This is a genomic window from Pseudoalteromonas sp. S4492 (assembly GCF_005886115.1).
In the GTDB taxonomy this organism is placed as follows: domain Bacteria; phylum Pseudomonadota; class Gammaproteobacteria; order Enterobacterales; family Alteromonadaceae; genus Pseudoalteromonas; species Pseudoalteromonas gelatinilytica.
Genome location: NZ_PNCP01000051.1, coordinates 1 through 82,892, shown reverse-complemented (window position 1 = coordinate 82,892; position 82,892 = coordinate 1). Strand labels below are relative to the sequence as shown.

Genomic DNA, 82,892 nt, shown 5'->3' with positions numbered 1-82,892 from the left:
AAACTGCGCCATCTAAAACATACTAAGCAATTTTTATTTTGGCTGACCTCTTATAAAAACTCTTCAGGTCGATTACCAAAATTGAGCCATCTAGGGTTGTTAAAGTAGTTTTATTTACCTTGCCCTCTTATAAAAACTTCAAAGGTCGATTACAATACCGCCATCTAAAAGGCAGCTGCCTTTATCTGCAAGCAAATAGAGTGGATTTTCTTCTTCATGGCAATCAAACTTGCAATTAATGGTTTTGGTCGAATCGGGCGCAACATCGTCCGTGCTCTGTATGAATCAGGGCTTGAAGATCAAATCAAAATTGTCGCTATTAACGAATTAGCCGACCCTAAGGGCATTGCCCATCTCCTTAAATACGATACATCTCACGGCCGCTTTTCATTCCCTGTTAATCTTGGCGAAGATACTTTAACGGTTGCTAATGACTCTATTGCTTTGTTTGCAGAAGAAAACCCAGCAGAACTGCCTTGGCAAACACTTGATGTTGATGTGGTTCTTGAATGTACTGGGGTGTATCACTCACGTGAACATGCTGAGCTACATTTAAACGCTGGTGCGAAAAAAGTATTGTTTTCGCAGCCTGCAGATGCAGATGTTGATGCCACAATTGTGTATGGTATTAACGATGATGAGCTAAAAGCTGAACATACGATTGTTTCAAATGGTTCATGTACCACAAACTGCATTGTACCAGTGATTAAAGTGTTAGATGACGCATTTTCGATTGAATCTGGGGCCATTACGACGATTCATGCCTCGATGCATGATCAGCAAGTCATCGATGCGTATCATCATGATTTACGTCGTACTCGCGCTGCAAGCCAGTCTATTATTCCAGTAGATACAAAGCTTGCTCGTGGTATTGAGCGTATTTTGCCTAAGTTTCATAGTCGCTTTGAAGCCATTGCTGTTAGGGTACCCACTATCAACGTGACGGCGATGGATTTAAGTGTAACAGTGAATACCGATGTGAATTTAGCGACTGTCAATCAGGCACTTAAGTTAGCAGCAAAAGACCGTCTTGAAGGTATTTTAAGCTACACAGAAGAGCCATTGGTATCGGTAGATTTTAATCATGACCCACATTCTTGTATCATAGATGGCACTCAGACACGTGTTAGTCATAAACGACTGATAAAGTTGTTAGTGTGGTGCGATAATGAGTGGGGCTTTGCGAATCGTATGCTCGACACTGCGCGTGCGATGATGGCTGTAAGCCAATAATTTATAAATATAATATTAGTATCGTTAACTAAGGAGAAGTCCATGTCGGTCATTAAAATGGCAGATTTAGATTTAAACGGCAAACGCGTGTTAATTCGTGAAGATTTAAATGTGCCTGTAAAAGAAGGTAAAGTGACCTCTGATGCACGTATTCGTGCAGCATTACCAACTATTAAATTAGCGTTAGAAAAAGGCGCTAAAGTAATGGTGATGTCACACCTTGGCCGCCCTACGGAAGGGGAATATGATGAAGCGTTTTCACTTGCCCCTGTGGTTAATTATTTAAATGATGCCCTTGAGCAAACAGTTCGTCTTGAAAAAGACTACCTAGAAGGCGTAGACGTTGCTGATAACGAAGTGGTTGTTTTCGAAAACGTACGTTTTAACGCTGGCGAAAAGAAAAACGACGAAGCACTGTCTAAAAAACTTGCTGCCTTATGTGATGTTTACGTAATGGACGCATTTGGTACGGCTCACCGTGCACAAGCATCTACTCACGGTGTGGGTTTATTTGCTGATGTTGCATGTGCAGGCCCACTACTTGCGGCAGAGCTAGACGCATTAGGTAAAGCGCTTGATAACCCAGCTCGTCCTTTAGTTGCTATCGTTGGTGGCTCTAAAGTATCAACTAAGTTAACAGTACTTGATTCACTATCTAAAGTGGTTGACCAACTTGTAACAGGTGGTGGTATCGCGAATACCTTCATCGCAGCAGCAGGTTACCCGGTAGGTAAATCTTTATTTGAAGCTGATTTAATTGATGAAGCAAACAAATTAAGTGCTGCAGCAAAAGCTAATAACGGTGAAATTCCGGTACCGACTGATGTTGTTGTAGGTAATGAGTTCTCAGAATCTGCAGTGGCAACACTAAAAGATGTGAATGAAGTAACAGACGAAGACATGATCTTCGATATTGGTCCTGATACAGCAAACCAATTAGCAAAAATCATTGCTAATGCGGGTACCGTTGTATGGAATGGCCCAGTAGGTGTATTTGAATTTGACCAATTTGGTAACGGCACACGTGCTATTGCTGATGCGATTGCTAATTCAAGTGCATTCTCGATTGCTGGTGGCGGTGATACGCTTGCAGCGATTGATAAATACGGCATTGCCGATAAAGTTTCTTACATTTCAACAGGTGGTGGTGCTTTCCTTGAATTTTTAGAAGGGAAAAAATTACCAGCAGTTGCTATGCTTGAAGAACGCGCTAAGTAATTAGTGCGTATACCAGCGTAGTTATTAAGTAATTACGCTGGTTCAGCTGTTAATAAAATACCTCTCACCCTCGTTTTATTTACAGCTGTTACGGTAGGCGCGAGCTTTTCGTGATGCAGTGATGCATCAAAAAATAACTTATCCGTTCAAACTAGATAGTAGGAAACTACTGTCGATACAATTTGGAGAATACCAAATGGCTTTAATCAGTATGCGACAACTTCTTGATCATGCAGCTGAAAATGGTTACGGCGTACCTGCGTTTAACGTTAATAACCAAGAGCAAATGCGCGCAATTATGGAAGCGGCTGACAAAACAAACAGCCCGGTAATTGTACAAGGTTCAGCAGGCGCACGTGCCTATGCTGGTGCCCCTTTTATTCGTCATATGATTTTAGCAGCCGTTGAAGAATGGCCTCATATTCCAGTTGTAATGCACCAAGACCACGGTACTTCACCAGGTGTATGTCAGCGCTCAATCCAGTTAGGCTTTTCATCAGTAATGATGGATGGCTCATTAATGTCTGATGGTAAAACCCCTTCAAGCTACGAATATAATGTTGATGTAACACGTCAAACAGTTGAAATGGCACATGCTTGTGGTGTGTCTGTTGAAGGCGAGCTAGGTGTTTTAGGTTCACTTGAAACAGGTGAAGCAGGTGAAGAAGATGGCGTAGGTGCAGAAGGTAAATTGTCTACGGATCAAATGCTAACAGATCCTGAAGAAGCAGCTGATTTCGTTCGTAAAACTAAAGTTGATGCACTGGCTATTGCTTGTGGTACATCACATGGTGCCTACAAATTCACACGTCCACCAACAGACGATATCTTAGCGATTGATCGCATTAAAGAAATCCACGCGCGTATCCCTAACACGCACTTAGTAATGCATGGTTCGTCTTCTGTGCCACAAGAGTGGTTAGAAGTGATCAATCAATACGGTGGTGAAATCCCTGAGACTTATGGTGTACCAGTAGAGCAGATCATCGAAGGTATTAAGTACGGTGTTCGTAAAGTAAATATCGATACCGATCTTCGTTTAGCATCAACAGGTGCAATTCGTCGTCACTTAGCTTTAAACCCAGCTAACTTCGATCCACGTAAATACCTAGCTGAAGCAACGAAAGCAATGACTGAGATCTGTGTTGCTCGTTACGAAGCCTTTGGTACTGCGGGTCAAGCTGCTAAGATCAAGCCTATCTCTTTAGATGATATGCACCTTAAATATTTATCAGGTGAACTTGATCCACAAATCAAGTAATTGATAACAAATTGAAAAAGCCGGCTTACATGCCGGTTTTTTTATGATTCGATCAAGGCGGATCAGCGATTTACTTACTCATGTTCGTGAGGATCAGTGTTTTACTAACCTTCGCTTTCACGGATCATTATTTTACTAGTTACGCACTGATCATCGGCTTTTCTTTGCTCAGCTTTTAAACTAAATACTGATCCCCTTAACATTAAATCAACAAGTTACCTTATTCTCTAAGTAAAATACTGATCTCGGGCTGATCAACTTAGTAAAAACCTGATCCTGATCTGATTTGGTTAGTAGATCAGTGATCCGTGATTTTTGTGTGAAATATAGCCACCTTGCCTTGACCAAAAGCCCTTTATGTTCGATTTTTAAGTTACTGCTTAAATTAAGGATCGCTACCATGAACAAACCTGCCATGATGTTGTCGAGCTTTGCAATGTGCTTTATTTCTTTTCATAGTGTTGCCGAAGCCGTAGATGTGTATGGTCGGGCCCATTTAGGGATTGCCAATAGCGACACCGGGGAGGGCAGTAAAACGTCTGTTGAAAGCTACAACTCACGTATGGGTATTAAAGGTAGCGGTGAAATAAGTGATGGTTTAAAAGCCGTATATAAGTTTGAATTTGCAGTAAATGCGGCTGATCAAGATAGCGATGGTAAAACAGAAGAAAATATTACCGCGCGTAATCAATACGTTGGCTTACAAGGAAGCTATGGCCAGGTGGTGCTCGGCCGTCATGATACGGCATTAAAAGTATCGCAAGGTAAAATTGATTTAATGAACGACTTTAATGGTGACATTAAAGCCTTGTTTAACGGTGAAAATCGCCTCGGCGATGTGGTTCATTATAGCTCGCCTATTGTCGGCAATATGCAATTTGTGGTCACCTATATTGCTGAAGATAATTCTAAACAAGATGAAGAAACCGGTGTCTCTGCGGCCTTTATGTATGGCGATAGTAAATTTAAAAATGCGCCTTACTTTGTGAGTGTTGCCCACGACAGTAAAGTAGCCGGCTACGATACTACGCGATTTACGGCGCAAGGTAAATTAGGCGATTTGACGGTAGGCGGTATGTATCAACAAAGCGAAAAAGCCACAGGCTCTGACAAAGAAGATGGCTATTTAGTGAGTGCATCTTACAAAATAGATAAATATAAATTATTAGCGCAATATCAAGATACCGATGGTAGCTTTGGTAAGTTGAAAGATTCGGGCAGTGGTACCTCTGTTGGGGTTGAACGAAGCCTGTCAAAACAAGCACGTATGTATATGTGGTATACGCAATTTTCACTAGATAATAATACTGATGAAGATCACGTGGCAGTCACTTTAAGGTATGACTTTTAATCTAAAATTCACTATTAAAGCGTAAAAACTGGCTATTTTTGCATTGATTTTTTTGCGCTTTTTGAATTACTCGTTAGACTTTCATAAAAATGTCATACTTAGTCATAATAATGAAACCAGTTCGCTAACGAAAGAGATAAATTGGAATGTCACGTAAAGTACTAGTCGTCGATGACGAAGCGCCTATCAGAGAGATGCTGGTTTTTGTTCTAGAGCAAAATGGTTTTCAAGCAATTGAAGCAGAAGATTATGACTCTGCAATTGAAGCTATGGTAGAGCCATACCCAGATATGGTTCTATTAGATTGGATGTTACCTGGTGGTAGCGGTATTCAAATTGCTAAGAAATTTAAGCAAAGCGAATACACTCGTCAAATTCCTATCATCATGCTGACAGCTCGCGGTGAAGAAGAAGATAAAGTGCGCGGCCTTGAAGTAGGTGCTGATGACTACGTAACAAAACCATTTTCTCCTAAAGAATTAATGGCACGTATCAAAGCGGTAATTCGCCGTGTTTCGCCAACCTCATTAGAAGAAGCCATTGAAGTACATGGTTTACGCCTTGACCCTATTTCACACCGTGTAACCTCAGAAGGGAGTGAATTAGATATGGGTCCTACAGAATTTAGATTACTGCATTTCTTCATGACTCATCCAGAACGTGTTTACAGCCGTGAACAATTACTTGATCATGTATGGGGAACAAATGTATATGTAGAAGACCGTACAGTTGATGTACATATTCGTCGTCTGCGTAAAGCGATTGCACCATTAGGACATGACCGTTTAGTACAAACAGTTCGCGGTGCTGGCTATCGTTTTTCAAGTAAATTATAAGTGTCATTGGAATGACCTTAACAAGCTAATTTACATACTTAAGGTAAAGTGAGTGTATGTATCGAGTAGTGAATAAACAGGCGTTAGCAAAACGCCTGTTTATGTATTTCTTACCCTTGTTATTAGTTGGCGTACTTGTAGGTGCGCCTTTTTTGCTTTTATTTTTAGGCTCTTTTGCACTTCTAATTTGGCATTATCATCAATTATATCGCCTCAGCGATTGGCTCCTAAATCAACGTAGTTTTAATCCACCGGAAGGTGAGGGAGCGTGGGAACAAGTCTTCGAAGGGATCTATCATTTACAACATCGCAACCGTAAAAAACGCAATGAGCTGGCTGACTTAATTCGCCGTTTTCGTGATGGTGCCGAAGCTGTGCCTGATGCGGTGGTGGTGTTACAAAAAGATCTCAGCATCATTTGGTGTAACCAACTGGCGTTAAAGGTATTAGGCTTAAAATGGCCGACTGATCATGGACAGCGCTTAGATAATCTTATTCGCGATCCTAAGTTTGCTAAGTACATGCATAAAGCCTGTTTCGATGAACCGCTCGAGCTTGATGGTGGCCACAGCTACGATCAAACGTTAGAGTTTCGTGTGATGCCCTATGCAAGTTCGCAGTTGATGATGGTGGTACGTGATGTTACTCGCTTAAAGCAACTTGAGCAGATGCGCAAAGATTTTGTGGCGAATGTTTCTCATGAGCTGAGAACACCACTTACGGTGGTGACAGGCTACTTAGAAATGCTTGATTCAGATAGCTTACCACCTCCTGCAATGTGGCAAAAAGCGCAAACAACCATGCTTGAACAATGTAAGCGTATGGACAGTTTGGTTAATCAATTACTCTCGCTATCGCGTATTGAGGGAGCACGTCGTCAAGATAACGATAAGCCGGTTAATGTGCCGCAGCTACTTACCTATATTCAAACCGAAGCACAGTCATTAAACCAAGATAAAGGTCATGAGCTTATCTTTAATGTTGATGCAAGTTTAGATATTAAAGGGGCTGAAGACGAATTACGAAGTGCCTTTTCTAATCTTGTGTTTAACGCCATCCATTACACCAAGCCTGGTGGCAAGATTGTAGTTGATTGGCAGCTTAAAAATAACCAAGCCGCGTTTAGTGTGACTGATAATGGTGATGGTATTGCTGCTGAACATATTAACCGTTTAACCGAGCGTTTTTATCGCGTTGATAAAGCGCGTAGCCGCACAACAGGTGGGTCTGGATTAGGTTTAGCGATTACAAAACATGTACTTACAAGGCATGACAGTCGTTTAGATATCAGCAGTAAATTAGGACAAGGCTCGACCTTTGCGTTCGCATTTGGTAGCGAAAAAGTCGTGCGTATAACAGATAATATTAAAAAAACGGCAAAGTCATAAAAATGTCATTTAAGGGTAATCTAACTGTCATCTAGTGTCATTAGAGTAGACCGCAGTTAGGAAATGGGACGAACAAATCGGAGTAACCCCTATGAAATTCAAAAATCTCGTTGCCGCAATGGGTGTGGCTGTAACAACATTTGTATCAGCACAAGCAGCTGCAGTTGATAAAGATATGCCTGAGTACACTAAAACAAGTGGTATCTCTGGTAATTTCTCATCTGTTGGTTCTGACACTCTTGCTAACATGATGACGTTCTGGGCAGAAGAGTACAAACGCTTCTATCCAAACGTAAACATCCAAATCCAAGCAGCGGGTTCTTCAACTGCTCCTCCAGCATTAACTGAAGGTACAGCAAACTTCGGCCCAATGAGCCGTCGTATGAAGTCAAAAGAAATCGAAGCTTTCGAAAAACGTTACGGCTACAAGCCAACTGAAGTACGCGTTGCAATCGATGCTCTAGCTGTATTCGTACATAAAGACAACCCAATCAAAGGTTTACGTATTGACCAAGTTGATGCGATTTTCTCTTCTACACGTAAATGTGGTGCTGAAGCAGAAGTTAACCGTTGGAGTGAAGTAGGTCTTGAAGGCGATTGGGCTGCAAAAGATATCCAACTTTACGGTCGTAACTCAGTATCGGGTACTTACGGTTACTTCAAGAAGAAAGCACTTTGTAAAGGTGACTTCCGTAACAACGTAAACGAACAACCTGGTTCTGCATCTGTAGTACAGTCAATCTCTTCTTCAGTGAATGCGATTGGTTACTCAGGTATCGGTTATAAAACATCAGGTGTACGTACAGTACCACTTGCTAAGAAAGGCGATAACTTTGTTGATGCGACATTAGAAAACGTAGCAACAGGTAAATACCCACTATCTCGTTTCTTATACGTTTATGTGAACAAGCACCCTAACAAGCCTCTTGCACCAATTGATGCAGAGTTCTTAAAAATGGTTCTTTCTGTAGACGGTCAAAAAATTGTTGAGAAAGATGGTTATGTGCCACTTTCAGGAAAAATGGCAACAGCTGAACTTAAAAAGCTAGGCCTTCTGTAACAACCATACAGACATAGATAAAAAATCCGCTCATTGAGCGGTTTTTTTTCGTTTAGCTTTTGGCAAATAGTTTTGCCTTAATGCGTTGCTGGGCAAGGCGTACTTGCTTACGCTTTTTACCCGAAGGTGCCTTAAAGCTTTGAATTGGCATTACCGTAGGGTATTCATTAGGCAATGCTGGCACACTAAAGTCAGCGTGCTCATCTTTAGGCAAACCAATCTCTTGTTGATGTACACGAAGTGCCGCTAAGGTATCATCGTTTTCAACTTCACTTGGGCATAAAAATAAACCCATTTTACGCATTTTAACACCTAAGCCGATGCTGCTTGAGTAGCGTACAATTGGCGCTGCTAAAACAAGGCCCACTAAAATAGGTGATAACCACCAAAAGAAGGTCGGTGTGTAATAGTAAGCAACCGAGCCCCAAATAATCGCAGTAATAGTCGAAAATAGCGTATAACCAATCGCTTCTTTCCACGGCACCATTCTGCCTTCACGAGGCTGTGCATCCCAGCTAACTTTTTTACCTAAAAATACGCACACGACAAAATAGCTATGGAATACCATCATTAGCGGCGCAATTACAATGGCAAAAACCGTTTCGATGAGTGAACCTGCAATTAGCTTCATCGTGCCACCAAAGGCTTTATTACGGTGTACTAAAGTCACAATAACACCCATTAATTTAGGCAGTAACAGCAGCACGGCAGTAATGAATAACAACGAATCAATTAAATCCGTTTTGGCAATTTGCCAGGTTGGGAAAAGCTGATAAGCATGGTTAAAGTACACGTCGCTATTTAGTGCCCGAGTCACTGCATCTAAGGTACTTAATGCCAGCATCGATAACCAAATTAACGATGAGATATACGCCGTAGCACCGAATAAAAAGTGCATTTTACTCATTAGCTTAAGGCCTGATTTAGGCAATAAACCTAAATGCTGGATATTTCCTTGCACCCAACGTCTATCACGAATCGCGTAATCGAGAATGTTACTTGGCACTTCTTCATAGCTACCTTCAACATCGCTAAGCAGTAACACATCCCAACCACTTCGGTGTAGCAGTGAAGCTTCAACAAAGTCATGACTTAAAATTTCACCACCAAATGGGGCATTGCCTTTTAAAACCGGCAAGCCGCAGCATTTTGTGAATGCTTCAACGCGAATAATCGCATTGTGACCCCAGTAGTTTGCTTGGTTTGTTTGCCAAAAAGCAGAACCGGTTGCCAGCATTGGGCTATATAAAATCGATGCAAACTGTAAAAAGCGACCAAAAAACGTGTCTTGGCGAACCGGGATCGGGATCGTTTGGATCAAGCCTGATTTTGGATTGCTGATCATGCTAGAAGTCAGTTCAAGCATACATTGACCCGTCATAATGCTATCGGCATCAAGCACAATCATATGATCGTACTGGCTGCCCCAACGCTCACAAAAGTCGGTTAAGTTGCCTACTTTACGGTGTTTGTTGTCTTCGCGGCGACGATAAAAAGTATGCGCTGCTAAATCACCTAAACGCTTAGTAAGAGCATTCCATGCTTTAAGTTCATTACGAGCAATTTCAGGGTCTTGCGTATCACTTAGCAAGTAAAAGTCGTAATGTGGCATTTGCCCTGTTTTTGCCAGCGAGCGAAGGCTAACCTCAAAACCGGCAATTACACGCTCGGTATCCTCGTTATAGATAGGCATAACAATGGCTGTTTTAGTTTGGCTTAAGGCATGCTGATCAATCTCGATTGGTTTTTGACGTTTTAAGGTCAACGGGTCAATACGAAATAATTGCAGGATAAAGCCCATACAGCCACTACAAAAGGCTGTAACAATCCACGCGAAGGTGACTGTAAATAATGCTAGTAAAGCGTACTCAAGCGGTGTCATGCCGTTAGAATTTAAAATATCGAACATGATCCACACGCCATAGGCGGTAATGGTGAGCGCTAGGCTCGAAAAAAGCCAAGCGCGGGTTTTCTTAAAAGGCATTGCTGTTGCTTCTAATGCTTTACTATTGGACGTCGTTTGGATACCAGACATAGCTCCATACCTCGCTGATTTCTTTATCACGTAGTTTTAACGATAAGCGCATATCAACTGGCTTATCTCCCTCTGGCGCCACTTTAAAGGCTACGCGCCATCCTTGATTGTTTGGTAACTGCTGTACCGTTTTATCGCTTACTTGACCTGAAGACAGGGTTAAATCGGCCATCATGGCAAAATTAGCGGATAGTTGATTAATGGTTTCACCACTAAAATCTACGGTAAATTGACGATGACTTTTCGGTGGCGGATTCTTCTCACCCGGAAGTGCAGCACTACCAATTCGGGTTCTTAACACACTCGCTTTATCTTGAGTTGCAAGCGTGGCATTGAAAGTTGAAAGCTTGTAACTAAAGCTTAAGTTGTCACCGGCTTTCATTGGCTGCTCTGGCACCCAATAGCTAACAATATTGTCGTTGGTTTCTGTATCTGTTGGGATCTCAACTAACTCAACGCGTCCTTTACCCCAGTTACCCAGTGGCTCAATCCACATGCTTGGACGATTGTGATAATGGGCCTCAGTATCAAGGTAGTTATTAAAATCACGGTCTCGCTGTGCAAGACCAAAGCCTTTCGGGTTCTCGTAGCTAAATGAAGTGACACTTAGCTTCTTCGGGTTATTCAGTGCGCGCCAAACCCATTGACCTTGTTCTGATTGCATTAAAAGGCCGTCAGAGTCATGTACTTCAGGGCGGTAATCATCAAAAAACTTAGTACTATTTTCACCGTGGTAGAACATACTGGTTAGCGGGGCAATGCCGAGCTTTTTGATGTCTTTGCGGGCAAAAATTTGCATTTGAGTTTTCACTTCAGTGTTAGTCGAAGGTGTTAATTCAAAACGATAGGCTCCCGACACTGATGGGCTATCTAATAATGCATAGAGCACGATAGTGGTATCTTCTGGTGCTGGTTTTACTAACCAGAACTCTTTGAATACGGGGAATTCTTCACCTGAACTGAGTGCTGTATCAACCGCAAGACCACGCGCTGACAGACCATATACCTGGTGCGGGCCAACTAAACGAAAATATGAAGCACCTTGAAACACAGCCACTTCATCTTTGTACTGGTTGTTGTTCAGTGGAAAGTGTAAACGAAAACCTGCATGGCCAAGTTGTGTATTAGCAATAGCGGTGCTGATCTCTTGCTCTAACGGAGCAGCGGTTGCATCGTAACGATAGTAATCTGTTTTAAAGGGTAAACTTTTTACTTCAGCATTTTGCTCAAGGGTATTAATCGCCACCGGTGAGCGATATAAAAAGCCAGGGTGGAATAACTGCACTTCATACAGGCTTTGATCTTTCCAAATTGCTTGCTCAGTACGAAAACGGATTGCACGGTAGTCCTGATAACCAATGCTAGTTAATGCTTCAAGCTCTAATTCTTTAGGCGCTACATACGGCTCAGAGGCTAATTTTTTCGCACGTGCAGTGATAACTTCAAATAGCTTTTCTTGCGGAATAGTGATCATTGCAGGCTTAAGCTCAGCAGCATTTTCCTTTACTTGCTGTTTTTCATTTTCGGTTGCTTGAACCTTGACGGCTGTTTGTTCTGTTTCAGTCGCTTTTGGCTGGTCTGGATCTTCAACTGCGTAACTATGACCTGCACTCATGGCTAATAATACGCCCAAGAAGGTCTTCTTTTTAACAGCGCTGAAGAGCTTAGTTCGGGTTTCTGGTCTCATTCAATTTTCCTTTAGCCGTAAATCACATTAATTCATTCATATCTCTTAGCAATTACTGAACCCAAAATAAAAACTAATAATCTCAATGGCTTTGAGTTGGTACAGCGAAATACGAAGAGTAAAATTTTGAAATTAGTGAGAAACAATTACACGGTAGTCGTTGTTTATTCGTCACCAATATGGAGAAGTTTAATGAACGAAAGCTTGCCCTAATATGAATAGCTTAAAGGATAAACAAAAATATGAACAAAATTACCAGAGGCTTAATTTTGCAAGCGAAATTGTAATCGAGGAGGGGAGTGTAGGCACCGAACAGGTTTTCAGTGCCCTAGAAAAGCAAGCCGTGTTATTTAACTTCACCTAACTTTTCTGCATTGGCTTTACATTGGTTGTAAGCTTCAATGCATTTGTTGCTACAGACTTTATGAACTAAACCATCAGCGGTGCTTTGCTGTTCACAGCTCGCTTCACATTGATAGTTTTGCTGAGCACATTGCTGCATTTCTGGGTTTTCAATTTTGTTTGAGCAGGCAGACAGTAATGTCATTGCAAATAATGTTGCTGCAATTGCTGGTAATTTTTTCATGCTTATCCCTAGTTTATGTCTTTTCTTTGCAATCCATCTTACCCAGATTGTTGCTATTTAATCCAGCTCAACTTGTAAATTGTCAATTAAACGTACTGAGCCTAAATAAGCAGCAGCTAAAATAACAAGTTGTTTGTCAGCTGTTGTTGCAGGCTTTAATGTTGAGCGCTCTGCAATTGCGTAGTAGTCAGGCTTAAGACCTGCATCTTCAAGCTGTGCTTTTGCATCAGCCTCAAGTGCTGCAATGTCTTTGCTGCCTTGCTTAAGTGCTGTTGCTGTATTATTGAGTGTGGCAAACAGTACTTTTGCGGTGTCTTTTTGCTCATCAGATAAATAGCCATTACGAGAGCTCATTGCTAAACCTGAGATTTCGCGGCAAGTAGGTACGCCAACAATTTCAACTGGGATAGATAAATCGCGCGTCATGGTTTTAATAACTTGCAGCTGCTGAAAATCTTTTTCACCAAAACAAGCAAAGTCAGGTTGTACTAAATTAAATAGCTTAGTAACAACGGTTGCAACGCCTTTAAAGTGACCAGGACGCGAGCCTCCACAGTAACCCATAGAAACACCCGGTACATCGACAAAGCTTTGCTCGCCTAAACCATTTGGGTAAATTGTTTCAACCGAGGGAGTAAACACGATATCAGTACCAAGTTCAGCCAAACCTTGCTTATCTTCGTTTAGTGTACGCGGATAACTATCAAGGTCTTCATTGGCACCGAATTGCATCGGGTTTACAAAGATACTTACAACAACCTTATCAGCAAGCGTCTTGGCTTTTTCAACAAGTGAAAAGTGACCTTGGTGTAAATTGCCCATGGTAGGTACTAGCGCAATGCTCAAGCCAGCTTGACGCCAAGCTTTGATTTGACTGCGTAACGATTTAATTTCAGTGATTGATTGCATTTATTTAAACTCGTGTTCGGCACTTGGGAAAGCACCACTTTTTACATCTTCACAATACTTTTGCACTGCTGCTGGCATATTGCCGGTTTCTAATAAAAAGTTCTTTGAGAACTTAGGAATATAGCCTGCAGAAATACCAACTAGGTCGTGCATTACTAAGATTTGACCATCGGTTTGATTACCCGCACCAATACCAATGGTAGGAATATTCAATTCATCAGTAATACGTTTAGCAAGCTCACTTGGAATACATTCTAAAACAAGTAACTGTGCACCTGCCGCCTCAAGTGCTTTTGCATCACTGACCATTTTATCGGCTTGAGATTGCTCACGACCTTGAATTTTAAAACCGCCAAATACATGCACTGACTGAGGTGTTAAGCCTAGGTGACCACATACAGGAATACCTTGCTGTGTCATTGCCCGAATGCTGTCGTGCAGCCATTCGCCGCCTTCAAGCTTGATCATGTTTGCCCCAGCACGCATCAACTCTGCTGCATTTTTACAGGCATCAGTTGGATTGGCATAGGTCATGAAGGGTAAGTCAGCAATCACAAATAGCTCTCGGCTACCTGCACGTACGCAGCGTGTATGATAAGCAATCTCACTGTTGGTCACCGCTAATGTGTCATCACCACCTTGCAATACCATACCTAGTGAGTCACCGACTAAAATCACCTCGACGCCATTATCATGAAACAATTTAGCAAAGCTGGCGTCGTAAGCCGTTAATGCGGTGATTTTTTGTTGTTCTTGTTTCATTTTATTGAGAGTTGAAACGGTGATTTTAGACATAATTTCCTCTAAGGCTTAGCCTTGGTTGATTACTGCTGAGGGAGTTGTTGTAAATCGTTTAAAGGCAACGTTTTTGTTATATCAGCAAGTGATTGATTATTCGGTAGTACAAGCGTTGGTGCTATCTCAAATAATGGATAAACAACAAATTCTCGCTCTGTTAAGCCATAATGAGGCACAGTTAAGCGAGGGGTGTCTATCACGTCATTACCGAACAATAAAATATCTATATCAAGGGTACGAGGACCCCAGCGTTCTTCTTTTCTAACACGGCCATGTTCAAGTTCAATGGCTTGAGTTAAATCAAGCAATTGTTCAGGCTCAAGTGCAGTTTTAACACACGCGACCGCATTTACATAATCTGGTTGATCCTGCGGTCCCATGGGTTTGCTTGCGTAATCATGAGATACACAAACAAACTCAACATCTTTTAATGCTTTTATGGCAGCGACAGCGGCATGTATCTGTTTGCGTGGTGCATTTAAGTTAGCACCTAAACCTAAATAAACAGTCTGCATGCTTAGTCTACTTTTTTCTTACGAGGGCGACGACGGCGTTTTGGGCCACCTTGGTGCCCTAAATTTTTAACCATCTCTTTTTGACCATTGATGTCTTGGCTCAAGTAAGCTGTCCACCAATCTGCAAGTTCTTTATGTTGCTCTTCACCGGCTTGTACACGCAGTAATAAAAAGTCATAGGCAGCTTTGAAGCGGGGCTGTTGAGTGAGCCTGTAAGCGCGCTGACCGCCTCGTTTATCAAGACGCTGCTGAATATGCCAAATATCGCGAGCACCCAAAGTGAAGCGTTTTGGAACCGCGACATGTTGTGCACTTTCACTAAGTACTTTATTCATTGCTTGTGCAAATGCATCGTACTCTGAAAGCTGATCGCGTTGTTGTAGCTTCTTAGCAATACTGAGTAATGGGAACCACAATAAGGCTGCAAAAATAAAGGCCGGCGTGACTTTTTTATCTGCATTGATACGCTTATCGGTGTTTTTAAACATTTGCAGAATAAACGCATGCTCAAGGCCATCAGGATTGGCATCTAAGATTTTATCAAGTGCAGGGAATAATGCTTTGAATAAGCCATATTGGCGTAGCATTAGGTAGTTTTCTTCAGCTTTACCGTTTAAGAACAATTTAAGTGATTCTTCGAATAAACGAGCTGGCGGAATATGGTCAAGTAAATTAGCAAGGCCTTTAATTGGTTTTTCGGTGCCAGGCGCAATGCTCATTCCCAGTTTGGTAGCAAAACGCACTGCACGTAACATACGCACAGGGTCTTCACGGTAACGTGTTTCTGGGTCGCCAATCAATTCAATTTGTTTTGCTTTTATTGCGCTAATACCATTGGCATAGTCATAAATACAAAAATCGTTTATTGAGTAATACAGTGCGTTAATTGAAAAGTCGCGGCGTTCGGCATCTTCTTCGATACTGCCGTAGACATTATCGCGCAGGAGTTGGCCGTGTTCACTTGATTGACTAATTTGATTTTTACTTTCGTCAGCTTCGTGATGACCACGCATGGTCGCTACTTCAATAATTTCTCGACCAAATACAATATGCGCTAAACGAAAACGACGACCAATTAGGCGACAGTTACGAAATAGCTTTTTGATTTGCTCAGGCGTTGCGTTTGTTACAACGTCGAAGTCTTTTGGCTGTTGGCCTAACAATATATCTCGAATACAACCACCAACTAGGTAGGCATCAAAACCACCTTCTTTTAGGCGGTACAATACTTTGATTGCATTTGGGCTAAATTGTTTGCGTGAAATACCGTGTTCACTGCGCTCGATCACCAAAGGTAACTCGCTCGTTGGTAAAGCATCACTCGATGTCGTGGCATTTGGGCCAATAATCTGCCGACAAAATTGAAAAAGCTTGGAAATAATAATCTGTCTCCTACGACGCGGACTTTGCGACTCATCAAGTATAGCGTTTGTTTGTTACTTCGCCGATGTGAGATTGACGTGTAATCAGTGTGTTTTACTTGGCGCTAAAATAAGCTGTTGATGATTCGCACACTTTGGGTCGCTATCATATACCAGCAGGGCAGAAAAATTAAGTTACTCGGCCTTTAAAATTGGCAATTTATTTTTCAATAGTAACAAAGTCACAAAAAGGAGAGTTTGGATTTTCGCTGACCTGTATTTCTTGCACCTTTGGGATGTGTTCAAGACGGTAAGTTTCCACTGCCCAAGCTAACATTTGTTCGATATTTAACGATAAAAGAGCGCTTTCTGGCTTTAGTCCTAAAAAGCGAAAAGCATCGAACAAAGCGGGCTTAGGATCTGATTTTGCTATTGCGGGGGCGTAATTTTGCTTTGATAACTTAAAACCCGGCTTAGCAACCGCTAAAGGTAGATGAGCGTAATCGGGCGCAGGTTTATTAAGCTGCTTAAATAAACTAAGTTGTCGTGCGGTTGGCTCTAGTAAATCAGCGCCGCGCACAACATGTGTTATACCTTGTGCAATATCGTCAACCACTACAACGAGTTGGTAGGCAAATAAACCATCGCTACGCTTTATTAAGTAATCTTCTTTGGCAAGTTGGCTATCAATACGCACCTCACCTTGAATTAAATCATGGTAGTGGCTGGTCGCAAATTGCTGGGTTAAACGCAGTGCTGAGTCAGAAAGCCCATGACTTTTATCTCGGCAATGGCCTTGGTAAATGCCCCCGATAGCTTTGATTTCTTTACGAGTGCAGTGACATGCATAAACTAGGTTTTGTGAGATTAGTTCATTAACAATAGCTTGATATTGCTCATGACGCTGGGTTTGGTAAATGACGGATTCGTCCCAATGTAGGCCGTAAGCTTCTAAGGTGTGTAATATATCGTCGCTAGCACCGCTGACAACACGCGTTGTGTCGATATCTTCAATGCGTACTAACCATTTTCCTTGATTGGCTTTAGCATCAAGGAAACTACCCACAGCCGCTATAAGTGAACCAAAATGTAATGGCCCAGAAGGTGATGGCGCAAAACGGCCACGATATTCACGCGTTGGCGTGTTAACGGCTGTGGTAGACATGGGCTAATTAAAGGATATTAACCGCGTCCAGATTGTTTTTCTTTAATTTCCGCAAGCGTTTTACAGTCTACACATAAATCAGCTGTAGGACGCGCTTCTAGGCGGCGGATACCAATTTCGATACCACAAGATTCACAATAACCAAAATCGTCTTCTTTGATTAATTGAATCGTTTTCTCAATTTTCTTGATCAGTTTACGCTCACGGTCACGAGTACGAAGTTCTAATGAGAATTCTTCTTCTTGTGCTGCACGGTCTACTGGATCTGGAAAGTTAGCTGCTTCGTCTTGCATATGCGATTTAGTACGGTCTACTTCGTTACGTAAATCGTTACGCCAAGCTTCTAAAATTGTTTTAAAATGAGCACGTTGTGCATCATTCATATACTCTTCACCTGGCTGTTCTTGATATGGTTCCAACCCGGCCTGAGCCAATAACCCTAGTTTTTTTTGGTCTGGCATAACTTTCTCCTAAATCCTTAATATTTTGCCCAGCGTTAGCCGGCGGCTATAAATAGCAGAATCATTAGATTGAGGCAAATTTATTTTTAATTAATCCTCTTGACCTCGGACTAATGATTGCTCAAATAATTATGGGCGGTGTTATAAGCCCTTAACTATCCGTAAATTTTTTAAATTTGCTAAGTTATATGGGCAAAAAAAAATAATACAACTTAAATCGTGCTTTTATTGTCGTTTTAGTAAAAGAGTAGCTTAGGCGATGAATGGGCATTTTTCCTGTATTTTTATCTCATCAGCATATATTTTTGCTTTGTAAGCAATAACTTCAACGCCTTTTTCAATTGCATCAGTTAAAAGTTGTGCGTATTTAGGGTCAATATGAGTTGCCGCACTTACTTGGTTAATACCTTCATGTAAAACAGCAAATAAAAGGACCGCACGATGTCCTTGCTGCACCATTTCGACAAGCTCTCGAAGGTGCTTTTGGCCACGCTCAGTTTTTGCATCGGGAAAATACCCTTGCCCAGACTGCGGCTCTGTTTGCGACAGTAAGGTCACTGACTTGACTTCAACATAACAATGAGGTTTTTGATCATCTGTTAATAAAAAGTCGATGCGGCTGTTTTCTTGGCCGTATTTTACTTCTGCAGTAATGGTTTGGTAGTTTGCAAGTTCAGCAATCGTGCCTGCTTCGAGCGCTTCTTGCACAACATTATTTGCTATAGCCGTATTTACACATATCAATTGGTTAAATTGGTTCTGGGTTAATTGCAGCGAATGAGGATATTTGCGTTTGGCATTATCGCTTGTTGAATAAAAAGCATTAAAGCCAGGCTCTGCACAGCCTGTCATTTTGCCGGTATTAGCGCAGTGAGCTGTAAACTCTTCTCCGTCAGCCGTTTTTAAGTCAGCTAAAAAGCGCTTGTAACGCTTAATTAAGGTGGCTGATTGTAATGCGGGAGTAAATTTCATAACTTTAAATAATTCGTTTTTCTTTATTGTATGTGATTCAAGACAAGGATAGAACCAAACAGCATAACGCTATTTATCGCAAGCTGTTGGGAACTGACGAAGGCTGTAGTAAACTCAAGCAACATTTTTAGCGCAAAGAGTATTCTAACATGTCAGAAAAATTTCTAGTTCAACTTAGCGAGCAGGGCGCTGCCGCACATTGGGGCGAAAAAGCCGCTCTTTCTTTTACTGAACAAGGCGCAACTGTTCATCTAACTGAGCAAGATACACTTAAAAACGTACAAAAAGCAGCACGTACGTTAGCTAATCAAGGCTTAAAAAATATTGCGTTAGTAGGCGATGCTTGGTGCACTGAATCTCAATGGGCTTTCTATCAAGGCTTTGTTTCACCTAAGAATTTAGATGCTATTGAGTTTGCTGAAAATGCAAAAACAGACAGCAAAGAACTAGCTTCTTTAAAGCAAGCGGCGACGTGGGCTCGTCAAATGATCAATGGCACAGCTGATGATATTTTCCCAGAAAGCCTAGCCGGTAAAGCGGCGGAGTTTATTCAGTCATTAGCGCCTGAGCACGTAAGCTACCAAATCATTAAAGGTGATGCTTTATTGGAGCAACAGTGGATTGGTATTCACGCGGTAGGTCGTGGTAGTGAGCGTCCACCGGTATTATTAGCATTAGATTACAACCCAACGGGTGACGAGAACGCACCTGTTGCGGCTGCTTTAGTTGGTAAAGGCATTACGTTTGACTCAGGCGGTTATTCTATCAAGCCAAGTGAAGGCATGTTAGGCATGAAGTGCGACATGGGTGGTGCTGCTACAGTAACTGCGGGCTTAGCGCTAGCTATCAGCCGTGGTATCAACAAACGCATTAAATTATTCTTATGTTGTGCAGAAAACCTTATTTCAGGTCATGCCTATAAACTTGGTGATATCCTTACTTATAAGAATGGTACAACGGTTGAAATCGTTAACACCGATGCAGAAGGCCGTTTAGTGCTTGCTGATGGCTTAATGGCTGCAGGTGAGTCTGGTGCGCCATTAATCATTGATGCAGCAACACTAACAGGCGCTGCGCTTGTTGCTGTTGGTCAAGAGTACAATGCATTGTTTGGTCTTGATAAAGAGCTTGTACGTGACGTACAAGACTTTGCAGAGCAAGAAATGGAAGCCGCTTGGCCATTACCACTTGAAAAATGGCACCAACAAAACTGCCCATCACCATATGCAGATACCGCAAATAGTCGTCCTCAAAAAGGCGGTGGTTACGGTGGCGCTTCTAATGCAGCTGGCTTCTTATCACGCTTTGTGCCAAATGAAGGCAAAGGTTGGGTGCATATTGACCTTGCGGCTGCATTTAACATGGGCAGCACAAGCGAGTGGGCTGCTGGCGCGACAACACAAGGTATGCGTACCGTTGCAAGAACATTACTAGAAAAAGCATAAGCAAATATCTATAGGGCGTGTTGACCTTTTATGATTAACTTTGCAGCAGTGTGTTTGGTATTTAGGCAAGGCAGAGCCTATGTAGTGTGGTTGTTCCACATAAATAGGCGATAACGCAGCATTAATGCCAAACACGTGCTGCCCTTCGGGTTCTTCCTAGGGGCGATTAACTCTTTGTTGCTCGATTTTTACTTAGCCCACTAGGTTACAAATCTCGCGCCGTGATTAAATCGCCCCTAGAGTGAACAAATTTAATCCACAAAGGTCAACACGCCCTTATTAAGCCCCTTAATTTTATCTAAGTTAAGGGGCTTTTTTGATCTAACAGGTAATTTTACAAACTGATACAAGCTTTTTTGAGTAAATTAGTATAAAATCCCGCCCCACATTTTCTCATCCTGTGGTTAGTTTTTATTAAATTAGCTACACTTGAATGATCATTCACACTGGGGTCTCTATTTATGTCAGATAAGTGCTATATCACTGCGCAGCAGCTTCTTGAAGATTCATTTCGTGTTGCGGCACAAGTTTATGAAGATGGTTTCCGTCCTGATTTCATCATTGGTATTTGGCGTGGTGGTGCTCCAATTGGTATCGCAGTTCAAGAGTATTACGATTACAAAGGTATCGAAACTGACCATATCGCAGTACGTACTTCTTCGTATTACGGTATTAACCAGCAATCTAAAGAGATCAAAGTTCACGGTTTGCATTACATCATTGAAAATGCCAATGCAGATAACTCATTACTAATCGTTGATGACGTATTCGATTCTGGTCGTAGTATTGTTGCATTAAAAGAAAAGCTTTCTGAGCTAATGCGTTTAAACCTACCACGTGATATCCGCGTTGCATGCCCATACTACAAGCCGAAAAACTCAAAGGTAGACATGGTGCCAGATTATTACATTCATGAGTCTGAAGAGTGGCTTGTGTTCCCTCATGAGCTTTCAGGCCTAACGCCAGACGAAATTATCGAAGGTAAGTCTGATTTAGCTAACATCCACGACATTTTACTTGAAAAGTAACCTTGTCTAAATTTTTCATAAAAGGCTCTTAGTGAGCCTTTTTTATTGTCTTAAATTAAGAGCGTAAAACTCCCCATTGATAATAGTGGTAGTTTAAGCAGCGTAAATGCATTGATGCTTATCACAAAAGAGAAACTTGGTGTTTATGTATATTTTTTAAAGGCAATAAAAAACCGCGCATAAGCGCGGTTTTAAAAGCTTTATTAGCGTTGTGGACTAGCCACCGTTACCAGCGCCACCAGTACCACCAGTACCACCAGTACCACCAGTGATTGGTTGCTCTTCAACTTCACAAACTACAGGAATGTTTAAGCTAGCTGCAGTCGTATTTGCAGCGATACTTTGGCTTAACCAACGTTTTGTTAGTGGGTTTTGATACTTAACACTGTAAGAAACATTCTCTGCTTGCTCTAGAGTTACAGGGAAAGTTCCTTTTGCGTAGAAGTTTCTGATCATACGATTGTTTCGTAAAAGTTTGATATTTGATGCTGTAGGTACAGGAGACGTTCCAACATCAAAATCATCGGTATTGCTACAAACAAATTGTGGAGTCAATTGTTTGGTAACAAAAGTCGGTGGAGCCACAGTAAGTTCAAGATCTGCTCCATTTAACTCACAGAGATTAGATGTAGTTAACGCTGAAGCAGTATCATCAGTACTACCAACTACACCATCAAGAACGTTCTTATTGTCGCGTAAAATCTTAACTTTGACTGGAAATGATGGTGGGTAATTAAATTTAGCTTTAGAATAGTTGCCATCATAAATTCTATAAACTGTTCTATAGCCACGTGATTCTAACGCAATTGAAACAGGTACTGTATTGGCATCACCATTCGAGTCAACAATATCAAATGAAACACTAGAACAAGTACGGTTATTAAAGTAGTCAAGGTTCCAGTATGATAAGTGGTTTACATCTACTTCTACATCAAATGTAGCAGTTGCACCACTGTCAACAACTAGGCCATAATTTTCAAAGCTCCATTTACCAGCATCTTCGTCATAACTCCAAACTGGGAAAATGTCATTAGCTTCTAAAGCTCTTACAGTAGGATTAGTTATTTGGCACACACCATTTTTAAAAGCAGAAGCTTCAGCTTGGGTTGTCAAATCCCCTTCAGCTGATGAATCGAACTTGAACGCACATGGGTTCGAAGTGTTTTTGTCTACCTGCATTGCAACAGTTAAAGAGTTACCTTCACCAAAAGTCTTAACTTTATTACCTGCATCATCGGTAAGCTCAATTGCAACAAAGCCACCTGACGTAAAAGAACCCGCCACTTCGGAATCTGAACCATCAGGATTAGCAACTGAAAGCCCTAAACCACCAGGAAAAGCATCTAGTGAAGAGTCTTCAGAAGCATCAGTTTCAGCTTCGGTTGTGTCACGAGTAGCTTCATTCGAAAAGTAACCAACAGTTAATGAAGGTGCGCTAGTTAAAGCTACGCCGTCTTTATCTAAAAATTGAGTACCATTTTTAATCTTAACAGTAGTACCGCCAACAGCCTTAGTTGCTTTGCTTGAAGGGATTGACTGAGTTAAGCTAATTTCTTCTGCGCCATCAAGTACTAGGCCTGTACTTGGATCGTAGCTTGCAGAGACACCATCACCTGCTAAATCACTTAGTGATTTTGTATCTGCAACAATTGCAACATCTGAATCTTGAAGTGTACGAGGTGTTAGACGGATTTCAGCAGCAACTACATTCTCAGTTGTAGTTAGAGAAACTGAACCAGAGTTAGATAAATAACCATCAGCAGTGATAACAAAGTCATAGCTTACGCCATCAGCAGGGATAGATTCTAAAGCGTAACCAAATGTACTACCAAGTACAGATTTGTCTTCATCTGTTAGTGCGTTACCATCAGTTGTTAGTAAGCCATCTTCATCACTCGTGAAGCTAATCGTTGCAGTTACATCATCATCAAGTTCAGCACCAGTAGCATCAACAACGCTAATCGTGATCGCACCAGCTTGAAGTTCAACAGCTGTAGGTGGAACAGCTACATCTTGTGTTGGAACTGGTGGCTCAGGCACTGTGTCGTTTTTGTCGTCATCACTCAAACAACCACTTAAGCTTAAAGTGACACCTAACGCTAGCGCTAGCTTGGTTAGTTTAAATTCATTGTTTCCCATAATCGTTACCTTTCTTTCCTTTCTCGTAAAGTAATCAGACTTTTATTAGAGCAAATAGTACCGGTTTGTGCACCGAAAAAACGCCACACATGGTTATCTGTTATTGAAGGATAAGCGTACATTATATATACGTCAAGTGAACATTATATATACTTTCATTAATAAAATAAGAAAGTTCTGTCTCATCTTTCAGGTGTAACTTGTGACAACACACCGCTTTGCAAAATTATAATACAGAGCTTTGCTGTTAAAAAGCTTAACTCTATGAATATTTATAGATTATCCAACTGAACTTATGCTGACTTTGCTTTTCAGTTTGGTAATATTATTTTAAAGCATTTAAGAAAAATTTGTAACACATTTATAACTGCGCAAAACTTTCGACGTAGTCGCTAAGCTTGTCGATATCTACTACTTGTAAGCCTTGATTACTACGCTGCACTAAGCCTTTTTCAACCAATTCTGTAACGACGCGTCTATATGCTCTTTCGGTGGTGGCAAAGCGCTCAGCTTCAGCATTTACGGTAGGGTAGGCACGCAGTAACGTTGGGTTACTGTTTTCAGCTCTTAATAAGCAATCTTTAGCTATGTTGTAGCTAAGTGGTAATAGCAGCTTATCTAAATTTATTTTTTGGTTTTCTTGGAATTTAGCGGCAATTGTTTGCGCTGTGTACAAGCTTAACTCTGGCTTTTCTAAGAGTAGTGCGCGCCAATGTTTAAGCTCAATTAGGTTATAACTTACATCGCTAAAGCACGTAACTGTGTAGATACACGGGTAGTTATTCAGTGCTTCAATTTCACCAATCAGAGTGTTGTTACAATCAAGCTGGCCTAAAAGAAGGCGTCGGCCATTACCCACGTCATAGCTGAACGACACTGTGCCACTTCTCACTAATACGAGTTTTGACAAAGGTTGATCTTGGTGGATCAGCACTTCTTTTTTAGCTTGTTGAAAACTACTGCCAGCAAATGTCAGTAATTGGTCAACAAGATAGCTTGAAAAATGATATTGAAACATTAACGCCGCTCTTCGGACAATTGTCCTATTTATTACATCTTAATGACGTTAGCATTAAGATTCTAAGAATTTACGCTAACTTGCTAGTAAGGTGATTCACGTTACTGATACCTTCATTTCCCGTGTAATGATTTTAAAGCCAAGATTATTCTTAAGCTTTACAAGGTTTTTAGTAAGTTAGCTTTTTTATTTTATTGTCAAACTAGCACAGAGTGCGTCAAAAAAAATGACAAGCTCCAATGCTAACCTAAAGCCTAGGAGAGAACAATTGAGTTGGGAATATTTAGGCTATTTAGCGTCAGCACTGTTGGTTGCTTCTTTGACAATGAGCGATGTAGTAAAACTACGCTGGCTCAACCTAGCAGGGTGTATTGCATTTACCTTCTACGGACTGGCAATAGGTGCCGTTCCGGTGGCCTTCACCAATGGTTTACTGGCGTTTGTGAATATTTTCCACATCATTAAATTAAAGCGTCAGCAAAAAGCTGACGCCGAGTAATATTATTCCTCTTTTTTATATTTTAGCTCGCCCGCAATCCAAGTTTGTGTCACGTTTATATCGTGGATCTCAGAGACTGGCGCTTTGTAATAGTCTTTATCAATCAAGATAAAGTCAGCCCATTTGCCTTGCTCTAAGCTGCCAAGCTTAAACTCTTGATGTGCAGCATAAGCACCACCTAAAGTAAACGCACGCAAAGCTTCATCACGCGATAGCAGCTCTTGTGGTCGCCAGCCACCTTCAGGAAGTTGATTATGATCCATTCGTGTAATGGCTGAATATAAGCCATCAAACGGATCAGCAAGCTCTACAGGAAAGTCAGAACCTGCTGCAATTACAGAGCCTTGCGCTAAAAAGGTTTTCCAAGCATACGCCCCTTCAAGTTGTTTTTCAGTCAGGCGCTGCTCTGCCATATGCATATCAGAGGTTGCATGAACAGGCTGCATTGAAGGAATAATTTTTAACGTTTTAAAACGAGGGATATCTTCAGGAGTCACAATTTGTGCGTGTTCAATTCGGTTACGAAGTAAAATGCCACCGGTTTTTTTAAACACATTTTCATAAGCATCGAGCACCACGTGATTGGCTTTATCACCAATTGCATGGGTGTTCGCACTAAAGCCATGAGCAAAGCTTAAGTTGAATAGCTGTTCAAGCTTTTCTTGGGTTTCAAGCATTAAGCCGTGGTGATTTTTACGATCTGCGTATTCCTCGATGAGGGCTGCGCCTCGACTGCCTAAAGCACCATCTGCATACACTTTGACACTTCGAATCGACAGCATGTCATTCATGTCTTTATATTTGCCTGCTTTGAGCATGGTTTCTAGTTGAGGATCGGCAGCACTTAGCATGGCTACGATTCTGACAGGAAGGGTATTTTGCTCAGAGCGCTGCTTGTACACTTGCCACGTGTCGTAATCGATACCGGCATCATGGGTTGATGTAATACCCAAACTTAGTAGATGTTTACCTGCATTATCTAATGCCGTATTAATGCTGGCATGGCTTGCTTTTGGTACATGTTGGGTAACAAGCGTTTCGGCTTTATCAATGAATACCCCAGAAGGTAACCCTGAATCCAGCTTTAAAATTTCACCGCCGGCAGGAGAGGGAGTTTGTTTATCAATACCTGCAAGTTCCATGGCTTTTGAGTTAACCCATACAGCATGGCCATCAACGCGAGAAAGCACTACAGGTTTGTCTTTTACATATTTGTCTAAATCAGCTGCAGTTGGAAACTCACCGCCAGGCCATTGCTCTTGATTCCAACCGCGACCAATGATCCAACCTTGTTTATCTTTGGCAAACTCAGCCAGCATTTTGCCAACCTCATCTGCCGAGTGCGTATTTCTGACATCAAGTTGTGAAAGGTTATTACCTAAACCAATTACATGGCCGTGAGCATCGACTAAGCCAGGTAACAATGTGGCTTGCTTGCCATCAATTGCGGTGGCGTCAGGGAAGCTATTTTTAATTGAGTCATTGCCTGTTTTTACGACTTTACCGTCTTTAAAAACCAGTGCAGAAAAGTGTTGGGTTTCGCCTTTGTAGGTAGGCGTGTAGCCATTTACATTATAAATAACAGTGGTGTTGGCAAAGCAGCTAAGTGAAGCTGTTGCTAGTAAGCTGATGATGAGTTTCATAATCTTCTAATAGTTTTTATTGATTTATGAAAACAGTATCAGAGTTGCAGTAAACTGCAACTCAGCAGTAAGTAAATAATTAACCGTAACGCTTTATTTGCTTGCGTAGACCTTAAATTCACTAAGCGATAATTTATTATCTTTATCGCTGTCGTAGTTTTTGAAACGTGACCACAGAGCAGGGTCTCTCGCAGACTCTGAGCGAGTCAGGTAACCATCGTCATTACGATCAAGTTGTTTAAATTTTTCACCAATACTATCTGCAGCAAAACTCACTGTGCTAGTTACACAACATAAAATTAGGCTGGCAAAGGTTAATTTTGACATTACTTTAACTCTTGTTTGTTAAATAGTGTTTAAATTCAAGGAGCGAGATTTGTTGATCTTTATCTGTATCCCACTGCGCCATGCGTTTTTGCAAGTGCGGTTGCGATGACAGTTCCTGCACAGATAAAAAGCCATTTTTATCTTTATCAAGGTGATCAAATCTTTGTTTTACATCCAATGCTAAGCTATTGAAGCTTATAGTAATTAAGGTACATGAAGCAAGCCAGAAAATTCTCATAATTACACTCCTTTATAAATAAAAGTGCTTGCCATAATTTAACTCCCAAAATTTAAATCCGTTTACACATTCCCTCTGGGATTATGGCAAGCACTTTAAGCCGTTAAGGTTTGAATTTTTCAAACTCTTGTTCAGACAGAACCTGATCGCCGTTTTCATCCAGATCGGCAAATTGCTTAAGTAGGTTATCGTGTTTGGTTGCTTCAGTTAATGAAATCTCGCCGTCGGCGTTAATATCAAACTTAGCAAATCGAACATCCATTTGTGATGCTAGAACGGTGGCGCTGATAACTAAAAACATCAGCGAGAATGCAGCTAATAGTTGTTTCATTACAATCTCCTATTGAATAAACGACTGAAACTCAGAAAATGAAATTTGGCCATCTTGGTTACTATCAATTTGCGTAAAGTTGCCATGTAATAATGCATCTTCAGATGCTTCAGCTTCACTCAAAAAACCATTACTGTCTTTATCGAGTTCGTTAAACGTTGTTTGCAAATCAAGTGCATAACTACTTAACGAGATGAGACTTATAAGCAGGGTGGCTGCCAAGGCCGTTACTTTCATTTTGTGTCCTAAATAACTAATTTGCTTAGTACTAATCAAAATCAGTGCCAATTTTAAAAGTACATAATTATCAATTGGTTATAGGTTTTATGTGGTTTTGAATGCGAAATAGTTACAGGGTGTTGTGTCTTTTTTGCAACGATTTTCAGGTGTTAAAAGTTTATCCATTTTATTTCAATGAGTTAGTTTGTTGCTAAATAGCAACTTTGTATCGGTTTTTGGGTGAAAATCAGTCCTTTTTAAGGTCGGATTCAGCGAGTGTCTAAGTTTGTTCACTAATAATCAGCATCTGCAATTATGTTGAGAGTGAATATGCAAAATAAAGTAGCGATAAAAATAAAACAGTTACTAAATTGGCGACCTAGTCTTATTGGCCAGTTCGTCTGTAGCATTTTGCTGTCTTTGCTGCCGTTATCCTTGGTGGTGATTTTATTTTTAAATGCGCTCAATAAGCAGCTTGCAGTGACTCAAGAAATCGTCGGTGACAATTACGAAATTACCAAAGCATTCAATAACCTCAAACAAGACTTAAATAGCCTTGAACGAGCAACTCGACAAAACTGGGTGCTTAAAAGTGAATCCCTCGATAGCTTAATTGCCAACAAGTGGCAATCGTCACTGCAAAGTGTCGATGAGCTCATTTTCTTAAGCCCAACCGCTGATTATGTCTCGCAGTGGCGGCAATTGGCTGAGGTATTACAGTTTGCGCATCAACATTTATTAATAGAACAAAAGCAAGATGGTGAGCTGTTTGCACCCGCTAGTAAGCTTATCAGTGAGCAAACAAATTGGCTCAAAGAGCAAAATGAATTACGCATCACAAAAAATCAGCAGCAATTAAAAGCACTTCAAGCTTCATTTATTAATTGGTTAGTTGCGTTAATTCCACTCACGTTATTGGTCGGGGGCGGGTTTCTTTGGCGGATCAGCGGACGGCTCAGGGAACTCACACATGTTATTGATAAACTTGGACAAGGCCATTGGCAGCAAAAAATTCAAGTTCGAGGCTCCTCAGAGTTAGTTGAATTAGGTAACAAACTAGAGTGGGTTCAAGCACAGCTACATATGCTTGAGCAGCAAAAAGATACATTTTTACGCCATGTGACACATGAATTAAAAACCCCCCTAGCTTCGATGGTTGAAGGCACAGACTTACTCGCAGATGAAATTGTTGGCCCAATCAATAGTGAGCAACAAGCTGTCCTTGGGCTAATAACGCAAAGTATGGTGCGACTCAGAGCCATGATTGAAAGCTTATTGAGTTACAACGCTATTCGCACGAGTAAGCAAAGCCTAAGCGAGCTTAACTTTAACTTGATGATGAATAAAATTGAGCGTCATTTTGAGCACCGATTATCAGCGCGTGACTTATCCATTGTGTGGGTGAATGAGTTACCAAATAAAGCCTTGTTTATCTCAATTGAGCTACTTGAAATGGTGCTCATTCAGCTGACTTCAAATGCGTTAAAGTTTTCGCCGGAACATGAGTCAGTGACAATAAAAGCAAGCTTAAAACAGGGACAGTTAATTTTGAGTGTCAGCGACTTAGGAGTAGGGATAGAGGATACTGAAAAAGCCGCTGTATTTGGGGCTTTTTACCAAGGAAAAAATGCAAAACAACATACTGAAATGGGCAGCGGGCTTGGTTTAACCATAGTTAAAGAAACCGTTGAACAATTAAACGGTAAGCTCTCTATTACAGATAATGAGCCACAAGGGTGTGTATTTACAGCCATTTTACCAATTCAATTAACCCAAGGAGTTAACTGATATGGGCTTAGCGAATAAAGCCAGTTTTATGCTTGTTATAGGCACACTTTTTATAACAGGGTGCACGATCACGCAAAAGCATGTTGAGCCAGAGCAAGTAGAGCCGACAACAGATGTGAAACCTCAAGGGCAACCTAATCCCAAGCCTCGGCCGAAAAGTGAGCCGTTATACCCGCCTGCAAGTACAGTCATTGCTTGGCATGCAGCCAAGTGTGGTGGCTTTAAAGCGTCTTCTGATAAAGCAAATTATGTTGGCGAAAATGAGCTAAAGCGTCTGTTTGAGTCAATTTGTTTACTCGGTGCTTCAGAGCCAGAAAAAGCCCTTAATCAGCTTGAAAAAAGTGACCATGCTTTTTATTGGCCAGATGATATTAAGCAGTATCTATGGTTACAAAAACAATATTTACAACAGAATTTAGCGGCAAAACAAGCTAAGCAAGCACTGAGTGATGAAATGGAAAAAACCTTATCGTCGCTTGCGACTATCGAACAACAACTTCTGCTACGTGAAGAAACCAAGGAGCAGTAATCATGAATGAAGTAACAAAACCACGGGTTTTATTAGTAGATGACGATGCGAGTTTATTAAAGTTACTAGCGATTAGAATTGAGTCTAAAGGCTATTTGGTTAGTACAGTTGAAAGTGGCATTGAGGCATTACAAACGCTAAAAAACCAAACCTATGATGCGGTGATCACCGACTTAAGAATGGATGAAATGGACGGTATGGCTCTACATCGTCAGTTACAAAGTCGTTATCCTTCAATGCCGGTGATTATGATGACAGCACATGGTTCGATACCTGATGCAGTGGAAGCGACGAAGCAAGGTATATTTGCATTTATTACCAAACCGGTTGATAAAGATGAGCTGTTCGACAGCCTTGCTAAAGCTATCGAGATCCATGGTGTACATGGTGATGAAACACCCACACAAACAAATATTGTCACCCGTAGCGGGGCGATGTTGCATCTACTTGAGCAAGTTAAATTGCTTGGTCCAACGCAAGTGAATGTATTGATCTCCGGTGCTAGTGGAACAGGTAAAGAACTCCTTGCACAAGCGATACATCAACACAGCCATGTTAGTGATGGGCCATTTGTGGCAATTAACTGCGGCGCTGTGCCGGGAGAGCTTTTAGAGTCTGAATTATTTGGACATAAAAAAGGTGCGTTTACAGGTGCAGTCAAAGACCATCAAGGTTTGTTTCAACAAGCACAAGGTGGTACCCTTTTTCTAGACGAAATTGGTGATATGCCGCTAAATTTACAAGTAAAACTGCTAAGGGTTTTACAAGAGAAAACCATTCGTCCTGTAGGCTTTCAAGAAGAGATCCCAATTGATGTGCGGGTGGTGTCGGCGACTCATAAGAATCTTCCTGAGGCAATCAATAATCAGCAGTTCCGTGAAGATTTATATTACCGATTAAACGTGGTGAACTTAAAATTGCCTCCGCTTTGTGAACGCCGAGAAGATATCAGTTTGCTAGCACAGCATTTTGCAGGTCTAATTGCTAAACGTATGGGGCAAGATCAAAAGCAGTTTGCCAATGATGCAATGCATGCTTTGGTTCGCTATGACTGGCCGGGTAATATCCGTCAATTACAAAATGTGATAGAGCAGGTAGTAGCCCTTACACCTGGTAAAGTGATTGCAGCTCAGTTAGTAGAGAGTGCCTTAAACAGTAATGTTAATATTGCTGAGCCACTTTCGTTAAATGATGCAAAAAAAGAATTTGAGCGAGATTATTTAATTAATACGCTGAAAATGTCAGCGGGTAATGTTGCCGAAGCCGCAAAGCTTGCGAAACGTAATCGCTCAGATTTTTATAAATTAATTAAAAAGCACAACATTAATGTTGAAAGCTTAATATAAGGAAAAACATGGCGCTTTTTTTAGTCTATCTGGGCGGTCGTATTCAAGGTTGCCACATTGAAATGCACGACGTTCGATTTGTCGTAGGTGATAACATTGAACAAACCTATTCAAAATTAAAAGCACAGTGGGTGGGTGATAAAAGCAATGTGCACATGGATAGTTACATGCAAATTCAGCACATCGATGGCTATCAGGTCGAAGTGGTTGATACTGCGCATCACCAAGCTGAAAAACTGTATTTTGTAAATTTAGGTGCTTACCGAGCTGATAGTCTTGCGGAGCAACATGATTTTGCATTGTACGTTGCGCGTAGCAGTGAAGAAGCAAAGCAACGCGCTAAAGAGTCTTTATTGGCGGGAATGACTCATCTTCATAAAGATGACTTACACGATGTAGACGATTGTTTTGCGATTGATTTGTTAGATAGCAACTTATCAATAAAATTAACGCCAAGCGGGCAAGCTCAAGCAATGAAGCCCGATTGGTTTGGCTATTACGTTCTTTGATCTAATCTTGGTTATCGTTTTTACTGGCAACTTTAAAGGCGATAATCACCAATCCAAACAAAGCAAATGGCAGTGCAGCGAGTAAATACTCAACGGTATGGCTGTCTTGATAGTTAGGCTGAAGTAGGAAGTGACCTGCAACACAAAGTAAAATAGCCACGAACAAAACGGGCAGTAAAATCAGTTCTTTTTTAGGTGAGTGTTTTTTCATTACAAGGCGTTATATTCCAAAGGTGCGCCATTGTAATGAGCTACCCTTAGCTAGGTCAAATAAGTTGCTTTATAGTTTGCTTTATATTGCGCTGTATCAACTTTTTTTGTGTCAGCTTTTACAGGCTGCTTTTTTGGAGCCGCTGGTTTATCGGTTGCTTCATTATAGCTAAATAGCCCCATAATGAACTCAATCTCTTCACGTTGTAATCCAGATCGCATGATGCCCTCCAAAGAATAATTTGCCTTTTGTATTACAAATATTACGTCCTGTAATCTGAATTATCGGTGAATACTCAGTCATTAAACTGTAATCATATGTAACGCAAATATGCTTATTTAATAGGCAACTCCACAGTAAACACAACACCTGTGCCATCATCTAAATTTTCTGCCAATACTTTACCGTGATGGTAATCGCAAATAAGCCTTACAATATAAAGACCTAAACCCAAGTGTGGCTGCTGCTGATGTTGCTGACTTCTCACCGAGACCATTGAGTCGAAAATGTGTTCAACTAAACCGTCAGGGAGCAGAGGCCCTTGGTTGCTAATTGTTAATAATGCATGGTGCTCTTGCTTGGTTAAGCTGACTGAAATTGTGCTTTGCGGGGTTTTAAACTCAAGTGCGTTGTTGATGAGCTTATCGAGTAATTGGGCAATAAATTCTGGTGCGCCACTAACATTTAACGGCTCTTTACAAAGTGACAAGGTAAATAGGCTTTCACCATAGGTTATTTGATAGCCCTGCATGCAGCCGGTGATCACCTTGGTTAGGTCAAACTCTTCTGCCTCGGCACTTTGAATACTTTGTTCAAGGCGCGTTGCTTCACTCATGGTGGTAATAATTTTACCTAACCGCTCAACCCCTTCACTGGCACGGTCGAGGTATTTTTGACTCAGTTCAGATTGCGGCTGCATTTGTAAATTTTCAAGCGATGAGCGCACAACAGCCACGGGCGTACGCAGCTCATGGGAGAGTCGTGATGACATATTTTCTAAGTAATCAGTATAACCACTTAAACGGCTAACAATGTTGGCAAAGCTGCGAGAAAGGTCGCCAATTTCGTCATTCGAATCGGCATAAGTAATTTTGCCGGTGATCCGCCCTTGGGCATCAATGGCTTGCTCGGCATTGTCACGTAAGCGGCGAATACGGCTGGAAATTCTTGAAGCAAAAAAGAATAGCGTTACAGTACCAACAAGCATCACCGCTAAAATGACATTAAAGAGCTTCTCTAACGATTTATTACGCAGGGTGCGCACGCCATTGGTGGTTTCTTCTGCGATTACTGCACCAATGACTTTGTCTTGGATCCAAATAGGGTAGGCCGCCGATAAAATAACGGCTTTGTTATCTGGAGTTAAGCGCCATGATGATGCAGGTTTCCCATTTAAAGCACTGGCTATGTGAGTACCTTGCATCGCTGCGACATCATGTAAGGTATCAATAAACTCATTTTCTGGGCGAGTTAAAATTTTATAGTAAAGTGGGTGTAAGTAATCTTGCTCAAAGCGTTGCCACCAGGTTGTTGCGGGCTCCTCTTTTAGGCCGTCTGCCCAAACGCCATCGGCATGATGAATTGAGCCTGATTGTGCAAGTACGCGATGATGGTTATCGACGACCCAAATTCGACTGCCACTGTGGCCCATACCTTTCAAAATACGGTTAATTTCTGGCGAAGGTACTAAAACAGAGCCGATATCATTAGGGTTTTGTAGGTTTGAGGTCGACATAAGCTGAGGCTCAACCTTGTCTTCATCCCAATCTTCAATAGCAAAACCAAGCTTATTACCTAGCATCGAAAGCGGAAAACGCAGTTCTATGTTGTAACCCGTGTCGGTGCTTTTAAAATAGCCTTGGATTTTAGTGATAGGCTCTTGTGTCGAAGCATCAAAGGCATTAACCCAACCATCTTGGCGGGCGGCCACCACATAACTTTTAAACTCACCTTCAGGTGTTTTTAACATGATCTGTAAGTGATCATTACGGGTAAAGCTGAGCACATTTTTAGCTCGATACACCAGTGAGCTATCAGTGACTTTAAATGCCGCATAAAGGTAGTTCTCGTACTTGCCTACCATGTGATCAAAACTTAGATCACTTTCTTGATGCTCATTGCTTAGCCCTTGTAAGTAGCGTTTGTCATAATGCCAAAATAAGCTTTGATAAGGCTGCCACTCCGACAATTTACCATCAAGTTGAATCGGGTTATTTAGATTATAGGCATATAAATCTCGGCCTTTTACAACTTGATCTAAAAAGTTGGTTTGCGAGTCAAACAAAGCAGGGCGCTCATGTAATGCCGTTGCAAGTGCGCGGGTGGTGCCCACTAAGGTTTTTTCTTGTCCTTGCCTTAAGAACTTTTCCATTTCCCAAACATATTCATAGCCAAGCCAAGGCAATAAAAATAAAAAGCAGGATAAGAAAATAAACTTAGTTCTAAGCCCCAAACGCAGCATTAAGCTTGCTCCCAGCGATAACCCATACCGTAAACGGTATCAATGCAGTCAAATGCATCATCTAAAGCAATAAACTTTTTACGTATGCGTTTTACGTGTGAGGTAATAGTACTGTCATCAACATAAATTTTCGCATCACTCATTAATTCGTTGCGGCTTTTTACATGGCCTGGACGCTGCGCAAGTGAATGTACCATCCAAAATTCTGTCACAGTTAAATCAACCAGTTGCTCTTGCCAAAAAACCTGCATGCGCTGAGTATCTAACTTTAACGGGCCGCGATGCAAAAGAGCGGTTTGATCGGCAGGTTGATCGAAGGCATCAAGGCGTCTAAACAAGGCACCAATTCGAGCAGCAAGATGCGCCATACTGATATCTTTGGTTAAGTAGTCGTCTGCTCCCATGCGCAGGCCACATACGGTATCAATTTCGCTATCACGGGCGGTTAAAAATATAATCGGTAAGGTTTTAGAAAGACTACGTAGTGTTTGGCAAAGTAAAAAACCACCATCCACTTCATGGCCAAGGCCAATATCAACAATAGCTAAATCGGGTAAAGATTGACTAAATGCCACTTCAGCACTGGCTCTGTCAGCAAAGCCTACAACCTGATAGCCCTGAGCGCTGAGCATTTCTGTGTAGTTTTCGCGGATTGCTGTTTCATCTTCAACGATTGCTATTTTCTTCATTGTTAATACTTACTTAAATTCTTTCTATAGCGAACTATACCTAATTTTTTGCCTTGCGTACTGGCAAAAACGCGATTGCCATTTTTCTGCCACAATTGCTCAGCAGTTTGCCTTTTTTGATCCCCTTTATTGCCATTTCGACTTGTTTTAATAGCTCCATACCAAGTTCGCAACACCAACCAATGTTGCCAAGCAATTAAGTAGAAAAAGGATTAAACCATGAAAAAATTAATTATTGCCGCTGTTATTACGTCTGCTGTATCTGTAGCCCCTTTTGCAGACGCTGCGAGTCAAACTAAACAAGAAACACCAAAAGAAACAGCCATTGGCTTAGGTGCAGGTGCCCTTGTTGGCGGCATAGTCGGCGGCCCAGTGGGTGCATTTATTGGCGCGTTTGCAGGTGGCTTAATTGGCGAAAAAGAAGCGGCAGACAACACCATTGATGAACAAGCTCACGCATTAGTTGTAATGAAAGAACAAACCGCAGATTACCAACAAGTGATTGCCGATAACGCAGCCCTAAGTGAGCAGCTTGAATTATTAGCTGACGAAAAAGAGCAGTTGCTACAAGCTCAATTGAACACCTTATTGGCGATGACGGTACAGTTTAAAACCGGCTCTAGCGAAATTGCCCCACACTTTGCAAATCAACTCGACAAAGTCGCGCAGTTATTGATTGCCCAGCCAAATCTGGCTATCGACTTAAATGGCTTTGCAGATCAGCGTGGTGATGAGTTGGCTAATTTAATGCTTTCAAAACAACGTGTAAATGCAGTGCAAAGCTACTTAATTAAACAAGGTGTGCCTCATACGCGCTTAACCGCAACCGCCTTTGGTGAGCAGCAAAGTGTTGCTGATTCAAATAACTACGAAGACAACGTGTTTGACCGCCGCGTAACCTTAACGACACGCCCCGTGTCACAAAGCAGCTTACGTACAGCACAAAGTAACCACTAATTCATCGGTCGATGGAGTGACATATTATGTTGAGTAACCGTACCAAAAGGCTCCTTTTTGGGAGCCTTTTTATCCTCTTATTAGGCTATGCAATTAACCCTGCATTTGCAGCCAATGCCAGTGCCGAACTGCGTTTTTATGATGATTCAAATAGCCAAGTGTCGTCGGGCTTATTAGTGAAAAACGATGTCACTATGACGCTCACTGGGCTTATTAATCATGTTGTTGTTAAACAACGTTATCAAAACCCGCACCCGTTTGCGGTTAATGCACGCTATGTGTTTCCGTTACCTGATGAAAGTGCAGTTCATGCCATGCAAATGCAAATTGGTGAGCGCATTATCACCGGTAACATTGCCCTTAAACAGCAGGCTGAACAGCAATTTGAGCAAGCTCAAAAACAGGGTAAACGCGCCGCTTTAGTTCGTCAGCAACGTGCGAATATTTTCTCTACTGATGTGGCAAACCTTGGAGCAGGGGAAGAGATTGAAATTACTTTGCAATACCAAGAGATAATCGGTTTTCGCGATGGTGTGTTTTCACTGCGTTTTCCAACCACTATTACACCGCGCTACGAACCTTTAACGGCAGAACTGCAGCAAAAAACGGATCTAGAAACAAAAGACACAGAACAACAGAACGACACAACAGCTAACACAGCGCAAGTGGCATCAGCGTGGCTAAAGCCTGTTTTTCATCGTGCACAAAGCCAAGAGTCTGATGCGAGCCTAAACCTTGCTATTTCGATGGATATTGGCCTTGAACTCAGTGATATCAACGCTAATTTAGCGGGCATGCAAATCGATAATCCAAGTTTTGGTCGGTACCAGTTATCACTTAATCGTGATGTTCCAATGGATAGAGACTTTGAGCTGACATTTAAACCCCTTGATAAAGCCCACTCTCAGGCTGCATTTTTTACCGAAACAGTTGCCGGACAAGAATATGGTTTACTGATGTTAGTACCGCCAAGCGACCACTTTATCTCGCAAGCTCGTCTGCCTCGCGAAATGGTGTTTGTTGTAGATACCTCCGGCTCAATGCATGGTCAATCTATGGAGCAGGCTAAACAAGCCTTGTTTTATGCCCTTTCGTTATTGGATGAAAATGACAGTTTTAACATCATCGGCTTTGATAACGAAGTGTCAGTGTTAAGTGACACGCCAATGATTGCCAATGACTTTAACATTCGCCGTGCAGAGCGTTTTATTTATGGTTTACAAGCTGATGGCGGCACCGAAATAGCAAAAGCACTGACTCAGGTACTTGATGGTAAACAGCATGATGGCTTTGTACGCCAAGTGGTGTTTTTAACCGATGGCAGTGTGGGTAACGAAACGCAGCTATTTAAACAAATTCAAACAGATTTGGGTGACAGCCGACTCTTTACCGTCGGTATTGGTAGCGCGCCTAATAGCTTTTTTATGACCAGAGCTGCCGATATTGGCCGTGGTACATTCACTTTTATTAGTAGTACCAACCAAGTCCAGCCCAAAATGCAGCTGCTCTTTGATAAGCTGGCGCATCCTGCAGTTACAGAGCTTGCTCTTGAAGGCGACAAAGCAGCACTTGAATATTGGCCATCGCCATTACCTGATTTGTATTTTTCTGAGCCGGTTTTGGTTGCCGTAAAGCTTGATGGCAGTCAGCACTTAACGTTAAAAGGGCAAACAAACACAGGGCCACTCACCATTAATTTAGCAACCGCCAATGCTGCACAAGGCGAAGGTATCGCTAGACTCTGGGCCAGACAAAAAATTAAATCGCTGCTGCTTTATAACGAAAAACAGGCGGTACGCGCAGAAGTCGAGACATTAGCACTTCAGCATCATTTACTTAGCCCTTTTACGGCCTTTATTGCAGTTGATAACTATGCGGATAATGAAATTGCAGAGCGTTCAATGCAAGTACGAAATAAACTTCCTAACGGCATGACGCTACCGCAAACCGACGGACAAAGCCGGGTGTTTATGCTACTTGGGTTGTTGCTGCTTACATTCTCATGGTTATGGCAATGGCGACGCTAAAAAAAGCGCTGCCATTATGCAGCGCCTTACTTGGTATCGCATTGTTTGTTAATGGCGGTTATATGCAGGCGAAAGCTTGGCTGGCACAGGCATTGATTGAATCAGCTTGGCAGCAAGCTTTGCAAAGTCCTAATGAGCAAGTGAGGCCTTGGTTTTACGCCGATGGTTATGTCACTGCACACATAAATTGGCCAAGCCAGCAGCAAGAGTTGACTGTACTTGCCGGTGCATCGGGGCGAAACCTTGCGTTTGCCCCCGGGCATTTTTTGCCAAGCGGTGAACTTGGCAGCTCAAAAGGGGTTTTAATAGCTGGCCATAATGACACCCACTTTGCATTTCTAAAACATGTCGCAGTGGGTGAGCAGTTCAGTATGCAGTTGCAAAGTGGCCAGATTGAACACTATCAAGTTCGTAGCATTGATGTTATTCATCAAAGCGAACAGGGCTTTTTAGCACAATCAGGCCTTTATTTATTAACCTGTTACCCTTTTGACTCGTTAGCTTCAGGGACAGAGTTTAGGCTATTGGTGTCGGCTGATAAATTATCGTCGTCTACTTCAACTCTGAGCTCTTGATGACGTTGGCTAACAATAACACCAGCGAATACCACCGCAATACTCACCCATTGCCAAAGTGTGAGTACTTCGCCAAGTAGAATGGCTGACAAAATTAACGCAAAAATTGGAATGAGGTTTGAGTAAGCAGCAGCGGTTAACACCGACACTTTACTGATGGCGTAATTGTACATGCCATAGCCGCCTAAAGTGACACATGAGCCTAAATATAAAATGCTCAGTAGGGCACTTAAGTCGTGCTGATTTTCGCTGGGTAGTTCGATAAAAAATAAAAAAGGCGCAAAGAATAAGCTACCGCTAAATCCTTGGATTGCTATTAAGGTCAGCGGTGAGTAACGGGCGACTAAGTGTTTTACGCTCACGGTATAAAACGCCGCGCAAACCATCGCCATCAACTCTAAAAAGTTACCAAGCAGTGGGTTAGGGGCTTGCTCAGTGCTTGGTGATAATAGCGTTAATAAAATACTGCCACCAATACACAAGGTAAAGCCAACGACGATGGCTTTACTGATGTACTCTTTTAATATTAAGAACGCCAAAATAGCGACGATAATTGGTAAACAAGAGACAATTACCCCAGCTTGCGATGCTGAAGTGTATTCAAGAGCATGCCCTTCAAATAAATAATAGAAACAAGGCTCAGCCAGTGACATACCAATTAAGTACTTCCAGTCACCTGGTTTGAACTCAAAGCGGATCACATAGCGCCATAAACATAAGCTAATCAATAATGTGGTTAGCATTCTTAAGAAAATGACTAACACAGGATCATAAACATTGATTGCATGCTTTAATGCAATGTAGGAGCTTCCCCATAAAAAGGTCGCGATAATTAAGCATAAACTGGCTGGCATAGGTGTCGCTATTGAGTAAAAAAACGAGAGCGCGATCCTAGCATGAATTTTTTTAACTTGTTCAAAAACTGTTAGCTGGTATATATAAATTCTCTATTTTAATTACAGAATATAAGAATCAAATGCAAAGGCCACACGTCGTTGTTGTAAAGCTGGGCACAAGCGTGCTGACAGGCGGTACCGACAAATTAGATAAAGCACACATGGTTGAACTTGTTCGCCAATGTTGTGAATTAAAAAAACAGGGTTATCAGGTTGTTTTAGTATCAAGCGGCGCGGTTGCTGCAGGTCGCGAGCAACTCATTACCCCCTGTGGTCGTTCTTTGATTGAAAAACAAATGCTTGCCGCAATCGGCCAAGGACAGCTTATTCATATTTGGCAGAGTCTGTTTGCTTTGTATGGTGTGAATGTTGGACAAATGCTATTGACCCGCGCCGATGTCGAGGACCGTGAACGTTACTTAAATGCCCGCGATACCTTAAATGCACTTCTAGCGCACAATGTGGTGCCAATTATTAACGAGAACGACGCTGTAGCCACCGCCGAAATTAAAGTCGGCGATAACGATAACTTATCTGCTTTAGTCGCAATATTAGCGAATGCTGAAAAGCTGTTATTGTTAACTGATCAAGAAGGCTTATTTACAGGCGATCCGCGCTCTGATGCCAATGCAACACTAATCAATGAAGTGTCACATATTAATGATGAACTCAGAGAGCTCGCTGGTGGCAGTGGCACCACCCTAGGTACCGGAGGTATGGCAACTAAACTGCAAGCGGCCGATATTGCACGTCGTGCTGGTGTTGAAGTGATTATTGCCAAAGGCGCAGGCAAGAATGTGATTTTAAATTGCATGGCTGATAAGCTTCCAGGTACGCGCTTTTTAAAACTCACTGCACCAAAAGATGGCCGTAAAAAGTGGCTACTTGCAGGGCCTAAAAGCACAGGACAATTAGTGATTGATGACGGCGCAAGCCTTGCGCTTAAAGAACGTGGCGCAAGCCTTTTGGCAAAAGGCGTAAAAAGTGTGCGAGGGCAGTTTGAGCGCGGTGATGTGATTGAAGTGGTGACAAGCCAAGGACAATGTATTGCTAAAGGTCTTGTTAATTTTAACCACCAAGAAATTGATCAAATTAAGGGCTGTCATTCGTCGCAAATTACTGAGTTGCTTGCATTTGCACCAAGCAGTGAAGTAATTCACCGAGATGATATGATTTTGTTATAGTTTTTTAGTAATTCTGATAAAGTTAACTAAACTAAAGTAATATGCGGTTTTGGGGACTTTTAAATGGCGGTTAACGCTTGCGGACATGACTGGGTTGTAGAAATCACCCAACAAGAAGAAGAGCCTGAGCTCGATCAGGCGCTTATTAATGCCGTGAGCGAATTAGATGAATTTTCTCGTTTCGCTATTTACATCAATAAGTTTTTTAAACCTGGCCTGCCTGCCAGGCTGCTAAATAAAGATTCAGTTATCGAAGAGCTCAGTGAACATGAAGTCAATGAGCTCATCGAAAAAGTAAGCCGTAATAAAATTCGCATCAGTCGCAACTACGGCTTTATTTCTACTTATGTGCCTATTTATTACATGGGCAATGTGGTTGGTGTACTGGTTATTGAATCTGAAAAAGAGCTTTCAGAGCGCTGTAGTATGCTCGCCATCTACATGCTGAACATCTATGCGAATCAACTGTCGTTACTTTATAAGTCGCAACTAGACCCTTTAACTGAGCTTTTAAACAGACAAACCTTTGATAAAAAAGTGATTGAAATTGCAGCCGATGCTGCAATAGAACACCTTGAACCTGACTCAAAGCATCGTCATTGGTACTTGGCGATGGTCGATATAGACCACTTTAAACGTGTAAACGATAACTATGGTCACGTTATTGGCGATGAAGTGATCTTGTTAGTGGCGCAGCTATTAAAAAATAACTTTCGCTTCGAAGATTATGTATTTCGCTACGGCGGCGAAGAATTTGCTGTGTTATTTCAAGCCAGTGACGAGCTCGATGCTCGTAATGCACTTAATCGCTTTCGTGGCTGCGTAGCAGAATACCCCTTCCCGCAAGTCGGTAACTTAACAGTGAGTAGCGGTTTTATGCCAATCTACGAATTTGAAATGGTTGCCAGTCTGGTCCAAAAAGCCGATAAAGCCTTATACCATTCTAAAAATATGGGCCGCAATCGCGTGACTGCCTATTCCGAGTTAGATATTCAACAAAGCCAACCTCAAGATGATTCAATAGAGCTGTTTTAAGGTGTTGCAGCGCGCTTTGCTGTGTTAAAATTGCCCACTATTTTTTAGAGCCCTATTGAGAAGGTAAGATGAAGTTTGTTCGTTGGTTGTTAGGCCGCATCATTTTGTTTTTTGATTTTGTATTCACGCCACGTAGTAAGAAGCGTCCAGCAGCAGAGCAAGCGGCGCTTGATTCAGTGACATCACAATTTAAGCTATATCAATTTAAAGCTTGTCCATTTTGTGTGAAAGTACGTCGTGCAATTAAACGCCAAGGTCTTTCAGTTGAAACTCGTGATGCCAAAGGCAACGAGCAATTTCGCCAAGAGCTTTTAGAGCAGGGCGGAAAAGTAAAAGTGCCTTGTTTACGTATTGAAGAAAACGGCCAAGTAACTTGGTTGTATGAATCAAACGATATCATTGCTTATTTAGATAAAGTAGCTGCTTAAAGCGGCTTTTCACTTCGATTATAGCCCGTGCTGTGCTAGCATTTGGGCAAATTTTTAATTGTCTTTTGAGAGATATAACCATGACAATTCGCACCCGTGTTGCTCCGTCACCGACAGGCGACCCGCACCTAGGTACTGCATACATCGCATTATTTAACTACTGTTTTGCTAAGCAGCAAGGCGGTGAGTTTGTGTTACGTATTGAAGATACAGACCAAGTTCGTAGTACGCCAGAATCAGAGCAAGCTATTATGGATAGCTTGAAATGGTTAGGCTTAAACTGGGATCACGGTCCAGATGTAGGCGGTGAGTTTGGTCCATACCGTCAGTCTGAGCGTAGCGATTTATATAAGAAATTTGCGCATCAACTTGTTGAACAAGGTAAAGCGTTTTATTGCTTTGCTACGAGCGAAGAACTAGACCAAATGCGTGAAGAGCAAATGGCCGAAGGCCTGCGCCCTAAATACGATGGTCGTGGTTTAAATCTTTCTGAAGATGAAATTAAAGCAAACCTTGAAGCGGGTAAGCCTTACGTAATCCGTATGAAGATCCCAAGCGAAGGCACGTTTAAGTTTAACGACTACCTACGTGGCGACATTGAGATCCCATGGGAAAACGTAGACATGCAAGTGCTACTTAAAGCGGATGGTTTCCCAACTTACTTCCTTGCCAACGTAGTTGATGATCACCACATGCAAATTAGCCACATTTTCCGTGGTGAAGAGTGGATCAACTCAGCGCCTAAGCTATTAAAATTATACGAAGACTTCGGTTGGGAAGCGCCGGTACTTGGTCACTTACCGCTTCTTCGTAACCCAGATAAATCAAAGTTATCGAAGCGTAAAAACCCAACATCAATCAACTACTATAAAGAAATGGGTTACTTACCAGAGGCGCTATTAAACTATTTAGGCCGTATGGGTTGGTCAATGCCAGATGAGCGTGAAAAGTTCACACTAGATGAGATGATTGAGCACTTTGATATGAAACGTGTGTCGCTAGGCGGCCCTATTTTCGATATCGATAAGCTTAGCTGGTTAAACGGTATGTGGATCCGTGAAAACTTATCTGATGCAGAATTAATGCAACGTTTTGTTGATTGGAAATTTAATACTGAGCTATTCGCTAAAGTATTGCCAGAAGCAAAAACGCGTATTAATACGCTTTCTGACATGGTTGACCTAGCGGGTCACTTTGTAGGTGGTATCCCAAGCTATGATCCTGCGCTATTAACAGCAGGTAAAGCAGGTGAAGATGCAACGCGCCAAGCGTTACAGTTCTTCATCTGGCAATTAGAAGGGTTACGCAGTTGGGAAAAACCAGCGATTTTTGCTATCGCAAAAGAAGTGGCCACTTTCCATGAATTGAAGATTAAAGACTTCCTTGAGCCAATCTTTGTGGCGATCACTGGTAAGACATCTTCAACATCAGTACTTGATGCGATGGAGATTTTAGGCTCTGACTTATCACGTGCTCGTTTACGTGTAGCATTAGCGCATATTGGTGTGTCTAAAAAGCAAGCTAAAAACATTGAGCGTGCATACCGCGATTATCCACAAGCATAATCGTGATAAAACTTCCAAAAACCGAGCTCTATGCTCGGTTTTTTGTTTATAGCTGTAGCTGTTAAAAGTGCCAGCTCTGTAATAAATAAAACGAAGTTGGCCTCAGTAACTATACGCCTTACCTTTACATACCGTGGCAACATCGCAGTTTTGGTCGTCACTGGTAAAGTCTTTACAGCTTTCTACCCAGTAGCCATTACCGCCTCTATTTACTACTTCAAGTTTTAGCTGCTCAATAGCGATACTATTTACCTCTGTAGGGTTGTAGCCACCAGATTGCACTGAGCGTTCACCAAGACAACTAAGCCCTTCAACCTCACCTAAATAATAGGCGCCGCTTTCAATAACCTGTTGTTCACTTATAAATTCTTGTAATCGCTGTTTTTCAAATTCATAGGTAAACAAATTATAGGGGCTGTTTAGTCTTATACCTATGTTGCCGCAGGCTGACAAAGTTGCAAAGGTGATGAGTAAAATTAGTAGTCTAGTCATGTTTTTCACCTCAATTTAGTTTTCTTACTTTATCGCTAAAAGTGCATATGTGTTGTAAAAAATTGTTGGCTAAAACTGAATAAATGCATTTAATCATGCACTTTAATATGACTAAAATGCGCTTGAAAATGTAACTGAATGTGCATGTTTGTTAACTTTGTCGATTAATTAGCTCTTAAATAAAACGATAAAAAGTTCACATTCTAATAGCGGCTGATAAATTTAGATTAGCGTTATGGCTTGTTTTATAAGCTTAAAATTGATTTTTTCGTTTTTTAGGTAATTTATTTGTTAACACTAAGTACAAAATGCTACACGCATGTAGCTTTCTTTTAACCCCCTTTGTGATTGAATTGTCTATACAAGTGGTGAAATGGATATTCACAAATCTTGAATAACTATACTTACCAACTATCCAGGGGATACTAATGCAAGTTAAGACCTTATCGATTGCTGTTGCAGCAGCAATTTATAGCGCCAGTGCAGCTCATGCTGTCGGTATAGACCAACCATTTAAACAAGCAAATGTTTTAAAGCCAGCTAGTTTCACGACCGAAGAAATCGTCAAATTAACAGAAGAATTTCATACCGCAGACTCGCATAGCATGCTGCAGAATGACGGTTTAAACGTGCAAGTGAATGGCCAAAAGAGCAAATTCAACGCAGAAGGCCTTGATGGCGAGCATGTTTATATTGTGACACTTCGTGAAAATTCAGTTGCTCTAGAAGCGCGTAATTTTGAATCACCGCTTGCCCGCACAATGAAGGCACAAGGTGTTAGCAAAGTATTTGAACAAGGCCAACCAGCGATTGCTGCGGTAACTGAATATCAAAATAAGTTATTAAGCAAACAGCAAACAGTGATGAGCACTGTAACCGCTGTAACAGGCCGTACTGAGATGCGCCGTCAATTCACGAAAGCACTCAACGGTTTCTCTGTAAAAATGACTGAGCAAGAAGCTCGCCGCGTAGCCGAGCTTGGCAGTGTCGCAACGGTGATGCGTTCTAAAAATTATGACTTATTGTCTGATGAAGGTCCAAAGCATATCGGTGCTGATCAAATTTGGAATGGCAGTAGTGTACCAAGCGGTATCAAGGGTAAAGGCGAAGGTCAAATTGTCGGTATTATCGATACCGGTATTAATACAGATCACCCATCTTTTGCAGCCGTTGGCGGTGATGGCTATGAGCACCAAAATCCGTTTGGCGACGGTGTTTACGTTGGTGACTGTGTTGAAGAACCTGAAGAAATTCAATGCAATAACAAACTAATTGGTGTGCGTTCTTATGATGTGATCACTGATGTTTATGATGCCATGATCCCAGGCTGGCCAGCCATTGGTGAAGATTACGGCGGTCACGGTTCTCACGTTGCTTCAACAGCAGCGGGTAACGTAGTTAAAAACGTACCTTACATGGTAATGGGATTAGGTGAGCAATCTGACGGTGTTGTCATCAAAGAAGATGTTTTCCCAGAAATCTCAGGTGTTGCACCGCACGCAAACATCATCTCTTATCAAGTGTGTTACCCAGACAGTGCTGACTATGCGGGTTGTCCGGGTGAGGCATTGGTTGCAGGTATCGAAGATGCGATTTCTGATGGTGTTGATGTAATCAATTTCTCTATCGGTGGTTCTGATTCAAATGTGTGGGCTGATGCTGTACAACTTGCCTTCTTAGCAGCGCGAGAAGCGGGTATCAACGTTGCGGCAGCCGCAGGTAACAGTGGTCAAGCATGTGGCTCAGCTGAGTGTTTTGGCTATCTTGATAACTCATCGCCGTGGCTTGCTCAAGTCGCAGCTACAACGCATGGTCGTTCTGTTGTTGTTGAAACGGCTGTAGAATACGCTGGTTTTGCCGATGAAACGCTTGGTTCAGAAGTACCAAGTTGGTCAGAAACTGGTTTAATCGGTGGTGCGGTGAATGCCAATGAGATCACCGGTGTGGTTGTTTGGGCTAAAGACTATGAAGATGTAAATGGCTACAAAGATAGCAATGGCTATTGTACTGCTGAGTACCCAGAAAACACCTTTAATTTCTATAAAGACGGCACTGAAATCGCGGGTGCAGCGGATGGTAGCACCAATGTTATTGTTATCTGTCAGCGTCATGAACCAAGCGATCCTAATGCAAACGCACGTACTGCAAAAGTAGATAACGTAAAAGCGGGTGGTGCAGACGGTTATATCATGTTTAACCGCGATAGAGATCAAGCGACTGTAACTGAAGGTTATTCATTACCGGGTGTGCACTTTACATATGATCAATGGAATGGTGTTTACCCGAATGATGGTTTAGAAGACTGGGTTGATAGTTCTTCAGAAAAAGGTCACATGATCACCATCAAAGAGACCTTGATTGAACGCCAAGTAAATGAAGAAGATGCTGACTGGTTAGCAACATTCTCATCACGTGGTCCGTCTTATTCTAATGTTGAAATTCTTGCCCCAACACTTGCTGCCCCAGGTGTGAACATTCTTGCGGCTTACTCAGATGAGCATCCGTTTACAACGCCACACGGTCAAGATTATAACGCAATTAGTGGTACGTCTATGGCTTCACCACATGTTGCTGGTGCCATGGCGTTACTTCGTCAAATTCACCCTGATTGGTCAGCCACTGAAGTGCAGTCAGCATTAACCATGACTGCTGATAACGTGGTTAAATACCATCGCTTAAATGATAAAACTGACGTCGTTGATACTGCTGAAATTTACCGTGCTGGTGCAGGTCGTATTAATGTTGCTAAAGCTGCTAAAGTAGGCTTTGTAATGGACGAAACAGCAGAGAACTTCTTAGCTGCAGATCCATTCAATGGAGGTACTCCACATCAATTGAACTTACCTAACCTAGTTGATTTTACTTGTGCACCTGAATGTCAGTGGGTTCGTACTATCACAGCAACTGAAGATGGTACGTGGACGGTTGAGCACGGTGACGTGGTGAACTGGTCATTTGATACCAATAAACAAGCTGTTCAAAATGGTGTAAACATTGAGGTTTATCCAAAAACTTTCTCACTGAAAAAAGGCGAAACGCAAACTATCGTTGTGAAAGCATCAATCATGGATACCCAAGATTGGTTTAGTAACTCAGAAGTTGAGCTGCATTCAAACTTACACTTTAAAGCCGCTGAAGAAGGTATTTCAGACGCTCATTGGCCAATGGCATTTAAATATGACCGTGGTGATTTACCATCGCGCTTAAATAAGGTGATCCACACTGATCAAGGATCATTTACTGCACCTAACATTCAACTACCAAATGTTGATGCACCTGTTGCGCGTGTATATCAGCCTGTGAAAGCAGAAGTCGAAACGATTTCATTGCCTAAAGATAACGACAAAACTTATCCGTGGTCGATTAATCGTGTTGAAGGTTCAGTCGATGCGAGTGATGTACTGGATGAGGCAACATTCACTAAGTTCATCAGTGTACCTGCTAACAGTAAGCGTTTAACGGTTGAAATCATGGGTTCTGAATCAGAACTTGCTGGTACAAACGATGCTGGTAATGCCCTTATCTATGTAGGTAAAGACTACAACGGTGATGGTCAGATTCAAGTTCAAGACGAAATCCTATGTGTATCTAACCATAAACTTTATAACAACTTCTGTAATATCAATAACCCTGAAGAGGGTGAATATTGGGCTGTTATTTATAACTCATACAAAAATGATTACCCAGAAGGCGATATTATTGAGACATTTAGCTTCACAACAGCTGTTGTATCTGGGCAAGTATCAGAGCAGTTGAGTGCTACTTTACCGCAAAGCAATGGTGTTAACACAGTTGATATGACTATTAACTGGGATATGGAAATGGACGTTGATGGCGTTTACTACTCGCTGGTTGATGTTGGCAGTTCTGCGACAAATATGGGCGATTTAGGTTCAATTCCACTTAAACTTATTCGTGGTAAAGACCACGTCCATGTTGATTCACCAAAAGCAAAAGTGAAAGCGGGCGACTATATCCCAGTAACGTTTGAAGTATTGGCGAATAACACTGGTATCGATAGTGAATATAGCTTTGAGCTTGATATTCCACATGGTTTAGCACTGCACAAAGATAACGTACTTATCTCGAGCACAACTGATGTCAATGTTGAAGTGGCTGATGGTAAGTTAGTACTTACTGGTACGCAGCTTGATACCAGTGATGTTGCACCAGATTATATCGTGACAAATAGCATCACTGACGAAATGTGTCGCACGCCTAATTTTGGTAACTCAAATCCGGGTGGTTATGTTGACTTGAGCGAGTTTGGCATGTCACCTGTGTTATCAGGTTTTGATAGTAGTGGTTTACCAAATTATCGTCGTGGTTGGATTATTCCTGTAACTCAAGTTTGGGGTAGTCAATGGGACCGTTTAAGTCTTTACAATAACTATGATCACGTAAACTGGTATAACAACTTTTTCCAAATTAAAGGTATCGGTACTATCGATAACCTAGGTTCACCGTATTTAACGCCTGCGCATAGCCCGTTCCCATACTTCTCGTTCCCGTATGAGAATATTGCACCATTATGGCGTGGCTGGGGTAATGGAACTGGCGGTTATAACCGAGATGTTCTTTCAATGGGCTTAAGTTCATCAGAAGGTATTACTGTTGCTGGTACATCAAGTGGTTGGGCAATTATTGAGTTTGATAACGCAGCTGACTACGGTGAGTTTAACCGCAACCGTGAAACCGGTCTGTACGAAGGTGTGCGTCGCGACAATAGCTTCGATTTCCAAACTATTTTTAATGCACAAACACGCTTTGGTAAAGGCGAGCATGAAATCTACTTTGCTTACGATAATATCGACTTTGGCTCAACAGATGCACGCGGTAGTATCGGTATCGCTGGTTATAAAGGCTTTATTAACGAATACGGTCCGTTAGAAGGCTTCTTAGGTGTCGATATTGCGTACAATAACCTAGATGAAGTGATTCAAGATGATCTTGTTGTATGTATGGACTACGTAGGTCCTGAATCTTCACAATTTGAAGTAACGGCTTGGATGGAAGTTTTACCAAGCGGTGCAGGGCAAACAATGGAGTTTGAAGCACGTACACAAATGTCGGGAACGATTGACAAAGTTGTGACAAATACCATTGAAGTTGCAGGTAACATCACTGTTGTAGCAATTGATGATATGGTAACTGAAGAGCAGACACCAATCAGTTTTGAAGTACATCACATCGACGAAACAAACTCTAAAAATGAAATCTCAATTATTGCTGAAAATGCAAGCTACGTTGTAGAAGGCGATACTGTGACGATTACACCAGATCAGTACTTCTATGGTGACATTGAGGTAACTGTGGTGGTATCAGATATCGAAAATCCATCTGATAAAGCGCAAACATCGTTTGTGTTAACGGTGAACTCAGATGGCGTTGAGAAACCAACAGAAGTAACGCCTGAACCAGAGGATGACTCTAAAAAAGGTTCAAGTGGTTCACTTGCATGGTTCACTGTACTACTTGCTGGTTTTGCTGGAGTAAGACGTCGTAAGCTAAAACGCGACTAATCTTTGCAAAAATGAGTGATTTAACAAAAGGGCCTCTTGGCCCTTTTTTCGTTTATTATTATTACCTTACATTGGTATGGGGGTATGTTTTTACAGCTATAAAGTAATTTTAATGTTAACGGTATGTACAAAACGCTACACAAATGTACACCTAAATTTAATTGTCCCTGTGGTTATATTGTAATCGCAAGCAGTGAAATGGATGTTCACAAGCTTGAATAATTATTCTAATTAACTATCCAGGGGATACTTTATGCAAGTGAAAACACTCTCGATTGCTGTTGCCGCAGCTCTCTACAGTGCTAGTGCTGCTCACGCAGTGGGTGTTGATAACAATCAAGTTAAACACCAATTAAAAGCACCAAACATCACATTTGAAGAAGTAAAAGCATTTAGCAAAGAGATTAACCAAGGTGACTCTAGCAACATGCTGCAAAACGATGGTTTGAATGTTCAGCTAAATAGCCAAGCGAATAAATTCACAGAAGAAGGTATTGATGGCGAACATATTTATATCATTCGTTTACGTGATAATTCAGTGGCACTTGAAGCCCGCGATTTAACGTCGCCATTATCGCAAACACTTCAAGCACAAGGCGTTTCAAAAGTATTTGAGAAAGGTCAAGCGACAGTTTCAGCCGTGACTGATTATCAAAATAAACTACTTTCAAAACAACGTACTGTAATGCAAAGCGTGACAGCTGTGACGGGGCGCACAGAGATGCGCCGTCAATTCACTAAAGCATTAAATGGTTTCTCTGTAAAAATGACAGAGCAAGAAGCAATGCGCGTTGCAGAACTTGGTGCAGTTGTTTCTGTGATGCGTTCGAAAAACTATGATCTTCTTTCTGATAAAGGCCCTAAGCATATCGGTGCGGATCAAATTTGGGATGGCTCAAGTGTTCCAAGTGGCATCAAAGGTAAAGGTGAAGGTCAAATCGTAGGTATTATCGATACCGGTATTAACTCAGACCACCCTTCATTTGCTGCCGTAGGTGGCGATGGTTATGAACATGAAAACCCGTTTGGCGCAGGTGTTTATGTAGGTGACTGTGTTGAAGAACCAGAAGAAATTCAATGTAATAATAAATTAATCGGTGTGCGTTCTTATGATGTGATCACGGATGCATTTGATGCCATGATCCCAGGCTGGCCTGCAATTGGTGAAGATTATCAAGGTCACGGTTCGCACGTTGCTTCAACAGCTGCGGGTAACGTCGTTAAAGACGTGCCATTTATGCTAGCAAGCTACGGTGAAAATACCGATGGTAATATCTTAAAAGAAGGTTTATTCCCTGAAATTTCAGGTGTTGCACCGCATGCAAATATCATTGCATATCAAGTATGTTACCCATCAAGTGAAGAATACGCAGGCTGTCCTGGTGAAGCACTTGTTGCGGGTATCGAAGATGCAATTTCTGATGGTGTTGATGTAATCAACTTCTCAATTGGTGGTGCTGATTCAAATGTGTGGGCTGATCCTGTGCAGCTTGCTTTTTTAGCTGCGCGTGAAGCTGGTATCAATGTTGCTGCGGCAGCAGGTAACAGTGGTCAAGCATGTGGCGCAGCTGAATGCTTTGGTTATTTAGATAACTCGTCTCCTTGGCTTGCACAAGTTGCAGCAACAACGCATGGTCGTACTGTTGCTGTCGAAACTGCGGTTGAATATGCAGGTTTTGCTGACGAAACTTTGGGTTCAGAAGTACCTAGCTGGTCAGAAACCGGTCTTGTTGGTGGTTCAATCAACAGTGAAGAAATTACCGGTGTTGTTGTTTGGGCTAAAGACTATGCAGACGTAGATGGTTTTAAAGATTACAACGGTTACTGTACAGCAGATTACCCAGAAAATACCTTTAATTTCTACAAAGATGGCACCGAAATCGCAGGTGCGGCTGATGGTAGCACCAATGTGATTGTGATCTGTCAACGCCACGATCCAAACGACTCAGCAGCCAATGCCCGTACTGCAAAAGTTGATCATGTGAAAGCCGGTGGTGCAGATGGTTTCATTATGTTCAACCGTGTTCGTGACCAAGGTACTGTAGCTGAAGGTTACTCATTACCGGGTGTTCACTTTACTTATGACCAATGGAATGGTGTTTATCCAGAAGATGGCTTAGAAGACTGGGTAGATAGCTACTCAGAAAAAGGTCATATGATCACCATCAAGCCAACAGTAATTGAACGTCGCGTTGATACGGACGATGCGGATTGGTTAGCAACCTTCTCATCACGTGGTCCATCATATTCAAACATTGAAATTTTAGCACCAACGCTTGCAGCACCAGGTGTTGATATTTACGCGGCATACTCTGATGAGCATCCGTTTGTAACTCCACATGGTCAAGATTATGCAGCGATCAGCGGCACGTCGATGGCATCACCACATGTTGCCGGCTCAATGGCGTTACTACGTCAAATTCACCCAGAGTGGACGGCGGCTGAAATTCAATCTGCATTATCAATGACCGCTGAAAACGTTGTTAAATATCACCGTTTAAATAGCGAAAGTGATGTTGTAGCAGATGCGAAAATCTACCGTTCAGGTGCAGGTCGCATCAATGTTGCATTGGCTGCTAAAGCGGGTTTTGTAATGGATGAAAGCGCGGATAACTTCTTAGCTGCTGATCCATATAATGGTGGTACGCCACATAAATTAAACTTACCAAACCTAGTTAACTTCTCATGTGCACCTGAGTGTCAATGGGTTCGTACCATTAAAGCAACAGAAGATGGTACCTGGACGGTAAGCCACGAAGATGTAGAAAACTGGGCGTTTGACGTAAATACGCAAGGTAAGCAAAATGGCGTAAACATTGATATCTTCCCGAAAACCTTCTCGCTGAAAAAAGGTGAAACACAAACAATCATAGTTAAAGCATCAATCATGGATACCCAAGATTGGTTTAGTAACTCTGAAGTTGAGCTTCATACAAACCTTGTTTTCCAAGCTGAAGAAGCGGACATTCCAGATGCACATTGGCCTGTCGCGTTTAAATATGACCGTGGTAACTTACCATCATCATTAGAGACGACAGCTCACTCAAACGTAGGTACTTATGTTGCTAAAGGTATCGTCTTACCAAGTGTTGAAGCACCTGTAGCACGTGCATATCAGCCTATAAAAGCAGACATCACCACGGTGACTTTACCAAAAGATGATGACCGTACTTTCCCTTGGGCTATGAATCGCACAGACGAAGTGGATGCGGCAGATATTCTAGATGAAGCAACATTTGCTAAATTTGTAACGGTACCTGCAAATTCAAAACGCTTAATTGCAGAAACAGTGAGTGTTGAGTCTGAACTTGAAGGCACTTTAAATGTAGGTAATCCTATCATCTATGTAGGTAAAGACTACAACGGTGATGGTATTGTACAGCCACAAGACGAAATCTTGTGTGTATCAAACCATAAGATTTATAAAAACTTCTGTAATATTAATAATCCTGAAGAAGGTGAGTATTGGGTTGTTGTTTATAACACCAATAAATCGTCAGTAGATGCAGTTGAAGAAACTTTTGAAATTGCGACTGCGGTTGTGTCAGACCAAGTTGCATCAGGTATGACTGCAAGCCTGCCGGGTAGTGATGGCCAAAATACTGTTGAAATGACAGTAAACTGGGATATGGATCTTGACGCTGACAGCGTGTACTACTCACTATTAGATGTAGGTACTTCGGCTGTGAACTATGGCAACCTAGGGTCTATTCCATTTAAGCTAAACCGTGGTAACGATGTTGCTCACCTTGATGCGCCATATACAGGTGCAAAAGTAGGCGATATGGTTCCTTACACGTTTGAAGTGTTAGCGAATAACTCAGGTGCTGATCGTGAGTTCTCATTGGAACTTGCTATCCCTGCAGGTCTTGATATCAAAGCTGAAAACGTTGCGGTTTCTACAGCATCAGAAATCAATGTTGAAATTGCAGACGGTAAAGTGATTGTAACAGGTACGCAAGCAGATACCCGCGATGTTGAGCCTGATTATATCGTGACAGATAACATTACCGATGAAATGTGTCGTACGCCTGATTTTGGTAACTCAAACCCGGGTGGTTATGTTGATTTATCAGAGTTTGGTATTACGCCAATTCTATCTGGTTTCGATGAAAACAATCTTTACAACTCACGCAGTGGTTATTCGTTACCAATCGCAAGTTTATACAACGGTGCTTATGACACATTTAGCCTGTATAACAATGCTGAAAATACCAATATCCAAAACTCGATAATCCAAATTCGTGGTATGGGTACAGTGAATACCAATGGTAGCCGTTACTTCTACCCGGTACATAATCCGTTCCCTTATAACTCATTCCCATATGAGAACATGGGTCCATTATGGCGTGGTTGGGAGTTCACAGATAGTGGCTTATTACGCTCAGTAATGTCAGTTGGTTTATCGTCTAGCGAAGGTATTTCACTCGCAAGTACCGCAACAGGTTGGGGTATTGTTGAGTGGGATAACGCATCAGACTATGACGATCCAGTGTACGACCGCACAACGGGTAAATACACTTACACCAAACGTGATAACTCATTTGATTTCCAAGTGTTATTTAATGCAAATACACGCTTTGGTAAAGGTGAGCATGAAATTTACTATGCATACGATAACCTAGATTATGGGTCGACACGTCCTGCAGGTAGTATCGGTTTACAAGGTTTCCGTGGTGCCCAGTATGAGTATGGTCCACTTGAAAACTACCGTGGTATTCAAATCGCTTATAACAACCTAGATGAAGTGATCAGCGATGGCTACGTGGTGTGTATGGACTATGTAGGTCCAGAGTCATCACAATTTGAAGTGACTGCATGGGCAGAAGTAATGCCATCAGCTGCAGGTCAAACACTTGAAATTGAAGCTAAAGCGGCAATCTCAGGTCTTAACGACATGACTTCAACGGCAACACTGGCCATTCCTGGCAACATCACTGTTGTAGCCCTTGATGACATGGTAACAACTGAAGAAACACCAATTAGCTTCGAGGTTCATCACATTGATGAGAAGAACTCGAAGAATGAAATCTCGGTAATTTCTGATGACGTAACCTATGAAGTTGATGGCGATACAGTCACGATTACACCAAATGAAAACTTCTCTGGTGAGACTGAAGTAACGGTTGTGGTGTCTGATATTGAGTATCCATCAGATGCTGCAAGCACGACCTTTATATTAACGGTTGAAGCAGTCAATGACGCACCGGTAGTGGTTGTTGAAGCAAGTGCTCAGCAAGTGACTGAAGGCAGCGTGATTACCCTAGATGCATCAGCATCACATGATTTAGATAACGATGAGTTAACTTTCTCATGGGAAGGCCCAGGTACAATCGCAAGCCCAACATCAGCAATCACTGAAGTATCAGGCTTAACGGCTGGTGAGCATCAGTTCACTGTCACAGTAAGTGATGGTGTTGAAGCGATGGAACTTGGTGTTGCTGTGACGGTAACGGCACAAGAAATAACCGTGGTTCCTGAAGAAAAAGCGAAATCATCAAGTGGTTCACTTGCATGGTTAACTGTTCTATTAGCTGGTTTTGCTGGTGTTCGTCGCCGCGTAAAACGAGGCTAAGTACTCCCTAAGTATGTTATGTGACAAAGGGCCTTCGGGCCCTTTTTTTGGTCTAGAAAATCGTGTTGTATATTTTAATAACCAAAAAGAATAACTAACAACTGAAAACCTATGTAGCAAAATGTACAAGCTATTTTATATTTTTTTCAGTGTGTTAGTTTGAATGTGGGGCGTAAATCAGCTGTCTACGCCGTTTTGTTGGTCAAAAAAATTATACAATAAAGCGCGCAAACGATATGATCGTTCCCGATTGGGTAAAGACTAAATAGTTTTTAGTAGTATAGAGTTGTCATAATAATTCTTAATTATGACATAAAGGTGAATTGCGTTAATGAAGAAATTGTTTGGCTTAGTGTGTTGTTTATCTGCATCAACTGCGTTTGCGCAGGCTGATATTAAACAGCAACAATTAATTAAAAAGTCGACAATACATGCCAGCATCACAGTGGGTTACGGGGGCATTGAGAACCCGGTACTTGATGCCGATGATGTCACTTCGCCAATCCTGCCAAGCTTTGCTTATTATGGTGATAACTGGTATTTCGATGACTTTTCTTTAGGCTACAGCCTCTATGAAACAGAGAACTTTTACGTTGATTTACTGGGGCGCTTTAATGATGATGGCTTTTTCTTTGAGCTGGATGGGGTAGATAAACTCTATGCCACCGGTGTTGTTCGTTCGAGCTCTGGGCGACCGGCATTACCCACCGCATCACCGATTAACCTAACACCTATAGAGCGTGACCTTTCTTACATGGCGGGGCTGTCATCTGCGGTAAACGTCTTCGATGCAATGTGGTTAAGTGCAGCCTATGTCCATGATGTAACCAATGTTCATAATGGTTATGAAATCCTGCTAAACGGCTATCAAGTATTTGAACTGTTTTCTGGTACTGCTGGCATTGAGGCGGGCATTAATTACAAAAATGAAGAGCTGATCGATTATTACTACACGGTGAGTCCATCAGAAAGCAAAACCCGTTTACTAAGCTACAACTTAGAAAGTGCCACTAACTATTATTTAAAAGTAAGTTACGAATTCCCTATTAGCGATAGTTTCACGCTTGATTTCAAACTCAAACATACATGGCTTGATAGCAACTTAGCTAACTCACACATGATCAATAAAAATGGTTACTTCTCAGGTTTTACAGGTATTACTTACCACTTTTAGGCCAGCGAATGGTGATCTCTGCACCGCCTGTTTGTGAGCTGTTAGCTAAGCTAATTTTACCGCCATGCCAGCTGGCAATACGATGCACGATATAAAGTCCCAATCCATAGCCACTCGCAAGCTTATCTCCTTCACCTTGTTTAAAAGGTTCAATGAGCGCATCCGCATTAATTGGTAAGCCAGGTCCATCATCAGTAATGCTTATAAAGTAATAGCCTGCTTGTTCTGCACTGCTTATATAAATAGTGTTTTTTGCGTATTTTGTGGCGTTGATCAGTAAGTTTTGTACTGCAATAGCCATAAAGCTTGCTTCGCAATAGGCTGTCTCTACCTCAAGGGATGGCGTAAATTTAAGTTCTTTGTATAAATCAAATTTAGCAATTTCTGTGTTGATCAGTTTAGTTAAGTTAACTTTCTCTTGATTAAACACACTTTGTTGGTGCTCTAAGCGAGCGAACGATAGGTATTGCTCCAAGCGTAATTCAATCTCATCAATATCGCGTTCTATTTGGCTACTTTCTTGCGATTCCAAATCGGCAATCGATAAAGCAAAGCGCATTCGGGTAAGGGGCGTGCGAATTTCATGGGAAATAATACGAGATAGGTCGTTATGTAGCTGAACAAATTTATTGATGCGTTCAGACATATGGGTGAAGGTGCTAGCTAATGGCGCAATGGATGAGTTAGGTTTTATATCAAGCTCTATCCGTTGCGGTTTTTTGCTGAAGCGGTAAGCTGCGCGTTGTAATAGGCTTAAATCACGAAAGACCGGGCGAATGAACAACAAAATCATCGCGCCAAGTAAAAAGTAAAAGGCAAAAAATGCAAACCAGTCAGTCTTTGCTTGAGAAATCAAAGAAATGGGGCCAACTTTTTGGATGCTGCCATTACTTCCTTTTAAGTATATAAACTGCTGATTGTTTTCGGTGACGCTGATAATGCCATCTTTATCGAAACTGGCTTGTAATGAATTAGGTAATACAAGCTCATTTTGATTAAAGGAGCTGATCCTCGTTTCTTTTTGTTCTGCAATTTTCGCAAGCTCTGCGACACTGATTTGTACGCTGGGGATCTGTTCAGAAAAAAACTGATTATAAAGCTGGCCAAAAGCTAAAACTAAAGCAATTAAGCTTACTGTGATAATTAAATAGAGCTTAAAAAATTGCTGCTTCATATTTTTGAAATATCCAAGCTGTATCCTTTACCTCGTACAGACTTGATATCTAACGCTTCTTTTTGATCGCTAATGGTTTCTTTAAGCTTTTTGCGTAAACGGCTAATTTTTAAATCAATCGCTCGGTCAAGTCCGTCATACTCACGGCCAATAACATGTTTGAATAAGACTTCGCGAGAAACTGGTTGTGGGGTATTTTTAGCAAGGTAAGCAATGATTTCAAATTCACTTTCGTTGAGATTCAACGCTGTGTTATGAAAGTAGATATCGCGTTTTTTAGTATCGATACGCAAAATGTCAATTTGGTGTGAAAAGTTATCTTGGCCAACGGTGTGGGCAATAATCGTTTTTATCTTGGCGAGTAACAGTTCAGGCTTAATGGGTTTTACAAGGTAGTCGTAAGCACCTAGGTTTAAGCCCTTAATTTGTGATTGCACAGAATCCAGCGCCGTTAGAAAAATGACAGGGCAACTGTATTTTTCTTTCAATTGAGAAATTAACTCAAAACCATTGCCATCCGGTAGCATCACATCACAGATAATCAGTGATGGCATGAAGGTGATTTCACTGCTACGGTACGCCTCAGCAGTATTAAATACATCTATGGTATAGCCATGCTTTAACAAAAACGTTTGAATTAAGCTTGCTAATTTCACATCATCTTCAATTAAAAAAATATGCTGCATTATAAACTCCAGCCAAAGCGCCGTTTTATACGGTAATCTTTAGCTTCATAGCTTGCTATTGACAGTAGTTGTTGCTTAACAACTTGATTGTTCAATGGATTAATTAATTTGACCGTCAGCGGATGCTCAGTCTTAATCGTTAATTTCTCGACAATTAAACCACCTTGTTTGTAACACTGCGTATAGTGTGGACGCTGAGTTATCTCTAAACAAAGCTCTTTAAAGGGAGCAACACGAAAATGAATCTGTATATTAAATTCACAGGCTTTTTGTTTCGCGTCTGTCACACACACCGTGGGAGAGACTTTAAAAAAAGGTTGCTCGGGATTGTCATCACTTAAGCAAAGCGACGAAAAACAAAGACAAAAAAACAGTAATAGCCAACTTAATCGGTTTATCATTTAACCAAGTCTCTGTTTTTTAATAGTCTTTTTTTCAAAGTAACAATAACCATCGAAAGTTGATGTAACCCGCCCAACTCACTTTGAGTACTCATTTGTATGCCGCTTATTATAATTATTATTTATGCAGCCTATGAGTGGCGATTACACGATAAAAAAGCGGGTCTATCATACCTTATTTATCGTTATAGCTACAAATAGGTGCTATGCAAAGCCAGTATTTTCAGCCTATTGGCGTATTTTTTTATTGCTCTAAAGTTAGCTTGTTGTTTTAAAAAGAAAACTGAATTTATATTTAGTTTTAGCTAATAGTTTTTCACTATCTTTTAGTCGGGCATAAGTGTTTACTATTCTGGGTTATTTGTTAATTGTTTCGTACAAATTGATACAATTTAAATTTTCCCTATCGAAACCACTATTTTAGCTGATGTAATTTAACATTTGCTGAGTACGTGATTAATAATTAACAGATTCGACCTCTATTTTCATTTTATCTGGTAGTATAGTTAGGTTATAAGTAGTTTAAGCAGTGAACAATTATGTTAAGTCCTTATTATCAGCAACATGCTGATTACGTTTCTATCTCACGTGAACAAGGCTGTCGTTTCGCCAAGTTAGTGGCTGATGATTTCAATCCGTTACACGATAAAGATGCTAAAAAGTTTTGTGTGCCGGGCGATTTACTTTTTTCGCTGGTTTTAAACCGCTATGGCATCAGTGAAAAAATGGAATTCACGTTTGCAGGTATGGTTGATGAAAATTCAAAGCTGACTTTCCCTGAAGGTGCTGATGAATTTGCGATCACCGATGGCGAAAAAGTCATGTTAAAAGTGAAACGTGAAGGCGCTGTTAGCAAGTGCCCTGAGTTAACAAATAGCTTAATCAAAAACTATGTTGAGTTCTCTGGCACGACCTTCCCGCATGTTATCATTCCATTGATGGGTAAGCAGGATGTGATGATCAACCCAGCGCGTCCAATGGTGATTTACGAATCAATGCTGATTAACCTTGATCGCCTTGATATCAGTGCACCTGAATTACAATTTGCTGAGCCTGATTTTGAGTTTACGGGCAAACGCGGCAAAATTACGCTTCGCTTTGATCTGTTAGAAAATGGTGAGAAAGTAGGTTCAGGTGAAAAGCATATGCTTGTATCTGGCATTCGTGATTATTGCCAAGCAACGGTTGATGACTTAATTAGTTTTTATAATCAACGTAAAGAATCACTTAAACCGGTGTAGTCATTACAGATTGTATAAAGGGCGCTTATTGCGCCTTTTTTGTTGCTGATGTTCCGCGTACAATAGCGCTTTTATAGCTAAATGTACTTCAGACTATGTCAGCAGCGACCTTTTCAGAATTAAATCTTGCCCCTGCATTGCTAACAGCCTTGCAAGAAGAGAACTATCACACTCCTACAGCAATTCAAGCGCAAACAATCCCCCTTATTTTAGCGGGTGCTGATGTAATGGGTAGTGCACAAACGGGAACGGGCAAAACCGCCGCGTTTGTTTTACCACTACTACACAATTTGTTATCTGCTGAAGTACTTCCAGATGCTGTCAAAGTCCTAATTTTAACACCAACCCGAGAGCTCGCTCAGCAAGTATTTGCAAGTGTAGAGCGCTATGCTGTGCATACGGAAATAAAAGCAGCACTGGCTTATGGCGGCGCCAGTATTGGCCCACAAATTAAAGCCATAAAAGGGGCGCAGGTCGTCGTTGCAACACCTGGGCGCTTACTTGACCATGTGATCAAAGGCAGTATTAAACTTTCAAGTATCAATGCCTTGGTATTCGATGAAGCTGATCGCATGCTTGATATGGGCTTTATTGACGAAATTAAACGTATCTTGCGCCATGTGCCAAAAGAGCGTCAAACCTTACTTTTTTCAGCCACATTTGACGACAGCATCTTTAAACTCAGTAAGCAGTTATTAAATGATCCTAAACTAGTTGAAGTGAATAAACGCAATTCAGCAGCGGTTGAAGTTGAGCAGCTAGTTTATGCGGTTGATGAAGACCGTAAGCGTGAGCTGGTATCACATATGATTGGCATGAAAAATTGGCAGCAAGTACTGATATTCACTCGCACTAAGCAAACCGCTGATGTGCTTGCGAAAGAAATGTGTAAAGACGGCTTAAAAACCGAATCTATTCATGGTGATAAGAGCCAAGGTGCGCGCGATAAAGCACTGCAAAATTTTAAATCAGGTGCGACAAGAGTACTGGTTGCGACAGATGTTGCTGCGCGTGGTCTTGATATTGCCTCACTCAAGTATGTGATTAACTATGAGTTGCCTTATGTGGCTGAGGACTACGTACACCGTATTGGTCGAACAGGACGTGCTGGCGAGAAAGGGATGGCGATGTCGCTGGTTAGCATCGATGAGCAGTGGCTATTGGACGAAATAGATATCTTACTCGATACAAGACTCACGCCGCAGTGGTTACCAGGCTATGAGCCAGATTTAACCAAAGAGCCAAAGCAAGTTCGTAAAAATACGAATAAGGCACGTCGCTCTCGTGATAAAAAACGTATTTTAGGGCAAAAAAGTAGGAGACGTTCCTAAATCTGGCATATATTTATACTACCCTCCGGCTAAAGTTGAGAGTTTAGTATGTTAGAAGAGAATAAATGGACGTTCCGCCGCGCTGATAAACAGTTCTCCTTAGAAAAGTGGCAGAAAACAATTGATCTCATGACCGAGCTGTTTTCTGCTCCCGCAGGCTTCATCGTTCATAAAACAGATGATGTCTATCGCATTATCGTTTCCAGTGAGCAGCAAGAAAACCCTTACGATGCAGGGGCTGAATTAAGCGCTGACGATAATATTTTTTGCAAAAAAGTACTGCGTGATATGGCACCGCTCTATGTTGATCATGCCAGCCAAGATAGTCAATGGGATGACAGCCCGCTGGTAAAAGATGGCTTTGAGTCTTATCTTGGGGTGCCCATTAGTTGGCCAAGTGGTGATCCGTTTGGCACCTTTTGCGTTATGGATTTTAAACAAACCCATTACCAACCTAGCTTTTTAGAGTTAATCGAGCAGCTTCGCGATATGGTTGAAGATGACCTTGCACTGTTAGACAACTTTACGCAGATGCGTGAAATTGCCATGCTTGATTCACTGACCAATATTTATAATCGCCGTGCAATAGACCTGCTTTGCCAACATAAATTAAATATATCGAAACGTCTTGGTTTTGATATTAGTTGTTTATTTATCGATATAAACAGTTTTAAACCACTCAATGATACGTATGGTCATGAAGTGGGCGATCTCGCACTGATTTGTTTAGCTGACACGATGAAAGAATGCCTACGTGAAACCGATATTATCGGCCGCCTAGGGGGCGATGAGTTTATTGCGTTATTGCAAGTTCAGCCCGGTGATTGCATAGACAGCATCGCTGATAAGCTCAATACCACTTTCCAAGTGAATTTAGAGAAGCGTGGCATTCCTGTCACGAGTTTAAGTATTGGCTCAGGGGTAATAGCTCAGCCAAAAGAAAACTTTGCTGAGCTATTAAAACGAGCAGATGAAGATATGTATGAGAAAAAGCAAGCCTCTAAGGCAGCACGTTAAGCTATTTGCTTCTCAGCTAGGTTTAACTCCATGGTTGCTTTAAGTAAACGGTAAAGGTTAATTGACGCATCAATTTCTTCTTTACGGTTGGTTAAGCTCTCAATATTTAAACCTAGCGGTACATCTAAATGCGCGCAGCTTTGTAAAATTAAATCGAGATTTTCGCGGCAGATACGCACTGATTCACTCAAGGTGTTTTCCGAATCTAACATACGGTATTTAGTCGCTTCTGGTACAGAAATACCTAACCACTCCATAAATTCCAAGGTCTTTTCACCACCACACGGGGTAAACGTTAGAATAATGCGTTTTGGTGTTGTGCCTTGTGCTTTACAGCTACGCGCATAGCTCGTGATCAAATCAATCGTCGCTTGGGCATTGTAAACGGCTTGCGAGATGAAAAACTTACAACCTTGTGCTGTTTTTTCAACTAAACGCTCATGTTCATTGCGTTTGCTGGCATGACGTTCGGCGATGGTAACGCCACCTAAAAACACATCACTGTCTTGCTTTGCTAAAGCTTTATACGCATCAGGTAGGCTCAATTTGATGTCACCATCAGATGATGGACTGCCTACTAGCACTAAGTTTTTTAGTTCAAAGTCATTGCGTGTTTCATTTAACCACTCACTAAATTCAGCTTCACCACGCTGAGCTACGCTTTTATATGTGATCACATCAAGTTGCGACAAGCTGCGTAGTAACTGACTGTATTCACGAGGATCGACAGTCTCTTTAAACGGAAAAGGACGGGGCTTTGCAATACGGCTACTTTCATCTTGAATGTCGTAGATGATTACACCGTCGTATTCAATTTCATGTAAACGACCAAGTAGCTTTTGGGCAATGGTCTCAAGCTGTGCTTTATCAGTACCTGACTTTGGTGGTGTGGTACCAATTAGGTAGACGCCTTGATTGGTGTCTTCAATTTTCTCTTGTAATGATAAAGCCATAATCCTCATTCCAGCTCGTGCTAATGTCTATGACAAACAATATAGCAGCCATTTAGACGTCTAGATAGATTTTTTTCTTGAAAGTTTTTCAATCACTATGAATTTTACTCAAGTTGAATGCTGGGCGTTTCGCTAAATTGACACACCTGTTTACATAAATAATTGCGCTGACCCTCATATTTTCTGGCACTTTGATGCATAATCAAGCAGCAATGAAGATGAGAAAAATAACTAACAAGGGAACATTATGAAATTTAGATTATTAGCAACCAGTGTTGCTGTAACATTGGCGCTGAGTGGCTGCGCAAGTAATTCACAGTCAACCATGGTTAAAGAAGTCGAAATTGAGCAGCTAGTAAGCCAAGACGATAGCCGTGTATTTAGCCAAGATTACCTATTAGAAGAGCTTGAAAATGGCCTTCGCGTGATGGTAGTAAAAACTGATTACCCTGATGTCGTATCACTGCAGATTCCGGTATCGGTTGGTTCACGTAATGAAGTTGAAGCAGGTAAAACCGGTTTTGCACACTTCTTTGAGCATATGATGTTTAAAGGCTCTGAAAAATTTCCGCAAGATGTGTATTCAGATATTTTAAAGAACTCAGGTGTTGATAATCGTGCATACACAACCAATGATTACACTAACTACCACTTAAACTTTTCAAAAGAGCATTTAGATAAAGTACTTGAAATCGAAGCTGATATTTTCCAAAACCTGACTTACAGCGAAGAGCAGTTCCGCACTGAGGCGCTGACTGTAAAAGGTGAATATTTAAAGAATAATGCCAGCCCAATTCGTAAGTTACTTTCTGCCGTTCGTAACGAAGCATTCGAAAAGCATACGTATAAGCACACCACTATGGGCTTTTTTGAAGACATTGAAGCCATGCCTGATCAAATGGCGTACGGTAAAGACTTCTTCGCTAAATTTTATAAGCCTGAGTATGTATCTTTAGTCATAGTTGGTGATGTGGATCCACAAGAAACCATGGCAATGGTGAAAAAGCATTGGGGTAATTGGAAAAAAGGGAATTACCAAGCAGATATTCCTGTTGAACCTAAACAACAAGCAGCAAAATACATCCATGAGAAAAATGATGGTTTACCAGGTCACTGGTTGCTTGTGTCTTACAAAGGCACGGCATGGGATCCTACTCAAAAAGACCGTGCAGCCCTTGATTTGATCTCGCAGCTGTATTTCTCTAACAACTCGGCACTTTATCAAGAGCTTGTTGTTGATAAACAAATTGCCAGTCAAATGTTTACCTATAACCCAGATACTAAAGATCCGGGTTTATTACATGTGTTTGTAAAAGTCGAAAACGAAGCGGACCTTGCTAAAGCCCGTGATGCGATTAACCGTACTTATGCACAAGCACGTACTGAGTTAGTTGATGCACAAAAGTTAGCGGATTTAAAATCTAACTTAAAATACAGCTTCATTAATGGCTTAGATTCATCGCAGTCAATCGCTTCAACACTTGCAAGTTACATGCATTTTGAGCGCGACCCAGAGGTGATTAACCAACTGTATGCCACGGCTGATAGTATCACGCCAGAAGATATCAAAGCGGTAGCAAACAAGTACTTTGTTGATCCTAGCCGTACCACGGTGACAATGTCGGCGCTTGATAAAGTGACTGGTTTTGAGCAAGAAGTTGATTTAAATGCCTTGGTTGCCAGTATCGAGCAAGCACCTGCAGAGCGTCATTTTAAAGTACTTGATAAAACCAATAGCTCACCACTGGTTGATGTGAACTGGTTATTTAATACCGGCGCAGCGGCTGATCCACAAGGTAAAAAAGGCTTAGCGGCACTCACAGCTGCGATGCTAGCGCAAGGTGGCTCAGAAACCATGAGCTACAAAGATATTCAAAAAGCGCTATACCCACTGGCGGGAAGCTTTGGCTATCAAATCGATAAAGAGATGATTTCTTTACGTGGTCGTGTACATAAAGACAATGCTGCGAAGTGGTATGCACTAGTTAGCGATCAGATGCTAAACCCTGGCTTCAGAGAAGATGATTTTAAACGCCTGAAAAAAGAGCTTATTGATAGCATTAAAGCAGGTCTGAAAGCGTCAAATGACGAAGAGCTAGGTAAAGAAGTGCTTTATCATCAGCTTTATAAAGGCCACCCGTATGAAAGCTATAACTATGGTGATTTATCAGACCTTGAAGCACTGACGCTTGACGATGTAAAAGCGTTTTATGCTAACCAGTTTACTCAATCTAAGTTAACAGTGGGTCTAATTGGTGCGATCCCGGGTGATGTTAAATCGACTATGCTGAAAGATTTAACATCGCTTCCACAAGGTAAAGAAAGCCGCTTAACGATCCCTGATGCGCCAGAACTTAAAGGTCATCATGCAACGATTGTTGAAAAATCAGCGCAATCTACCGCTGTGTCATTTGGTTTCCCAATCGATACAATTCGTAGTAGCGATGACTGGACTGCGCTTTGGTTAGTGCGCTCTTACTTTGGTGAACACCGCAGCTCAAACAGCTTCTTGTATCAGCGTATTCGTCAAACCCGTGGTATGAACTATGGTGACTATGCATACATTGAGTACTTCCCACGTGGTATGTTCCAAACTAAACCTGATGCTAACTTAGGTCGTTCAGAGCAAATTTTCCAAGTGTGGTTACGTCCGCTTCGTTCAAATAACGACGCGCACTTTGCAACACGTACGGCATTATTCGAGCTTGATAAGCTGATTAAAAATGGCATCAGCAAAGAAGATTTTGAAGCTACTCGTAACTTCTTAATTAACTTTGTGCCACAAATGGTTGCAAGCCAAGATCGCCAGTTAGGCTATGCGCTTGATAGTGAGTTCTATAACACTGAGAGCTTTGTTGACTATGTGCGCGGCAAGCTTGAAAAGCTAACCCTTGATGATGTTAACCGTGTTATTCGCGATAACTTGCAAACAGAGAATATTCACTATGTGTTTATTACTGGTGATGGCAAAGACATGCAAACACGTCTAGCCTCAGAGCAAACATCACCTATGGTGTATAACGCTGAAAAACCAGCAGAACTTGTTGCTGAGGATAAAGTCATTGCTGACTATAAACTTGCAATACCTGCAAAAAATATCGCAGTACTTGATGTCGAAAAAGTATTTCAGTAATAACTGGATTAATAGGCTCTAATCAATGCCCCTAATTAGGGGCATTGTTCTATGTTTAATGGTTCGATGTTATCAGCAAGCACAAGTTGGTTTCGACCCGCTTCTTTTGCTTGATAAAGCGCGCTATCAGCCATTTCAATGAGTAACATGGCATCATCATTGCTACTTGGGTAAATAGTTGCTAAACCAATACTAACCGTCAAGGGATGACCGGCAAGCTCTGGTAATTGAAGCGTATTCAGCGCTGCCATAAAACGCGTCACGAGTTTTTGTGCTTGATGGCTTTGCGTATTACCGAGTACCAGTACAAATTCTTCACCGCCGTATCTAGCGCACAAGTCGCCAGGTCTGCGAGTATAATCTGGTAATAGTTTTGCCACTTCTTTTAAGCAAATATCACCCACCAGATGACCAAAGTTGTCATTAAGAGACTTAAAGTTATCAAGGTCGATCATCGCTAACGACAAGGGGTGCTTTAAACGTGCGCAGCGACTCCACTCTTGCTCATAGAAATCGTCAAAATGACGTCGGTTAGCTATTTGCGTGAGACCATCGATACGAGCAAGTTCTCGTACTTGCTGCTCGGCGATTTTACGTTCGGTAATATTTAAGTGGCTGATCACAACATAACCTGTTGTGCCAAGTTTTAAAGGCACTGCGCGCATCATGAACCAGCGGCTTTCGGTATCACTATGGCATGGGTATTCAAGGTAAAATTCGGTGAGTTGTTGATTGATAACTTGGTTTATTCCGGTGTAGGCTTTTGCACCAAATTCATCGCCATGGACTGCGGCTGATTTGCAAATAGCAAGGTAGTTTTGATCTTCCCATTGGGTGTTACACTGGCAATTATTCTCATCGCCAAAGGTCTGCCAACTACGATTTACAAACTTGATATCACCCGAATCATTAATCACCACAATATGCTCAGAGATCGTATCGAGTATTGATTTTAGAAACTCTTTTGATTCAACCACATTCGTTCCTAGCCATTGCCACTTCTTTAAGATTAGCAATAAATGCTGGGTTTTCACCGTGGTTTGTATAAATAACAATTAATAAGGTGTTGTCTTTTATTTATAGCTTGGCTATTTGAAAGTAGATATCTACAGATATTTGTAGGTGCTGATATGTAAAAACTGCCAGCACCTAGCTCAACGCTCAGTTCTGACAGTTATATTTTATTTATATGCTTGGAAATACTAAAGCATTGCGCCAATTTTAACTGCTAGCGCAAATAGCATGGTTGCTATTACAAAGCCGAACAGTGTGGCGTGGCCGCGTTGTTCTTTGGTCATCTTTCACTCCTAAAAAATAACAAATACCGTTGCCATACCAAGGGCAAAACTGACAAACGAAGAAGCGGCTACGATTGCAGCGAGATTCTGCTTACTCACAGCATGTGTTGTGCTTTGTTCTGATACTTCGTCATCGAGCTTAATGAGTTCACCTTGGCGTACTTCAAACACTGCACATAGGCTCATGGTGGTTTCTTTTGATGCCGCACCCTCTTTTTCAACTCGTTGAATGGTACGTAGGCTTACATCACAGGCATCGGCCAGTTGCTGCTGCGTCCAATCGAATTTAAGCCTAAGTGCTTTTATTGTATTGGGGTTCAGTTGCATTACTTACTTCCCAAGAAATGGTTCAATAAAAGTAACGACAGCGTAACCCGATATTGCGCCACCAAGAAAACAGCCTAAGGTAACCAAAGCCACTTGTTTTGGATTATCAGTAAGTGAGGTTTGAGTACTCTGTTTTACTAATTTACCGGCTTTATAAAACGAACATTCAACCTTGCCTGTGAGTATATTTTGCATCTCGAATTTGACTGTATAAGCATTACCTTGGTAGTTAAAGTCATGATTGCTTTTAAAGCCAAAGCTGCGCTTTTCACTCACCAATTCGTCGTTTACATATATTTTTTCTTTACCGCTCATGATGTGACCAAAGCAGGCGATTTGGTTATCACCATCTTGAAAGTAAAATTTATTGCCTAGCTTATGTGAGTTTAGTACGTCGTTTTTCATCATCGTTTCCTTGTTAAGTTGATGATGTAAATTTAATGATTATTTTTGTTTTTTACGCCGTCAGCGATATGTCAGTGCCTATTTTGGCATATGACAGACAAGATGTCATATCTGTCTTGTTATTGAAAAATAAGCACTTTAATTAAATAGCTCGCCTATCATCTTAATTTGTTACTGTCATATGAGTTTGCCTAAAAAGCGCCTATGAATCAGTAAAGAAGACGTTTGTTGTTCTGGTTATTAGATATAACCAGAACAAATAAACAACGGGTTAGTACATCTTGCTACAAATCCGTTAAACTTAAGGCTTAGCAGTTAGGTACAACTAGAAAGGCAATATTATGCGTCATGAAATTTGGCAAAAGCTTCGAGATGAAGCAAACGAAGTCGTTTCCCGTGAACCGCTTTTAGCAAGTCACGTTTATTCGTGTGTGTTGAATCATGAATGCTTAGGATCGGCGCTCAGCTTTATTGTGGCAAATAAACTTGCTGATGCAGTAGTATCGGCATTTACTATTCGAGAATTATTCGACCAAGCCTTTGTTAAATGTGACCTAATGCTGACGCATGTAGCCCATGATATAAAAGCAGTTAAAGATCGTGACCCTGCGGCCGATAGTTATTTAACTGTAATTTTGAATCTTAAAGGCTTCCATGCAATACAAGCACATCGACTCGCACACTGCTTATGGCTGCAAAACCGAAAAGAGCTTGCTCGCTTCATTCAGAGCAGAACCTCAGAAGTATTTGGCGTTGACATCCATCCTGCTTGTAAAGTTGGTCATGGTATTATGTTTGACCATGCAACTGGGATTGTAATTGGTGAAACAGCGGTTATTGAAGATAACGTATCGATTCTACAATCTGTAACCTTAGGTGGTACAGGTAATGAGCAAGGTGACCGCCACCCTAAAATTCGCGCCGGTGTTTTGATTGGCGCAGGTGCTAAAGTACTGGGTAACATCGAAGTAGGAGAGGGTGCGCGTATTGGTGCAAACTCTGTCGTGTTAAGTGCGGTTCCAGCGCACACGACAGTGGTTGGGGTACCTGCTAAAGTGGTCGGCAAACCGAGCTGTCCCTGTCCAGCAGAAAGCATGAACCAAAACTTTTTAGACGATGGTACGACTACCGCTAGTAATGCCTCTCACACCAGTGCTATGTTGTAGTTTTACACGATAAAAGAGCAATGGAATTGTCTAAATTATTCTTCGGATTAGCTGTTACAGCGTCATTTATATGTGGCGCTGTCGCTATGTCACTTTTTCAATCTACTCCACAACAGCCACACACTTATCAGCAACAATTTGTTGAAGAACAAATAGCTCAAGCACCAGAGCAGCAAGCCACTGCTATAGCGCCTGTTATTAATAAACAAGTTGTTGAAATTAATTCAGATAGTTCAGCAGCTGTTAGCAAAAGCGAGCTTGAGCAACAAGTCGCAGAGCTAAAGTTGCAAGTTCAAAACCAACAAGCGGTGATTGCCAGTTACCGTTCAAGTGCGATACCTCCACAGCAAATCGACTCACATCTAGATGAACTTTATACCTTGTTAGAAGAGCAATCTCGCGATGAGGCGTGGGCTTATCAAGTGGAAACAGCCATGAGTGATTTTTTAATCATGGCAGATTTACCTGTGCAACCACAGCTGAGTGTTTCTTCATGCAAAAGCTCGGTGTGTCAGTTTAAGCTATTACAACCAGAGGGTGTTGATGACTTGCCAAGTCATTATTGGCGCAACATGACCGATAAAATGATGGAACAAAGCTGGTGGAAGCAATTTAAATTTACCTCCACCACCTCAAGTGACGATAGTCTAACAATCATCGCAAGCACGCAGTGATATCAAAGATATCAAACAACTTTTGATTGTAGTTGACCATCAGCAAGCTCGGTGGTTATAAGCTCACCAGAGCTTACATCGTTAACTGATTTCACCACGCCACCGAGCTGGTTTTTAGTAATACTATAACCACGCGCTAACACACTGAGAGGGCTCACAGAATCTAAACGGCTCGCTTGTAATGAAAGCTGGTTTCGAGAACTTGAAAGTTGCTGCTGCATCGCTTGTGTAAGCCTTGCATGTAATTGCGCCAGTTGATGCTCGCTTTTCGCTAGATGCTTTTCGGGTGAGCGTTGCATTAAGCGTGGTGTTAGGTTGGCAAGTGCTCGCTCATATCGCTGGATTTTGCCACGCATTGCGCTGTGTAAGGCCAAACTAAGTTCATCTAGTTTTTGCGTTTGTTGGTTAAGTTGATTACGCGGATGGCAAAGCTGTAAGCGGTGCTCAAATTGAGTTGCGGTACTGCGCTTAACTGCTAAAGCGTGTTTAAATGCGTGATTTAAGTGCCTAACTAACTGCGTAACCTTGTTATGTAGCTCTTCGGTATTTGGGCTAACAAGTTCTGCGGCTGCAGAAGGGGTTGCGGCGCGAATATCGGCGACATAATCACTAATCGTGGTATCGACCTCGTGACCAACGGCGCTAACGATGGGTAAGTGACTGGCAAAAATAGCGCGGGCTAGTTGCTCATGGTTAAAACACCATAAATCTTCAAGTGAACCACCACCGCGACCTAGTATGAGCACATCTACTTCGTTACGCTGGTTGGCGATGTTTATTTTTTCTATTAATTGGCTGTGTGCATCTGCGCCTTGCACCATTGCTGGGTAAATCACGACTTCAAGCTGCGGTGCACGGCGTTTAAGCACCGTCAGAATATCGCGAATAGCTGCTCCTGTGGCTGAGGTGATCACCCCAACACGGTTAATATTAGTTGGTAATGGTTTTTTGTGGGCTGAGCTAAATAGGCCTTCGGCAGCTAAGCGCATTTTAAGTGCATCAAATTCTTGTTTTAGTAAACCTTCACCCGCAGGGGCCATGTGTTCAACAATTAGTTGATAATCACCACGAGGTTCATACAAAGATACGCGGGCACGCACGGTTACTTGTGCACCATTGCTCGGGCGAAAAGTTTGGCCGCGATTATTGCCGCGCCACATCGCCGCTTTTACTTGAGCTCGGTCGTCTTTTAACGTGAAGTACCAGTGTCCTGATGCTGGGGCTATAAAGTTAGAAATTTCGCCATTTAAGATAAGCGATGAAAAGCCTTGTTCTAAAACATGACGAATTTCCTTATTTAGGCGCGAGACCGTATAAACAGGCTGTGTTGTGTGCGTAAAAGCCATTAAAAACCCCAGTAAAAAATTCTCTGTGTACTTTAACACAAATAAATGAATAATTTTATTTACTCGTGCTCATAACGCTGATAAAATTTGGCCGCAATTCCTTATACTCAGATCCACATGTGAGAAGTTGCACTATGCTAAGAATCGCTAAAGAAGCTCTTACCTTTGACGACGTACTACTTGTACCAGGTCATTCTACTGTTTTGCCACACACGGCAAATATTTCAACTCGCTTAACGCGTGGTATCAATCTTAACTTGCCGCTAGTTTCAGCATCTATGGATACTGTAACTGAAGCACGCTTAGCGATTGCTCTAGCGCAAGAGGGCGGTTTAGGTTTCATCCACAAAAACATGACAATTGAAGAGCAAGCTAAAAACGTACGTAAAGTTAAAACGTACGAAGCGGGTATTGTTTCTTTCCCTGTTACTGTGACTGCGGATCTTACAATTGCTGATGCTATCGCACTTTCAGAAGAAAAAGGTTTTTCAGGTTTCCCTGTAACCGACGCTGACAATAACCTTGTAGGTATTGTTACAAGCCGTGATATGCGTTTTGAAACGAAACTTGAGCAGCCTGTTTCTACAGTGATGACGAAAAAAGAATCGTTAGTAACTGTTAAAGAAGGTGCAGACCGTGATGAGATCTTAGGTCTAATGCACGAGCACCGTATCGAAAAAATTCTTGTTGTTGATGATGCATTTAAACTAAAAGGCATGATCACTGTAAAAGATTATCAAAAAGCACAAGACAAGCCTCACGCATGTAAAGATGAGCAAGGTCGTCTTCGTGTAGGTGCCGCTGTTGGTGTTGGTCCTGGTACTGACGAGCGTATCGCAGCCCTAGTTGAAGCCGGTGTTGACGTATTACTTATCGATACATCACATGGTCACTCACAAGGTGTAATCGACCGTGTTGCTCAAACACGTCAAGCATACCCAGATCTACAAATCGTAGCAGGTAACGTTGCAACAGCTGAAGGTGCGATTGCCCTTGCTGATGCGGGTGTTGACGCTGTTAAGGTAGGTATTGGCCCTGGTTCTATCTGTACTACTCGTATCGTAACAGGTTGTGGTGTACCACAAATTACAGCGATTTCTGACGCAGTTGAAGGCTTAAAAGGCCGCGATATTCCTGTTATCGCTGACGGTGGTATTCGTTTCTCAGGTGACATTGTAAAAGCACTTGTTGCCGGTGCATCATGTGTAATGGTGGGTTCAATGTTAGCGGGTACTGAAGAAGCACCAGGTGAAGTTGAGCTATACCAAGGTCGTTACTACAAGTCTTACCGTGGTATGGGTAGCCTTGGCGCTATGAACCAAAAAGAAGGTTCATCAGACCGTTACTTCCAAAAATCGAACGAAGCAGACAAGCTTGTTCCTGAAGGTATCGAAGGCCGTGTTGCTTATAAAGGTCCTATCGCGACAATCATTCACCAACAAGTGGGCGGTCTTCGCAGTGCAATGGGCTTAACAGGCTGTGCAACAATTGAAGAGTTAAATACTAAACCTCAATTTGTTCGCGTTACTTCAGCGGGTATGGGTGAGTCACACGTTCACGACGTACAGATCACTAAAGAAGCGCCAAACTACCGCTTAGGTTAATTACCTTAAGGTATTGAAATTACATGGGCTAGCTTTTGCTAGCCCTAATTTATTTATCATCTCCCTTTGGGAGAGCAGTTCCTGACTAACGAGATACTCCATGAGCAAAGACATTCACGATTCACGAATTCTCATTTTAGATTTTGGTTCGCAATACACACAGTTAATCGCACGTCGTATACGTGAGATTGGTGTTTACTGTGAGCTATGGGCATGGGATGTAACTGAAGAGCAAATCCGCGAATTTAATCCACAAGGTATTATTTTGTCGGGTGGCCCTGAGTCTACAACACTTGAAAACAGCCCTCGTGCTCCTGAGTATGTATTTAATGCAGGCGTTCCAGTACTTGGTATTTGTTACGGCATGCAAACAATGGCAATGCAACTGGGTGGTAGCGTACACAGCTCTGATAAGAAAGAGTTTGGTTATGCGCAAGTTGAGAAAGTAGGTAACTGTGCGTTATTCGATGCTATCGAAGACCACATTACTGACGGCGGTGCTGGCGTACTTGACGTTTGGATGAGCCACGGCGATAAAGTGATGGAAGTACCAGAGACTTTCAAAACAACTGCTAAAACATCAACATGTCCACATGCAGCAATGTCATGGGAAGAAAAGCGTTTCTACGGCGTACAGTTCCACCCAGAAGTAACTCACACTCATCAAGGTCAACGTTTACTTGAGCGTTTTGCAATTGATATCTGTGGCTGTGAAAAGCTATGGACACCAGCTAAAATCATCGATGATGCTATTGAGCGTATTAAGCAAACAGTGGGTGATGACGAAGTTATCCTAGGTTTATCAGGTGGTGTTGATTCATCTGTTGTAGCTATGCTTATTCACCGTGCAATCGGCGACAAGCTAACGTGTGTATTCGTTGATAACGGTCTTCTTCGTTTAAACGAAGGTCAGCAAGTTATGGACATGTTTGGCAACAAGTTTGGCCTAAACATTGTTAAGGTTGATGCTGAAGATCAATTCTTAGCTGACTTAGCTGGTAAATCAGACCCAGAAGATAAGCGTAAAGCGATTGGTCATACGTTCATTAAAGTATTCGATGAGCAAGCTAAAAAGCTGAAAAATGCTAAATGGTTAGGTCAAGGTACTATCTACCCAGACGTAATCGAATCTGCTGCATCAGCAACAGGTAAAGCACACGTAATCAAGTCTCACCACAACGTTGGTGGTTTACCAGACGACATGAAAATGGGTCTTGTTGAGCCATTACGTGAGCTATTTAAAGATGAAGTACGTAAAATTGGTCTTGAGCTTGGCCTACCTTACGACATGCTTTACCGTCACCCATTCCCGGGTCCTGGTTTAGGTGTTCGTGTACTTGGTGAAATCAAGAAAGAGTACTGTGATTTACTACGTCGCGCAGATGCAATCTTCATCGAAGAGCTACACAAAGCTGAGCTTTACCATAAAGTAAGCCAAGCATTCACTGTATTCTTACCAGTTAAATCGGTAGGTGTAATGGGTGATGCACGTAAATACGACTGGGTTGTATCACTACGTTGTGTAGAAACAATCGACTTTATGACGGCACGTTGGTCACACTTACCTTATGAATTCTTAGGTGTGGTTTCAAACCGTATCATCAACGAAATCGATGGTATCTCACGTGTTGTTTACGATATTTCAGGTAAGCCACCGGCAACAATCGAGTGGGAATAATTTTATTATTCTGACCTGAATTGGTACAAAAACGGCGAATTAGCTTGCTAATTCGCCGTTTTGTTTATTTAAGAAGCAGTTAAACTAAAAACTGTGTTTTTTTACTTTACCTTTGAAAAAAGCTCTATATAATTCGACGACATTGCAGGGGCGTAGTTCCAATTGGTAGAACAGCGGTCTCCAAAACCGACGGTTGGGAGTTCGAATCTCTCCGCCCCTGCCATTTCTTCCTTCTTTACTTTAATCGCAAATCTCCCTATATTACTTGCTCTTAATCATGATTGAGTTGTTATGAATCCAAGTTACGCTGCGATATTCTCTGTACAATCTTTAGAGTTAAATCAACACTATCGAACTGCGCCTGATATTTCTGGCGAACAGATGCCAAACACTCAACAAGAAACCCTCACGCTACCGTTACAGTTTCACCAAGATCTCGAAAAAGCGTTTGCGCCGTTAGTGATCACTCAAATCGTAAAAGCAGCAAGTATTAGTTGGCAACAGGGCTGTTTAGCTTTACCTAGCGAGAAGCTTAATAGTGAACAGAAAAAACAACTTTGGTCTTTAATCGGTGAGCAACTTGATAAGCTTTAAACCTGTAGATGCAAGCTATATTAGCCAGTTAATGGCTATTGAAAACGCCTGCCATAGTCACCCGTGGACAGAGAAAACCATGCTGTCGTGTTTAGCTGGGCGTTACTTTAACCTGGCTGCTTTTCAAGGCGATGACATGCTTGGGTTTTATATCGGTGAACAAGCGGGCCCGGATTACACCTTAATGGATATTTGTGTTGCGCCTAAGTATCAAGGGCAGGGCATTGCTAAGCGATTGTTAAATGCCTTTATTGAGCATGGCGAGCAGCACCAAGCTGAAAATCTCTTCTTAGAAGTGCGTGAATCAAATGCACCCGCTATTGGCCTGTATGAAAGCGCTGGCTTTTCACATATGTCGGTGCGTAAGAACTATTACCCAACCGCGACAGGCAACGAAGACGCTATTTTAATGGGGATGAGCTTTTCCCTTTAAGATGCCTCTTCAAGGGCATCGATAAGTGCGTTGTAACATTGTTCAACTTGCTCTGTTTGATTACTGCGTAATGCATTTTCAAGTTGGCCTGCGGTCTTATGAATTGCTTCAAAACTAAAACACCCCGCACTGCCTTTTAGACTGTGCGCCAATGAGCGGAGTGCTTCCCACTCTTTAGCACGATACAACTGCACAACTTGAGATAAGTAATCAGGTAGTTTTGAACGGTAGTTGTCGTTAATTTGTTGGAACTTTTCACTTTTTAGTAAGTTTTCCCACTTGTTTTGACTGTCTTTTTCAATGTGTAGGTAGCTTACAAGCACTTGCTCTAGAGCATCTTTGTCGATTGGTTTGGCGAGTGCTTCATCACAGCCAGCCTCTATGTAGGTATCGACATCGGTTTTCATTACATTGGCCGTAAGCGCAATGATAGGGCCATCATAGGCTGCGTGACGTAACATTTGCGTTGCTTCTAAGCCGCCCATGACAGGCATCTGCATATCCATGATGATCAGCTGATAATCATTTACCAATGCCATTTCTACTGCTTCAGCCCCATTTTTGGCAATGTCTGGCTCAAGCCCCCAAGTTTGTAACAGTAGTTTGATCAGTAACTGGTTATCTGGGTTATCTTCGGCTACCAGAATATTGGCATCAAAGCTATTCGCTGCGAATGACAGCTGAACGTCTTTACTTGGTGAGAGCTGCTCATAGCTATGAATAAAGCCCTCATTTTGTAACTGCTCGGCATTTAAATGAGCAGCAACTTGGACGGTAAAACAACTGCCGTTTCCAGGTTCGCTAATAAGTTGCACATCACCGCCTAGCAACTGGGCTAAGTTCTTCGATATACACAAGCCAAGGCCTGTACCACCGAAGCGGCGAGTGGTCGTCGCATCGGCTTGTTCAAACGGTTTGAACACCCGTTCAACCTCACGCTCTGACATACCAATACCGGTATCTTGAATCGCAAATTCTAAATGTTGTTTATTGCTGTTGTAACTTATATCGATTGAGATGCTGCCTTTCTCAGTGAACTTAACTGCGTTGCTGGCAATATTGATTAAAATTTGTTTTAAACGTGTGGTATCGCTATTAATGGTTTTGGGTACTGGCAGCTGGTAGTTAATATTAAACGCCAGTTGCTTTTCATTAGCCAGCGGGCGAATAATCGAATCAATATCATGAATAAGCTGCACCACATTGCATGGGCCGCGTTCAACAGCCAGTTTTTCAGCCTCAATTTTTGATAAATCAAGAATGTTATTAATAAGCTCAAGTAAGTGCTTAGAATTACGTAAAATAGTACTTAAATGCTGCTCATCATTCACCGCATCTTTGTTGTGCAGGAGCTGCTCTGTAAAGCCCATAATTGCGGTTAGTGGGGTGCGAATTTCATGACTCATATTCGCTAAAAAGCGGCTTTTCAGTTGGTTGGCTTGCTCAGCTTGGGCAATGGCCACTTCTAGCTTGCTATTCATTGCTTCGAGGGCTTTGGTACGGCTTTCTACTTTTTCTTCTAGGTGATGCTTATATTCCTCAAGCTCGTCTTGGTAATGACGAATTTGGTTCACCATGTGGTTAAAGTCATTGAAAAGCACGCCTACTTCATCGTTTGTATGTGCTGGCAAGTACACAGATAAATCACCATCACCCACCCGATGGCTTGCAGCCCCTAATAATTCGACTGGGGTGAGTAGTAAGTTGCGCACCACTATGTAGATCAAAATAGGCAGTGAAATCACAGAGATAATTACAATTAACGCAGTAATTAAGCTGATGGCTTTACCTGATTGATACAGCAAATCTTTGGGAGTGGTTGAGATAAAGTAATCACCGTCGGTCATTTGTACCGCGTAGATAATGCGCTCTTCTTTGTCGATACTCGATAGTTCAATACTGGCTAGTTTGCCGTAATCAGCCAACCGCTTAATTTGTTCAAGCTCATATTCACTTAAATAGCTGCCACGTAAGTCATAGTCTGAGCTAAATAAAATTTGCCCCTTAGTGGTCAAAAATAAATTTAAGGTGTTATTAAATGGCGCTTCTAAAATGCTGGCGTTTAGTATTGATGGTTCAACATGAACAACAATAAACCCTAGCTGCTGCGGCTGTTTTAAGTAGTAATCGATATTATAAATGGGGTGCACAAAGTACAGGCTAGTTGAGCCATCTTCTTTGGGGATCATAAATTGCTGTTGACGCAAATTTGATTGCAGCACTTGATCAAAAAACGGGTAGCTGTCGGGAGCTGGGGTTAATTGACTTGAATAAAACGCATCGCTTTTACCATCTGGGGCAACATAGTTGATGCTTACAATATCAGGGTAAGCTTCTGAATAGCTGGCGAATACATTCATCAACTCGCCAAGGCGCTCAATATATTGATTTTTTGATTCGGGTTCGCGGGCTAAAAAGTCTGCCAATACCGGAGAGGTCGAAAGTAACCGAGTAATCGAATGAAATGAGTCAATGTAATTGAAGATTTTTTGCTGTTGCTGCTCAACAAAGCGACTGACAATTAGCTCAGCTTGTTTTTTTGTTGAATTGGTCACATTGGTTAACGTAAAGCCACCTAAAAACAACAAAGGTAAGATCACTAATGGTGTGATATACCATAATAATCGAATACTGAGCTTACTGGTTTTCATGACCTAAATTGATATCCCTCCGTGCAATTTATCAATAGTATGCGTTACAACTTGATTACACAAGCTTAGCAAAAAAGTGAACAACGAAAATAGCAAAGCAAAGGTGAATAATTACTTACAATCGCTGCTTTTTTGGCTAAGACAAACAAGGTATAATACTCGGCAATTCTATTTTATTTTTACAGTGCGCACCGAGCTTTATAATTTATAAGGCAGTTAAGTGCGCTTTGTTATGACTAAAAGCAGCTTACATGTCTAATTTAACTACCGAAATTAATAAACGACGCACCTTTGCGATCATCTCGCACCCGGATGCGGGTAAAACCACCATTACAGAAAAAGTTCTGTTATTCGGACAAGCGATTCAAAAAGCGGGTACCGTAAAGGGTCGTGGCTCAAACCAGCACGCAAAATCAGACTGGATGGAAATGGAAAAAGAACGTGGTATCTCGGTAACTACGTCTGTTATGCAATTTCCTTACAATGAGCGTCTGGTTAACTTACTTGATACTCCTGGACACGAAGACTTCTCTGAAGATACTTACCGTACATTAACGGCGGTTGACTCGTGTCTAATGGTAATCGACGCGGCGAAAGGTGTTGAGGATCGTACTCGTAAATTAATGGAAGTAACACGCTTACGTACTACGCCTATCGTAACTTTCATGAATAAGTGTGACCGTGATATTCGTGATCCAATGGAGTTATTAGACGAAGTTGAGACTGAGCTTAACATCGCCTGTGCGCCAATCACTTGGCCGATTGGGTGTGGTAAAGAGTTTAAAGGTGTGTATCACATTCACCGTGAAGAAACGATTTTGTATAGCACAGGTCAAGGCCACACAATCCAAGAAGTGCGTGTTATTAAAGGCTTAGATAATCCTGAGCTTGATACGGCGATTGGTAGCGAACTTGCTGAGCAGTTGCGTGAAGAACTTGAGCTAGTTGTCGGTGCATCACACGAATTTGACTTAGATCTGTTTTTAGCGGGCGAGCTATCACCGGTGTATTTTGGTACGGCATTAGGTAACTTTGGTGTTGACCATGTACTTGATGGTTTAACTGAGTGGGCACCTGCGCCATTACCTCGCGAAACAGAAGACCGCCAAGTAGCAGCAACAGAAGAGAACTTCTCTGGCTTCGTATTTAAAATCCAAGCGAACATGGACCCTAAACACCGTGACCGTATTGCCTTTATGCGTATTGTATCTGGCAAATATAGCCAAGGTATGAAAATGAGCCATGTACGTATTGGTAAGCAAGTCAGTATTTCTGATGCGGTAACCTTTATGGCTGGTGATCGTGAGCGAGCGCAAGATGCGTACGCGGGTGACATCATTGGTTTACACAACCACGGTACAATTCAAATTGGTGATACCTTCACACAAGGCGAAAAAATGAAGTTTGGTGGTATTCCTAACTTCGCACCAGAATTATTCCGCCGTATTCGCTTAAAAGATCCTTTAAAACAAAAGCAATTGTTAAAAGGCTTAGTTCAGCTATCTGAAGAAGGTGCTGTGCAAGTATTTAGACCGCTTATTAATAATGACCTTATCGTTGGTGCGGTCGGTGTACTACAGTTTGATGTGGTTGTTGCGCGTTTAAAAGCAGAATACAACGTAGATGCGATTTACGAAGGTGTCAGTGTAAATACAGCACGCTGGGTACACTGTGATGATGCGAAAAAATTCGAAGAGTTTAAGCGTAAGTGCGAAAGCAACTTAGCGCTTGATGGTGGTGATAACCTTACTTATATCGCGCCAAGCCGTGTAAATCTAAACTTATCGATGGAGCGCTATCCAGATATCAAGTTTAACCACACACGCGAAAACTAATACGCTAAGTCTGCTTCAAATTTAAGTGCCCGCATAGCGGGCCATAAAGGTAAAAATTACAATGAATATTCGTACTCTTTTAATCGAAAAAGCAATTGCTGCAATGGTTGCAGCAGGATTACCAGAAGATACAAATCCAGCGGTAACGCAAAGCACACGTCCGCAGTTTGGTGATTACCAAATCAATGGTGCAATGGGCGCGGCTAAAAAATTAAAATCAAACCCGCGTGAACTAGCACAAAAAATTATCGATAACCTAGACCTTGCTGATATCGCAGAAAAAACTGAAATCGCAGGCCCAGGTTTTATCAATATTCACTTAAAGCCTGAGTTTTTATCTGCAAGCTTAAAAGCGGCAAACGAAGACGAAAAGCTGGCTGTTGCACCACATGCAACGGCGCAAAAAGTGGTTGTTGATTACTCATCACCTAACCTTGCTAAAGAAATGCACGTAGGTCACTTACGTTCAACCATCATTGGTGATGCGGTTGTTCGTGCCCTTGAGTTCCGTGGTGATGAAGTTGTTCGTCAAAACCACATGGGTGACTGGGGTACTCAGTTTGGTATGTTAATCGCGCACTTAGAAGATCAAATCAATCAAGGTGTTGATTTAGACAAAGTGGCGCTTGCTGACCTTGAAACCTTCTACCGTGATGCGAAAAAACGCTTTGATGATGAAGAAGGGTTTGCTGATAAAGCGCGTGATTACGTTGTTAAATTACAAGGTGGCGATGCACACTGTGAAAAACTGTGGAAGTTATTCATCGCGACTTCTGTAAAGCACTCTGAAGAAGTTTACAAGCGTCTAAACGTAACACTTACAGCAGATGACATCATGGCTGAAAGTGCATACAACAGTGAACTTGCAAACATCATCGCACTATTAAAAGACAAAAACATTGCTGTTGAATCTGATGGCGCACAAGTGGTGTTTTTAGATGAGCTTGCTAACAAAGACGGCGAGCCTTCAGTGTTTATCGTACAGAAATCAGGTGGTGGTTTCTTATACGCGACGACTGACTTAGCGGCCTGTGATTACCGTTCAAATAAACTAGGTGCTGATCGTATCCTAATCTTTGTAGATGCACGTCAAAGCTTACACTTCAATCAAGTTGAGCTAACAGCACGTAAAGCAGGTTTATTACGTGATGAAACAAGTTATGAATTCTGCCCATTCGGCACCATGATGGGTGAAGACGGTAAGCCATTCAAAACTCGTACTGGCGGTACGGTTAAACTTGCTGATTTACTTGAAGAATCAATCACTCGTGCAGCAGCTAAACTTGCTGAGCGTGAGTCAGATTTAAGCGACGAAGAGCGTAGCGAAATTGCCCGTAAAGTAGGTATTGGCGCAGTGAAATATGCGGATCTTTCTAAGCACCGTACTAGCGATTATATCTTCAACTGGGACACAATGCTGAGCTTTGAAGGTGCGACAGCGCCTTACTTACAATATGCATACACGCGTGTTCGCAGTATTTTCCGTAAATCAGGTATCGATGCAGCGTCATTAACAGCTGACGTTGCAATCAACGAGCCACAAGAAAAAGCGCTGGCGCTTAAACTTCTTCAGCTAGAAGAAGTACTGGATCTAATGATCAGCGAAGCGACACCGCACGTATTATGTGGATACCTATACGAACTAGCAAGCCTATACATGACGTTCTACGAAGCATGCCCAGTTCTAAAAGAAGGCGTAGAGCCAAGTGTTCGTGACAGCCGTTTAGTACTGTGTAATTTGGTTGCGAAGACATTGAAATCAGGGTTGGATCTTTTAGGTATCGAAGTCATGGAGCAAATGTAATCACCGTCGTATTTTAACCTAATACTGCGTTGTCAAACCGACTGACCCTAATCACATACAAAACACGTATGCTCATAGGGATAAGTCGGTTTTCCGCCTTGTCTTAGGCTAAACTACTTAGGTGAATTCTGCTTCGTGTAGTTCGCTTTGACTGCGTTGTCGTGCTTTTTTAACCGAAGTCACATACAAAACACGTATGCTCCTTGGTATAAAAAAGCACTTCGCCTTGTCAGCACTCCTACACTTGCAGATGATGCGCTTTGTAGGTTGGGTAGAGCGCAGCGAAACCGAGTATAAATCGCAGGCCCTAGACTCTAGGCGCTAGGGGAGTAGCTTGTAGAACCTAGAACCTAGAACCTAGAACCTAGAACCTAGAACCTAGAACCTAGAACCTAGAACCTAGAACCTAGAACCTAGCTTCGTAGGTTGGGTAGAGCGCAGCGAAACCCAACACA

Annotated in this window: 68 protein-coding genes and 1 tRNA gene; 37 read left to right on the top strand and 32 right to left on the bottom strand. The window is 41.8% G+C overall.

The features are described from left to right. Positions 1-216: 216 nt before the first annotated feature. The 7 genes from epd to CWC28_RS17320 all read left to right on the top strand — a co-directional run bounded on the left by epd (position 217) and on the right by CWC28_RS17320 (position 8,347). Complete coding sequence (epd, locus tag CWC28_RS17350; protein WP_119852376.1) at positions 217-1,233, top strand: erythrose-4-phosphate dehydrogenase; 1,017 nt, start codon at positions 217-219, stop codon at positions 1,231-1,233. A gap of 42 nt (positions 1,234-1,275) precedes the next feature. After that, positions 1,276-2,451, top strand: a complete 1,176-nt coding sequence (locus CWC28_RS17345) for a phosphoglycerate kinase (RefSeq protein WP_105174837.1) — start codon at positions 1,276-1,278, stop codon at positions 2,449-2,451. Between the two features lie 196 nt (positions 2,452-2,647). Next, a complete protein-coding gene (gene fba, locus CWC28_RS17340; protein ID WP_063703260.1) occupies positions 2,648-3,712 on the top strand; it encodes a class II fructose-bisphosphate aldolase in 1,065 nt (354 codons plus the stop codon). 400 nt (positions 3,713-4,112) lie between these two features. Then, positions 4,113-5,063, top strand: a complete 951-nt coding sequence (locus CWC28_RS17335) for a porin (protein ID WP_138625490.1) — start codon at positions 4,113-4,115, stop codon at positions 5,061-5,063. A 146-nt stretch (positions 5,064-5,209) separates the two neighbouring features. After that, positions 5,210-5,899: a phosphate regulon transcriptional regulator PhoB gene (gene phoB, locus CWC28_RS17330; protein WP_036970740.1), complete on the top strand. Its 690-nt coding sequence runs from the start codon at positions 5,210-5,212 to the stop codon at positions 5,897-5,899. Positions 5,900-5,955: 56 nt separating this feature from the next. Further along, complete coding sequence (gene phoR, locus CWC28_RS17325; RefSeq protein ID WP_063703263.1) at positions 5,956-7,287, top strand: phosphate regulon sensor histidine kinase PhoR; 1,332 nt, start codon at positions 5,956-5,958, stop codon at positions 7,285-7,287. Between the two features lie 91 nt (positions 7,288-7,378). After that, a complete protein-coding gene (locus tag CWC28_RS17320) occupies positions 7,379-8,347 on the top strand; it encodes a PstS family phosphate ABC transporter substrate-binding protein (RefSeq protein WP_063703264.1) in 969 nt (322 codons plus the stop codon). A 52-nt stretch (positions 8,348-8,399) separates the two neighbouring features. On the opposite strand, the gene mdoH is transcribed toward CWC28_RS17320, so the two are convergent. From mdoH to sfsA, 10 genes are all read right to left on the bottom strand, one after another. Beyond that, positions 8,400-10,382 (bottom strand): glucans biosynthesis glucosyltransferase MdoH, encoded by a 1,983-nt coding sequence (gene mdoH, locus CWC28_RS17315; RefSeq protein ID WP_105181257.1) that lies wholly within the window; start codon positions 10,380-10,382, stop codon positions 8,400-8,402. Further along, positions 10,354-12,069, bottom strand: a complete 1,716-nt coding sequence (locus CWC28_RS17310; protein ID WP_063703266.1) for an OpgD/OpgG family glucan biosynthesis protein — start codon at positions 12,067-12,069, stop codon at positions 10,354-10,356. Before CWC28_RS17310 ends, mdoH begins: the two co-directional genes overlap by 29 nt. Positions 12,070-12,415: 346 nt before the next feature. Then, a complete protein-coding gene (locus CWC28_RS17305; protein ID WP_370625252.1) occupies positions 12,416-12,616 on the bottom strand; it encodes a hypothetical protein in 201 nt (66 codons plus the stop codon). Between the two features lie 96 nt (positions 12,617-12,712). After that, positions 12,713-13,564 (bottom strand): pantoate--beta-alanine ligase, encoded by an 852-nt coding sequence (gene panC / locus CWC28_RS17300; protein ID WP_138625489.1) that lies wholly within the window; start codon positions 13,562-13,564, stop codon positions 12,713-12,715. After that, positions 13,565-14,359 (bottom strand): 3-methyl-2-oxobutanoate hydroxymethyltransferase, encoded by a 795-nt coding sequence (gene panB, locus CWC28_RS17295; protein WP_063703269.1) that lies wholly within the window; start codon positions 14,357-14,359, stop codon positions 13,565-13,567. 29 nt (positions 14,360-14,388) lie between these two features. Then, complete coding sequence (folK, locus tag CWC28_RS17290; protein WP_063703270.1) at positions 14,389-14,877, bottom strand: 2-amino-4-hydroxy-6-hydroxymethyldihydropteridine diphosphokinase; 489 nt, start codon at positions 14,875-14,877, stop codon at positions 14,389-14,391. Between the two features lie 2 nt (positions 14,878-14,879). Further along, positions 14,880-16,166, bottom strand: a complete 1,287-nt coding sequence (gene pcnB, locus CWC28_RS17285; RefSeq protein ID WP_229677565.1) for a polynucleotide adenylyltransferase PcnB — start codon at positions 16,164-16,166, stop codon at positions 14,880-14,882. A 292-nt stretch (positions 16,167-16,458) separates the two neighbouring features. Next, on the bottom strand, positions 16,459-17,403 hold the full coding sequence (gene gluQRS, locus CWC28_RS17280; protein ID WP_063703273.1) for a tRNA glutamyl-Q(34) synthetase GluQRS: 945 nt from the start codon (positions 17,401-17,403) through the stop codon (positions 16,459-16,461). Between the two features lie 17 nt (positions 17,404-17,420). After that, entirely contained in the window at positions 17,421-17,864 is a 444-nt protein-coding gene (gene dksA / locus CWC28_RS17275) for an RNA polymerase-binding protein DksA (RefSeq protein ID WP_063703275.1), read from the bottom strand. Between the two features lie 252 nt (positions 17,865-18,116). Continuing rightward, positions 18,117-18,836: a DNA/RNA nuclease SfsA gene (sfsA, locus tag CWC28_RS17270; protein ID WP_138625488.1), complete on the bottom strand. Its 720-nt coding sequence runs from the start codon at positions 18,834-18,836 to the stop codon at positions 18,117-18,119. A 149-nt stretch (positions 18,837-18,985) separates the two neighbouring features. Between sfsA and pepB the strand changes: the two genes are divergently transcribed. Both pepB and CWC28_RS17260 read left to right on the top strand, forming a co-directional pair. Further along, positions 18,986-20,281 (top strand): aminopeptidase PepB, encoded by a 1,296-nt coding sequence (pepB, locus tag CWC28_RS17265; RefSeq protein ID WP_138625487.1) that lies wholly within the window; start codon positions 18,986-18,988, stop codon positions 20,279-20,281. 461 nt (positions 20,282-20,742) lie between these two features. Further along, positions 20,743-21,309, top strand: coding sequence for a phosphoribosyltransferase (locus CWC28_RS17260; RefSeq protein WP_063703281.1), 567 nt, complete (start codon positions 20,743-20,745; stop codon positions 21,307-21,309). A gap of 216 nt (positions 21,310-21,525) precedes the next feature. Here the strand turns inward: CWC28_RS17260 and CWC28_RS17255 are convergent, their stop codons facing one another. Both CWC28_RS17255 and CWC28_RS17250 read right to left on the bottom strand, forming a co-directional pair. Further along, entirely contained in the window at positions 21,526-23,448 is a 1,923-nt protein-coding gene (locus tag CWC28_RS17255; RefSeq protein WP_138625486.1) for a hypothetical protein, read from the bottom strand. A gap of 361 nt (positions 23,449-23,809) precedes the next feature. After that, complete coding sequence (locus CWC28_RS17250; protein WP_054560870.1) at positions 23,810-24,466, bottom strand: Crp/Fnr family transcriptional regulator; 657 nt, start codon at positions 24,464-24,466, stop codon at positions 23,810-23,812. Positions 24,467-24,734: 268 nt separating this feature from the next. Here CWC28_RS17250 and CWC28_RS17245 point away from each other — a divergent pair, with 268 nt between their 5' ends. Further along, entirely contained in the window at positions 24,735-24,965 is a 231-nt protein-coding gene (locus CWC28_RS17245; RefSeq protein WP_063529621.1) for a YgjV family protein, read from the top strand. A 2-nt stretch (positions 24,966-24,967) separates the two neighbouring features. Here CWC28_RS17245 and CWC28_RS17240 read toward each other — a convergent pair whose 3' ends face one another. The 5 genes from CWC28_RS17240 to CWC28_RS17220 all read right to left on the bottom strand — a co-directional run bounded on the left by CWC28_RS17240 (position 24,968) and on the right by CWC28_RS17220 (position 27,741). Further along, a complete protein-coding gene (locus CWC28_RS17240; RefSeq protein ID WP_063703286.1) occupies positions 24,968-26,608 on the bottom strand; it encodes an amidohydrolase in 1,641 nt (546 codons plus the stop codon). A gap of 93 nt (positions 26,609-26,701) precedes the next feature. Beyond that, a complete protein-coding gene (locus tag CWC28_RS17235) occupies positions 26,702-26,935 on the bottom strand; it encodes an EF-hand domain-containing protein (RefSeq protein WP_063703288.1) in 234 nt (77 codons plus the stop codon). Positions 26,936-26,939: 4 nt separating this feature from the next. After that, positions 26,940-27,173 (bottom strand): EF-hand domain-containing protein, encoded by a 234-nt coding sequence (locus CWC28_RS17230; protein WP_063703291.1) that lies wholly within the window; start codon positions 27,171-27,173, stop codon positions 26,940-26,942. Between the two features lie 103 nt (positions 27,174-27,276). Then, a complete protein-coding gene (locus CWC28_RS17225; RefSeq protein WP_063703293.1) occupies positions 27,277-27,504 on the bottom strand; it encodes a PLC family EF-hand domain-containing protein in 228 nt (75 codons plus the stop codon). Between the two features lie 9 nt (positions 27,505-27,513). Continuing rightward, the gene (locus tag CWC28_RS17220; RefSeq protein WP_062564862.1) at positions 27,514-27,741 is read right to left on the bottom strand and encodes an EF-hand domain-containing protein; all 228 of its coding nucleotides are present in this window, start codon (positions 27,739-27,741) and stop codon (positions 27,514-27,516) included. A 312-nt stretch (positions 27,742-28,053) separates the two neighbouring features. Between CWC28_RS17220 and CWC28_RS17215 the strand changes: the two genes are divergently transcribed. The 4 genes from CWC28_RS17215 to CWC28_RS17200 are packed head-to-tail and all read left to right on the top strand — an operon-like array spanning position 28,054 to position 31,895. Beyond that, positions 28,054-29,511, top strand: coding sequence for a HAMP domain-containing sensor histidine kinase (locus tag CWC28_RS17215; protein ID WP_063703295.1), 1,458 nt, complete (start codon positions 28,054-28,056; stop codon positions 29,509-29,511). 1 nt (position 29,512) lies between these two features. Then, positions 29,513-30,040 (top strand): hypothetical protein, encoded by a 528-nt coding sequence (locus CWC28_RS17210; RefSeq protein ID WP_063703297.1) that lies wholly within the window; start codon positions 29,513-29,515, stop codon positions 30,038-30,040. 2 nt (positions 30,041-30,042) lie between these two features. After that, positions 30,043-31,386 (top strand): sigma 54-interacting transcriptional regulator, encoded by a 1,344-nt coding sequence (locus CWC28_RS17205; protein ID WP_063703299.1) that lies wholly within the window; start codon positions 30,043-30,045, stop codon positions 31,384-31,386. An 8-nt stretch (positions 31,387-31,394) separates the two neighbouring features. Next, a complete protein-coding gene (locus CWC28_RS17200; RefSeq protein ID WP_054560861.1) occupies positions 31,395-31,895 on the top strand; it encodes a DUF1543 domain-containing protein in 501 nt (166 codons plus the stop codon). 1 nt (position 31,896) lies between these two features. Here the strand turns inward: CWC28_RS17200 and CWC28_RS17195 are convergent, their stop codons facing one another. From CWC28_RS17195 to pdsR, 4 genes are all read right to left on the bottom strand, one after another. After that, the gene (locus CWC28_RS17195) at positions 31,897-32,106 is read right to left on the bottom strand and encodes a hypothetical protein (protein ID WP_054560860.1); all 210 of its coding nucleotides are present in this window, start codon (positions 32,104-32,106) and stop codon (positions 31,897-31,899) included. A gap of 50 nt (positions 32,107-32,156) precedes the next feature. Further along, positions 32,157-32,327, bottom strand: a complete 171-nt coding sequence (locus CWC28_RS21950; protein ID WP_156426462.1) for a hypothetical protein — start codon at positions 32,325-32,327, stop codon at positions 32,157-32,159. 113 nt (positions 32,328-32,440) lie between these two features. Next, the gene (pdsS, locus tag CWC28_RS17190; RefSeq protein WP_063703301.1) at positions 32,441-34,567 is read right to left on the bottom strand and encodes a proteobacterial dedicated sortase system histidine kinase; all 2,127 of its coding nucleotides are present in this window, start codon (positions 34,565-34,567) and stop codon (positions 32,441-32,443) included. Beyond that, positions 34,567-35,256: a proteobacterial dedicated sortase system response regulator gene (pdsR, locus tag CWC28_RS17185; protein ID WP_063703303.1), complete on the bottom strand. Its 690-nt coding sequence runs from the start codon at positions 35,254-35,256 to the stop codon at positions 34,567-34,569. The genes pdsS and pdsR overlap by 1 nt, the downstream gene beginning before the upstream one ends. A 219-nt stretch (positions 35,257-35,475) precedes the next feature. Here pdsR and pdsO point away from each other — a divergent pair, with 219 nt between their 5' ends. The 3 genes from pdsO to CWC28_RS17170 are packed head-to-tail and all read left to right on the top strand — an operon-like array spanning position 35,476 to position 38,815. Then, positions 35,476-36,213 (top strand): sortase-associated OmpA-like protein PdsO, encoded by a 738-nt coding sequence (gene pdsO, locus CWC28_RS17180; protein WP_063703305.1) that lies wholly within the window; start codon positions 35,476-35,478, stop codon positions 36,211-36,213. Between the two features lie 26 nt (positions 36,214-36,239). Further along, complete coding sequence (locus tag CWC28_RS17175; protein ID WP_063703307.1) at positions 36,240-38,240, top strand: marine proteobacterial sortase target protein; 2,001 nt, start codon at positions 36,240-36,242, stop codon at positions 38,238-38,240. Next, positions 38,228-38,815 (top strand): class GN sortase, encoded by a 588-nt coding sequence (locus CWC28_RS17170; protein WP_063703309.1) that lies wholly within the window; start codon positions 38,228-38,230, stop codon positions 38,813-38,815. Before CWC28_RS17175 ends, CWC28_RS17170 begins: the two co-directional genes overlap by 13 nt. Here CWC28_RS17170 and CWC28_RS17165 read toward each other — a convergent pair. Beyond that, positions 38,722-39,669, bottom strand: a complete 948-nt coding sequence (locus CWC28_RS17165; protein WP_063703311.1) for a DMT family transporter — start codon at positions 39,667-39,669, stop codon at positions 38,722-38,724. The two genes, CWC28_RS17170 and CWC28_RS17165, sit on opposite strands and share 94 nt — an antisense overlap. 122 nt (positions 39,670-39,791) lie before the next feature. On the opposite strand from CWC28_RS17165, the gene proB reads away from it, so the two are divergent. The 4 genes from proB to gltX all read left to right on the top strand — a co-directional run bounded on the left by proB (position 39,792) and on the right by gltX (position 43,923). After that, positions 39,792-40,895 carry a glutamate 5-kinase gene (proB, locus tag CWC28_RS17160; RefSeq protein WP_063703313.1) on the top strand — a complete coding sequence of 368 codons (1,104 nt, stop codon included), beginning with the start codon at positions 39,792-39,794 and terminating at the stop codon, positions 40,893-40,895. Between the two features lie 63 nt (positions 40,896-40,958). Next, the gene (locus CWC28_RS17155) at positions 40,959-41,930 is read left to right on the top strand and encodes a GGDEF domain-containing protein (protein WP_063703315.1); all 972 of its coding nucleotides are present in this window, start codon (positions 40,959-40,961) and stop codon (positions 41,928-41,930) included. 68 nt (positions 41,931-41,998) lie between these two features. After that, the gene (locus CWC28_RS17150) at positions 41,999-42,358 is read left to right on the top strand and encodes a glutathione S-transferase N-terminal domain-containing protein (RefSeq protein ID WP_054560852.1); all 360 of its coding nucleotides are present in this window, start codon (positions 41,999-42,001) and stop codon (positions 42,356-42,358) included. A gap of 80 nt (positions 42,359-42,438) precedes the next feature. Continuing rightward, the gene (gene gltX, locus CWC28_RS17145) at positions 42,439-43,923 is read left to right on the top strand and encodes a glutamate--tRNA ligase (RefSeq protein WP_063703318.1); all 1,485 of its coding nucleotides are present in this window, start codon (positions 42,439-42,441) and stop codon (positions 43,921-43,923) included. 102 nt (positions 43,924-44,025) lie between these two features. Here the strand turns inward: gltX and CWC28_RS17140 are convergent, their stop codons facing one another. Beyond that, complete coding sequence (locus tag CWC28_RS17140) at positions 44,026-44,415, bottom strand: hypothetical protein (RefSeq protein WP_063703320.1); 390 nt, start codon at positions 44,413-44,415, stop codon at positions 44,026-44,028. 428 nt (positions 44,416-44,843) lie between these two features. Between CWC28_RS17140 and CWC28_RS22675 the strand changes: the two genes are divergently transcribed. The 3 genes from CWC28_RS22675 to CWC28_RS17125 all read left to right on the top strand — a co-directional run bounded on the left by CWC28_RS22675 (position 44,844) and on the right by CWC28_RS17125 (position 56,686). Next, positions 44,844-49,937: a S8 family serine peptidase gene (locus CWC28_RS22675; protein ID WP_138625485.1), complete on the top strand. Its 5,094-nt coding sequence runs from the start codon at positions 44,844-44,846 to the stop codon at positions 49,935-49,937. A 253-nt stretch (positions 49,938-50,190) separates the two neighbouring features. After that, the gene (locus CWC28_RS22670; protein WP_138625484.1) at positions 50,191-55,512 is read left to right on the top strand and encodes a S8 family serine peptidase; all 5,322 of its coding nucleotides are present in this window, start codon (positions 50,191-50,193) and stop codon (positions 55,510-55,512) included. Positions 55,513-55,843: 331 nt separating this feature from the next. Then, on the top strand, positions 55,844-56,686 hold the full coding sequence (locus CWC28_RS17125) for a MipA/OmpV family protein (RefSeq protein WP_063703325.1): 843 nt from the start codon (positions 55,844-55,846) through the stop codon (positions 56,684-56,686). On the opposite strand, the gene CWC28_RS17120 is transcribed toward CWC28_RS17125, so the two are convergent. The 3 genes from CWC28_RS17120 to CWC28_RS17110 are packed head-to-tail and all read right to left on the bottom strand — an operon-like array spanning position 56,670 to position 58,947. Then, positions 56,670-57,860, bottom strand: a complete 1,191-nt coding sequence (locus CWC28_RS17120; protein ID WP_063703326.1) for an ATP-binding protein — start codon at positions 57,858-57,860, stop codon at positions 56,670-56,672. The genes CWC28_RS17125 and CWC28_RS17120 overlap by 17 nt on opposite strands. Continuing rightward, positions 57,857-58,546 (bottom strand): response regulator transcription factor, encoded by a 690-nt coding sequence (locus tag CWC28_RS17115; RefSeq protein ID WP_063703328.1) that lies wholly within the window; start codon positions 58,544-58,546, stop codon positions 57,857-57,859. The genes CWC28_RS17120 and CWC28_RS17115 overlap by 4 nt, the downstream gene beginning before the upstream one ends. Then, on the bottom strand, positions 58,546-58,947 hold the full coding sequence (locus CWC28_RS17110) for a DUF3019 domain-containing protein (RefSeq protein ID WP_138625483.1): 402 nt from the start codon (positions 58,945-58,947) through the stop codon (positions 58,546-58,548). Before CWC28_RS17110 ends, CWC28_RS17115 begins: the two co-directional genes overlap by 1 nt. Positions 58,948-59,486: 539 nt before the next feature. Here CWC28_RS17110 and CWC28_RS17105 point away from each other — a divergent pair. From CWC28_RS17105 to CWC28_RS17095, 3 genes are all read left to right on the top strand, one after another. Next, positions 59,487-60,188, top strand: coding sequence for a DUF3581 domain-containing protein (locus tag CWC28_RS17105; protein WP_063703332.1), 702 nt, complete (start codon positions 59,487-59,489; stop codon positions 60,186-60,188). A gap of 95 nt (positions 60,189-60,283) precedes the next feature. After that, positions 60,284-61,519: a DEAD/DEAH box helicase gene (locus CWC28_RS17100; protein ID WP_063703334.1), complete on the top strand. Its 1,236-nt coding sequence runs from the start codon at positions 60,284-60,286 to the stop codon at positions 61,517-61,519. A gap of 48 nt (positions 61,520-61,567) precedes the next feature. Next, positions 61,568-62,536 (top strand): sensor domain-containing diguanylate cyclase, encoded by a 969-nt coding sequence (locus tag CWC28_RS17095; protein ID WP_063703337.1) that lies wholly within the window; start codon positions 61,568-61,570, stop codon positions 62,534-62,536. On the opposite strand, the gene CWC28_RS17090 is transcribed toward CWC28_RS17095, so the two are convergent. After that, positions 62,533-63,489 (bottom strand): methylenetetrahydrofolate reductase, encoded by a 957-nt coding sequence (locus tag CWC28_RS17090; protein ID WP_063703339.1) that lies wholly within the window; start codon positions 63,487-63,489, stop codon positions 62,533-62,535. The two genes, CWC28_RS17095 and CWC28_RS17090, sit on opposite strands and share 4 nt — an antisense overlap. 247 nt (positions 63,490-63,736) lie before the next feature. Between CWC28_RS17090 and CWC28_RS17085 the strand changes: the two genes are divergently transcribed. Continuing rightward, positions 63,737-66,622, top strand: a complete 2,886-nt coding sequence (locus CWC28_RS17085) for a M16 family metallopeptidase (RefSeq protein WP_063703342.1) — start codon at positions 63,737-63,739, stop codon at positions 66,620-66,622. Positions 66,623-66,657: 35 nt separating this feature from the next. Here CWC28_RS17085 and CWC28_RS17080 read toward each other — a convergent pair whose 3' ends face one another. From CWC28_RS17080 to CWC28_RS17070, 3 genes are all read right to left on the bottom strand, one after another. After that, entirely contained in the window at positions 66,658-67,599 is a 942-nt protein-coding gene (locus CWC28_RS17080; RefSeq protein WP_063703344.1) for a sensor domain-containing diguanylate cyclase, read from the bottom strand. 330 nt (positions 67,600-67,929) lie between these two features. Then, positions 67,930-68,247, bottom strand: coding sequence for a helix-turn-helix transcriptional regulator (locus tag CWC28_RS17075; protein WP_063527559.1), 318 nt, complete (start codon positions 68,245-68,247; stop codon positions 67,930-67,932). Between the two features lie 3 nt (positions 68,248-68,250). Further along, positions 68,251-68,655 (bottom strand): hypothetical protein, encoded by a 405-nt coding sequence (locus tag CWC28_RS17070; protein ID WP_063703346.1) that lies wholly within the window; start codon positions 68,653-68,655, stop codon positions 68,251-68,253. Positions 68,656-68,993: 338 nt separating this feature from the next. Between CWC28_RS17070 and cysE the strand changes: the two genes are divergently transcribed. Continuing rightward, on the top strand, positions 68,994-69,818 hold the full coding sequence (cysE, locus tag CWC28_RS17065) for a serine O-acetyltransferase (RefSeq protein WP_063703348.1): 825 nt from the start codon (positions 68,994-68,996) through the stop codon (positions 69,816-69,818). Positions 69,819-69,838: 20 nt separating this feature from the next. Continuing rightward, positions 69,839-70,492 carry a hypothetical protein gene (locus CWC28_RS17060; protein ID WP_138625482.1) on the top strand — a complete coding sequence of 218 codons (654 nt, stop codon included), beginning with the start codon at positions 69,839-69,841 and terminating at the stop codon, positions 70,490-70,492. 11 nt (positions 70,493-70,503) lie between these two features. Here the strand turns inward: CWC28_RS17060 and xseA are convergent, their stop codons facing one another. Continuing rightward, the gene (gene xseA / locus CWC28_RS17055; protein ID WP_063703352.1) at positions 70,504-71,838 is read right to left on the bottom strand and encodes an exodeoxyribonuclease VII large subunit; all 1,335 of its coding nucleotides are present in this window, start codon (positions 71,836-71,838) and stop codon (positions 70,504-70,506) included. Between the two features lie 134 nt (positions 71,839-71,972). On the opposite strand from xseA, the gene guaB reads away from it, so the two are divergent. The 5 genes from guaB to rimI all read left to right on the top strand — a co-directional run bounded on the left by guaB (position 71,973) and on the right by rimI (position 76,147). Then, positions 71,973-73,442, top strand: a complete 1,470-nt coding sequence (gene guaB / locus CWC28_RS17050) for an IMP dehydrogenase (protein WP_063703355.1) — start codon at positions 71,973-71,975, stop codon at positions 73,440-73,442. A gap of 100 nt (positions 73,443-73,542) precedes the next feature. Further along, positions 73,543-75,120 (top strand): glutamine-hydrolyzing GMP synthase, encoded by a 1,578-nt coding sequence (gene guaA / locus CWC28_RS17045; RefSeq protein WP_063703357.1) that lies wholly within the window; start codon positions 73,543-73,545, stop codon positions 75,118-75,120. 146 nt (positions 75,121-75,266) lie between these two features. Then, a tRNA-Trp gene (locus tag CWC28_RS17040) sits at positions 75,267-75,343 on the top strand. Positions 75,344-75,411: 68 nt separating this feature from the next. Further along, positions 75,412-75,714 carry a hypothetical protein gene (locus tag CWC28_RS17035; RefSeq protein ID WP_063703359.1) on the top strand — a complete coding sequence of 101 codons (303 nt, stop codon included), beginning with the start codon at positions 75,412-75,414 and terminating at the stop codon, positions 75,712-75,714. Next, on the top strand, positions 75,701-76,147 hold the full coding sequence (rimI, locus tag CWC28_RS17030; protein WP_063703361.1) for a ribosomal protein S18-alanine N-acetyltransferase: 447 nt from the start codon (positions 75,701-75,703) through the stop codon (positions 76,145-76,147). Before CWC28_RS17035 ends, rimI begins: the two co-directional genes overlap by 14 nt. Here rimI and CWC28_RS17025 read toward each other — a convergent pair. Then, on the bottom strand, positions 76,144-78,798 hold the full coding sequence (locus CWC28_RS17025; protein WP_063703363.1) for a hybrid sensor histidine kinase/response regulator: 2,655 nt from the start codon (positions 78,796-78,798) through the stop codon (positions 76,144-76,146). The two genes, rimI and CWC28_RS17025, sit on opposite strands and share 4 nt — an antisense overlap. A gap of 251 nt (positions 78,799-79,049) precedes the next feature. On the opposite strand from CWC28_RS17025, the gene prfC reads away from it, so the two are divergent. Both prfC and argS read left to right on the top strand, forming a co-directional pair. Continuing rightward, positions 79,050-80,633, top strand: coding sequence for a peptide chain release factor 3 (gene prfC, locus CWC28_RS17020; protein ID WP_063703365.1), 1,584 nt, complete (start codon positions 79,050-79,052; stop codon positions 80,631-80,633). Positions 80,634-80,694: 61 nt separating this feature from the next. Continuing rightward, positions 80,695-82,437 carry an arginine--tRNA ligase gene (argS, locus tag CWC28_RS17015; protein WP_063703367.1) on the top strand — a complete coding sequence of 581 codons (1,743 nt, stop codon included), beginning with the start codon at positions 80,695-80,697 and terminating at the stop codon, positions 82,435-82,437. Positions 82,438-82,892 lie beyond the last annotated feature (455 nt).

Bases quoted from the DNA above. Each gene is read 5' to 3' on its own strand.
- epd (WP_119852376.1), top strand. From the start codon at position 217: ATGGCAATCAAACTTGCAATTAATGGTTTTGGTCGAATCGGGCGCAAC.
- CWC28_RS17345 (WP_105174837.1), top strand. From the start codon at position 1,276: ATGTCGGTCATTAAAATGGCAGATTTAGATTTAAACGGCAAACGCGTG.
- fba (WP_063703260.1), top strand. From the start codon at position 2,648: ATGGCTTTAATCAGTATGCGACAACTTCTTGATCATGCAGCTGAAAAT.
- CWC28_RS17335 (WP_138625490.1), top strand. From the start codon at position 4,113: ATGAACAAACCTGCCATGATGTTGTCGAGCTTTGCAATGTGCTTTATT.
- phoB (WP_036970740.1), top strand. From the start codon at position 5,210: ATGTCACGTAAAGTACTAGTCGTCGATGACGAAGCGCCTATCAGAGAG.
- phoR (WP_063703263.1), top strand. From the start codon at position 5,956: ATGTATCGAGTAGTGAATAAACAGGCGTTAGCAAAACGCCTGTTTATG.
- CWC28_RS17320 (WP_063703264.1), top strand. From the start codon at position 7,379: ATGAAATTCAAAAATCTCGTTGCCGCAATGGGTGTGGCTGTAACAACA.
- mdoH (WP_105181257.1), bottom strand. From the start codon at position 10,382: ATGTCTGGTATCCAAACGACGTCCAATAGTAAAGCATTAGAAGCAACA.
- CWC28_RS17310 (WP_063703266.1), bottom strand. From the start codon at position 12,069: ATGAGACCAGAAACCCGAACTAAGCTCTTCAGCGCTGTTAAAAAGAAG.
- CWC28_RS17305 (WP_370625252.1), bottom strand. From the start codon at position 12,616: ATGACATTACTGTCTGCCTGCTCAAACAAAATTGAAAACCCAGAAATG.
- panC (WP_138625489.1), bottom strand. From the start codon at position 13,564: ATGCAATCAATCACTGAAATTAAATCGTTACGCAGTCAAATCAAAGCT.
- panB (WP_063703269.1), bottom strand. From the start codon at position 14,359: ATGTCTAAAATCACCGTTTCAACTCTCAATAAAATGAAACAAGAACAA.
- folK (WP_063703270.1), bottom strand. From the start codon at position 14,877: ATGCAGACTGTTTATTTAGGTTTAGGTGCTAACTTAAATGCACCACGC.
- gluQRS (WP_063703273.1), bottom strand. From the start codon at position 17,403: ATGTCTACCACAGCCGTTAACACGCCAACGCGTGAATATCGTGGCCGT.
- dksA (WP_063703275.1), bottom strand. From the start codon at position 17,864: ATGCCAGACCAAAAAAAACTAGGGTTATTGGCTCAGGCCGGGTTGGAA.
- sfsA (WP_138625488.1), bottom strand. From the start codon at position 18,836: ATGAAATTTACTCCCGCATTACAATCAGCCACCTTAATTAAGCGTTAC.
- pepB (WP_138625487.1), top strand. From the start codon at position 18,986: ATGTCAGAAAAATTTCTAGTTCAACTTAGCGAGCAGGGCGCTGCCGCA.
- CWC28_RS17260 (WP_063703281.1), top strand. From the start codon at position 20,743: ATGTCAGATAAGTGCTATATCACTGCGCAGCAGCTTCTTGAAGATTCA.
- CWC28_RS17255 (WP_138625486.1), bottom strand. From the start codon at position 23,448: ATGGGAAACAATGAATTTAAACTAACCAAGCTAGCGCTAGCGTTAGGT.
- CWC28_RS17250 (WP_054560870.1), bottom strand. From the start codon at position 24,466: ATGTTTCAATATCATTTTTCAAGCTATCTTGTTGACCAATTACTGACA.
- CWC28_RS17240 (WP_063703286.1), bottom strand. From the start codon at position 26,608: ATGAAACTCATCATCAGCTTACTAGCAACAGCTTCACTTAGCTGCTTT.
- CWC28_RS17235 (WP_063703288.1), bottom strand. From the start codon at position 26,935: ATGTCAAAATTAACCTTTGCCAGCCTAATTTTATGTTGTGTAACTAGC.
- CWC28_RS17230 (WP_063703291.1), bottom strand. From the start codon at position 27,173: ATGAGAATTTTCTGGCTTGCTTCATGTACCTTAATTACTATAAGCTTC.
- CWC28_RS17225 (WP_063703293.1), bottom strand. From the start codon at position 27,504: ATGAAACAACTATTAGCTGCATTCTCGCTGATGTTTTTAGTTATCAGC.
- CWC28_RS17220 (WP_062564862.1), bottom strand. From the start codon at position 27,741: ATGAAAGTAACGGCCTTGGCAGCCACCCTGCTTATAAGTCTCATCTCG.
- CWC28_RS17215 (WP_063703295.1), top strand. From the start codon at position 28,054: ATGCAAAATAAAGTAGCGATAAAAATAAAACAGTTACTAAATTGGCGA.
- CWC28_RS17210 (WP_063703297.1), top strand. From the start codon at position 29,513: ATGGGCTTAGCGAATAAAGCCAGTTTTATGCTTGTTATAGGCACACTT.
- CWC28_RS17205 (WP_063703299.1), top strand. From the start codon at position 30,043: ATGAATGAAGTAACAAAACCACGGGTTTTATTAGTAGATGACGATGCG.
- CWC28_RS17200 (WP_054560861.1), top strand. From the start codon at position 31,395: ATGGCGCTTTTTTTAGTCTATCTGGGCGGTCGTATTCAAGGTTGCCAC.
- CWC28_RS17195 (WP_054560860.1), bottom strand. From the start codon at position 32,106: ATGAAAAAACACTCACCTAAAAAAGAACTGATTTTACTGCCCGTTTTG.
- CWC28_RS21950 (WP_156426462.1), bottom strand. From the start codon at position 32,327: ATGCGATCTGGATTACAACGTGAAGAGATTGAGTTCATTATGGGGCTA.
- pdsS (WP_063703301.1), bottom strand. From the start codon at position 34,567: ATGCTGCGTTTGGGGCTTAGAACTAAGTTTATTTTCTTATCCTGCTTT.
- pdsR (WP_063703303.1), bottom strand. From the start codon at position 35,256: ATGAAGAAAATAGCAATCGTTGAAGATGAAACAGCAATCCGCGAAAAC.
- pdsO (WP_063703305.1), top strand. From the start codon at position 35,476: ATGAAAAAATTAATTATTGCCGCTGTTATTACGTCTGCTGTATCTGTA.
- CWC28_RS17175 (WP_063703307.1), top strand. From the start codon at position 36,240: ATGTTGAGTAACCGTACCAAAAGGCTCCTTTTTGGGAGCCTTTTTATC.
- CWC28_RS17170 (WP_063703309.1), top strand. From the start codon at position 38,228: ATGGCGACGCTAAAAAAAGCGCTGCCATTATGCAGCGCCTTACTTGGT.
- CWC28_RS17165 (WP_063703311.1), bottom strand. From the start codon at position 39,669: ATGCCAGCCAGTTTATGCTTAATTATCGCGACCTTTTTATGGGGAAGC.
- proB (WP_063703313.1), top strand. From the start codon at position 39,792: ATGCAAAGGCCACACGTCGTTGTTGTAAAGCTGGGCACAAGCGTGCTG.
- CWC28_RS17155 (WP_063703315.1), top strand. From the start codon at position 40,959: ATGGCGGTTAACGCTTGCGGACATGACTGGGTTGTAGAAATCACCCAA.
- CWC28_RS17150 (WP_054560852.1), top strand. From the start codon at position 41,999: ATGAAGTTTGTTCGTTGGTTGTTAGGCCGCATCATTTTGTTTTTTGAT.
- gltX (WP_063703318.1), top strand. From the start codon at position 42,439: ATGACAATTCGCACCCGTGTTGCTCCGTCACCGACAGGCGACCCGCAC.
- CWC28_RS17140 (WP_063703320.1), bottom strand. From the start codon at position 44,415: ATGACTAGACTACTAATTTTACTCATCACCTTTGCAACTTTGTCAGCC.
- CWC28_RS22675 (WP_138625485.1), top strand. From the start codon at position 44,844: ATGCAAGTTAAGACCTTATCGATTGCTGTTGCAGCAGCAATTTATAGC.
- CWC28_RS22670 (WP_138625484.1), top strand. From the start codon at position 50,191: ATGCAAGTGAAAACACTCTCGATTGCTGTTGCCGCAGCTCTCTACAGT.
- CWC28_RS17125 (WP_063703325.1), top strand. From the start codon at position 55,844: ATGAAGAAATTGTTTGGCTTAGTGTGTTGTTTATCTGCATCAACTGCG.
- CWC28_RS17120 (WP_063703326.1), bottom strand. From the start codon at position 57,860: ATGAAGCAGCAATTTTTTAAGCTCTATTTAATTATCACAGTAAGCTTA.
- CWC28_RS17115 (WP_063703328.1), bottom strand. From the start codon at position 58,546: ATGCAGCATATTTTTTTAATTGAAGATGATGTGAAATTAGCAAGCTTA.
- CWC28_RS17110 (WP_138625483.1), bottom strand. From the start codon at position 58,947: ATGATAAACCGATTAAGTTGGCTATTACTGTTTTTTTGTCTTTGTTTT.
- CWC28_RS17105 (WP_063703332.1), top strand. From the start codon at position 59,487: ATGTTAAGTCCTTATTATCAGCAACATGCTGATTACGTTTCTATCTCA.
- CWC28_RS17100 (WP_063703334.1), top strand. From the start codon at position 60,284: ATGTCAGCAGCGACCTTTTCAGAATTAAATCTTGCCCCTGCATTGCTA.
- CWC28_RS17095 (WP_063703337.1), top strand. From the start codon at position 61,568: ATGTTAGAAGAGAATAAATGGACGTTCCGCCGCGCTGATAAACAGTTC.
- CWC28_RS17090 (WP_063703339.1), bottom strand. From the start codon at position 63,489: ATGGCTTTATCATTACAAGAGAAAATTGAAGACACCAATCAAGGCGTC.
- CWC28_RS17085 (WP_063703342.1), top strand. From the start codon at position 63,737: ATGAAATTTAGATTATTAGCAACCAGTGTTGCTGTAACATTGGCGCTG.
- CWC28_RS17075 (WP_063527559.1), bottom strand. From the start codon at position 68,247: ATGCAACTGAACCCCAATACAATAAAAGCACTTAGGCTTAAATTCGAT.
- CWC28_RS17070 (WP_063703346.1), bottom strand. From the start codon at position 68,655: ATGATGAAAAACGACGTACTAAACTCACATAAGCTAGGCAATAAATTT.
- cysE (WP_063703348.1), top strand. From the start codon at position 68,994: ATGCGTCATGAAATTTGGCAAAAGCTTCGAGATGAAGCAAACGAAGTC.
- CWC28_RS17060 (WP_138625482.1), top strand. From the start codon at position 69,839: ATGGAATTGTCTAAATTATTCTTCGGATTAGCTGTTACAGCGTCATTT.
- xseA (WP_063703352.1), bottom strand. From the start codon at position 71,838: ATGGCTTTTACGCACACAACACAGCCTGTTTATACGGTCTCGCGCCTA.
- guaB (WP_063703355.1), top strand. From the start codon at position 71,973: ATGCTAAGAATCGCTAAAGAAGCTCTTACCTTTGACGACGTACTACTT.
- guaA (WP_063703357.1), top strand. From the start codon at position 73,543: ATGAGCAAAGACATTCACGATTCACGAATTCTCATTTTAGATTTTGGT.
- CWC28_RS17035 (WP_063703359.1), top strand. From the start codon at position 75,412: ATGAATCCAAGTTACGCTGCGATATTCTCTGTACAATCTTTAGAGTTA.
- CWC28_RS17025 (WP_063703363.1), bottom strand. From the start codon at position 78,798: ATGAAAACCAGTAAGCTCAGTATTCGATTATTATGGTATATCACACCA.
- prfC (WP_063703365.1), top strand. From the start codon at position 79,050: ATGTCTAATTTAACTACCGAAATTAATAAACGACGCACCTTTGCGATC.
- argS (WP_063703367.1), top strand. From the start codon at position 80,695: ATGAATATTCGTACTCTTTTAATCGAAAAAGCAATTGCTGCAATGGTT.